The 87310-nt window shown below is 72.9% G+C and carries 71 protein-coding genes and 2 riboswitches (1 of these 73 cut by a window edge); of the genes, 25 read left to right on the forward strand and 46 right to left on the reverse strand.

Annotation, left to right across the window (positions count from 1 at the left end):
- Both QRT05_RS11135 and QRT05_RS11140 read right to left on the reverse strand, forming a co-directional pair.
- Positions 1 to 206 carry the 5' portion of an ATP-dependent helicase gene (locus QRT05_RS11135; protein WP_289447297.1) on the reverse strand. Its footprint begins 2983 nt before the window's first position, so the window shows 206 of its 3189 coding nt (coding positions 1-206); the start codon lies at positions 204 to 206; the stop codon falls past the left edge of the window.
- A 48-nt stretch (positions 207 to 254) separates the two neighbouring features.
- On the reverse strand, positions 255 to 1217 hold the full coding sequence (locus QRT05_RS11140) for a DUF3152 domain-containing protein (protein ID WP_289447298.1): 963 nt from the start codon (positions 1215 to 1217) through the stop codon (positions 255 to 257).
- Between the two features lie 47 nt (positions 1218 to 1264).
- On the opposite strand from QRT05_RS11140, the gene QRT05_RS11145 reads away from it, so the two are divergent.
- Together QRT05_RS11145 and QRT05_RS11150 are read left to right on the forward strand one after the other, a co-directional pair.
- Complete coding sequence (locus QRT05_RS11145) at positions 1265 to 1933, forward strand: TetR/AcrR family transcriptional regulator (RefSeq protein WP_289447299.1); 669 nt, start codon at positions 1265 to 1267, stop codon at positions 1931 to 1933.
- A 122-nt stretch (positions 1934 to 2055) separates the two neighbouring features.
- The gene (locus QRT05_RS11150) at positions 2056 to 2280 is read left to right on the forward strand and encodes a DUF3107 domain-containing protein (RefSeq protein ID WP_289447300.1); all 225 of its coding nucleotides are present in this window, start codon (positions 2056 to 2058) and stop codon (positions 2278 to 2280) included.
- 88 nt (positions 2281 to 2368) lie between these two features.
- Here QRT05_RS11150 and QRT05_RS11155 read toward each other — a convergent pair whose 3' ends face one another.
- Positions 2369 to 3118 carry a ferritin-like fold-containing protein gene (locus tag QRT05_RS11155; protein WP_289447301.1) on the reverse strand — a complete coding sequence of 250 codons (750 nt, stop codon included), beginning with the start codon at positions 3116 to 3118 and terminating at the stop codon, positions 2369 to 2371.
- A gap of 407 nt (positions 3119 to 3525) precedes the next feature.
- Here QRT05_RS11155 and QRT05_RS11160 point away from each other — a divergent pair, with 407 nt between their 5' ends.
- On the forward strand, positions 3526 to 5184 hold the full coding sequence (locus tag QRT05_RS11160; RefSeq protein WP_289447415.1) for a DEAD/DEAH box helicase: 1659 nt from the start codon (positions 3526 to 3528) through the stop codon (positions 5182 to 5184).
- A gap of 71 nt (positions 5185 to 5255) precedes the next feature.
- Here QRT05_RS11160 and QRT05_RS11165 read toward each other — a convergent pair whose 3' ends face one another.
- Together QRT05_RS11165 and QRT05_RS11170 are read right to left on the reverse strand one after the other, a co-directional pair.
- Positions 5256 to 5879, reverse strand: coding sequence for a MarC family protein (locus QRT05_RS11165; RefSeq protein ID WP_289447302.1), 624 nt, complete (start codon positions 5877 to 5879; stop codon positions 5256 to 5258).
- Positions 5876 to 6718, reverse strand: a complete 843-nt coding sequence (locus QRT05_RS11170; protein ID WP_289447303.1) for a PHP domain-containing protein — start codon at positions 6716 to 6718, stop codon at positions 5876 to 5878. The genes QRT05_RS11165 and QRT05_RS11170 overlap by 4 nt, the downstream gene beginning before the upstream one ends.
- 686 nt (positions 6719 to 7404) lie before the next feature.
- Between QRT05_RS11170 and QRT05_RS11175 the strand changes: the two genes are divergently transcribed.
- Positions 7405 to 8946, forward strand: coding sequence for an aminopeptidase P family protein (locus tag QRT05_RS11175; RefSeq protein WP_289447304.1), 1542 nt, complete (start codon positions 7405 to 7407; stop codon positions 8944 to 8946).
- Positions 8947 to 9197: 251 nt separating this feature from the next.
- Here the strand turns inward: QRT05_RS11175 and QRT05_RS11180 are convergent, their stop codons facing one another.
- Positions 9198 to 9875 (reverse strand): general stress protein, encoded by a 678-nt coding sequence (locus tag QRT05_RS11180; protein ID WP_289447305.1) that lies wholly within the window; start codon positions 9873 to 9875, stop codon positions 9198 to 9200.
- 124 nt (positions 9876 to 9999) lie between these two features.
- Between QRT05_RS11180 and QRT05_RS11185 the strand changes: the two genes are divergently transcribed.
- From QRT05_RS11185 to QRT05_RS11195, 3 genes are all read left to right on the forward strand, one after another.
- Entirely contained in the window at positions 10000 to 11301 is a 1302-nt protein-coding gene (locus tag QRT05_RS11185; RefSeq protein ID WP_289447306.1) for a magnesium transporter MgtE N-terminal domain-containing protein, read from the forward strand.
- Positions 11294 to 11800 carry a DUF1003 domain-containing protein gene (locus QRT05_RS11190; protein WP_289447307.1) on the forward strand — a complete coding sequence of 169 codons (507 nt, stop codon included), beginning with the start codon at positions 11294 to 11296 and terminating at the stop codon, positions 11798 to 11800. The genes QRT05_RS11185 and QRT05_RS11190 overlap by 8 nt, the downstream gene beginning before the upstream one ends.
- Positions 11801 to 11869: 69 nt before the next feature.
- On the forward strand, positions 11870 to 13012 hold the full coding sequence (locus QRT05_RS11195; protein ID WP_289447308.1) for an Mrp/NBP35 family ATP-binding protein: 1143 nt from the start codon (positions 11870 to 11872) through the stop codon (positions 13010 to 13012).
- Here the strand turns inward: QRT05_RS11195 and QRT05_RS11200 are convergent.
- Positions 12993 to 13526 (reverse strand): winged helix-turn-helix domain-containing protein, encoded by a 534-nt coding sequence (locus QRT05_RS11200; RefSeq protein ID WP_289447309.1) that lies wholly within the window; start codon positions 13524 to 13526, stop codon positions 12993 to 12995. The two genes, QRT05_RS11195 and QRT05_RS11200, sit on opposite strands and share 20 nt — an antisense overlap.
- 89 nt (positions 13527 to 13615) lie before the next feature.
- Here QRT05_RS11200 and QRT05_RS11205 point away from each other — a divergent pair, with 89 nt between their 5' ends.
- Positions 13616 to 14983, forward strand: coding sequence for an MFS transporter (locus QRT05_RS11205; RefSeq protein WP_289447310.1), 1368 nt, complete (start codon positions 13616 to 13618; stop codon positions 14981 to 14983).
- Positions 14984 to 14997: 14 nt separating this feature from the next.
- Here the strand turns inward: QRT05_RS11205 and QRT05_RS11210 are convergent, their stop codons facing one another.
- From QRT05_RS11210 to glyA, 7 genes are all read right to left on the reverse strand, one after another.
- Complete coding sequence (locus tag QRT05_RS11210; RefSeq protein WP_289447311.1) at positions 14998 to 15828, reverse strand: exodeoxyribonuclease III; 831 nt, start codon at positions 15826 to 15828, stop codon at positions 14998 to 15000.
- Between the two features lie 51 nt (positions 15829 to 15879).
- A complete protein-coding gene (locus QRT05_RS11215) occupies positions 15880 to 16893 on the reverse strand; it encodes a hypothetical protein (protein ID WP_289447312.1) in 1014 nt (337 codons plus the stop codon).
- Positions 16894 to 17100: 207 nt separating this feature from the next.
- A complete protein-coding gene (locus tag QRT05_RS11220; protein ID WP_289447313.1) occupies positions 17101 to 17964 on the reverse strand; it encodes a hypothetical protein in 864 nt (287 codons plus the stop codon).
- 1100 nt (positions 17965 to 19064) lie between these two features.
- On the reverse strand, positions 19065 to 19328 hold the full coding sequence (locus QRT05_RS11225) for a hypothetical protein (RefSeq protein ID WP_289447314.1): 264 nt from the start codon (positions 19326 to 19328) through the stop codon (positions 19065 to 19067).
- Entirely contained in the window at positions 19325 to 19816 is a 492-nt protein-coding gene (locus QRT05_RS11230; RefSeq protein ID WP_289447315.1) for a VOC family protein, read from the reverse strand. The genes QRT05_RS11225 and QRT05_RS11230 overlap by 4 nt, the downstream gene beginning before the upstream one ends.
- A gap of 91 nt (positions 19817 to 19907) precedes the next feature.
- Complete coding sequence (locus QRT05_RS11235) at positions 19908 to 20795, reverse strand: bifunctional methylenetetrahydrofolate dehydrogenase/methenyltetrahydrofolate cyclohydrolase (protein ID WP_289447316.1); 888 nt, start codon at positions 20793 to 20795, stop codon at positions 19908 to 19910.
- A gap of 1 nt (position 20796) precedes the next feature.
- Positions 20797 to 22089, reverse strand: coding sequence for a serine hydroxymethyltransferase (gene glyA, locus QRT05_RS11240; RefSeq protein ID WP_289447317.1), 1293 nt, complete (start codon positions 22087 to 22089; stop codon positions 20797 to 20799).
- A 73-nt stretch (positions 22090 to 22162) separates the two neighbouring features.
- Positions 22163 to 22251, reverse strand: a riboswitch (ZMP/ZTP riboswitch).
- Between the two features lie 151 nt (positions 22252 to 22402).
- On the opposite strand from glyA, the gene QRT05_RS11245 reads away from it, so the two are divergent.
- Positions 22403 to 23296 carry a hypothetical protein gene (locus tag QRT05_RS11245; RefSeq protein WP_289447318.1) on the forward strand — a complete coding sequence of 298 codons (894 nt, stop codon included), beginning with the start codon at positions 22403 to 22405 and terminating at the stop codon, positions 23294 to 23296.
- Between the two features lie 4 nt (positions 23297 to 23300).
- Here QRT05_RS11245 and QRT05_RS11250 read toward each other — a convergent pair whose 3' ends face one another.
- Entirely contained in the window at positions 23301 to 24074 is a 774-nt protein-coding gene (locus QRT05_RS11250) for an aminoglycoside 3'-phosphotransferase (RefSeq protein WP_289447319.1), read from the reverse strand.
- A complete protein-coding gene (locus tag QRT05_RS11255) occupies positions 24055 to 24546 on the reverse strand; it encodes a GNAT family N-acetyltransferase (RefSeq protein ID WP_289447320.1) in 492 nt (163 codons plus the stop codon). Before QRT05_RS11255 ends, QRT05_RS11250 begins: the two co-directional genes overlap by 20 nt.
- Positions 24547 to 24594: 48 nt before the next feature.
- Here QRT05_RS11255 and purU point away from each other — a divergent pair, with 48 nt between their 5' ends.
- The 3 genes from purU to QRT05_RS11270 all read left to right on the forward strand — a co-directional run bounded on the left by purU (position 24595) and on the right by QRT05_RS11270 (position 26396).
- Complete coding sequence (gene purU, locus QRT05_RS11260; protein ID WP_289447321.1) at positions 24595 to 25470, forward strand: formyltetrahydrofolate deformylase; 876 nt, start codon at positions 24595 to 24597, stop codon at positions 25468 to 25470.
- Between the two features lie 78 nt (positions 25471 to 25548).
- Entirely contained in the window at positions 25549 to 25929 is a 381-nt protein-coding gene (locus QRT05_RS11265; protein ID WP_289447322.1) for an ArsR/SmtB family transcription factor, read from the forward strand.
- On the forward strand, positions 25926 to 26396 hold the full coding sequence (locus tag QRT05_RS11270; RefSeq protein ID WP_289447323.1) for an SRPBCC family protein: 471 nt from the start codon (positions 25926 to 25928) through the stop codon (positions 26394 to 26396). The genes QRT05_RS11265 and QRT05_RS11270 overlap by 4 nt, the downstream gene beginning before the upstream one ends.
- A gap of 48 nt (positions 26397 to 26444) precedes the next feature.
- On the opposite strand, the gene QRT05_RS11275 is transcribed toward QRT05_RS11270, so the two are convergent.
- The 9 genes from QRT05_RS11275 to QRT05_RS11315 all read right to left on the reverse strand — a co-directional run bounded on the left by QRT05_RS11275 (position 26445) and on the right by QRT05_RS11315 (position 44853).
- Positions 26445 to 27623, reverse strand: coding sequence for a sugar ABC transporter permease (locus tag QRT05_RS11275; protein WP_289447324.1), 1179 nt, complete (start codon positions 27621 to 27623; stop codon positions 26445 to 26447).
- Positions 27620 to 28381 carry an ATP-binding cassette domain-containing protein gene (locus QRT05_RS11280; RefSeq protein WP_289447325.1) on the reverse strand — a complete coding sequence of 254 codons (762 nt, stop codon included), beginning with the start codon at positions 28379 to 28381 and terminating at the stop codon, positions 27620 to 27622. Before QRT05_RS11280 ends, QRT05_RS11275 begins: the two co-directional genes overlap by 4 nt.
- Positions 28378 to 29475, reverse strand: a complete 1098-nt coding sequence (locus tag QRT05_RS11285) for a substrate-binding domain-containing protein (RefSeq protein WP_289447326.1) — start codon at positions 29473 to 29475, stop codon at positions 28378 to 28380. Before QRT05_RS11285 ends, QRT05_RS11280 begins: the two co-directional genes overlap by 4 nt.
- Positions 29472 to 30653, reverse strand: a complete 1182-nt coding sequence (locus tag QRT05_RS11290) for an ROK family transcriptional regulator (protein ID WP_289447327.1) — start codon at positions 30651 to 30653, stop codon at positions 29472 to 29474. The genes QRT05_RS11285 and QRT05_RS11290 overlap by 4 nt, the downstream gene beginning before the upstream one ends.
- A gap of 116 nt (positions 30654 to 30769) precedes the next feature.
- Positions 30770 to 33901, reverse strand: a complete 3132-nt coding sequence (locus QRT05_RS11295) for a glycoside hydrolase family 3 protein (RefSeq protein ID WP_289447328.1) — start codon at positions 33899 to 33901, stop codon at positions 30770 to 30772.
- A gap of 491 nt (positions 33902 to 34392) precedes the next feature.
- Positions 34393 to 41328 (reverse strand): pullulanase-type alpha-1,6-glucosidase, encoded by a 6936-nt coding sequence (gene pulA, locus QRT05_RS11300; RefSeq protein WP_289447329.1) that lies wholly within the window; start codon positions 41326 to 41328, stop codon positions 34393 to 34395.
- 378 nt (positions 41329 to 41706) lie between these two features.
- Positions 41707 to 42711 (reverse strand): malate dehydrogenase, encoded by a 1005-nt coding sequence (locus QRT05_RS11305; protein ID WP_289447330.1) that lies wholly within the window; start codon positions 42709 to 42711, stop codon positions 41707 to 41709.
- A gap of 129 nt (positions 42712 to 42840) precedes the next feature.
- Positions 42841 to 43461, reverse strand: a complete 621-nt coding sequence (locus QRT05_RS11310) for a LysE family translocator (protein WP_289447331.1) — start codon at positions 43459 to 43461, stop codon at positions 42841 to 42843.
- A 174-nt stretch (positions 43462 to 43635) separates the two neighbouring features.
- Positions 43636 to 44853 carry an NADP-dependent isocitrate dehydrogenase gene (locus QRT05_RS11315; protein ID WP_289447332.1) on the reverse strand — a complete coding sequence of 406 codons (1218 nt, stop codon included), beginning with the start codon at positions 44851 to 44853 and terminating at the stop codon, positions 43636 to 43638.
- Between the two features lie 273 nt (positions 44854 to 45126).
- On the opposite strand from QRT05_RS11315, the gene QRT05_RS11320 reads away from it, so the two are divergent.
- Positions 45127 to 46158 carry an aquaporin gene (locus QRT05_RS11320; RefSeq protein WP_289447333.1) on the forward strand — a complete coding sequence of 344 codons (1032 nt, stop codon included), beginning with the start codon at positions 45127 to 45129 and terminating at the stop codon, positions 46156 to 46158.
- A gap of 71 nt (positions 46159 to 46229) precedes the next feature.
- Here the strand turns inward: QRT05_RS11320 and QRT05_RS11325 are convergent, their stop codons facing one another.
- A complete protein-coding gene (locus QRT05_RS11325; RefSeq protein ID WP_289447334.1) occupies positions 46230 to 46730 on the reverse strand; it encodes a DUF3017 domain-containing protein in 501 nt (166 codons plus the stop codon).
- Between the two features lie 37 nt (positions 46731 to 46767).
- Here QRT05_RS11325 and QRT05_RS11330 point away from each other — a divergent pair, with 37 nt between their 5' ends.
- The gene (locus QRT05_RS11330; RefSeq protein ID WP_289447335.1) at positions 46768 to 48057 is read left to right on the forward strand and encodes an FAD-dependent oxidoreductase; all 1290 of its coding nucleotides are present in this window, start codon (positions 46768 to 46770) and stop codon (positions 48055 to 48057) included.
- 62 nt (positions 48058 to 48119) lie between these two features.
- Here QRT05_RS11330 and purH read toward each other — a convergent pair whose 3' ends face one another.
- Positions 48120 to 49760 carry a bifunctional phosphoribosylaminoimidazolecarboxamide formyltransferase/IMP cyclohydrolase gene (gene purH / locus QRT05_RS11335; protein ID WP_289447336.1) on the reverse strand — a complete coding sequence of 547 codons (1641 nt, stop codon included), beginning with the start codon at positions 49758 to 49760 and terminating at the stop codon, positions 48120 to 48122.
- Between the two features lie 65 nt (positions 49761 to 49825).
- Positions 49826 to 49913, reverse strand: a riboswitch (ZMP/ZTP riboswitch).
- A 33-nt stretch (positions 49914 to 49946) separates the two neighbouring features.
- Positions 49947 to 50603, reverse strand: coding sequence for a phosphoribosylglycinamide formyltransferase (purN, locus tag QRT05_RS11340; protein ID WP_289447337.1), 657 nt, complete (start codon positions 50601 to 50603; stop codon positions 49947 to 49949).
- A gap of 96 nt (positions 50604 to 50699) precedes the next feature.
- On the opposite strand from purN, the gene QRT05_RS11345 reads away from it, so the two are divergent.
- The gene (locus QRT05_RS11345) at positions 50700 to 51395 is read left to right on the forward strand and encodes a hypothetical protein (protein ID WP_289447338.1); all 696 of its coding nucleotides are present in this window, start codon (positions 50700 to 50702) and stop codon (positions 51393 to 51395) included.
- 16 nt (positions 51396 to 51411) lie between these two features.
- Here QRT05_RS11345 and QRT05_RS11350 read toward each other — a convergent pair whose 3' ends face one another.
- The 4 genes from QRT05_RS11350 to QRT05_RS11365 form a co-directional block, all read right to left on the reverse strand.
- Positions 51412 to 52773 (reverse strand): cell division protein PerM, encoded by a 1362-nt coding sequence (locus QRT05_RS11350; protein WP_289447339.1) that lies wholly within the window; start codon positions 52771 to 52773, stop codon positions 51412 to 51414.
- A 177-nt stretch (positions 52774 to 52950) separates the two neighbouring features.
- Positions 52951 to 53832: a succinate--CoA ligase subunit alpha gene (gene sucD, locus QRT05_RS11355; RefSeq protein WP_289447340.1), complete on the reverse strand. Its 882-nt coding sequence runs from the start codon at positions 53830 to 53832 to the stop codon at positions 52951 to 52953.
- A gap of 35 nt (positions 53833 to 53867) precedes the next feature.
- Entirely contained in the window at positions 53868 to 55055 is a 1188-nt protein-coding gene (sucC, locus tag QRT05_RS11360) for an ADP-forming succinate--CoA ligase subunit beta (protein ID WP_289447341.1), read from the reverse strand.
- A 131-nt stretch (positions 55056 to 55186) separates the two neighbouring features.
- The gene (locus QRT05_RS11365; protein ID WP_289447342.1) at positions 55187 to 57151 is read right to left on the reverse strand and encodes an acyltransferase family protein; all 1965 of its coding nucleotides are present in this window, start codon (positions 57149 to 57151) and stop codon (positions 55187 to 55189) included.
- A 152-nt stretch (positions 57152 to 57303) separates the two neighbouring features.
- On the opposite strand from QRT05_RS11365, the gene QRT05_RS11370 reads away from it, so the two are divergent.
- Positions 57304 to 57513: a helix-turn-helix domain-containing protein gene (locus tag QRT05_RS11370; protein ID WP_289447343.1), complete on the forward strand. Its 210-nt coding sequence runs from the start codon at positions 57304 to 57306 to the stop codon at positions 57511 to 57513.
- Positions 57513 to 58040: a Clp protease N-terminal domain-containing protein gene (locus QRT05_RS11375; protein ID WP_289447344.1), complete on the forward strand. Its 528-nt coding sequence runs from the start codon at positions 57513 to 57515 to the stop codon at positions 58038 to 58040. Before QRT05_RS11370 ends, QRT05_RS11375 begins: the two co-directional genes overlap by 1 nt.
- 96 nt (positions 58041 to 58136) lie before the next feature.
- On the opposite strand, the gene pcrA is transcribed toward QRT05_RS11375, so the two are convergent.
- From pcrA to QRT05_RS11400, 5 genes are all read right to left on the reverse strand, one after another.
- Positions 58137 to 60851, reverse strand: coding sequence for a DNA helicase PcrA (gene pcrA, locus QRT05_RS11380; RefSeq protein ID WP_289447345.1), 2715 nt, complete (start codon positions 60849 to 60851; stop codon positions 58137 to 58139).
- 73 nt (positions 60852 to 60924) lie between these two features.
- Positions 60925 to 61407 carry a DUF456 domain-containing protein gene (locus tag QRT05_RS11385; protein ID WP_289447346.1) on the reverse strand — a complete coding sequence of 161 codons (483 nt, stop codon included), beginning with the start codon at positions 61405 to 61407 and terminating at the stop codon, positions 60925 to 60927.
- Positions 61408 to 61441: 34 nt separating this feature from the next.
- The gene (locus QRT05_RS11390; RefSeq protein WP_289447347.1) at positions 61442 to 61789 is read right to left on the reverse strand and encodes a hypothetical protein; all 348 of its coding nucleotides are present in this window, start codon (positions 61787 to 61789) and stop codon (positions 61442 to 61444) included.
- Positions 61790 to 61842: 53 nt separating this feature from the next.
- On the reverse strand, positions 61843 to 62511 hold the full coding sequence (locus tag QRT05_RS11395; RefSeq protein WP_289447348.1) for a LuxR C-terminal-related transcriptional regulator: 669 nt from the start codon (positions 62509 to 62511) through the stop codon (positions 61843 to 61845).
- Entirely contained in the window at positions 62508 to 63857 is a 1350-nt protein-coding gene (locus QRT05_RS11400) for an ATP-binding protein (protein WP_289447349.1), read from the reverse strand. The genes QRT05_RS11395 and QRT05_RS11400 overlap by 4 nt, the downstream gene beginning before the upstream one ends.
- A gap of 146 nt (positions 63858 to 64003) precedes the next feature.
- Between QRT05_RS11400 and QRT05_RS11405 the strand changes: the two genes are divergently transcribed.
- Positions 64004 to 65626, forward strand: a complete 1623-nt coding sequence (locus QRT05_RS11405; protein ID WP_289447350.1) for a PspC domain-containing protein — start codon at positions 64004 to 64006, stop codon at positions 65624 to 65626.
- On the forward strand, positions 65623 to 66435 hold the full coding sequence (locus QRT05_RS11410) for a hypothetical protein (RefSeq protein WP_289447351.1): 813 nt from the start codon (positions 65623 to 65625) through the stop codon (positions 66433 to 66435). The genes QRT05_RS11405 and QRT05_RS11410 overlap by 4 nt, the downstream gene beginning before the upstream one ends.
- 70 nt (positions 66436 to 66505) lie before the next feature.
- Here QRT05_RS11410 and QRT05_RS15530 read toward each other — a convergent pair whose 3' ends face one another.
- The 3 genes from QRT05_RS15530 to guaA all read right to left on the reverse strand — a co-directional run bounded on the left by QRT05_RS15530 (position 66506) and on the right by guaA (position 69458).
- Positions 66506 to 67222 (reverse strand): hypothetical protein, encoded by a 717-nt coding sequence (locus QRT05_RS15530; protein WP_326522645.1) that lies wholly within the window; start codon positions 67220 to 67222, stop codon positions 66506 to 66508.
- A gap of 175 nt (positions 67223 to 67397) precedes the next feature.
- Entirely contained in the window at positions 67398 to 67811 is a 414-nt protein-coding gene (locus QRT05_RS11420) for a DUF3817 domain-containing protein (protein ID WP_289447352.1), read from the reverse strand.
- A gap of 75 nt (positions 67812 to 67886) precedes the next feature.
- Positions 67887 to 69458 (reverse strand): glutamine-hydrolyzing GMP synthase, encoded by a 1572-nt coding sequence (gene guaA, locus QRT05_RS11425; protein ID WP_289447353.1) that lies wholly within the window; start codon positions 69456 to 69458, stop codon positions 67887 to 67889.
- A 160-nt stretch (positions 69459 to 69618) separates the two neighbouring features.
- Here guaA and QRT05_RS11430 point away from each other — a divergent pair, with 160 nt between their 5' ends.
- Genes QRT05_RS11430 through arfB form a run of 3 tightly spaced genes read left to right on the forward strand, consistent with a single transcriptional unit; the run spans position 69619 to position 73645 of the window.
- A complete protein-coding gene (locus tag QRT05_RS11430) occupies positions 69619 to 71481 on the forward strand; it encodes an ABC transporter ATP-binding protein (protein ID WP_289447354.1) in 1863 nt (620 codons plus the stop codon).
- Positions 71478 to 73211 (forward strand): ABC transporter ATP-binding protein, encoded by a 1734-nt coding sequence (locus tag QRT05_RS11435; RefSeq protein WP_289447355.1) that lies wholly within the window; start codon positions 71478 to 71480, stop codon positions 73209 to 73211. The genes QRT05_RS11430 and QRT05_RS11435 overlap by 4 nt, the downstream gene beginning before the upstream one ends.
- A 5-nt stretch (positions 73212 to 73216) precedes the next feature.
- On the forward strand, positions 73217 to 73645 hold the full coding sequence (arfB, locus tag QRT05_RS11440; protein ID WP_289447356.1) for an alternative ribosome rescue aminoacyl-tRNA hydrolase ArfB: 429 nt from the start codon (positions 73217 to 73219) through the stop codon (positions 73643 to 73645).
- Here the strand turns inward: arfB and QRT05_RS11445 are convergent.
- From QRT05_RS11445 to QRT05_RS11455, 3 genes are all read right to left on the reverse strand, one after another.
- Positions 73611 to 74927 (reverse strand): YhgE/Pip domain-containing protein, encoded by a 1317-nt coding sequence (locus tag QRT05_RS11445; RefSeq protein WP_289447357.1) that lies wholly within the window; start codon positions 74925 to 74927, stop codon positions 73611 to 73613. The two genes, arfB and QRT05_RS11445, sit on opposite strands and share 35 nt — an antisense overlap.
- Positions 74928 to 74975: 48 nt before the next feature.
- Positions 74976 to 75602, reverse strand: a complete 627-nt coding sequence (locus QRT05_RS11450) for an acyl-CoA-like ligand-binding transcription factor (protein WP_289447358.1) — start codon at positions 75600 to 75602, stop codon at positions 74976 to 74978.
- Positions 75603 to 75665: 63 nt separating this feature from the next.
- Positions 75666 to 76544: an SURF1 family protein gene (locus tag QRT05_RS11455; RefSeq protein WP_289447359.1), complete on the reverse strand. Its 879-nt coding sequence runs from the start codon at positions 76542 to 76544 to the stop codon at positions 75666 to 75668.
- Positions 76545 to 76788: 244 nt separating this feature from the next.
- Here QRT05_RS11455 and QRT05_RS11460 point away from each other — a divergent pair, with 244 nt between their 5' ends.
- From QRT05_RS11460 to QRT05_RS11470, 3 genes are all read left to right on the forward strand, one after another.
- Complete coding sequence (locus tag QRT05_RS11460; RefSeq protein WP_289447360.1) at positions 76789 to 79275, forward strand: phosphoketolase family protein; 2487 nt, start codon at positions 76789 to 76791, stop codon at positions 79273 to 79275.
- Positions 79276 to 79347: 72 nt separating this feature from the next.
- On the forward strand, positions 79348 to 81450 hold the full coding sequence (pta, locus tag QRT05_RS11465) for a phosphate acetyltransferase (protein ID WP_289447361.1): 2103 nt from the start codon (positions 79348 to 79350) through the stop codon (positions 81448 to 81450).
- Positions 81447 to 82697, forward strand: a complete 1251-nt coding sequence (locus QRT05_RS11470; RefSeq protein WP_289447362.1) for an acetate/propionate family kinase — start codon at positions 81447 to 81449, stop codon at positions 82695 to 82697. Before pta ends, QRT05_RS11470 begins: the two co-directional genes overlap by 4 nt.
- Before the next feature lie 37 nt (positions 82698 to 82734).
- Here the strand turns inward: QRT05_RS11470 and QRT05_RS11475 are convergent, their stop codons facing one another.
- From QRT05_RS11475 to QRT05_RS11485, 3 genes are all read right to left on the reverse strand, one after another.
- Complete coding sequence (locus QRT05_RS11475) at positions 82735 to 84381, reverse strand: succinic semialdehyde dehydrogenase (protein WP_289447363.1); 1647 nt, start codon at positions 84379 to 84381, stop codon at positions 82735 to 82737.
- 45 nt (positions 84382 to 84426) lie between these two features.
- Positions 84427 to 85521 carry a fatty acid desaturase family protein gene (locus QRT05_RS11480; protein ID WP_289447364.1) on the reverse strand — a complete coding sequence of 365 codons (1095 nt, stop codon included), beginning with the start codon at positions 85519 to 85521 and terminating at the stop codon, positions 84427 to 84429.
- 371 nt (positions 85522 to 85892) lie between these two features.
- Entirely contained in the window at positions 85893 to 87017 is a 1125-nt protein-coding gene (locus QRT05_RS11485; protein WP_289447365.1) for a GuaB3 family IMP dehydrogenase-related protein, read from the reverse strand.
- Positions 87018 to 87310: the final 293 nt, after the last annotated feature.

The raw sequence follows: 87310 nt of genomic DNA on the forward strand, positions 1-87310 counted from the left end.
TCGGGATCCGTCCCCGCCTCCACGGCCGACACGACCGACTCCAGGGCCACCGTCGTCTTGCCCGAACCGGGTGCCCCGAGCGCGAGCACGGCCGGCACCCCGTCCACCACCTTGCGCACGACGGCCGCCTGGCTCTCGTCGAGCGCGACGGCTGGGGCCTCCCGTGCCAGCGCAGGACGCAGCAGGCGCAGGGCGGGATCGGTCACGCGGTAGATCCCATCACGGCCCGCCGACATGCGCGTCGCCCGCGATCACTACCCGGCGTGGGGGTGCGGCCAGGCGTTGGGGACGCACGGCGCGACCTGGTACGACTGCTGCTGCATCACGGGCGCGAGCTTCCCCGCGCCGGGGCATCCCTGGTGCGGGTGACCGAGCAGGTGCCCGACCTCGTGGTTCACCACGTAGTGGCGGTACACGGTGTGGTCGTCGAACTCGTCGGTGGCCCGGACCCAGCGGCGGAAGTTGAGCGTCGCGTGGCCTCCGCGGCCGCACGAGACCTCGCCACGGGTGCGCAGCGGTGCGCACATCTGGTCGACCATGTCGGGCGAGGCGAGCACCACCCGGATGTCCGCCGGTCCGTCGGTCCGCGCGAACGAGAGCGAGCCGTCCGCACCCCAGCCGCGCGGGTCGTTCAGCGTGGCCATGACGAACGCCGCGAACCTGGCACGGTCCACCGGCAGGCCCTTCTCGACCTCGACCCGCACGCGCCGGACCGACCCGACACCCGGTCCCGGGTCCGATCCCGGGACCACCACGAGCCTGCCCGACGCGGAGTCGTGCACCGTCTCGCCCCGGAGCCCGGCATCCACGTCGGCCTGCGTCAGGCCCGGCGGGAGCGTCGGCTTCGGCGTCGGCGTCTGCTTCGGAGCGCGGCGGTCCGCGAGCGCGGGGACGGGCGTCGCCCGGACCGACGGAGCCGAGGAGGCCGCGGGCACCGCACCGGCGGGCTGCGAGGCGGCGGGTCCTGAGGCGGGCGGTCCCGAGGCGGCCGGTCCCGGAGCAGCCGCAGCAGCGGACCGGGACGTCTCCGACGACGCCGCGGCGGGTTCCTCGGTCCGCGCCGAGCGCGCGGTGACCCCGCCCGCCACGAGCCCGACCGCGACCGCCGTGACCACGAGCGGCAGCAACGAACGCCGAGCACGCGGCCGGATGTGCCGCCGATCGGGTGGCTGCGGCGTCCCCGAGGCGTCCGAGGCGTGGGATCCCGCGGATGTCACAGCGACATCGTGACATCCCCGTCACATGCCGTGGCTACCATCGCGGCATGACGGCGGCGGCGAGCACACCGGGGCACCGGCCCCGCAGCCCCCGCATGGCGCGCGACGAGCGACGCGCCCAGGTGCTCCGGATCGCCCAGGAGCTGTTCTCCTCCGAGGGCTTCCACCACGTCTCGATGGACGACATCGCCGAACGCGCCGAGGTCTCCAAGCCGGTGCTCTACCGGCACTTCCCGTCCAAGCTGGACCTGTACCTCGCGGTGGTGGACCAGCGCGGGACGGACCTGCTCGCCGCGGTCGAGGAGGCGGTGCGGCCCGTCGAGACCGGACCGGTCGCGCCGGGTGACGGTCGTGCCGTCGTCGCGGCCATCGTCCGGGCGTACATGACCTTCGTCGAGACGGCGGGCGAGTCCTCCGCACTGCTCTTCGAGTCGGACGTCACGCACGACGCCGACGTGCGCGCGCGGGTCGAGTACGCGTCGTCCGAGACCGCCCGCCGCATCGCTGCGGTGCTCGAACCCGTGACGGGTCTGCCCGCCGACGACTGCGAGATCCTGGCCGTCGCGCTCATCTCGCTCGCCCAGGGTGCCGCGACGCACCGCTACCGCACGCCGGACGACGAGGGGCACGAGCACGCCGCCGAGCTGGTGTCCCAGCTCGCGTGGGCCGGCGTCCAGGGCCTGATCCGCCCCGACTTCGAGTACACCGCGGGCTGACGCCACGGCCGCACGCTGCGGTTTCGCCGAGCGCGGACGCAGCGGAACCCGGGCCGACGACGACCTAGGATCGAGCCAGCAGCGGCAGGTGCCGCGCATCGGGCCACAACAAGGAGCTGACGGTGGAGATCACGATCGGGGTGCAGAACCTGGCGCGGGAGATCGTGCTGGAGTCGGAGCAGACGGCCGACGAGGTCGCCGCGGCCGTGGCCGCCGCCCTGGCGGGCAAGCCCGCGCTGGAGCTGGTCGACTCGCGCGGCCGGCACATCATCGTGCCGACGGCGTCGCTCGGCTTCGTCGAGATCGGCGCGGAGACCAAGGGGCGGGTCGGCTTCGGCACCATCTGAGGTCGGACGAGCTCGAAGCGGGACGGTTCCTCACGGGCCGTCCCGCTTCGTCGTTCGTCGGGGCCGGCGTCGCAACGCGCCCCGCAGCTCAGGGCGTGAGGCCGAGACGGGACATGCGCCGCGTGTGCTGCGCGGTGAGCTCGCTGAACACCTTCGCCGGCGCGTTCGTGGTCACGGCAGCGGCGGGCGCGGGCTGCTCGCCGTTCGCCGCTGCGGTGCGCTCGTCGGACCGCGCGAGCAGACGGGCCAGTGCGGGCCGCTGCGTGAGCAGCCCCTGGACCACGCCGAGCGCCTCCCCCACGAGCCGGCGACCCCACAGCGCGAGCCGCGACGTGAGCACGCCGTCGTCGGAGCCGGCGGCGTCGAGCTCGGTGACCGCGAGGTCGGCGTGCGAGGCGTCGTCGAGCACCTCGAGGACGATCTCGCGCGAGCGCTCGTCGAGGCCCTCCGCGACGATGCGACAGAAGTCGTCGGCGACGCCGTAACCGACGTAAGCCTTGAGCAGGCGCTCCCACCAGGTGCTGGGCTGCGTGCGCTCGTCGAAGTCCACGAGGACGTCCACGAACTGGCCCATCGCCACCTCGGGCTCCGCGCCGAGCTCGACGACGCGCGCGAGCACGCGGTCGCGCCGCTCGACGGCGGCGGCGGCGAACCGGCTCAGCTCGAGGCGCTGACCGACCGTGGGGGCGATGGCCGAGTCGTTGGCCAGCCGGACGAACGCCGTGTGCTCCAAGTGGGCCACCAGGCCCAGCAGCTCGACGACGTCGGCGCTGTTGGCGGGGGCGTCGGACCTGTCGACTGCGGGCTGCGATGCTGCGTCGGGCCGTGTGGTCGTCATCCGGCGCATTTTAGTCGCGTCCTGCCGGCGCGAACACCGGAGGCGGCGGGAGTCCTCGTCGCGCGGGCCTCCGGAAGCGCCCGCGGGGCGCAACCACCGCCGCGGGGTCCGTCAGATAGACTGCAGGGGTACATCGGTTGCCCGGTCGTCTCGGTTTCCCGGTCTGACGACCATCCCGCGTAGCCCCGAACCTCCTCGACGGAGTGCTCGGAGGAGCTCGCGGGACGACTTTCACGATCGGCTGCCGGCCAACCCGAGTGGCGACGACCGCTGTCGCCCGGGATGCCCGACGCCCGTCGTCGGCCCCGGACCGCGCGCGGCGCACCACCCTTCGCAGTGAAGAGTCGACCGTGACCACCATCGATCCTGAGATCGAGACCACCGAGGCCTCCGCCCTCGCCGCCCCCATGACGCGTCCGCTGAAGAGCACGTACTCCTCGGTCCAGGCCGTCGACGCGTCCTTCTCGGACTTCGACGTCCGCCCCGAGATCGTCGAGGCGCTCGCCGCCGCCGGCATCACGCACCCCTTCCCCATCCAGGCCATGACGCTGCCGGTCGCCCTCGCGGGCCACGACATCATCGGCCAGGCCAAGACGGGCACCGGCAAGACGCTGGGCTTCGGCGTCCCGCTGCTCAACCGCGTGCTCGCCCCCGGCGAGGACGGATTCGACGCGCTGCCGGCCCCCGGCAAGCCGCAGGCGCTCGTCGTGGTGCCGACGCGCGAGCTCGCTGTCCAGGTGGCGGGCGACCTCGCCACCGCGTCGGCCAAGCGCTCGGTGCGCGTGGTGCAGGTGTACGGCGGCCGCGCGTACGAGCCGCAGATCGCTGCGCTCAACAGCGGCGTCGACGTGGTGGTCGGCACGCCCGGCCGCATGATCGACCTGCTCAAGCAGCGGCACCTGGACCTGTCGTTCGCCAAGACCGTGGTGCTCGACGAGGCCGACGAGATGCTCGACCTGGGCTTCCTGCCCGACGTCGAGACCCTGCTCGCCGCCACGCCGGCGTCGCGCCACACGATGCTGTTCTCGGCCACCATGCCCGGCGCCGTCGTCGCGATGGCCCGTCGGTACATGACGCAGCCGACGCACATCCGCGCGCAGGACCCGGACGACGACGGCAGCCAGACGGTCAAGAACATCAAGCAGGTCGTCTACCGCGCGCACGCGCTCGACAAGGTCGAGATGGTGGCCCGCATCCTGCAGGCCAACGGCCGCGGCCTCACCATCGTCTTCGCGCGCACCAAGCGCACGGCGGCCAAGGTGGCCGACGACCTCGTCGAGCGCGGCTTCGCCGCCGGCGCGCTGCACGGCGACCTGGGCCAGGGCGCGCGCGAGCAGGCGCTGCGCGCGTTTCGCCACGGCAAGGTGGACGTGCTCGTCGCCACCGACGTCGCCGCCCGCGGCATCGACGTCGAGGACGTCACGCACGTCATCAACTACCAGTGCCCCGAGGACGAGAAGACCTACCTGCACCGCACCGGTCGCACCGGCCGCGCGGGCAACAAGGGCACGGCCGTGACGTTCGTCGACTGGGACGACATCCCGCGCTGGGGCCTGATCGACCGGGCGCTCGGGCTCGGCATCCCGGAGCCGGTCGAGACCTACTCGAGCTCGCCCAACCTGTACGAGGACCTCGACATCCCGGCCGGCACCAAGGGACGCCTGCCCAAGTCGCAGCAGACCCGCGAGGGCCTGTCGGCCGAGGCGCTCGAGGACCTGGGCGAGACCGGCAAGCGGGGCGGTGGCGCACGCCCCGTCGGCGGCGACCGGGGCCCGCGTCAGGGCGGCCGGGACGGTGGCAGGCGTGACGGTGGCGGCCGGGCCGGCGGCGCGCGTCGTGACGGTGGCCGCGGCCGGTCGGGCGGCGGCGACAGCCGTCCACGCACCGACCAGGGCCCGCCGACGACCTCGACGAACCCCGCACCGTGCTCCGACTCGGGCCAGGCACCGACGGGCGAGGGCGAGGCCCGCACGGGCGCACGCCGCGGCCGCAACCGCCGCCGCACGCGCAGCGGTCGCCCCACCGAGGGCGGCGCGCCCACGCAGTCGGCCCCGACCGCCGACTGACCGCACCCGCATCACACGACGAAGGGGCGCCCGCGACCGCGGGCGCCCCTTCGTGCTGTCCGGCGCTCTGCTCAGGCGGCCTGCACGAAGGCGGTGACCGCGTCGGCGATCAGCTGGCAGGCGATCGCGGCGAGCAGCAGACCGGCGATGCGGGTGACCAGGATGGTGCCGGAGTCCTTGAGCACGCTGTGGATGACGTTGGCGAAGCGCATCGAGAGGTAGAGGCAGACGTGCACGGCGAGCACGCCGGCCGCGATCGCGAACCAGTCGGCGGGCGTGCCGTCGGACTGCTGCACGAACACCATGGTCGCGACGATCGCGCCCGGGCCCGCCAGCAGAGGGGTGCCGAGCGGCACGAGGGCGACGTTGACCTTGGAGTTGCCCGACGGCTGCGGCTCCTCCATCTTTCCGGTCAGCAGCTCCATGGCGACGAGCAGCAGCAGCAGGCCGCCCGACGCCTGCAGCGCCGCCAGCGAGATGTGCAGGTAGTTGAGCAGCTGCTGACCGAAGATCGCGAACGACACGATCACGCCGAACGCGACGAGGATCGCCTGCCGCGCGGCCCGGTTGCGCTGCTTGCGCGTCATGGCGGCCGTCAGGCCCAGGAAGATGGGGACCGTGCCGGGCGGGTCCATGATCACGAACAACGTGATGAACACGGACCCGAACAGCCGCGGGTCCAGCACGTCGTTCACGCGCGGATCACCTCGAACTCTCCTTGCTCCTCGATCGCCGCCAGGACGTGCGGCTCGGTGAGATTCTCCCCCAGCCGGTTGGCCTTGCCGGACCCGTGGTAGTCCGACGAGCCCGTGACGAGCAGGCCCAGGCGTGCGGCGATCCCGGAGAGGCGTTCGCGCTGCGCGGGCGAGTGGTCGCGATGGAACACCTCGATGCCGGCAAGGCCCGCCTCCACGAGCTCGTCGAAGACCGCGTCGGGCACCACCCGGCCGCGGGCGTCCGCGCCCGGGTGGGCGAACACGGGCACGCCGCCCGCCGCACGGATCGCCGCCACGGCGTCGGGCGCGTCGGGCGCGTAGTGCGGCACGTGGTAGCGGCCGTCGGCGCGCAGCAGGTCGTGGAAGGCCACGTCCCGGCTGGGGACCACGCCGCGGGCGACGAGCGCGTCCGCTATGTGCGGCCGCCCGACGACGACCGCGCCGCGGGAGTGCTCGAGGACGTCCTGCCAGGTGATCGGCACGTCCCGGCTCAGCTTCTCGACCATCCGCTGCGCCCGGTGCACGCGCGCCTCCCGCGTGAGGTCGAGCTCCGCCACCAGAGCCGGGTGCTCCGGGTCCTGCAGGTAGCTGAGCAGGTGCACCGAGATGCCGCGCGAGCGACCGGACACCTCCGTGCCCCTCACGAGCGCGACGCCGTGCGCACGCGCCGCCTCGGCCGCCTCGGCCCAGCCGGCGGTCGTGTCGTGGTCGGTCAGCGCGACGACGTCCAGCCCGGCGGCGGCCGCCTCGGCGATCACCTGGGCGGGCGAGCCCGTGCCGTCCGAGGCGGTCGAGTGGGTATGCAGGTCGATGCGCACGATCCCCCACGCTAGCGGCCGTGACGTCACGCGCGGCCGCTCCCGCGTCGTCGCGACACCCCGCAGCCACCAGCCGACCGGCGCGCAGCCAGCCCGGCGCGCAGCGAGCGGACTGGCGCGCAGCCAGCGGACCGGCGCGCAGCCAGCCCTACGCCGACCGCGGGTCATACGGCACGAGCGCTAGCCGCGCGCCACACGCGGTCGGGCCGCACGACGCGCGGTCGGCGCTGCCGCGCAGCCAGCCCCGGCGCGCAGCCAGCCGACCGGCGCGCAGCCAGCCGACCGGCGCGCAGCCAGCCCCTGGCGCGCGGCCAGCCCTGCGCCGACCGAGGGCCATACGGCGCGAGCGCTAGCCGCGCGCCACGCGCGGTCGGACCGCAGGACGCGCGGTCGGCATTGGCGCGCAGCCAGCCCCGGCGCGCAGCCAGCCGACCGGCGCGCAGCCAGCCCCGGCGCGCGGCCAGCCGACCGGCGCGCAGCCAGCCCCTGGCGCGCGGCCAGCCCTGCGCCGACCGCGGGTCATGCGGCGCGAGCGCTAGCCGCGCGCCACGCGCGGTCGGGCCGCAGGACGCGCGGTCGGCGCGACCGACGGGGGTGGGCAGAGAGGAGCGAGGCCCGGGCGACGGTGCATGCGCTCCAGCAGACGTCCCGGCCGGACGCCCCGGGCGCGGTGGGACAATGGCCGCATGAGCCAGGACGTGACGCCCGAGACCCCCGCACAGGCCGCCCCGACCGAGCCCCAGCCGCTGGCTGACCGCGGCTCGAACCGTGCCCAGCGCCCCGGCTCCCCCGAGTTCCTCCGCTGGATCACCTCGGGCTGGGACGCGCGCCCCGCGTCCAGCGCCACCCGCAGCCCGGCGGCCGACCACACCGCCGCCCGCCGCAGCGCGCTCTCGGCGCAGTTCCCGGGCGACCGCCTCGTCGTGCCGGCGGGCACCTTCAAGGTCCGCTCCAACGACACCGACTACCGGTTCCGCCCGCACTCCGCGTTCGCCCACCTCACGGGCCTGGGTGTCGAGCAGGAGCCCGACGCGGTCCTCGTGCTGCACCCCGTCGCGGACGGCACGGGCGACGACGGCAGCGGCCACCGGGCCGTGCTGTACGTCCGGCCGATGGCGGGGCGCGACACCGACGAGTTCTTCTCCGACTCCCGCTACGGCGAGTTCTGGGTGGGCGCGCGCCCCACGCTGGAGGACCTCGAGACGTCGACCGGCATCCCCACCGCCCACGTCGACGAGCTGCGCGACGCGCTGTCCAAGGACGTCGGCCCCGACGGGGTGCAGGTGCTGGTGGTGCCCGGCGCCGACGAAACCATCGAGGCCGTCGTCGAGGAGATCCGGGCCTCCGAGGCAGCGGGCGAGCGCGACGAGAAGCTCGCCGAGGCGCTGTCCGAGCTGCGGCTCGTCAAGGACGCCTACGAGATCGAGCAGATGCAGCTGGCGGTCGACGTGACGATCGAGGGGTTCGTGAAGATGGTCGCGCGGCTCCCCGTCGCGCAGGAGCACGCTCGCGGGGAGCGGGTCATCGAGGGCACCTTCGTCGGGCACGCCCGGCAGGAGGGCAACGCGGTCGGCTACGAGACCATCGCCGCGGCCGGTGAGCACGCCACCACGCTGCACTGGACCGAGAACGACGGCCCGGTCCGCGCGGGCGAGCTGGTGCTCATCGACGCGGGCGTCGAGGTGGACTCGCTCTACACCGCCGACGTGACGCGGACGCTGCCCGTGTCGGGCACGTTCACCGAGGTGCAGCGACGCGTCTACCAGGCGGTCCTCGACGCCGCCGACGCCGCGTTCGCCGCGGCCGTCCCGGGCGCGCGGTTCCGTGACATCCACGCGGCCGCCATGGATGTCATCGCCCACCGTCTCGAGGACTGGGGCCTGCTGCCCGTGCCCGCGGAGGTCGCGCTCGACCCGGAGAACCAGCACCACCGCCGCTGGATGGTGCACGGCACCAGCCACCACCTCGGCATCGACGTGCACGACTGCGCGCAGGCCCGCGCCGAGCTGTACCTGGACGGCGTGCTCGAGCCCGGCATGGTGTTCACCATCGAGCCGGGCCTGTACTTCAAGTCCGACGACCTCATGGTGCCTGCCGAGTACCGCGGCATCGGCGTGCGCATCGAGGACGACGTGCTCATCACGGCGGACGGCAACGTGAACCTGAGCGCGGCGCTCCCCCGCGAGCCCGACGCGATCGAGGCCTGGATGGCCGACCTGCTGCCCTGAGTCGAGATCGGCCGCCACCGGCCGTCATCCCTGCGAGCGGGCCACCCGGGCCCGCACGAGCAGGAGGTCGGTCATGGATCCCGCACCGTTCGGCATGCTGATGGCGGTCAAGGCGACCACGGTCGTCTCGACCAGCGCCTTCCCAGGCGCACCGGTCGTCGAGGTGACGCCCGGAAGGTTCCGGTCGTGGGTGGACTACTTCGTCACGCCGAGGGGGACGCGCGCGGGGGTGCGAGGCCGACGCGTCCGGATCAGGACTGCGGCGGCGCAGGAGGCTGCGTCGGGGTCTCCGGAGCGCCCGGCGCCTCGGGACCCGGTGCGGGCGCCGACCCCCCGTCCTCCGGCAGCCGCGGCTTCGTGAGCCCGAGCGGCTGGGTGGGCACGGCCGGCGGCTGGGTCGGCGTCGGGACGCCGCCCGCGGTGGCGGCGGGCGGCCATCCGGCGTTGACCCCGCCGATGCCCTGCAGCAGATGGCGCGCCTGGTGCGCCTTCTCCGGGTGGCACAGCACGGCGTAGGAGGACGCGACGATCTGGCTCGACGACGTGAAGTCGCGCCGCCCGCGGGCGAACGCGTACGTCAGCACGGAGAACAGCAGACCGAAGGCACCGCCGATGATGATCGACGGCAGGAACGGGCTGGTGCCCTCCTCCGTCGAGAACAGCGTCAGCACCAGCCCGACGAACAAGCCGAACCACGCGCCGGTGAGGAAGCCGCCGGAGGCGACGCGCGGGTAGGAGAGCTTGCCCGTGACCCGCTCGACCATCCGCAGGTCGGCCCCGACGATGGTCAGCATGGGCACCGGGAACGACTTCTCGGCGAGCAGCTCGACGGCGCGCTGGGCCTCCAGGTACGTCCCGTACGTCGCCACCGTCTCTCCCTGCGGCAGCGTTGGCGTGCGCGGGACCTTGGTGGGGCGGTTGAAGGACATGCGCTCGATCCTCCCCTGCCGCACCGGCCGCCCGCCACCCCGGCTCACCCCCGTGTGAGGACCAGGTCGGGCGCCACGCCCGCGACGAACCGCGCGCGGGCGCACAGCGTCTACTCTGACCCCTGTGAGCAGCGTCGGGACCAGGGTGTTCGTCGCGCGCCTCGCCGGGACGACCGTCTTCGACCCCTTGGGTGACCAGGTCGGGCGGGTGCGCGACGTCGTCGTGCTGATCCGGCCCAAGGGCGCGCCCCGAGCCGTCGGCCTCGTGGTCGAGGTCCCGGGCAAGCGCCGCGTGTTCCTGCCCCTGACCAGGGTCACGTCCGTGGACGCCGGCCAGGTCATCTCGACGGGCCTGGTGAACATGCGCCGGTTCGAGCAGCGCGCGTTCGAGACGATGGCGGTCGGCGAGCTGCTGGACCGCGCAGTCGAGTTCGTCGACGGCTCCGGCACCGCCACGGTCGAGGACGTCGCGATCGAGCTCCAGCGCACCGGCGACTGGCTCGTCACCAAGCTGTTCGTCCGCCGGCACACCCCGGGGCACCGCAGCCTCCTGCGCCGCCGTGGGGAGACCACGCTCGTCGACGTCGGCGAGGTCACCGGCCTGTCGCGCGCCTCGGCGGCACAGGGCGCGGAGCTGCTCCTCGCGCAGTACGAGGACCTCAAGCCCGCCGACCTCGCCGACGTGCTGCACGACCTGGGCAGCACCCGGCGGCTCGAGGTCGCCAGCGCGCTGGACAACGACCGCCTCGCCGACGTGCTCGAGGAGCTGCCGGAGGACGACCAGGTCGCGATCCTGCAGGGTCTTGCCCTGGGGCGGGCCGCCGACGTGCTCGAGGCCATGGAGCCCGACGACGCGGCCGACCTCCTGGGTGAGCTGCCCGACGAGCAGGCCGCCGAGCTGCTCGAGCTCATGGAGCCCGACGAGGCCAAGGACGTGCGCCGGCTGCTCGCGTACGAGGACAACACCGCGGGCGGCCTGATGACCACCGAGCCGGTCATCCTGGGCCCGGAGACGTCGATCGCCGCGGCGCTCGCGCACGTGCGGCGGCAGGACCTGACGCCCGCGCTCGCCTCGATGGTCTTCGTCGCGCGGCCGCCGCTCGAGACGCCGACCGGCCGCTTCATCGGCGTGGTCCACCTGCAGCGGATGCTGCGCGAGCCCCCGCACGACTCGATCGGCTCCTACGTCGACACCGACATCGAGCCGATCCTCGTGGACGCGCCGCTCATGAACGTCACACGGCGGCTCGCCACCTACAACCTGCTCGCCCTGCCCGTCGTGGACCCCGAGCGGCGTCTCCTGGGCGCGGTCTCGGTCGACGACGTGCTCGACCACCTGCTGCCCGAGGACTGGCGCGAGGCGGACGACGACGGGGACGAGGCGGACGGCGCCCTGCCGGCGCTGCCGGAGGTGGACCGTGGCTGACCGCCTGGACCAGCCGCGCACCACCCGCCGCACCCTGATCCCGCGTCCGCGCGAGGCGGACGCCGCGGGCCGCCTGTCCGAGTCCATCGCTCGGTTCCTGGGCACGCCGACGTTCATCATCTGGCTGACGGTGTTCTGCGCGGCGTGGATCGCGTGGAACTCCCTCATGCCGGACCACCTGGTGTTCGACAAGCCGTCCAACGGCTTCACGGCGCTGACCCTGATGCTCTCGCTGCAGGCCTCGTACGCCGCTCCCCTGATCCTGCTCTCGCAGAACCGGCAGACCGACCGTGACCGCGTCCAGATCGAGCAGGACCGGCAGCGCTCGGAGCGGAACCTCGCCGACACCGAGTTCCTCGCCCGCGAGATGGCTGCGCTGCGCATCGCCCTGTCGGAGGTCGCCACCCGAGACTTCGTGCGCTCGGAGTTGCGCAACCTGCTCGAGGACATCCTCTCGGAGCGCGACGAGGCCGACGACGAGGCGGAGCGCTCGTCCTGAGCCGGTCGTGAGCCCGTCCTGAGCCGGACGGCCCAGGGAAGGCCCGCCGAGCGACCTACGATGGGCGCCATGCCCCAGCCCGTTGCCGACGCACTCGTCGCCGCAGTCCGCGCCGCCCTGGACACGGTCCTCGACCCGGAGATCCGACGACCCATCACCGAGCTCGGCATGGTGCGCTCCGTCGACGTCGAGGGCGGCGTCGCGACCGTGGGCATCGACCTGACCACCCCGGGCTGCCCCTTGAAGGAGACGCTGACCCGCGACGTCACGGCGGCGGCGGTCGGCGTGGAGGGCATCGAGGACGCGCGCGTGGTGATGGGCGTGATGAGCGCCGACCAGCGGGCGGCGCTGCGCACCATGCTGCGCGGCACGGACGCCGAGCCCGTGATCCCCTTCGCGCAACCGGGCTCGCTGACCAAGGTCTTCGCGATCGCCTCGGGAAAGGGGGGCGTGGGCAAGTCGTCGGTGACCGCCAACCTCGCGGTCGCCATGGCCGCCGACGGGCTGCGCGTCGGCGTGGTCGACGCCGACATCTACGGCTTCTCGATCCCCCGCATGCTCGGGGTGACGCGGCAGCCCACGCGGGTCGACGACATGCTCCTGCCGCCGGTCGAGCACGGCGTGAAGGTCGTCTCGATCGGCATGTTCGTGCCGCAGGGCCAGCCCGTCGTCTGGCGGGGGCCGATGCTGCACCGCGCGCTGCAGCAGTTCCTCGCGGACGTGTTCTGGGGCGACCTGGACGTGCTGCTCCTCGACCTGCCGCCCGGCACGGGCGACATCGCGATCTCCGTGGCGCAGCTGCTGCCGGGGTCGCAGATCGTCGTCGTCACCACTCCCCAGCTCGCGGCCGCCGAGGTCGCCGAGCGCGCCGGCTCCGTGGCCGTCCAGACCCGGCAGCACGTGGTGGGCGTCGTGGAGAACATGTCCTGGCTCGAGCAGCCGGACGGCTCGCGCCTGCACCTGTTCGGCGAGGGCGGCGGCGAGCGCGTCGCCGCGAGCCTCACGACGCTGACGGGGACCGACGTCCCCGTGCTGGGTCAGGTCCCGCTGGACGTGCGCCTGCGGGAGGCGGGCGACGGCGGCACCCCCGTGGTGCTCTCCGCCCCCGAGTCCCCCGCGGCGCAGGCCCTGCTGGGCGTGGCCCGCTCCCTCACCGCCCGCAAGCGTGGCCTGGCCGGCATGGCGCTGGGGCTCACGCCGGCCGGTCGCTGACCGGGGCGCTGCGGCGCGAGCGCGACACGTCCTCGTGCAGCGCCAGGAAGATCGAGTAGGGCTCGCCGTCCGGGTCGGGCTCGCGGGCGGCGTACTCCTCGAGCAGGTCGCTGAGCCGGCGCTCGAGCTCCGCGTGCGCCTCGGCGTCCAGCCGCAGGCCCAGCCGGATGGTACGCATCGCGTCCGGGTCGGGCAGCAGGGCGACCTCCTGCAGGAACGCGTCGATCAGCACCCGCGACTGCCCCGCTCCGCCCGGCGCGTGCCACGAGCGCCGGGTGGCCAGGTAGGGCACCTCACGCGACCCGCGTGCGCCGCGTCGCGCCGGCTGGGCCGCCAGGAACCCGCGGTCCACGAGCGTGCGCACGTGGTGCAGCACCGTGGCCGGGTTGCGGCCCAGGCGTGCCGCGATCTCGCGGTTGGTCAGGGCCTCGTCCAGGCACAGCCGCAGGATGCGGATGCGCACGGTCGACGCGAGGGCTCGCGCGTCGGCGTCGGCGTCCTCCGTGGTGCTCACGGGCCCATCGTCGCCGACCGATTGAGATTTCTCAATGAGAGACGTCGAAGTGATTGACTTTTCCCAATCGCTCGCCGCACCCTGTCCTGGTGACGACCGCCCGCCGCTCCCTGATCCACCACCCCGACTTCCGTCGGCTCTGGACGGGCGACGCCCTGGGCCAGCTCGGAGCGCAGCTGACGTTCCTGGCACTGCCGGTGTTCGCGGTCGAGCACCTCGACGCGACCGAGTGGCAGATGGGCGCCCTCACCGCCGCGGAGACGGCCGCGTTCCTGGTCATCGGGCTTCCCGCCGGCGCGTGGGTGGACCGCATGCTCAAGCGGCGCGTGCTGATCGTGTCCGACCTGGTCCGGGCCACGGTGCTCGCCGTGGTGGTGCTCGCGGCGCTCACCGATCACGCGAGCATGCCGCTGCTGATCGTCGCCGGCCTGGTGATCAGCGGCGCGTCGGTCTTCTTCGACGTGGCCCACCAGAGCTACGTCCCGGGCCTGGTGGGGCTGGAGCACATCGTCGAGGGGAACTCGAAGCTCCAGGCCACGCAGTCGGTCGCGCAGGTCGCGGCGCCCGCCGTCGGCGGCGCGCTGCTGCGCGTGGTGAGCGCGCCCGCCCTGATCGGCGTGAACGTGGTCACCTACGTGGTCTCGGCCGTCGCCGTGTGGCGCATCAAGCATCTGGAGCAGCCCCCATCCCCCGAGTCGCGCCGGCCGCTGCGCACCGAGATCGCCGAGGGCATGAGCTTCGTCGTCCACCAGCCGCTGCTGCGCCGCATCGTGGCATGCACGGGCGGGTCGAACTTCGCGAGCGCGATCACCAACGCGGTGTTCGTCATCTACGCGCTGCGCACGCTCGGCCTGAGCACGCCGACGTTCGGCGCCGTGATGTCCGCCTCGGCGATCGGCGGGCTGCTGGGCGCGGTCACCGCCGACCGCCTGGCGAGGCTGATCGGGGAGGCGCGCGTGATCCCCGTGGCGGCGGTCGCGTGCGTGCCCGCGCTCGCGATGACGCCGCTGGCGGGCCTGACCGGCCTGCCGCCCGCGGCGCTCATGGTCACCGGCGGCGTGACCGTCTCGTTCTGCGTGGTCGTCTACAACGTGGCGCAGGTGAGCTTCCGGCAGCGGCTGTGCCCGCCGGCGCTGCTCGGCAGGATGAACGCCTCGGTGCGGTTCATCGTCTGGGGCTGCATGCCGATCGGCGGCCTGCTGGGCGGCTGGCTCGGCACGCACCTGGGCGTGCAGCCCACGCTGTGGATCGCCGTCGGCGTCGGCGCCCTGGCCACGCTGCCGGTGCTGCTCGGCCCGTTCCTGGGCATGCGCGACCTGCCGGGCACGCCCGACGAGCACGAGCCGGCCGACACCGAGGGCGAGCCGACCGAGGTGGGGCCGGCCGCACCCGACGAGGCGACCGTGGCCGCCACGTCCGCGCCCGACCCGGGCACGTCCCCCGTCGACCATGCCTGAGACCCGGCCTGCCGTCAGAGGTCGTACTCGACCACCAGCGGCGCGTGGTCCGAGAATCGCTCGGCATACGTCGCCGCACGGTCCACGGTGGCGCTCACCGCGGCGTCGGCGAGCTCCGGCGTCGCGAGCTGGTAGTCGATGCGCCAGCCCGAGTCGTTGTCGTAGGCGGCGCCGCGCCACGACCACCACGTGAACGGGCCGGGGCCGTCACCGCCCAGCTCACGACCCATGTCCCGCCAGCCCAGGTCGTCGAACCACCGGTCCAGGTAGGCCCGCTCCCGCGGCAGGAACCCCGCGGACTTGAGGTTGCCCTTCCAGTTCTTGATGTCGACCTCGCGGTGCGCGATGTTCAGGTCGCCCGCGACGACGGCGCAGCCGCCACCCTCGGCGATGTCCGCCAGCCGCGCGGTCACGTGATCGAGGAAGGCGTACTTCTCGTCCATGGACGGCTGCCCCACGGTGCCGGAGTGGATGTAGGTCGAGACCACCGTGACCCGGCGCGCCGGGGCGCCCTCGTGCGGCGCGACCTCCAGGTCCGCCTCGACCCACCGGCCGGTGTCGCCCGTGACCCCGGTCCGCATCCCGATCCGCACGGCGCTCATGGGCAGGCGCGACGCGATCGCGACGCCCGCGCGGCCCTTGGTCTCGCTGGCCTCGTGTGCCAGGTGCCACCCGTCGGCAGCGAGGTGGTCGGCGAGGATCTCGTCGGACGCTCGCACCTCCTGCAGCAGCAGCACGTCGGGCTTGCGCTGCTCGAGCCAGGTGTCCATCCCCCGGCGGAAGGCGGCACGGATGCCGTTGACGTTGACGGTGGCGATCGTGAGCACCTGCACATCCAACCCCACGCCGGTGACACTGGTGCGCGCTCGGCCGCCCGGGCCGGAGGCGGTCAGCGGCTAATTGTCGGGCTCGATGCGAACCCGGCTCTCGACACCCTCATCGGCGGTCTGCGGGAGCGCCTCGGGGTCGAGCCCGTTCATGTCGATAGTGACCCGGGCTTGAGGGTGTGGTGTCTTCCCGACGTCGATGGAACCGAGGTAGCCCAGGGGCGAGGTGAGCGTGGCATTGGCGTCCATGAGCCAGAACTCGAGGCTGCCGACGTCGCCGACGTACCCCCCGAGGGTGACCCCGTCGCGGAGCATGCTGCTGGGGGCGCAGTCGTTCCAGCCCTCGGCGATGTGGGTGCAGATTGACGTGGTGTCGTCCAGCGCGTCGCCGTCCGTCGAGCTCAGGTGGAGTGTGGCCACGCGCAGGCTCTCCAAGAGCTCCTGGGGCGCGGTCTCGGGATTCAGGATCACCGGTTGATCCGTCGGGCTTCCCTCGGGCACATCCGGGTCGAGCAGCGCCTGCGCTCGCTGCGGGGTGCCGTGCACCACCTCGAGCATCTTGGCGCGCGCGCCCGTGCCGAACAGGGAGTGCACAGGGCGGTAGAACATCTGGTCGCCGCAGTCGCCTGGGAAGAAGAGGTCGTCCGCCGTGACGACAACGGCGGTCCCGACGTTCTCGAACTCGTACGCAACGAGCGGCTCGATGCCGAGCCAGACGTCCGCCTTGTTGCCCAACCCCCAACGGACTCCCTCGAGTGCGGACTCGCCGAGCAGCGCCGTGCGGTCTTTGCCGTCGGCGTCGGTGTAGGCGACCTCGAGGAGGGCCGACCCGGGGTGGTCGTCGGACCGCTCGGTGCCCCTGATCGCGACCACCTGACGCCACGGCGTAAGTCCCGCGAGATAGCTTCCCGCAGGTTCGATGTCGCCAAGTGACGTCGCACATCCCCCGTACTGCTTGCTCAGCACCGCGCCCTGGCCGGCGCCAGCCGCCTCGCTGGGGGCGAGCGTTGCGCACCCTGCGGCGACCTGCACGATGGCGGCGAGCGCCCCTGCCCCCACCGCAAGCCTCGAGATCCGATTCACAGCAGCTCTCCTCGCGCGTCATCGAAGTAAACCGGATTGTCACCCTCAGTGTTGCCAAGCCGCGGACCTGCAGCTCCTGACCTTCCTGGCGGCTCCCGACCGGGATGGTCACTGCTGGCGTAACAAGGGCCGTCCAGGCCGTTCCCACGGTCGTCATACTCGTCTCAGCAGCAAGAAGCCAACCCGTCGCCGAGACATTATCGACGTTTAAATGCTGCAGGCCGAGGGATATTCGGGCTGGCATTCTTCACCTGATCCCGTGAACAGCGCTCTGCGATAGAGACCGGCCTGCGCGTGTGTGACCAGACCGCCGCTTGGACCGCGCGCGTTCATCCTCGCCCGATACTGTCCATCGCCGGCAGTTCCAGTCCAGATCCTGATGGTTTGGTAGATGTACGAGTTATCTGCCGTTGACGTAGGGTCAAAACGCGCGCCACCCTCGCCGTGAGCGACGTACGCGTTCTGATACGAGATGGTGCCGAACGTGGAACCCCAGTAGCGGACCCCCTGCTCGAAGCCGTAATTGGCGTGCAACTGCCGAAAACCCGGGGACGAGTGCAGGTACTGCAGGTACGCATTTGCATCCTGATCGAGCAAGCTGTCGGTGCGGAAGTCAGCGCGTGAAACACAACTTGACATCGTGGCCGGATTATCTCCGTTCTTCGAGTCATTGCGACCGCCGTGGTACGCCCCGGTCAAGTGCATCATCTCGTGACGGCCGGTTTGCCAGATCACCTTGGCAGACCGGTCCCCAATGTCGATATGGAGATAGGGCGAGAGCGAGCAACTCGCGCGGCCGATGGTGCTTCCTCCCAACTCGACGAGCCTGACCTTCACGTCGCTGACGCCCGGGTCCGCCACCTCAGTTAGCGCCAGGGGCTGCGTGCCGTCGAAGTCGCGCGCTCCTTCCAACGATGCCATCGCTGCTGGGAACGCCGTCTTCTCGCTAGCTGTCCAGTCCTCGTAGTCATTCGAGAAACCCCACGTGATGGTGTTGTCATCACACCCATCGCTCGAGCCCGCATTCGTGAACGCGAACGCCGGGGAAGCGGAACTGACCAAGAAAAACACGGTGGCAGCGAACGCGGCTACCAACTTCCTACGCGCATTCCAATCGAGAGGAACGAGGCCAGGTGGGTTGTGCATCAACACTCCATCCGGGACGGCGTTCGCGAACTGTGCCAGTTACCGTGGGACGCCGTCTATGGGAAAGGCATCGTGTCGCCCGAAGGGGGGTCTCGAATCGCGTCTATGCACTGGCTCGGGCCGTTAGTCGTCGAGGAGCCGATCCGGCCCGGCCCGTCGTGACAGGCAGCCCGGCGCCACGCACCACGAAGCGCGCCCCACCTGCTAAGCGGGTGAGCACTCTGTGGTGTTGCCGCCTCAGGCCAGGGAGTGAGAGTTCGATGACATGGTGGGGCCCTTCCCCACTTCCGCGGCGACGCGGTCGCGCGCCGTTCGAGCATCCAGTCTCGCTCCTCGTACTCCACCCCAAGCGCCTGAGCGGCTAGCCGACTTTGGATCTGGTCGACTTCGACACGTCACGCCGGAGGAGGTGGCCGAGATCTACCCGGGCGTCACGACTGAGGGCGCCGACAGTGCGCGTGCGTTTACCGAGCGGATCGCGGCGATCGGCGCAGCGTAACCCTGAAAGTGCTTCGCCGACGGGAACCTGCCACCCTTCCTCGTCAACCCGCTCCGGCGCCTGCACCGCCAGCACCGGTTTCGGCCAGCAGCCGAGTGCGGCACTCGGGGCCTCGGAAACATCGAACTGATCGAATATGTTGCACGGTTCGACTTTGACTCGGTCGTCACCCTCGACTGGCAGCGGCTGGAGAACGCGGACGAATTCGCAGCTCTGAAGGGCGAGCGGCTGAATTGGCTCGGAATGCCGGCTATCAAGGCCAATGGGAGACACCACCTAGAGCTGCAGACTGCTGTCGCGGTGTCCGCCGTCGGCCACGTCATCGACCAGTGGGGCCGGCGACGTTCCGTCTCACCCAGCTCGAGCTCGACGATGGGAAACGTGAGCAGTCGCACGGCGCCGTAGTCCGTGCTCTGGCGCGAGTGCGACTTGGGCACCTTGACGGGGGTGATCGTGAGCACCTGCAGATCCAACCCCACGCCGGTGACACGGCGCCCCAGCCGCCCGGGGGCGGTGCACCGGTCGGTCAGTGGGTCCTGTCGAAGTCATCGACGCGCCGGCGAAGATCGCGAGTGAGCACGATCCACAGGCCGGCGACCACGAGAGCCATCCCGATCAGGACCCAGCCGACGACCGGATCGTCGCCCTCGCTCGGCCGCCGCACGAGCACCGCACCCAGGACGACGAGCACCGCGACCCACGCGGCGACCGCCCAGCGGATGCCCACCGCGTGCTTCGCCACCCACCGCTGCGGGCGCGTGGGTGGCACGTCGGGCGAGTACCTGATCATGTCGACTCCCCCCGGTACGCCGCCTCCAGCGCCGCGATGTCCAGCTTCACCTGCGTGAGCATCTCGGCGGTGGCGCGCGCGGCACCCTCCGGGTCGGCGTCGGGCGACAGGGTCCACTCGAGCAGCTGGCGCGGCACCACCTGCCACGAGAGGCCGAAGCGGTCGGTGAGCCAGCCGCACTGGACCTCCTGGCCGCCGCCCTCCAGCAGGGCCGACCAGTAGCGGTCCACCTCCTCCTGCGTGTCGCAGTCGACCACCATCGAGAACGCGGCGTTGAGCTTCAGCGACGGCCCGGCCGAGAGGGCCTCGACCGGCTGGCCGTCGAGCACGAAGTGCACGACGAACGGGTCGCCCTTGGTCACGCCGGGCATGTCGGCGGGCGCGTGCAGCACGTCGGTGATCGAGGAGTTCGGGAAGATCGAGACGTAGAACTGCGCGGCCTCGAGTGCGTTGTCGTCGAACCACAGGTGCGGGCGGACGATGCCCATGACGGTTCCTCCTGACGCGGACGGCGAGGACGCAGGACGCCCCCGGGACCGTGGTCGGTCCCGAGGGCGATCCTCGTCTCTCCGGTGCCGGTCAGGCCATGCCTGCGGCCCGCTCCGCCGAGTCCACCACATTGCTGAGCAGCATCGCGCGGGTCATCGGACCGACGCCGCCCGGGTTCGGTGACACCCACGCCGCGACGTCGAGCACGCTCGGGTGCACGTCGCCCGTCACGCGGCTCTTGCCGGTCTCCGGGTCGGTCACGCGCGAGACGCCCACGTCCACGACGACGGCGCCCGGCTTGACGATGTCGGCCGTGATGACGCCCTGGACGCCCGCCGCCGCGATGATGACGTCCGCGTTGCGGGTGTGCTCCGCGAGGTCCGCCGTGCCGGTGTGCGTGAGGGTGACGGTGGCGTTGACCTCGCGCCGCGTGAGCAGCAGCCCGATCGACCGGCCCACCGTCACGCCGCGTCCGACGACCACGACGTCCGCACCGGCCAGGTCGATCCCGTGCCGTTCGACGAGCTCGATGATGCCGCGCGGCGTGCACGGCAGCGGGCTGGTGACGGGCTCGCTGACCCGCAGCACCAGCCGCCCGAGGTTCGTCGGGTGCAGGCCGTCGGCGTCCTTGTCGGGGTCGACGAGCTCGAGCACGCGGTTGGTGTCGATGCCCGCCGGCAGCGGCAGCTGCACGATGAAGCCCGTGCACGCCGGGTCCTCGTTGAGGCGACGCACCGCGGCCTCGATCTCCTCCTGGGTGGCGTCGGCGGGAAGGTCCTCGCGCAGGGAGGCGATGCCCACCTCCGCGCAGTCCTTGTGCTTGCCGGCCACGTACCACTGCGAGCCGGGGTCGTCGCCGACGAGCAGCGTGCCCAGCCCGGGCCGGATGCCGCGGGCCGCCAGCGCCGCCACCCGCTCGGTCAGCTCGGCCTTGATGCCCGCCGCGGTCGCCTTGCCGTCCAGGAGCTGTGCCGTCATCTCAGTACTGCTCCAGGCCGGAGTACAGGGGGAAGGCCTCCGCGAGCTTGGCGACCCGCGCGCGCAGAGCCGGGATGTCGAGCGCCTCGCCGCCCACCAGCGCGGTGGCGATGACGTCCGCGACCTCGGTGAACTCGGCATCGCCGAACCCGCGAGTCGCGAGCGCGGGCGTGCCGATGCGCAGGCCCGAGGTGACCATCGGCGGGCGGGGGTCGTTGGGCACCGCGTTGCGGTTCACCGTGATGCCGACCTCGTGCAGCAGGTCCTCGGCCTGCTTGCCGTCGAGGGCGGCGTCGCGCAGGTCGACGAGCACCAGGTGCACGTCGGTGCCGCCCGAGCGCACGGTGATGCCGGCGCCCGCGACGTCCGCCGCCGTGAGCCGCTCGGCCACGATCCGCGCACCACGCACGGTGCGCTCCTGGCGGTCGCGGAACTCGGGCGTGCCGGCGATCTTGAAGGCGACGGCCTTGGCTGCGATCACGTGCATGAGCGGGCCACCCTGCTGGCCCGGGAACACCGCGGTGTTGAGCTTCTTGGCCAGGTCCGCGTCGTTGGTGAGGATGAAGCCGGAGCGCGGTCCGCCGATGGTCTTGTGCACGGTCGAGGACACGACGTGCGCGTGCGGCACGGGCGAGGGGTGGATGCCCGCCGCCACGAGGCCGGCGAAGTGGGCCATGTCGACCCACAGGTAGGCACCCACCTCGTCGGCGATGGCCCGGAACTCGGCGAAGTCGATCTCGCGCGGGTACGCCGACCAGCCGGCGATGAGCACCTTCGGCTTGTGCTCGATCGCGAGGCGGCGCACCTCCGCCATGTCGATGATCGAGGTGGTCGGGTCCACGCCGTACGCCACGACGTTGTAGAGCCGGCCGGAGAAGTTGATCTTCATGCCGTGCGTGAGGTGGCCGCCCTGGTCCAGCGCGAGGCCGAGGATCGTGTCGCCCGGGCGGGCCAGCGCGTGCAGCACCGCGGCGTTGGCGGTCGCGCCCGAGTGCGGCTGGACGTTGGCGAACTCGGCGCCGAACAGCGCCTTGGCGCGCTCGATCGCGATGTTCTCGGCGACGTCCACGTGCTCGCAGCCGCCGTAGTAGCGGCGGCCCGGGTAGCCCTCGGCGTACTTGTTGGTGAGCACGGAGCCCTGCGCCTGCAGGACGGCGCGCGGCACGAAGTTCTCGGACGCGATCATCTCGAGGGTGGACTGCTGGCGTGCCAGCTCCGCGTCGAGGACGGCGGCGATCTCCGGGTCGAGCACGGAGATGTTCTGGTCGAGGATCGGGGTGTTGTCGGCGCTCACGAAAGCTCCTTCGGCAGCGTGCGGGGTACGGGGGTCCGTCACCGCGCACTCGGTGGGGACCGGTGTGGTGGTGACCGGGGGCCCAGGCGTCCGACCCGTTGGTCCTGCTGCTCGTCGCTCCCCGGTGGTGCCCCACCCGTTGCGCCAGTCACGACAGCGGACACAGTAGCAAGACCGCGACGCCGGAACACCTCACATCACGACGAGCGCGGACGAAGGGCAGGCGGACCGGCCACCTGACCTGCGTGGGTGTCCGGATGCCGCAATGGTCGCTACTGTCGGCGCCATCAGCCGACGATCGAGGAGGACCTCGGTGACCCACCGCGCCCGCACGGCGGTCTCCACGCTCGTCGTCGCCGCGCTCGCCTGCGTCGGCCTGGTGCTCGCACCGGCCGCCTCCGCCGCGACCGCGCCGTTCGTCAGCGTGATCACGCCGCAGTACGCGCTGTCCACCGCCACCGTCCGGTTCAGCGGGAAGGTGTATCCCGCGCGGGGGCAGAAGGTCACCGTGCAGCGCAAGGACGGCTCGCGGTGGGTGACGATCGACACCGCCAGGGTCTCGACGTCCACCGCGAAGTTCTCGGTCGCGTACAGGGTCAAGCCCGGCAAGAAGGCGTTCCGGCTCCTCGTCGCCAAGACCTCGCAGTCCACGTGGGCGAAGCAGAGCTGGACCACCTGGACCACGGACGGCGTGAAGTACAAGTCGTACATCGCGCGCGCCCGGTCGTACATGAAGTCGTACTGCCCCCGGACGCCGATCTTCGTGAGCACCCCGTTGGTGAACTCGCGGACCGTCGGCATGGCCACGGAGAAGTACACGTGGACCTCCTCCAGCAGCTCGGGCCCGCGGACGTACACGTGGCAGCACCAGATCCACATCGAGGGCGGGCTGTCCAGGCCCTTGCTGCGGCACGTCGCGCTGCACGAGTGCGCCCACGTGGTGCAGTTCCGCCGCCTGGTGAAGGGACCCACCGCACGTGCGGCGGCCGAGAAGACGACGGCCAAGGTATTCAAGCGCAGGAGCGGTGAGTACGGCGACGGCAACGAGCGCCAGGCGGACTGCATGGCGATCGTCATCACGCACAAGAAGCAGTACGGCGGCTACACGCAGTCCTGCACGGGCGCGCGCGCCACGTCGGCCAAGGCGCTGTGGCGGGCGTACGGCAAGAAGTACCAGTCGTCGGTCTACACGTTCACGCGTCGCTGACGCGTCAGGTCGCGTCCCACAGCCGGCGGTAGAACGCGATACGGCCCTGGTCGGGCTCGACGCCGTAGCCGGCGTAGACGTCCGCGTCGTAGCCGGGCCCGTAGTTCCACTCGGTGCTCCACGCGGCGATGGCGAGGTCGCCCCACAGGTCCCCGACGCCCAGGCGACCGAGGTCGACGTGGCCGGTCCAGCTGCCGTCGTCCGACAGCAGGGTGTTCGGCGCGCACGCGTCGCCGTGGCACACCACGAGGCGACCCACGGGCGGGGCGAGGCCCACCCGGGCCGGGTCGATGCCCGCGCGGGCCGTACGCTCCGCCACGCTCCAGTCGAACGGGCACCCCTCGACCGGCAGGGCGTCGTGCAGGTCGCGCAGAGCGGCGCCGATCAGGCGAGCCGCCTGGGCCGGCCGTGCCGCCCAGTACGGGTCCACCGCGTTGCGGCCCGCGAGCGCGCGCGTCACGAGCCACGAGCCGTCGTCGTCGCGGCCGTGACCCAGCAGCTCGGGCACCGTCGTCCAGCGCGCCGCCCACTCCAGGCGAGCACGCTCCGCCTCGAGGTCGAGCCCCGACCCGGCGGGAGCCCACTTCACGAACCGGTCGCCGGACGAGAACGTCAGTCCGCCCAGCTCGTTGCGCCACACCGCCTCGGTGGTCCCGGGGTCCACGATCGCCGCCACGGCCGCGGGGAGGTCGACCGCCCCGGTCGGCCGGCCCGAGAGCGGGAGCGGGCGCGGGACGGCGAGGGCCTCGCCGACCGGCCTACTCCGAGCGGTCGTCACCGAGCGTCTTGCGCAGGAACGCGTACGTCAGGTCGCCGGCGGTCTGGTCGTGCTGGTGCTCGTAGCCGTGCTTGGCGTACAGCGCGAGGTTCTGCACCGAGTCGCGTCCGGTGAACACCCAGACCTCCTCGATGCCGTCGGGCAGGTAGGGCAGGATCGCGAGCAGCATCTGGGTACCGAACCCCTGGCCCTGCAGGTCCGGCGCGACGGCGAACCGGCCGAGCGTGGCCTTGCCGCCCTCGACCAGGACGCGGATGGAACCCACCATGCGGTGGCCGTGCCAGCCGCCGAGCGTGATGACGCCGTCCGCCTGGAGGTCGTCGACGAGCTCGTCGAGCGTCTGGGTCAGCGGCGGGATGTGCGGGTCGCCGTACTGCTGGGCCTCGGTCACGAAGGCGGCGCGGCGCAGCGTCAGCAGCTCGCCGGCCTCCTCGAGAACGACCGGGCGGATGTCGAGATCGGCCTGCGTCATGACCCCATCGTGACAGCCGGTCGCGCGAGCGCACTACTCTCGGTGCTCGTGTCCCCTGCTGCGTCCCAACCTGCGGATGGTGCGACCCCCTGGGTCCTGACCCTGTCGTGCCCCGACCGCCCCGGAATCGTCCACGCCGTCGCCGGGCTGCTCGCCGAGCACGGCGGCAACATCACGGAGTCGCAGCAGTTCGGGGACCCGCTCTCCGGCCTGTTCTTCATGCGGGTGCAGGTCACCTCCCCCGCGCAGCGGTCCGAGCTCGAGTCGGCGCTCGCCGCCCTGTCCGACGAGTTCGACCTCACGTGGTCCCTCGACGTGGCGGGCCGGCCGGTCCGCACGCTCGTCATGGGCTCGACGGCGGCGCACTGCCTCAACGACCTCGCCTTCCGGCAGCGCTCGGAGAACCTCCCCGTCGAGCTGGTGGCGGTGGTGTCGAACCACACCACGCTCGAGCCGCTCGCGGAGTTCTACGGGATCCCGTTCCACCACGTCCCGGTCACGGCGGCGACCAAGGCGGACGCGGAGGCCCGGCTGCTCGAGCTCGTCGAGGAGCTCGACGTGGAGCTCGTGGTGCTCGCGCGCTACATGCAGATCCTGTCCGACGACCTGTGCCGCGCGCTGTCCGGCCGGGTGATCAACATCCACCACTCGTTCCTACCGTCGTTCAAGGGCGCACGGCCGTACGCGCAGGCCCACGACCGCGGGGTGAAGCTCATCGGCGCGACCGCCCACTACGTGACCGGGGACCTCGACGAGGGCCCGATCATCGAGCAGGACGTCGAGCGCGTCGACCACTCGCGCGCGGTCGAGGACCTGGTCGCGCTGGGCCAGGACGTCGAGCGCCGCGCGCTGGCACGCGCGGTGCGCTGGCACGCGGAGCACCGCGTGCTGCTGGACGGTCACCGCACCATCGTCTTCCGCTGACAACCTCTTGACGGGTCGGCGCACCCGCGCGTACGTTTGTATTCAACGGATTAGTTGATCAACTGATTGGTAGATGACGTGCTTCCCGACCCGACGTCCGACGACAGGCTCGACCGCGCGTTCGTCGCGCTGGGCGACCCGGTCCGGCGCCGGATCGTGGCCCGGCTGAGCCGGGGCCCGGCCACCGTCGGCGACCTCGCGGCGCCCTTCGCGATCTCGCTGCAGGCGGTCTCCAAGCACATCCAGGTGCTCGAGCAGGCGGGGCTGGTCACGCGCACGCGCGACGCCCAGCGCCGGCCCGTGCACCTCAACCCGGGCGCGCTCGAGGAGCTCACCGCGTGGATCGACCGCTACCGGCTGGTCCACGAGCAGAGCTACCGGACCCTCGACGCCCTGCTCACCGACCCACCGACCGCTCCCCCGGGGGCGGCGGAACCGAGCCAGGAGGACAGATCATGAGCAACGACCTGCACGTCAACGCGCCCGAGGGCGTGCCGTTCATCGACATCACCCGCGAGTTCGACGCCCCGGTGGCCAAGGTGTTCGAGGCCCACGCGAAGCCGGAGCTCGTCGCGCAGTGGATGGGTCCACGGGACCTGACCATGGACATCAAGGAGTGGGACTTCGTCTCCGGCGGCCGCTGGAGCTACGTCAGCACGGGCCGCGACGGCGAGGCGTTCGGCTTCCGCGGGATGTTCCACACCGTGCGCCCCGACGAGTTCGCGATCCAGACGTTCGAGTTCGAGGGGTACCCCGACGTCGTCGCGATCGAGAGCATCACGTTCGAGGACCTCGGGGCCGACCGGACCCGGATCCGCATCCACTCCGTCTACCCCACGCTCGAGGCGCGTGACGGCATGGTGGCCAGCGGCATGGAGGGCGGCGTCAAGGTGGGGTACGAGCGCCTCGACGAGCTCGTCGCGTGAGCGGTCCGGCCCCCGCCGCCCGGCATCGGTCGGGCGACGGGGGCCGCGCTACGCCTCCCGGGCGCGCCGCTGGAGCGCGTCGACGACGACCGCGACCGCGAGCACCAGGCCCGTGACCACGTACCGCACAGACTGGTCCTGGTTGAGGAGCGTGAGGCCGGTCGAGATCGACTGGATCACCAGGATCCCCAGCAGGGCCGACCAGGCCGACCCGCGGCCGCCGTACATGCTGGTGCCGCCGATGACGGCCGCCGCGACCGCGGTCAGCGTGACGTCGACCGCGCCGGACGCCTGGTTGGCGGCGGCGAGGCGACCGGCGGCCAGGACGCCGCCCAGCGCCGCGAGCGTGGAGCACGCCGCGAAGACGGCGAGGAGCACCGGTCGCACCGGGACGCCGGCCCGGCGCGCGGCCTCGGCGTCGCCGCCCACGGCCCGCACGAACCGGCCCCAGCGCGTGCGGCGCAGGGCGAGGTCGGTGAGCGCGACGAGAGCCACGAATAGTGCGAACACCGCGCCCACGCCGCGGTCGGTGCCCAGGTAGGCGACCGCGCCCGCGAGCACGGCCGCGAGCGCGGCGACGCGCCCGAGCACCGAGGCCAGCGACGGCGCGGCGAGCTCCGCACCGAGCCGACGGGCGCGGTCACGCAGCCGGGCCAGGGCGAACACCAGCACGACGGCCGTGACGATGAGCCAGGACGCGAGCGGCGGGATGAAGGCCGTCTGGCAGAACCGCACCAGCCACGACTCGAAGGGGAGGTTGACGGAGCCCGCGTCGCCGAGCACGCGCAGCTGCAGCCCGCCCACCACGAGCAGCCCGGCGAGCGTGAACACGAAGGTCGGCACGCCGAGCCGGGTGTGCACCACGCCGTAGAGGAGCCCCACGAGCAGCCCCGCGGCAACCGCCGCGAGCAGCGTGAGCGCGAGCGGCCACCCCCACGTCACGGATCCGACCGCGACGATCGCCGCGGCGAGCCCGGACACCGCGCCCACGGAGAGGTCGATCTGCCCGAGGTGGAGCGTGAGCACCACGCCGAGCGCGACCACGCCCGCGGCGGCCGACTGCTGGGTGAGGTTGACCAGGTTGTCGCTCGAGAGGAACGCGCCGTTCAGGGCCTGGAAGACGATCCAGATGACCACGAGCAGTGCCGTGATGGGCAGTGCGCTCGTCTCGCCGCTGCGCAGCCGCCGCGCGAGGTCGCTGCGCACGGGCGCCGCCTGCCCGCTCACCGGGCCACCCCCGTCACCGCGGCGAGCAGGTCCTCGTACGTGACGTGGTCGGCGCGGAACTCGCCGTTGGTACGACCGAGGCGCAGCACGACGATGCGATCCGCCACGGCCTGCAGGTCCGAGAGCGAGTGGCTGGTGATGAGCACGGCGTGGCCGCGAGCACGCAGCCTCTCGACCAGGGTGAGGAACTCGGCGACCTGCGTGAGCCCCAGCGAGGCCGTCGGCTCGTCGAGCAGGATCACCCGCGGCTCGCCGAGCAGCGAGCGGGCGATGGCCACGGCGCGGCGCTGCGCGCTCGACAGGCCCGCCACCGGGATCCGCACCGACGGGACCCGCGCGGCGAGCTGTCCGAGCAGGTTCCACGCCTGCTTCTCCATCGCGACCTCGTCGAGGAGCGAGCCGCGGACCACCTCCTGCCCGAGGAAGAGGTTCTCCACCACGTCGAGGTTGGCGCACAGCGCCAGGTCCTGGAACACCGCCGCGATGCCCAGCGACCGCGCGGAGGCCGGGTCGGCGAGCGCGACAGGAGAGCCGTCCACGAGCACCTGCCCCTCGTCCGGCTGCTGCGCCCCGGACAGGACGCCGACCAGGGTGGACTTGCCCGCGCCGGTGTCGCCGACGACGGCGACCACCTCGTGCGCGTAGACGTCCAGGTCGATGTCGAGCAGGGCGCGGGCGGCGCCGAAGCTGCGCGACACCCCTCGCAGCGAGAGCACCGGCGTGGGGGCCGACGTGCCGGCCTGCTCGGTGGCGGTCATCGGGAGGCCCCGTCCAGCAGCCCGGCCCTGGCGCAGGCCTCGGCGTACGGCGTCACGCAGATCTCCTTGGTGGTGTACACGCCGCCGTCGATGATGACGCGGCGGACGTTGGTGAGGTCGACGGCGACCGGCGTGAGGAACAGGGCCGGGATGCCGTCCAGCTGCGACGTGGCGGTGGGCTGCTCGCCGCGGACCACGCGGACCGCGAGCTGCGCGGCCGTCCGGCTCTGCTCGGCGATCGCGCGGTACACCGTCATGAGCTGGGTGCCCGACACGATCCGCTGGATCGCCGCGAGCTCGGCGTCCTGGCCCGTGACCGGCGGCACCGGGTCGAAGCCCGCCGCGATCATGGCGGAGATCGCCCCGCCGGCCTCGGCGTCGTTCGCGGCGTAGACGCCGTCCACCCGGTGGCCGAACTGCGTGAGCTGGTCGCTCACCCAGGCCTGCGTCTTGTCGGGGCTCCAGTCGGGCGTGTCGTAGGAGGCCAGCACGTCGACCGGCGTGCCGACGAGCGCCGCCTCGAAGCCGGCCTTGAACCGCGCGGCGTTCGGGTCGGTCGTCGAGCCGTGCACCGCGAGGATCCCGGCGCGCGCGGAACGGGTGCTGGTGCGGCGGTCCGCGAGCGCGGCGGCGAGCGCCTCTCCTTGCAGGCGGCCGACGCGTACCCCGTCGACGCCGACGAAGTAGTCGATGGGTGCGCCGGCGATGAACCGGTCGTAGGCGATCACCGGGACGCCGCGGGCGGCGGCCCGCTGCACGATCGTCACCGCGCCCGTCGCGTCCACGGCGTCGAGCACCAGCACCCCGGCCCCGCGCGTCAGCATGGACTCGGCCTGCTGCTGCTGGCGGGCGGCGTCCTGATCGGCGTTGGCGTACAGCACCTGGCAGTCGGGGCAGGTCTCCGCGACCGTCTGCTCGAACGACGGACGGTCCGTGCTCTCGTACCGTGCCGCCTTGGACTCGGGCAGCAGCAGGCCGATGGTCGTCGACGACGGCTCCTGCGGGCTCGGTGCCTGGACGCAGCCGCCGAGGAGGAGCATCAGGGCCAGCCCCAGGGACACGACGGCGGTCGCACGGGTACGGATCCCTCTCACGGCGCCAGCACCCCCGCCGTGATCGAGACGCGGTCGAGTGCGACGACGAGCGCCCCGCGCACCTCGGCTGACGCGCCCAGCGCGCCCTGCACCACCTCGACGGGTCCGCTCGTGCTGGGGATCGCACGCTCCATGACCGTCGCGCGCAGCGACCCGAGGAGCATCTCGCCCGCCTCGGCGAGCTGACCACCCACCACGACGATCTCCGGGTCGATGAGGTTGCACACGCTGGCCGCGGCCACCCCGAGGTGGCGGCCCGCGTCGCTCAGCACGCGCCGACAGCCCGGGTCGCCCTGCTCCGCACGCGTGATCACGTCGCGCAGCGTGAGGTGCCCGTGGGTGGGGCGCAGGGTCTCGAGGATCGCGGCGGCGCCCACGAACGTCTCCAGGCAGCCGCGGTTGCCGCACCGGCAGACCGTGCCGTTGTCGTCGATGGTGACGTGGCCGACCTCCCCCGCCGCGCCCACCCGGCCGTGGTACAGCTCGCCGTTGAGCACGAGGCCGCCGCCGACGCCGTGCGACGCGCGGAGGTAGACGACGTTGCGACGCCCGCGCGCGGCACCGAGGCGCTCCTCGGCCAGGGCGCCGAGGTTGGCGTCGTTGTCGACGTGCACCGGCACGCCGAGCCGCGCACCGAGGATCTCAGGCACGGCCGCGCCGTCCCAGCCGCGCAGCAGCCCGCGCGTGGACACCTGCCCCGTGCGGACGTCGACCGGCGCGGGGACGCCCACGCCGACCGCGAGGACCTCGGACATCGTGGCGCCGACGGAGGCGACCATCTCGGCCGTGAGCATGGCGCCGCGCTCCAGCCCGGAGTCGGCGCGATGGTCGGGCGGGAGGGGCAGGCGCTGCTCGGCGACGATCCGGTGGGCGACGTCCGAGAGCGCGACGCGCAGGCTGCGGGTGCCGAAGTGCAGGCCCGCGACGAGCCCGAGATTCCGCGCGAGCGTGACCTGCTGCGCACGGCGGCCGCTGCGCGTGGTAGGCGCGGTGTGCAGCACGCCCGAGCCCGTGAGCTCGTTGACGATGTTCGAGACCGTCGCCGGGGACAGCCCAGTGACGCCGGCCAGCTCGACCTGTGTCAGGGAGCCTCGTTGCTGGACGGCGTTGACGATCCGTGCCCTGTTCGCTTCACGCAGTGAAGTCTGAGAGCCCGGAGTGACCCGGTCTTCGCCCACGCGCGCAGGATACATGGCGGCGACGGCCGTCCCGCGCTCCGCGGAGGCCTGACCAGTGGCTTCGCTGCGCGGAAGGGAGGGCGCCGGACCGGCGGTCCGGCGCCCCCGCCCCCACGTCAGTCCGTCAGCCGGAGCGTGGAGATGCGCTGGGCGGAGTCGAACACCACGTACACGTCCTGCACCCCCCGCACCCGGTCGAGCGCGGCCCGGACGGTCCGGTACGCGTACACGTCGCCGGTGCTCGGCACCACGGCCGTGCCGACCACGCGGCCCTTCGGCGAGCCCAGCCGGATCGAGATCCGTCCGTTGCCCGCCTCGGCCTTGGCGACCTTGGCCGTGAACGTGCGCGGACCGGTGCGCAGGTCGACGTGCTTGAACGCGATCCAGCTGTTCGCGCCGCTCGCACCCACCGAGGTGCCCTCCACCTTCGAGGTGTCGACCAGCGTCGCGCCGCGGTAGGCGTCGAAGTTCTGCGCCTGCGTGGTCCTGCTCAGGTCACGCGGCGGGATCCTCTCCCCGACCACCTTGACGGTCGAGGCCGCCCGGATGTCGCTCGAGGACGCACCGACCCGCACGTCGTACGTGCTCGTCTCGACCACCCACCGGTTGCGCGTGACGTCCCAGTGCGCGAGGTCCTTGACCGGGACCTCGAGGGTGACCCGCTTCGTCTGACCGGCATCCAGGCTCACGCGGTCGAAGTCGCGCAGCTGTGTGAGCGGCTGGACGTCCCGGGACCTGCGCTGGTGCGTGTAGAGCTGTACCACCTCGTCGCCCGCGCGCTTGCCGGTGTTCGTCACGTCGACGCTCACCGTCAGGGTGCCCCTGCTGCCGAGCGACCGGTCCGCGATCCGCAGGTGCGAGTAGCGGAACGACGTGTACGACAGCCCGTAGCCGAACGGGTAGAGCGGCTTGGTGGTGTCGTACAGGTAGGTCTGCCCCGACGAGATGATGTCGTAGTTCAGCAGGTCGGCCGGGAGGTCGTCGACCGACGACGGCCACGTCTGGGTGAGGCGCCCGGCCGGGTTGGTGTCGCCGAACAGCACGTCGGCGATCGCGTTCCCCGTCTCCTGCCCGGCGTGCGTGGTCCAGACGATGGCCGGGACCTTCTTGGCCAGCTCCGTGATGGTGTCCGGGTAGCTGGTCTGGAGCACGACGACGGTCTTCGGGTTGGCCTTGACCACGGCGCGCACCAGCGCCTCCTGGCTCGGGGCCAGGTCGAGGTCGGCGCGGTCGTGGTCCTCGCGGCCGTTGATGAAGGGCATGCTGCCCACGACGAGCACGGCGGCGTCCGCCTTCTTCGCGGCGGCGACCGCCTGTGCCGTTCCGCTGGTCAGCACCTCGCGGGAGAACTTGGCGGCCTTGTCGGCGGTCGGCGCCCCCAGCACGAGCGCGCCGTCGCCGTTCACGGTGATGTACGGGTTGGCGTAGGACGGAGCCCAGTCCGAGGTCGACTCGTAGCCCGCGTAGCGCAGCGCCACGGTGCCGTCACCCTGGTCCTCAAGCTTGAACTGCTGCTGCACGAACCAGCCGTTGGGCTGCGTCTGGTCGTTGGCGAAGCCGCTCCAGTTGTAGCCGACGTACTTGCCGTTGGCGGCGCTGCGCAGCGTGACGATCCCGCTGCCCCAGTCGAAGACGTCGAACTGCGACGTGGCGTCGGCGCTCGTCGCGGACGCCGTCAGCGCACCGCCCGCGTCACCGGTGCCGCCGGCGACGTACTTGCCGGACGCGACGTCCTTGAGCGCGATCCTGTCGACACCCTCGGAGCCCGACACGTTGCCCGCGCCGACCTTGGCCGCGACGCCGTCGCGCGCGGTGACGGCGTAGGGCAGCCCGCCGCCGTACCAGTCGGTGTACAGCGTGTCGGCGAGCGGTCCGATGACGGCGACCTTGTGGGTGCTCCGGGTGTCGAGCGGCAGCGCCCGGCCGGCGTTCTTCAGCAGGACCATGGCGTCGGCGGCCGTCTTGCGCGACAGCTTCCGGTTGGCGGGCGTGTCGACGGCGGCCTTGGTGATGTGCGCGTAGGGCCCCCCGTCGGGGTCGAACTCACCGAGCCGGAAGCGGATGGACAGCTGGTGGGACGCCGCGTCGTCGATGTCCGCCTGGGTGAGGAGGCCCTGGTTCAGGGCGTCCTTGATGGCCGCGATGGTGGGCTGCGGGTTGTTGTCGTTCACGGTCATGCTGTCGAGGCCGGCCTTGATCGCGGCGGCGTTCGCCTCGGGTGCGGTCGCGAAGTACTTCTGCGAGCTGACCAGGTTGTTCGGCGCCGCGGCGTCGCTGACGTTGAACAGAGTCTTGTCCGTCCAGGTGCGCAGCAGCGAGTCCATGGTGGGGTCGACGGTCGCGGGGCGGCCGTTGACCAGGTTGTAGGACGCCATGACGCCCGTCGCGGCGTCGGCCGTGATGGCCGGCTTGAACGCCTGCTCGTCGTACTCGTGCAGCACCCGCGGCGGGACGCTCGAGGAGGTCGTGTCGCGGTGGACCTCGTTGTTGTAGGCCAGGTAGTGCTTCAGCGTCGGCGCGGTCTTGAGGTAGAACGGGTCGTCGCCCGACATGCCCTTGCCGTACGCCGTGGAGATCGCGCCCGTGAGCGTGGTGTCCTCGGAGTAGCCCTCCTCGTTGCGGCCCCAGCGCGGGTCGCGGAGCAGGTTGACCACGGGCGCCCAGAGGTTGAGGCCCCAGAGCGCGGGGTCCTCGGAGTTGTAGCCGCGGGCCTCGTCTCCCACCACCGCGCCGACCTGCGTGACCAGGTCGGGGTCCCAGGTGCTCGCCAGGCCCACGGCCTGCGGGAACGTGGTCGCCTTCGCGGTGTGCACGGCGCCGTCCACGTAGCTCGTGGTCCAGGCGAGCCCGTGCAGCGCCTCGGTGCCGGTACGGAACTGGCCGATGCCCAGGCGCGGCACGGGGAGCGGGAACTGGTGCAGCAGCGAGATCTCCTCGTCCGGCGTGAGCCGGCCCAGCAGGTCGTCGATCCGCGCCTGCAGGGGCAGGTCCGGGTTGCGGAAGGGAAACTGGTCCTCGCCGTGCGCGGCCTGCGCGGGGACCAGGCCCGCGAGCGCGAGCGCGAGCGTGGTCGGGACCGCCCAGCGGGCCGCCCTGCGGCGGCGGGACGCGCGCGACGCGGCGGTGGCTGTCGTCGTGCGCGGCGCGGCGGATGCGGCCGGCGCTGATCTGGCTGTCGCTGCGGATCTGTCCGGCGCTGCGGCGCGGGCGCGCGCAGTGCGGTCGTCGGGACGTGGTGTCTCGTGCACGGATCGGCTCCTCGGGTTCGGCGAGGGCGGCAGTGCCCCCGCGTCGCGTCCGGCCGACCGTCGAGTCCGACCACCCTGCGCACGGCGACGTGCGCAAGGCGCGCTGGACCCGCGTGCCGGACTCGGCCCCCGGCGGGACCGGTCGCCCGACGACGCTGACGGTGGACGGCTGGTGGATTCACCATCATCGAAGCGCTTCGATGATCGATCGCCTCGACCGTAGAAGCGTCCGGAATGCCTGTCAAGCGGTCATTGTCGGGAATCTGCCCACCTGGAGGGCTCCGCGCGGGTCGACGTCGCGGCTCTCTGCGGCCTTGTCAGGCGAAGCGCTTCGAAGCCCAGAGGTCCCCCGCTCCTCCGGTTCAGCCTGGATCCCGCGGCGCGAGCCCGCGCCGCCACGAAGACAGCGGCACCCCGGCCGCGCTGCACGCGCGACGAGGGTGCCGCTGTTCACGCCCGGACCACCACGTCGGTGGCCGGACCGCTGACCGTCAGCTCTCGGTGCCCGGTCGCACCCGGCGGCGTCCGACGACCACGGCCACCGTCCCGGCCAGGAGCACCAGGAGAGCGACCAGCGCCGGGAGGGCGGGGTCGAACCCGGTCGCACCGAGCGCGCCGGGGTCGTCGGCCGCCAGCACCTGGAGCGCCGCCTGCGCGCTCACCTCGGACTCCACTCCCACCACGGCCACGTGGTGCGCGCCGACGGCCGTGCTCACCGGGATCGTCGCCGTGACGTCGATGGCGCCGGATGCGTCCGCGTCCGTCGCGACGAGCAGGACGGGCTCGGAGTGGAGCCACACCTGCACGCGCTCACCCGGGCTGAAGCCGCCGCCCTTGACGTGCACGGTCCCACCGGCCGGCACCGACCCGGCCGAGAGCTGCAGGTGCGGCTTGCCCGGGTGCGTCGGCTTCGGCGTGGGGTGACCGTGCGTCGGCTTCGGCGTGGGGTGACCGTGCGTCGGCTTCGGCGTCGGGTGCGTCGGCTTCGGCGTCGGGGTGGGGGTCGGCGTCGGGGTGGGGGTCGGCGTCGGGGTCGGGGTCGACCCCCCGTCGTCCTGGGCCTCGACGAGGACCGCCACGGTCCGGGCGGGCACGGTCACGGTGCCCGAGGCGGCGTCCCACGACGTCGCCTTGACCACGCCGTCGGAGCCAGCGGCCTGGACCGGCGAGAGCTCGTAGTCCCTCCCCGCGAGCGCCGCGATGCTCTGCGTCACCGCGTGCGTTCCGGCGTTGAACACGACGAGCGCGCCGTCGAGCTCGGGGTCGGCGTCGGCGCCCACCGTGTCGTCGATGCGCATCGTGACGACGCCGGGAACCGCGGCCGCCCCGCTGCCCGGGAACGTGACCTTCTGCTCGATGGCTGCGGCGCTCCCGAGCCGGAACAGCCGGGACGACGAGCGCAGCCGCAGCAGGTCCTGCGCCTGGTCGGAGGCCGCGGCCACCTGCGCCGCGGTGGGCTTGAGCGCCGGGTCCTCCAGCAGCGGCTTCTGGTACGGCCACTTCGCCTGATTGTCCGCGGCCGGCGGCAGGCCGTGCCCGAAGCCGTTGTCCGCGCCGGTCCAGTCGATCGCGTTGAACCAGTCGCCCGAGTTGAAGCTGTTGCGGTCGAGCGACTTGCTGCGCAGCATGTCGGCCCCCGCGTGCCAGAACGACGGGGTCTGCGCGAGCGCGGTGGTGGCGAGCGACAGCGTGTTCATGCGGATGCGGTCGCTCATCGTCGTGGCCTGCGGCAGCTTCATCGTCAACGAGTCCCACAGGGTCTCGTTGTCGTGCGCGTCGACGTAGGTGATGACCTCGTCGGGCTCGTCGGCGTAGCCGGCAGGCTGGCCGTTGTAGTCGATCTGGCCGCCCGTGCGCACCTGCCCGTCGCTCGTCGTGAAGGCGTAGTCCTTGAGGTTGCCGGCGAGGCCGAGGCGGACCAGGTCCGCGTCGTGCTGCGCCCGCGCCAGCTGTTCGGCCTCGGTGCCGTTCACGGCGTCACCGTTGGGGTCGGTGTACCCGCCGGAGCCGAAGCCCTGGATGCGCGGGTTCTCGTCGAACGGTCCGCCGCCGCGCACGGCGTCGCGCAGCCGGTCGCTGAACGTCCCGATGCCCGTGCCCCCCAGCTGGCCCTGGGTGGCCTGCGTGAAGAGCGCGTTGTTCGCGACCTCCCCGAAGTTCCACCCCTCGCCGTACAGGTAGATCTTCTTGCCGTCGACTCCGTCCTTCGCGAGCGTGAGCTCGTCCAGCGCGGCCCGGACGTCGAGCATGTTCTGACGCGAGTGGTGGCCCATGAGGTCGAACCGGAAGCCGTCGACCTTGTACTCCTTGGCCCAGCTGACCACCGCGTCGACCATGAGCTTGCCAGCCAGCGCGTGCTCGGTCGCCACGTTCTGGCAGCACGTGCTCGTCTGGACCGCGCCCACGGCGTTGAGCCGGTGGTAGTAGCCGGGGACCACCTTGTCCAGCACCGACGTGTCGGCCTGGCCGGACGCCGAGGTGTGGTTGAACACCTCGTCGAGCACCACCTGAAGACCTGTCGCGTGCAGCGCCCCCACCATGGTGCGGAACTCGCTGACGCGCGCCGCGCCCTGCGGGTCGACCGCGTAGGAGCCCTCGGGCGCCAGGTAGTGGAACGGGTCGTACCCCCAGTTGAAGCCGTCCGCGCCGGATGCGGCCGTCACGCACGCCTGCTGCTCCGTGGCGGCCGGGCCGTACGACGCGAGGTCGCACGCGGGGGTCGACTGCCGGTCCTTCGTCTCCTCGATCGTCGCGATGTCGAACGTCGGCAGCAGGTGCACCGTGTTGAGGCCGGCGGCGGCCAGCTCCCGCAGGTGCCGCGTGCCGGCGCTGTCCCGCGCGAACGCCAGGTAGGTGCCGCGCTCGTCGGCGGGGACCGTGGCGTCCTTGATCGAGAAGTCCCGCACGTGCAGCTCGTAGATGGTGCGGTCCACGGCCTTCTCGACGACGGGCGCCTTCGTGTCCGACCACAGCGCCGGCTTCGTGCTCGCCGCGTCCAGGTCCACCACGACGGAGTGCGTCGAGTTGGTGGTGAGCGCCACCGAGTAGGGGTCGGTCACCTCGTTGTGCTCCACCGCGTCGGTCGAGGGCACGTACACGCTGACGTCGTACCGGTAGGCCGCGCCGTCCCACGCGTCACCACCGCGCACGCGCCACACGCCGTCGTCCGAGCGCTCGGCCTGGACGCGCTGCGGCGTGCCCGTCGTGCCGGCCGGCCACACGAGCAGGTCGACGTCCTTCGCGGTGGGAGCCCACAGCGCGAACGTCGGGTAGCCGCCGTGCCACGACAGGCCCAGCTCCGCGTCGCCGGCCGCCTGCGCGTACAGGTCGTCGATCACGCCCGGGACCTGCACGCCGGTCCAGGCGGACGGACCGTCGTCGCCGGCCTGGAGCACGGCCAGCTGGCCGGTGAGCAGGTCCGCCGCGTCGGCGCCGTCCACCGTGAGGGCCACGTAGCCCGTGAGCGCGGGGTAGCGCGCCGTCACGGCGGCGGGGAGGCCGTCCGGGTCGTAGGTGAGGGGCAGCCCCGAGCCTCCTGCGACCACGCCGTCGGTCAGCGTGAGCCCGCCCTCCGGTGCGTGGAACAGCGACCAGGTCAGGTCCGCCGGGTCCACCCCCGACGGGAGCAGGTCGCGCGGCCAGGCCAGGGTGTCGCGCGTGACCCAGTGCGCGCGCTGCTGACCCGTTCCCGGCAGGGGCGGGTCCGCGACCGTCACGGTCAGCACGTGGGTGCTCGAGTCGAACGAGAACAGCACCTGCTTGTCCTTCGTCGCCGAGAAGGAGATGTTGTCACCGCCGGGCACACCACCCGCGCCCCAGTTCACGTCCCAGCTGCCCTGGGTGGTCTTGACCTCGTAGGAGCCGGTGGGCAGCTTCGTGGTCGCGAACGTGAACGTGCCGTCGCCGTCGGGATCCTGCAGCCAGGCCGCGAGGCAGTCGGGCTGCCAGTCGCCGGGGCAGCCGAGCTCCGACTGGAAGCTGCCCGCCAGGGTGTAGAGCGGCCCGGCCGCGGTGCTGGTGAACGCGTGCGTCACCGGGTCGTAGACGAACGTCACGTCCGTCGTCTCGGTGAGCGAGTACGCGACGTTGCCGCCGTCCCGCACACCACCGGCGCCGTAGTTCTCGCTCCACGAGCCGCCGACCGCGACCTTGTACTCGTAGTCCCCCGCGGGCAGCCGGAACGTCCCGGCGTAGACGCCGCCCGGCTTCTTGGCGAGCACGGCCTGCGGGCAGTCGGGCGCCCAGTCACCCGCGCAGCCCATCTCGGAGTTATGGCTGCCCGGGACGGTCACCAGCAGGTCGCCGCCGCCGCCCGGGTCCGTGGGCGGCTGCGCGGCGTCGATGCTCAGGACGCCCGACGCCGTGTCGAGGCTGAACGTGACGGTCGGCGTCTCGGCGGTCACGGAGAACGCGACGTTCCCCCCCGACGCCCCGCCGTAGCTGGTGTCCCAGCTGAAGCCCTTGACGGCCTTGGCCTCGTAGCTGCCAGCCGGGATCGCCGACGTCGTGTACGTCCAGGTCCCGTCGCCGTCCGTGTCGGCGAGCACGCCCGTGAGGCAGTTCTGGTTCCAGTCGGACGTGCAGCCCAGCGCCTGCTGGAAGCTGCCCGCCACCGTGTACACCGCACCGGCGGCGTCGTTGGTGACGCGGTGGGTGTGCGGGTCGTACCAGAACGTCACGGCCCGGTCGGGGTCGGTCACGGTGTACGCGATGTTGCCGGAGGCCGAGTTCTTCACGCCGTCGACGCCGTAGTTCTCGAACCAGCCGCCGTTCTCGTCGCCCGCGGCCTCGTGGAAGGCCGCGCCGATCGCCGCCTTGTACTGGTACGAGCCGGCCGGGAGGCTGAACGTGCCCGAGTAGAGGCCGTTGGGCTGCAGCGTGAGCTCCGCGTCCGCGCACGTGGGCTGCCAGTCGGCCGCGCAGCCCATCTCGCTGTTGTGGTCGCCGGGCACGGTAACTTTGCTCGCGGCGTCCTGCTCCACGGGCGTGCCGCCCCCGTAGCCCTCGCCCACGGTGGCGTACGTGCTGGCCACGGACCTGTTGCCGCTCGCGTCGACGACGACGGCCCGGTACTCGACGAGCGACCCCGCCGCGAGTCCGGCAGTGGTGTGGAAGACGCGAGGCGAGCCCGAGTCGCTGGTGCCCAGCGTGGTCCACGTGTCGTCGCCCGCCACGCGGTAGTCGAAGGTGGTCTCGGCGTAGGCCCCGTCGGCCAGCGTCACGGCCACCGGGTTCAGCGCCTTCACCGGCAGGCCCGGCGTTCCGGCGAACTCGGCGGTCGGAGCCGCCGCACGCTCCGGCAGGCCGGTCGTCGCGCGGTAGACGACCGCGGACAGCGGCGGCACGGTCAGCGTCACGTCACCGTCGGCGGTCACGTCGTCGTCGGCGCCGTAGATCCCCTTGAACGTGGCGGTCGGGCTCAGGGGCGAGAAGGTCGCCGACTTCTGGGTGGTCGCGTTGTTCACCGCGACCAGGTACTCGACCTTCTCGTCCCGGTCCACGCGGGAGAAGGCGTACACGCCTGTCCCGTCGGCCACGTACTGCTCCACCTGCGCGCCGTCGGAGAGCGCCGGGTGGGCCTTGCGCAGGGCACCGAGGTCCGCGATGTCGCGGTAGAGGGTGCTGCCGGTGTCGAAGTGGTCGCCCGTGCCCATCGTCGTGCCGTCCACGAGCTCCTGGTCGGCGTACTCCTGGACCTGCGTGCCGAACAAAGACTGGCGCGCGTCCTTGTCGCCGCCCGCACCCACGAAGCCCTGCTCGTCGCCGTAGTAGACGACGGGCTGGCCACGCGTGAGGAACATGAGCTGGTGGGCCAGCACGTCACGCTGCTCGGCGTCGCTCTTGCCGTCCAGGAAGTAGCCGATGCGGCCCATGTCGTGGTTGCCGAGGAACGTGGGCAGCGCGGCCGCGCTCGAGTCGGGCATCGTGTAGTAGTCGTCGCTCGCGTACAGGCCCGCCAGGCTCTTGGCCGAGCCGCCGCTCGCGTAGCCGGACGCCGCGGACTGGAACGAGAAGTCGAGGACCGAGCTCATGTCGGTCTTGCGCACGTAGGGGCTCGTCTTGGTGGCGTCCGCGTCGAAGACCTCGCCGAACATGAAGAAGTCGTCGTTGCCCACGGCGTGCGCGTGGTCCATGACCTGCTTCGTCCAGGACTGCCAGAACTCCATGTTGACGTGCTTGACGGTGTCGATGCGGAAGCCGTCGATCCCGACGTCGACCCAGTCGGAGAAGATGTCCGCCATGCCGTCGACGACCGTCTTGTTCTCGGTCATCAGGTCGTCCAGCGCACCGAAGTCGCCCAGCGTCGAGGACTCACCGGCGTAGGTCGACGCGCCGCGGTTGTGGTACAGCGTGGGGTCGTTGAGCCAGGCGGGGACCTTGACGTCCTTCTCGGCGTCCGGGACCACGGGCGTGTACGGGAAGGAGTCGGCGTTCATGGCCGGGAAGGTGGTGCCCACCACGTCGGCCAGGGAGAAGGCCTTGCCGTCCGCGTCCTTGTACGGGCTGCTCGCCTCCGAGACGTACGGGTGGTCGCCCGGCTGGGTGTACTGGATCACGTCTGCCGTGTGGTTGGCGATGATGTCGAAGTAGACCTTCAGGCCCTTGGCGTGAGCGGCGTCGATGAGCCCGTCCAGCTCGGCCATGGTGCCGTAGTGCGGGTCGATGGTGGTGAAGTCCGTGACCCAGTAGCCGTGGTAGCCCGCGGACTCGTCGTCCGTGCCGGCACCCTGGACGTACTTGTTCTTGAACGACGGGGTCAGCCAGATGGCGCTCGTCCCCAGGCCCTTGATGTAGTCGAGCTTGCCCCGGAGGCCCGCCAGGTCCCCGCCCTGGTAGAAGCCCTTGTCGGTGGGGTCGAACCCGGTGGTCAGGCGGTCCCCGGTGACGCCACCGTGGTCGTTGCCCGTGTCGCCGTTGGCGAAGCGGTCGGTCATGACGAAGTAGAACTGCTGGCCGGAACCGGGCTCGCGCACGGGCGCGGCGGGGTGGGGGTCCTGCGCGGCCTCGGCGGCCAGGTCCAGGGGGGTGAGCGAGGTGCGACCGGTCGCGAGGTCGAACTGCACGCTCAGCCGCGTCTGCCCCGCCAGCACCAGGGGGACGTTCGCGGCGCCGGCGTCGCTCGCGCCGCCGAAGCCGTATGCCTCGTCCCAGGAGTGGTCGCCCACCACCTTGAACTCGTAGCTGCCCGCGGGCAGCGTCACCTCGGTCGCGTACGTGCCGTCGCCCCGTGCCGTCAGGTCGCCGTCCGTGCAGGCGGGGTCCCAGTCGGCGGCGCAGCCGAGCTCGGTCTGCAGGCTGCCCACCAGGCTGTAGGACTCGGCGACCGCCGTCGCCGGCTGCTGCGTCACGACGACGCCCACCAGGGCCAGGGCTGCGGCGACCGCGGCGGAGAGAGCTCGCGCGGTTCGCGTCGGGGCAAGGGGCATGCGGGTGACTCCTTCGTCTCCGCGCGGCGCGCGCGGGCATGTGGTCCACGGAGCACGCGGGCCCCGTCCGCCGGCACTGGCGGTCCGACCGAGCCACACGTCGCCGTCTGAGATGTCCGACTGGCGATCCACCGGCGACGACCTCGTCGACGGGTTGGCGGCAACGTACCGGCTTGCTGCAACTTGCAGCAAGACTTTGCGGAAAACTGGGCATGCCCGATTCGTCCGACGCCCGTCCGACGGCCGCGCGTCAGCGGGCCAGGACGCGGGCGCGTCAGCGGGCCCGGACGCGGGCGTGAGCCATCGCCGGGCGGTCTCCGCCGTCCGCGGCACCGCCCGGGCTCGTCGCGCGAGCCGCCACCGCGGCTCCGCCAGCCGTCAGACCAGGCCGAGCGCCCTCACGGCGTCGCGCTCCTCGACGAGCTCGGCGACCGACGCGTCGATGCGTGCGCGCGAGAAGTCGTCGATCTCGAGGTCCGGCACGATCGACAGCTCGCCGTCGCGCGCGATCACGGGGAACGACGAGATCAGCCCCTCGGGCACACCGTAGGAGCCGTCCGAGACCACGCCCGCCGACGTCCAGTCGTCGGCAGGAGTTCCGGTCACCCAGGTGCGGACGTGGTCGAGCGCCGCGTTCGCGGCGGACGCGGCGGACGAGGCGCCGCGCGCCTCGATGATCGCCGCGCCCCGCTTGGCGACGGTCGGGATGAAGGTGTCGCGCACCCACGCCTCGTCGTCGACGACCTCGAGCGCCGGCGTGCCGCGCACGGTGGCGTGCGAGAGGTCCGGGTACTGCGTCGCCGAGTGGTTGCCCCAGATGGTGAGGCGGGCAATGTCCTCGACACCGGCGCCGGTCCTGGCCGCGAGCTGCGCCACGGCGCGGTTGTGGTCGAGGCGGGTCATCGCGGTGAACCGGTCCTTGGGGACGTCGGGCGCGTGCTGCGCCGCGATCCACGCGTTGGTGTTGGCCGGGTTGCCGACGACGAGCACGCGCACGTCCTGCGCGGCCCCCGCGTTGATCGCGGCGCCCTGCGGCCCGAAGATGCCACCGTTGGCGCTGAGCAGGTCCCCGCGCTCCATCCCGGCGCCGCGCGGACGGGCGCCCACCAGGAGCGCGACATTCACGCCGTCGAAGGCGGCCGTGGCGTCGTCGTGGATGTCGATGCCGGTCAGGAGCGGGAAGGCGCAGTCGTCGAGCTCCATCGCCGTGCCCTCGGCCGCCTTGACCGCCTGCGGCACCTCGAGCAGACGCAGCCGCACCGGCACGTCGGGGCCCAGCAGGTGGCCGGACGCGATCCGGAAGAGCAGCGCGTAACCGATCTGACCGGCGGCACCGGTGACGGTCACGGTGACGGGGGCTCCAGCAGGCAGTCCAGCGGGCACGGCGGCTCCTTCGACTCGTGCGGGCAGCCTGGGCGCGCCCACACCAGCACGCTACCCGCCGACGAGCCGCGGGCAACGCGGATGCTCACCGGCGGTCTCGGCGCCTGGGCCGGGCGATGGCGCCCGCGGCTACGCCTCGGCGGCGAGCACCGCCGCGAAACCCACGAACGTGACGCCCGCCGCGGCATCGATCCGGCGCCGGGCTCGGCGAGATCCGATGGTGCGCTTCGCCGCGTCGGCGCCGAGCACCACGAGGAGGAGGACGAGCCCTCCCAGCCCGGCCAGCGTGAGCGCGTAGGCCAGCAGGGTGGACGCGCCCGCGCCGGCGCTCAGGAACTGCGGGAGCACGGCGAGGTTGAACGCGAGCACCTTCGGGTTCGTGATGTTGCACAGGAAGCCACGCCCGAACGCGCGCGCCGGTGCCACTCGGACCGGCGCGGCCACCACCGCCTCCTCGGCCGCCGCCGCACGCCGGGCGGACCACAGCGCCTGCACGCCGAGGTAGGCGAGGTACACGACGCCGGCCCACCGGATCACCTCGAACACCGGTTCCGCCCGGGCGATGATCGCTCCGAGCCCCGACGCGGCCAGCACGCCCTGCAGCGTGCCCGCGAGCGTGATGCCCGCCATGGTCCACAGGCCCCCACGACGCCCGCCGGTGACGGTGCTCCGCAGGGTGAGCAGCGTGTCCGGACCGGGCGCGACGGCGATCACCAGCGCGAAGACGACGAACGACCAGTAGTGCGTCACAAGCGCTGGCCCCCCGCCGGCTCGCTGGGGCGCCCCTCGACGACGGCGGGGACGAGCGACGGGCGAGGCACGGGACGGCTCACGGTCGCGAACGCTAGCACCGCGCACACGACGACGGACGGCGCATCTCCACCAGGGAGATGCGCCGTCCGTGCGGCACTGCGGGGGCCCGGCTCAGGCCAGGCGCGCGGCCAGGTTCTCGTCAAGCGCGGCCAGGAAGTCCTCGGTGGTCAGCCACGCCTGCTCGGGACCGACCAGGCTCGCGAGGTCCTTGGTCATCTTGCCGCTCTCGACGGTCGTGATGACCACGTCCTCGAGCGTCTCGGCGAACTGCGTCACCTCGGGGGTGCCGTCCAGCTTGCCGCGGTGCTTGAGCCCGCCGGTCCAGGCGAAGATCGACGCGATCGGGTTGGTCGACGTGGGCTTGCCGGCCTGGTGCTGGCGGTAGTGACGCGTGACGGTGCCGTGCGCGGCCTCCGCCTCGACGGTCTTGCCGTCCGGCGTCATCAGCACCGACGTCATGAGACCGAGCGAGCCGAAGCCCTGCGCGACGGTGTCGGACTGGACGTCGCCGTCGTAGTTCTTGCAGGCCCAGACGTAGCCGCCCTCCCACTTCATGGCGGCGGCCACCATGTCGTCGATGAGGCGGTGCTCGTAGGTGAGGCCCTTCTCGGCGAACGCCGCGGCGAACTCCTCGTCGAACACCTCCTGGAAGATGTCCTTGAACGCACCGTCGTACGCCTTGAGGATCGTGTTCTTCGTCGACAGGTACACGGGGTAGCCGCGCTGCAGGCCGTACGCGAACGACGCCCGCGCGAAGTCACGGATCGAGTCGTTGAAGTTGTACATGCCCATGGCGACGCCGCCGCCGTCGGGGTACGTGACCACCTGCTGCTGGATCGGCTCCGAGCCGTCGGCGGGCGTGTACGTCAGCGTGAGCGTCCCAGCGCCGGCCACCTTGAAGTTGGTCGCCTTGTACTGGTCGCCGTGGGCGTGGCGGCCGATGATGATCGGCTTGTTCCAGCCCGGCACCAGTCGGGGGATGTTCGAGATGATGATCGGCTCGCGGAAGACGACGCCGCCCAGGATGTTGCGGATCGTGCCGTTCGGCGACACCCACATCTTCTTCAGGCCGAACTCCTCGACGCGCGCCTCGTCGGGCGTGATCGTCGCGCACTTGACGCCGACGCCGTGCTCCTTGATGGCGTGCGCGGCGTCGATCGTCACCTGGTCGTCGGTGGCGTCGCGGTTCTGGATCGACAGGTCGTAGTACCGCAGGTCGACGTCGAGGTACGGGTGGATGAGGCGGTCCTTGATGAACTGCCAGATGATGCGCGTCATCTCGTCGCCGTCGAGCTCGACGACCGGGCCGACAACCTTGATCTTCGCCATGCGGGGATCTCCTGAACTGGGGACTCGTACGTGGGGCCGTGCCCGGCGGCGGCAGTCGCGTCGCGCGCGGGCGGCATCGTCCGACGCCAAGATTACTCGACATCGAGACAATGGCGGGATCCGGGCGAGGCGGGCCGGTGCCCACCACGCGACACCCAGCGGGTGCGGGCCGTGCGCACATGGTCGAGGCTGGCATGCTGACCCCGCAAGGGACGGTCCGGGCACGCGTCGGGGCTGGTCCCACACCTCATCCACTCGAACGACAGGACCGACATGTCCCAGACACCCGACCCGGTGGCCGGCTCGCCCGAGCCCGCAGACGTCACCGCCGCCGCGGCAGCCGACGACACGACGCAGCCGCCCGTGCCCGCCGGCGAGCCGGTCGACACGACGAAGCCCGCCGCCGCGAGCGGCCCGGCCGCCACGGCGGCTCCTGCCCCGGAGGCCGACGCCTCCGTCGAGAGCTACGACGCCTACGTGGTGCCCGCGGGCACCGCCGTGATCACGGGACCCAGCCTCGCCGCGCGCCTCGGCGCGGAGGCGTTCGGCACCTTCTTCCTGGTCCTCGCGGGTGTCGGCGTCGCGGTCTGGGCGGGCATCCAGGGCCTGGGCGCCGGACCGCTCGGCGTCGCGCTGGCCTTCGGCATCGCCGTCCTGGCGGGCGCCTCGGCCGTGGGCCACGTCTCCGGTGGCCACTTCAACCCCGCCGTCACAATCGGCGCGGCGATCGCCGGCCGCACGCCGTGGCGTGACGTGCTCCCCTACTGGCTCGCGCAGCTGGTGGGTGGCGCCCTCGCCACCTCGGTGATCTTCCTCAGCGCGTCGAGCCTGAAGCCCATCGAGAACAACGAGCGCGAGTTCTTCTCCTCGACCTCGAACGGCTACGACAGCCACTCGCCCATCTTCGCCGCCGCGCAGGGCGGGTTCAGCTGGGTGTTCGCGGGCCTCACCGAGCTCATCGTCACGGCCGTCTTCGTCGGGATCATCCTCGGCGTCACCGACCGCCGCGTGACCAAGGTGGCCGCTCCCGTGGCCATCGGTCTCGCGCTGACGGTGCTGATCCTGGTGGCCATGCCCGTCACCAACGCGTCGCTCAACCCGGCCCGCTCGACTGCGACCGCGATCTTCTCCGAGAGCTGGGCGCTCAAGCAGCTCTGGCTGTTCTGGCTCTTCCCGATCCTGGGCGCCGCCCTCGCGGGCCTCGTCTACCGCGCCTTCGCGGCCGAGCCGCCGGCGGACAACCTGCTGCAGGAGGACGACGTCTACATCACCGAGGAGGACGTCCTCGTCGTCGAGGAGCGCTGAGCCCCGGGCTCGACATCGTCGCACCGTACGCCCGGCCCCCGAGGGGGCCGGGCGTTCGTGCGTCGAGGGGGCTAGACCGTCCGGCCCGGCAGGAGCTGGGCCAGCACGCCGATGCCCACCGCGAGCGTGGCGAGCACGGCGATGTCGATCGCCTTGGCCCGGACGGAGATCGCGATGGGGCCGGGGTGCGGCAGCACGGCACGGACCACGGCGCACGCGGCCAGCACGCCCGCGAGCGTGTAGGCGCCGGCACGGGTGCCGACCACGACGGCGACGACGGCGGCGACCAGCACGCCCGCGCTCGTCCACCACAGCGACGCGTTGCGGCTCGCCTCGAGCGACGCCCGCGCGATCGCCCTCGGGTCGAGCACCTGCTCCTCGGGCGAGGGCGGCACCGGAACCGGGTCGACCTGGGCGGTCTCGTCGATCTGGCCCTTCTCGTCGACCTGGCCGGTCTCGCCGGCCCGGCCGGTCTCGTCGACCTGACCCGACTCGTCGACCTGGCCGGCCTCGTCGGGCGCACCGTCCGGTGCCCCGCTCGCCGCCGGACCGTCCACCCGCTTCACAGCCATCGATGATCCTCCCGTCGGGGAGACTACCGTTGCCCGGGTGACGTCCCAGCCCCCACGGCCACCCGACGCGCTCCGCCGGATCGTCGTGGTCGGCGCCGGGCTCGCCGCGACCCAGACGGTCGGCGCGCTCCGCGAGCGCGGCTTCGACGGCCACCTCACCGTCGTCGGCGCCGAGCATCTGCCCCCGTACGACCGGCCGCCGCTGTCCAAGCACCTGCTCGACCGACCCGCACCGACGTTCCTGGCCGACGAGCTGGGGATCGACGTGCGGTCGCTGGCCGACGACCTGCGACTGGGCCAGCCCGCGCGCGCGCTCCGGCTCGAGGAGGACGGCGTCGAGATCCTCACGACCGACGGCGCGCCCGTCCGGGCCGACGCGGTGGTCGTCGCCACCGGCGCCCGGGCACGGCGCGTACCCGGCTGGGAGCACGCGCTCGTGCTGCACACCGCGGACGACGCGGCGGTCCTGCGCGACCGCCTCGTCCCGGGGACGCGGCTCGTGATCATCGGCGCGGGCTGGATCGGCGCCGAGGTGGCCGGGGTCGCAGCCGTCGCCGGGGTGCACGTGACCGTGCTCGAGGCCGCGGACGCGCCGCTCACGGGGGCGCTCGGCGCGGACGTCGGGCGCCTCACGGGCCCGTGGTTCGAGACCGCCGGTGTGCGCCTCGTGACCGACGCGCGCGTCGTGCGGGTGGACCCGGACGCCGTGCACCTCGCCGACGGCGAGCGCGTGGCGGCGGACGTGGTCCTCGCCGCGGTGGGTGCGGTGCCTGCGACCGGGTGGCTGGCGGGCACGCTGCCGCTCGATCCGGACGGCTCTGTGCGCGTCGACGAGGGCTATGCGGTGCTCGGTGCGGACGGCTCCACCGCGGACACCGCGCCGCAGTGGCGCGTCCGGGCGGTCGGCGACGTCGCGCGGCGGCGCTCGCGCCGGCACGGCTGGGTGTCCGGAGGCCACTGGGACGGGGCCCTGCGAGGGCCGCTCGACCTCGCCGCGGCCCTCGTCGGTGACGGCGACGGACCGCCGGCCGCCGAGGACCCGGTCCCCTACGTGTTCTCCACACAGCTCGGCCACGAGCTCACGCTCTTCGGCACTCCGGCGGCCGACGACGACGTGCTGCTCCGCGGGGATCCCGCGAGCGGCGACGGCTGGTCGGCGCTGTGGTTCCGCCCGGGCTCCGACACGCTCACCGCCGTGTTCACCACCGACCGGCCTCGCGACGTCGGGGGCGCGCGCCGGCTGTTCGCGGGAGCGGAGCTGCCGCGACTCGATCGCAGCCTCGCTGCCGACGCCGACGTCGCCCTGCGTGCTGCGCACCGGACCTGACCGGCCCGCGCACCGCCCGGCCGCCGGAGGATGGCGCTGCTCCGCCACCCCCCGGCGGTCGCTCAGTGGGCGAAGTGCCGCGTGCCGGTGAGGTAGAGCGTCACCCCGGCGGCCTCCGCGGCGGCGACGACCTCGTCGTCGCGCACCGAGCCGCCGGGCTGGACGACGGCGCGCACGCCGGCATCGAGCAGCACCTGCAGCCCGTCCGCGAAGGGGAAGAACGCGTCCGACGCTGCCACGGCACCGCGCGCACGCTCGACGTCGCCGGTGTTGGCGCGCTCGACCGCGAGCCGGCAGGAGTCGACCCGGTTGACCTGGCCCATGCCGACCCCCACCGAGGCCCCGTCCGCCGCGAGCAGGATCGCGTTCGACTTCACCGCGCGCACCGCGCGCCACGCGAACGCCAGGTCGGCGAGCGTGGCCTCGTCAGCCGCCTCACCCGTGGCCAGCGTCCAGGCCGCCGGGTCGTCGCCCGCGGCGTCGATCCGGTCCACCTGCTGCACCAGCAGACCGCCGGAGATCGCGCGCTGCTCGGTGCGGGCGCCCTCCAGACCGCGCACCCGCAGCAGCCGGATGTTCTTCTTGCGCGACAGGATCTCGACGGCCTCGTCCTCGAAGTCGGGCGCGAGCACGACCTCGGTGAAGATCGGTGCGATCTGCTCGGCAGCGGCGGCCGTGAGGGTGCGGTTGGTGGCGATCACCCCGCCGAACGCGGACACCGGGTCGCAGGCGTGCGCGCGCGCGTGGGCGTGGGCGACGTCATCGCCGATCGCGATGCCGCACGGGTTGGCGTGCTTGATGATCGCGACGGCCGGCTCGGTGTGGTCGTGCGCGGCACGCCATGCGGCGTCGGCGTCGACGTAGTTGTTGTAGCTCATGGCCTTGCCGTGCAGCTGCTCGGCACCGGCCAGGCCGAGGCCCGCCGCGCCGTCCGGCGAGACGTACAGCGCCGCGCCCTGGTGCGGGTTCTCGCCGTAGCGCAGCACGTCGGACCGGTCCCACGTGCTGCCGACCACGGCGCCGAAGCCGGAGTCGGCGGCGACCTCGTCGGGCGCGTACTGCCCGGCGAACCAGCCCGAGACGGCCACGTCGTAGGCCGCGGTGTGGGCGAAGGCCTGGGCGGCGAGGAGGCGACGCTCGGCCAGCGTGAACCCGCCGGCCGCGACCGCGGCGGCCACGTCGTCGTAGCGCGCGGGGTCCACGACGACCGCGACGCTCGGGTGGTTCTTGGCCGCGGCCCGCACCATCGACGGCCCGCCGATGTCGATCTGCTCGACGCACTCGTCCGGGCCCGCACCGGAGGCGACCGTGGCCGTGAACGGGTAGAGGTTGACGACGACGAGCTCGAAGGGCTCGATGTCGAGCTCCTCGAGCTGGGCGAGGTGCTCCGGCCGGCGGGTGTCCGCGAGCACGCCGGCGTGCACGCGGGGGTGCAGCGTCTTGACCCGTCCGTCGAGGCACTCCGGGAACCCGGTGAGGTCCTCGACCCGAGAGACGGGGACGCCGGACGCGGCGATCGTCGAGGCCGTGGATCCCGTCGAGACCAGCTCGACGCCCGCGGCGTGCAGGGAGGCGGCCAGCTCGGTCAGACCGGTCTTGTCGTAGACGCTGACCAGGGCGCGGCGCACCGGCTTGCGGCTGGTGGCCTCGGCGCCGGACGAACCGGCGGCAGACGAGGCGGGGACGGGGGCAACGTGGCTCATGGCGCTACTTCCTGGGTGGGCGGCAGATGCTCGTCACCGACGCCGCGTCATGCGCGGCGGCGGCACCCAGGCACCCAGGCGGGCGGTGCGCTGCAGGGAACTGCGGTCGCTCCCCGGTGGTTCTCCCCACCTTCGCCAGTCACGACCGTGGCCGAGTCTACCGGGCCCGGTCGAGGGCGGCGAGGCTCAGCCGATGCGGGCGTGCCGCCCCTCCACGGTGAGGCCCTCGCGCACGATGCGCCCGACGACGTCGACCAGCAGCCGGCGCTCGACCACCTTGATGCGCTCGTGCAGGCTCGGCTCGTCGTCGTCGGGGAGCACGGGCACGGCGTCCTGCGCCAGGATCGGGCCGGCGTCGACGCCACCGTCCACGACGATCACCGAGCAGCCGCTCACCTTCACGCCGTAGGACAGCGCGTCGCGCACGCCGTGCGCGCCCGGGAAGGCGGGCAGCAGGGCGGGGTGGGTGTTGACGACCCGGTCCGGGAACCGGTCCAGGAACGGGCGGCCCACCAGCTTCATGAAGCCTGCGAGCACGACGAGGTCGGGCGAGAACACCGCGACCGCCTCCGTCAGCGCGAGGTCCCAGGCGGCCCGGTCGGCGAAGTCGCCGAGCGCGACGACGGCCGTCGGGACGCCGGCAGCCTGCGCGATGTCGAGCGCCCGGATGCCGGGCCGGTCCGCCACGACCCCGACGACGCGGCCGCCGAAGCCCGGGTCGCCGTGGACGGCGAGCAGCGCCTCGAGGTTGGAGCCCGTGCCCGAGACCAGCACGACGAGCCGTCCTGCCGCCCGGGTGGCGTGCGTCGGCGGCGTCGGCTGCGGGGGTCCGGAGGGAGTCACGCGCGGAACCCTACCTGCGGCGCCCGGCCGCCCGCACCGACCGCTGAGCGCGGGCCCGGGACGCACCCGGGCGGGCTCGTGGGTGAGAATGCCCGGGTGAGCAACCCGTACGCCCCGCCGGAGGATCGTCGTCAGCCCGCCGACGACGAGGAACCGGCCGCTCCGGGACAGCTCGCCGGGCCCCCGCAGGCGCCCGGCACCGAGCAGCAACCCCCGACCGGCACCCCGGCGGGGCAGTACCCACCGGGGCAGCACCCGCCGGGGCAGCAGTACCCGCCGCACCCGTACCCCCCGGCGCAGTACCCGCCGGGGCAGCACCCACCGGGCCAGTACCCGCCGCCTGGCTACCCGGCCGGCCAGTACCCGCCGCCCGCACAGCTCGCGGGGCCGCCGCCGCTGCCTCCGACCGATCCCGTGGGCGCGGAGAAGGCGCGCCGGTCGTCGCGCATGTTCGGCGTGCTGCTCCTGGGCGCGGTGGTGCTCAGCACGCTGCCCGTGCCGTGGCAGGCCGTGGCGCTCCCGTTCGTGGTCGCCGCCGCGGTGTACGGCGTGCGCGGCCTGGTCCAGGCCTCCCGCGCGCACGTCCGCGGGGCCCTCGTGCCGATGCTCGCGGGAGGCGTGGCGATCACCCTGCTCTGGACCGTCGCGATCGGCGCCATGCTGGTGCTGTGGCCCGCCCTCGCGGACCGCGAGCGCTGCCTGGACGACGCGCTGACCATCAGTGCGGCCGACGAGTGCCGGCAGGCCTTCCAGGCGGAGCTCGAGGACCTGCAGGACCGCGCACGCGGCTGATCCTGCTCGTGGGCGCTCAGTCCGACGGAGCGGATCCCCGACGCGTCGCGCGCCGCAGCACGGCGCGGAAGGCGGGATCCGTGGGAAGCGCCACCGCGGCCGACCCGAACAGCAGCGGCCATGCGACCGCGATCCCGACCAGCAGGGCCGAGGCTCCCACGTGCGCCATCCGGCCGGGCCCGATGCCGCCAGACGCGAGGACCACGAGCACCGAGACCAGCGCGGCGGCGACGCCCGCGACGCACGCGCACGCCGCCACGGGGTGCCACCAGCGCGGGCCGGCGATCCGGCGGTGCACGTACCACCCGGCGGCCGCCCCGAGGCCCGCGAGCAGCAGCGGCGTCGCAAAGCTCCACAGGCCGGGCAGGGTGTTGCTCGGCAGCGCCCCGAGGATCGGCACGGCGGGCATCGGCCCCGCGACGACCTCGTGCGGGGCGAAGTGCGTGCCGGCACCCACGGCGAACCCCGGGCCCGCGATCCACGCGATCGCCCACACGACGAGGTTCGGGGCGAAGGAGAGCTCGCCGAACGCCAGCACCGTCCCGCCGACGGCCCCCAGGCCGAGGCCGTCGACCACGTCGCGGATCGTCGCGAGGCCGGCCACCACCCACAACGCCGTGACCACGGAGGCGACGGCCACCAGTGCGGCGACCACCATGGCCGCGGCTCCTGCGCCGACGCGCAGCACGCGAGGCACGCGCACCCAGACGGGCGCCGTCAGTGTCCGCACGGACGGCGCACCCGAGCGCGAGGCCATCCCCGTGCCCAGGCCGATCGCGGCCACGAGCGCGGCGCCAGCCACGGTCCGCACGAGACCGACGGGGCCGGTGCCGACAAGAAGCGCGACGAGGAGCGCGCCCGCCACGTAGGTCCCCACACCTGCGAGGTACGCGGACCGGGTGGGGACGGCCGACCGGCGCGCGGAGGCGTAGCACGTGAACACCGCGAGCGCGGTGATGCCGAGCGGGACGAGCGAGATCGCGACACCCCCGACGGTGAGGGGCACGCCGTGCCCGGCGAGCCACAGTGCGCCGCCCACCTGGACGGCGCGGAACCACGACACACCCGCGTTGGACGGGTCGGCCGCGGTGGCGACGAAGGCGGCGACCGCGGGGAGCACGAGGGCGAGCAGCGACAGGATCGCCGCCTGCGCCGCGGCCAGCGCCCCGGACACCCATCGCGGGGCACCGTCGAGCGCGCTGGCGAAGAACGCCTCCGAGGCCGAGGCCGATCCCGCCACGGGCACCGCGCCGGTGTCCGCGCGGCGCCGCCGCCCCGCGCGGCCAGGACCAACCGCCGGCCCGCCGCCGCGGCTACCCGCGCCGCGACCGCGGTCGGCGACCGTGGTCGCGGGGGCGGACGGACGGGACTGGCTCACCGTGCCATGGTCGCGTCGGTGCCCGGGATGCGGTGGCAGGCGGCCCGGCGCGTCGGCACACCGACCCAGATCACATCGTCGGTCCGCGCAGTGGTCGACGACCCTCGGCACGACGAACGCCCGCCCGGCCGCCGACGCGGGGTCGGCGGGCCGGACGGGCGTCCGCGGTGCGGTGTCTCAGGCCTGCGTGAGCAGCTCGCGCGCGAGCGCGGCCGTCTCGGACGGCGTCTTGCCGACCTTGACGCCGGCGGCCTCGAGGGCCTCCTTCTTGGCCTGCGCCGTCCCCGACGAGCCGGAGACGATGGCGCCCGCGTGGCCCATCGTCTTGCCCTCGGGCGCGGTGAAGCCCGCGACGTAGCCGACGACCGGCTTGGTCACGTGCTCGGCGATGTACGCCGCGGCACGCTCCTCGGCGTCGCCGCCGATCTCGCCGATCATCACGATGACCTCGGTCTCGGGGTCGGCCTCGAACGCCGCGAGGGCGTCGATGTGCGTGGTGCCGATGATCGGGTCGCCGCCGATGCCGATGGCCGTCGAGAAGCCGAAGTCCCGCAGCTCGTACATCATCTGGTAGGTCAGCGTGCCCGACTTGGACACCAGGCCCACGCGGCCGGGGCCCGTGATGTCGGCCGGGATGATGCCGACGTTCGACTTGCCGGGGCTGATGAGGCCGGGGCAGTTCGGCCCGATGAGCCGCACGCCCTTCTCCTGCGCGAGCGCGAAGAACTCGGCCGTGTCGGCCACCGGGACGCCCTCGGTGATGATGACGACGAGCGGGATGCCCGCCTCGATCGCCTCGACGACCGCGCCCTTGGTGTGGGCCGGCGGCACGAAGATCACGGAGACGTCGGCGCCGGTCTTCTCGATGGCCTCGGAGACGGAGCCGAAGACGGGGACCTCGACGTCACCGAAGGCGACCGACGTCCCGGCCTTGCGCGGGTTGACGCCGCCGACGACGGACGTGCCCGACGCCAGCATGCGGGTGGTGTGCTTGGTGCCCTCGGAGCCGGTCATGCCCTGGACGATGACCTTGGATGCCTCGGTCAGAAAGATGGCCATGGTGGTGTCTGCTTCTCTCTCGGTCGTCTGGGGACTCAGGCGTTGGCCAGCTCGGCCGCCTTGTCGGCGCCGCCGTCCATGGTGTCGGCCAGGGTGACCAGCGGGTGCCCTGCGTCGGCGAGGATCTGGCGCCCCTCGAGCACGTTGTTGCCGTCCAGTCGCACGACGAGCGGCTTCGAGGCCTCGTCGCCGAGGATCTCGAGAGCCGCGACGATGCCGTTCGCCACCGCGTCGCACGCCGTGATGCCGCCGAAGACGTTGACGAACACGGACTTGACCTGCGGGTCCGTCAGGATGATGTCCAGGCCGGCGGCCATGACCTCGGCCGAGGCGCCGCCACCGATGTCGAGGAAGTTGGCGGGCTTGACGCCCCCGTGCTTCTCACCGGCGTACGCCACCACGTCGAGCGTGCTCATGACGAGCCCGGCGCCGTTGCCGATGATGCCGACCTCGCCGTCGAGCTTGACGTAGTTGAGGTCCTTCTCCTTGGCGCGCGCCTCGAGCGGGTCCGCCGCGGCGGCGTCCTCCAGCTCGGCGTGCTCCGCGTGGCGGAAGCCTGCGTTCTCGTCGAGCGTGACCTTGCCGTCGAGGGCGACGATCTCACCGTCCTCCGTCAGGACGAGCGGGTTCACCTCGACCAGGGTCGCGTCCTCGTCGCGGTACACGAGCCACAGCTTCTGCAGCACGTCGGCGACCTTGGCGGCGATCTCCGGGCTGGTCTTCTCGGGGAAGCCGGCCGCGGCGACGATCTCGTCGGCCTTCGCCTGGTCGATGCCCACGCGGGGGTCGACGGCGACCCGGGCCAGCGCCTCGGGGCGCTCGACCGCGAGCACCTCGATCTCCATGCCACCCTCGACCGAGCACATGGCCAGGTAGCGCCGCTCCGCGCGGTCCAGCAGCAGGGAGAAGTAGAACTCCTGCGCGATCTTGGCGCCTGCGGCGATCATCACGCGGTGGACCGTGTGGCCCTTGATGTCCATGCCGAGGATCTCGGTGGCCTTCTCCGCGGCGTCGTCGGCCGACCGCGCGAGCTTGACGCCGCCCGCCTTACCGCGCCCACCGACCTTGACCTGCGCCTTGACCACGACGACGCCACCGGTGTCGCCGAGCAGCTGCTCGGCGCCCGCACGGGCCTCGTCTGGGGTGGTGGCGACCACGCCGCCGAGCACGGGGACGCCGTGCTTCTCGAAGATGTCTCGTGCCTGGTACTCGAACAGGTCCACCTGGTCCGGTTCCTCTCATCGACCGCGGTCTGCAGCATCGGGTAGGCCACAGCGCCCGGTCGATCGTATCGGTCGCCCGGAGATCTCTTCACATCGAGAGATATGGCGTTGGCGACACCACGGCCGGACGGTCAGCTCTGCGGCGAGGCGTCGAGCGCACGGCCGAGCACGTCGGCGAACGCGACCACACCCTTCATGTTGGGGTGCGTGTGGTCGCTGTGCAGCAGGCCGGCGTGCCGGCGCACGTAGGAGCGCCAGTCGGCCACGGTGACGTTCGGATGCGCGGCGGCCATCGCCTTGAGCTTCGCGTTGGCCCCGGGCACCCAGTGGCTGATGCCGTTGATGGTCAGCACCACGACCCGCCGGTCCGGTCCGATCGTCGCGAGGATGTCGTCGAACGCCTGCTCCGAGCCCTCGAACTGGAATCCGCCGTTGGTGCCGAAGTTCAGCACGACGACCGGGCGCAGCAGGCCCTGGTCGGCGGCCTTGCGGACCACCGGCGCCGCGTCGATCCACTTGCGGATGGGCTTGGCGTCGATGCGGATGCCGGGGAAGGCGTCGTAGAGCGTGGGGGCCGCCGCCGAGAGCACCGAGTCGCCGAACGCGACGACCTCGTCCCCGGTGACCTCGGTACCGGACGCGGGCGGAGAGCTCGTGGGGTCGGGTTCCGTGCGCGCGCGCTCGTTCTGCTCCTCGATCTCGCGCTGCGCCGCCTGGACCGACTCCTGCGCCTGGGACTGGCGGGGCGCGGTCACGACGCACGTCGCCGCCGCGAGCACGACGACGGCGCACCCGGCCGCCATCGCGCGCGGGAGCCGTGACGGCGCACCGAGCGCCGCGCGCACCCGGCGGAGGGACTCGCGCACACCGAGCCGGCGCACCGGCGTCTCGACCCAGCGGTAGCTCGCCCACGACAGCAGGACCGTGAGCGCGAGAGCGAGCGCGGCGGTGCGCCACCACGACGCCGAGCCGGGCGCGTCACCCGCCGCTGCCGCGACCACCAGGATCACGGGCCAGTGCCACAGGTAGAGCCCGTACGACCGCTCCCCCACCCAGCGCAGCGGGGACAGCTCGAGCGCACGGACGTAGCCGTCGAGGGCAGTGCCGGTGGGGCCGGAGCCGGCGGAGGCTCCTTCGCTGGCGGAGGTGCCGGCGCCGGTGGTCGCGCCCGTGCCGGTGCACGCGACCACGGCCACGACCGCGAGGACGGATGCGGCGAAGATCCCGCCGCGATAGGCGAACGCGCCCTCGGCACTCATGACCAGCGCGAACGCACCGAGCAGCGCGAGCGACGCGGGCCCGAGCCACGCCGTCCACCGGCCCCGCCAGACCCACCGCGCTCCGCCCGCGAGCGCGAACGCGGCCGACGCGCCGAGCAGCAGGCCGAAGGCGTGCGTGTCCGTGCCGTAGTACACCCGCGTCGGGTCGTCACCGGGCTGGTAGCGCAGCGCCATGAGCAGCGCGGAGACCACGGCCGCGCCCAGGGCCGCTCGAGCCCGCGCGCGCCACGTCCGGAGCACCGCCAGGACCACCGCCAGCAGCAGCGGCCACACCAGGTAGAACTGCTCCTCGATCGCCAGCGACCAGAACGTCTGGAACAGCTCGGGCTGGGTGGCGTCGAAGTAGCTGGAGCCCGCGGCGATGGCGAGCCAGTTGGTGGAGAACGTCAGCGCTCCCACCACCTGCCGGCCGATGCCGACCAGAAGGTCTCGGTCGGCGAGCGCCGCCGCCGGGATCGAGACGGTCACGACCACCAGCAGGGCCGGGATCAGTCGCCGGGCGCGCCGCACCCAGAACCGGGCCAGCTCGAGCCGTCCCCCGTCGTGCACCTCGCGCAGGAGCAGTGTGGTGATGAGGAACCCGCTGACCACGAAGAACACGTCGACACCGAGGAAGCCGCCGGGCAGCAGGTCCGGGAACAGGTGATAGGCGATGACGGCCGCCACGGCCAGGGCGCGCAGCCCGTCGAGCCCGGGGATCCGGCCGGCGCGCACGGTGTCCGCAGCCGAGGCGCCCCACTGCCGGTCGGCACGGTCGCTGCGGGCGGGGGCTCGGCCGACGTCGGCGGGGCGCACCGTCCTGCTGTCGACCGTCATGACCACCTCACGGATCCACTGTCATGGATGTCCGTTTCCCACCGTAGGTGCCAGTTCGCGCGAGCCTCGGAGCCGTCGCGGCGTGTCGCACCGATGCTCGACCGTGTCAACTGGGGTTGACATGGCGCAAGCGTCAACCTATGTTGACATCCATGTCCTCCGAACTGCTCACCACGGCCGCCTCGGCCGCCCCCGGCGACGGCCTGCGGGCCGTGCGCGCCTTGCACGAGCTGGCGGATCGCCTCGAAGCACTGCACGTCGAGCGCGCCCGCGGCCTGGGGTGGTCCTGGCAGCAGGTCGCAGATGCCCTCGGCGTGTCCCGGCAGGCCGTCCACAAGAAGTACGGAAAGAGGTTCGACTGATGTTCGAGAGATTCGCCAAGGACGCCCGCGACGCCGTGACCGGCGCCCAGGCGGTGGCCCGCACCCGCGGCGACGTCCGCATCACCTCCGAGCACCTGCTCCTGGCGCTCGCCGACGCACCGTCGTCGGTGGCGGCGCATGCGCTCGGGACCCTGGGCGTGGACGGCACCGCGCTCCGCGCGCAGGCCGGCCGGCCCGACGGGGCCCTGGACGCCGACGCGCTGGCCGCCGTCGGCATCGACCTGCAGGCGGTGCGCACCCAGGTCGAGGGCACGTTCGGTCGCGGCGCGCTCGACCGCGCTGCCCCGGCGACGGGCAAGCACATCCCCTTCTCGACCGACGCCAAGAAGGTGCTCGAGCAGACCCTCCGCGTGGCCGTCGCCGAGAAGTCCCGGCGGATCGACTCGGGTCACCTGCTCGTGGCGATCAGCCAGCTCGACCGCTCGCCCGGGGGCTCCTTGCTCACCCGTGCCGGCGTGGCTGCGGATGCCGCGCGGTCCGCGGTCGAACGCTGCCGCGCCGCCTGACCGCCCGCCTCAGAGCGTCGTGACCCGGGAGTTACTGCAGCACGAGCGTCCCCTCAGAGCTTGGTGACCAGGGTGTACCGCCGCCCGACCGCCCCCTCAGAGCTTGGTGACCGGGGAGTACCGGAGCAGCAGCCGCTTGCTGCCCTCGCTGCCGAAGTCGACCTTCACCACGGCGTTGGGCCCTGCACCCTCGAGTGCCACCACGGTGCCGAGCCCGTAGGCGTCGTGCGTGACCCGGTCGCCGATCGCCAGCTGCGGGAGGTCGCCGACCGGCCGCGGCGTCGCCGACCCGAACGTCGCGCCGGTCGACGGCAGTGCCGGCCGCTGCTCGGCGCGCGCGCGCGAGCCGGGGCTCGAGGTGTACCCGCCGGAACCCGCGCCGCCCGAGCCGTAGGCGCCCGACCGCGACCCGCCGGACCCGAAACCGGAGCCCCACCCGCCGCGCAGCTGCGACGTGGACGACTCCCGGCGACGCCAGTCGATGAGCTCGTCGGGCAGCTCGTCCAGGAACCGGCTCGGCGGGAACTCGTTCGGCACGCCCCACGCGGTGCGGATGGCCGCCCGGGAGACGTAGAGCCGCTCGCGGGCGCGGGTGACGCCCACGTACGCGAGGCGACGCTCCTCCGCGAGCTGGTCGATGTCCTGCAGCGACCGCATGTGCGGGAACGTGCCGTCCTCCATCCCCGTGAGGAATACCACCGGGAACTCCAGCCCCTTGGCCGTGTGCAGGGTCATGAGCGTCACGACGCCGGGCTCCGGCCGGGCCGCGGCGTCCGCGGGCTCCTCCGCGCCGTCCGGCGTCGGGATCTGGTCGGAGTCGGCGACGAGCGAGACGCGCTCGAGGAAGTCCGCCAGGTCGCCGTCGGGGTCGGACTGCTCGAACTCGGCCGCCACGGCGTGCAGCTCGGCCAGGTTCTCCACCCGGGACGCGTCCTGCGGGTCCTCGCTCGCACGCAGCTCGGCGAGGTAGCCGGACCGGTCGAGCACCGCGCCGAGCACCTCGGCCGGACCCGCTCCGGCGTCGGCGAGCACCCGCAGGTCCGTCATCATGTCCGCGAACGCGGTCAGACCCGTGATCGCCCGGGTGCCCAGGCCCGGCACCTCGTCGAGGCGGTCGAGCGCGGCCCCGAACGAGATCCGCTCGCGCTCCGCGAAGCTCGCGACCATGGCCTCCGAACGGTCGCCCAGCCCCCGCTTGGGCACGTTGAGGATGCGGCGCAGGTTCACGTCGTCGTCCGGGTTGGCCACCGCGCGCAGGTAGGCGACCGCGTCCTTGATCTCGCGACGCTCGTAGAACCGCGTGCCGCCGACGATCTTGTACGGCAGCCCCACCCGCACGAGGGCGTCCTCGATCGCACGGGACTGCGCGTTGGCCCGGTAGAACACCGCGACGTCGCCGGGTCGCACCCCGTCGGAGTCGGCGAGGCGGTCGATCTCCCCGACGATGAACCGGGCCTCCTCGCGCTCGTCGTCCGCGACGTACGCGACGATCTGCGCGCCCTGGCCGGAGTCGGTCCACAGCCGCTTGGGCTTGCGACCCGGGTTGCGGCTGATGACCGCGTTCGCCGCCGAGAGGATGGTCTGCGTCGAGCGGTAGTTCTGCTCGAGCAGGATGGTGCGCGCGTCGGGGTAGTCCGCCTCGAATTCCATGATGTTGCGGATCGAGGCGCCGCGGAACGCGTAGATCGACTGGTCCGCGTCGCCCACCACGGTGAGCTCGCCTCGCGGCACGCCCTGCCCCGCGTCGGACGCACCGTGCGCCAAGTCCTGCTCACCCGCGCCGGGGAACAGACCGTCGTCGTACCGCTGGTCCCCCTCGTCGGGCGCGCCGCGCAGGCGAGCCGAGCGGTCGCTGCCCACCAGCTCGCGCACCAGCACGTACTGCGCGTGGTTGGTGTCCTGGTACTCGTCCACGAGCACGTGCCGGAACCGGCGACGGTAGTGCTCGGCGACGGCAGGGAACGCCTGCAGCAGGTGCACCGTGGTCATGATGAGGTCGTCGAAGTCGAGCGCGTGGGCCTGCCGCAGCCGTGCCTGGTAGCGCGTGTAGACCTGCGCGAGCGCGGCGTCGAAGTCGTTGGCCGCACCTCCCCCCGAGGTCCGCGCGAACTCCTCGGGATCCACCAGCTCGTCCTTGAGCGAGGAGATCTTGTGCGCGAGCGCCTTGGCCGGGTACCGCTTCGGGTCGAGCTCGAGCTCGCGCGCGACGAGCGTGAGCAGCCGCTGCGAGTCGGCCGCGTCGTAGATGGAGAAGCTCGAGCGCAGGCCCAGCGTGCTCGCCTCCCGCCGCAGGATCCGCACGCACGCCGAGTGGAACGTCGACACCCACATCCGACCCGCGGCCGGGCCCACCAGCTGCTCGACCCGCTCGCGCATCTCCGCGGCGGCCTTGTTGGTGAACGTGATGGCCAGGACCTGTCCGGCGCGCGCCCGGCGCGTGGCCAGCAGGTACGCGATGCGGTGCGCGAGCACGCGCGTCTTGCCGGAGCCCGCGCCCGCGACGATGAGCAGCGGCCCGCCGTGGTGGGTCACCGCCTCGCGCTGCTGCGGGTTCAGACCCACGAGCAGCGCGTCGGCCTCGGCCTGCCGCCGCGCGTCGTCGGCGGCCCGGCGGGCGTCCTCCTCGCGGCGCTCGTCCGTGCGGTGGTCGACCTCGTCCAGGGCGTCGTCGTCCGGGCCGTCCCCGCGCGGCGGCACCACGCGCGGCAGGCCTGACGGGTCGCGGCGGGCGGTGTGCTGGGCCCCGCCCGCGCCCGGGCGGCGGGCCCCGTCGGGCAGGGGCAGGGCGAGGTTCTCGAAGAGCGACGTCATGGCACCACCAGGGTAGGCGCCGGGACCGACAGTCCGCGTCATCCCTGTGGACGCCGGGTCGTGCGCGGGGCGCTCAGGTGAGCGCCAGGCCCACCAGCCACGCGGCCGTCGCGACGAGCGCGCCGGCGAGCTCCACGACGATGGTGATCCCGGTCGCCTGCAGCGCCACGACCGTCGCGCGCCACGCCCCGCGAGGCTCGCGCAGGCGCACCCACTCGGCCAGGTACGTGCCGGCCAGGAAGCCGACGAAGAGCCCGACGACGGGGATCAGGAAGAACCCGACGACGCCGGCGACACCGCCCCACAGCAGCGCCGTCGACGGCACCCCGCCGCGCTTGAGGTGGCGGCCCGCCAGCAGGTACTTCACGACCATCGCGACCAGCGTGGCGAGGGCCGCGACCGCGGCGACGGTCCACCCGGTGCCACCGCCCGTGAGCACGCCCCAGCCCACCACGGCCGCCAGGACCAGCAGCGAGCCGGGCAGCACCTGCACCACGATGCCGACGAGCCCGGCGAGGACCGCCAGGCCCACCAGGAGGTCGAGCGGGCCGTTCACCGGCGGCCTCCGTGGCCGGACGGGCGGGCGCCGGTCAGCGCCAGAGGACGGCGATCGCGACGTTGACCGCGGTGAGCCCCGCGATCGCGCCGAGGTACCCGGTGGTCACCCGGCGCGGCTTGCGGACACCGAGCACCACGAGCACGGTCACCACGAGCGCGATGAGCAGCTTCACGGTGATCTTGGTGGTGTCGGGGTCGCGGATCGCGTCGCTCGACTCGGCGAGGCCCACCATGAGCACGCCCGTGATGAGCGCCGTGAGGATCCCGTGCAGCACGCCCTTCGGGATCTTGGCCGAGCGGAGGTTGACCAGCACGCCGCCGAGCACGATGGCCCAGCCGAGCAGGTGGAGAACCAGGAGCACGCGGTACAGATCTTCCATGCCGGCAGCCTAGACGAATGTGACGCGCCGTCAGATCAGGCACGGCCGGGTGGTCACAGCAGGCGACGGGCGGCCGCCCACCGGGTGAGCTCGTGCCTGCTCGACAGCTGCAGCTTGCGCAGCACCGCGGAGACGTGGGTCTCGACGGTCTTGATGGAGATGAACAGCTCCGAGGCGACCTCGCGGTAGGAGAAACCGCGGGCGATGAGGCGCATGACCTCGCGCTCGCGCGCCGAGAGCCGGTCGAGCTCGTCGTCGCCTGTGGCCACGTCACCGGCGGCCGCGCCGAACGCGTCCAGCACGAACCCCGCGAGCCGCGGGGAGAACACCGCGTCGCCGCCGGCCACCCTGCGCACTGCGTCGGACAGCCCCGGCCCGTCGATCGCCTTCGTCACGTAGCCGCGCGCACCGGCGCGGATCACCGCGACGACGTCCTCGGACGCGTCCGACACCGACAGCGCGAGGAACCTCGTCGTGCCCAGCAGGTCGCTGCACGCGCGGATCACCTCCGCGCCGCCACCCCCGTCGCCGCCCGGCAGGTGCACGTCCAGCAGCACCACGGGGGGCAGCACCTCGCGCACCAGCGCGATCGCGGTGTCGACGGTGTCGGCCTCGCCCACGACGTGCACGCCGCCGTCGAGCGAGGCCTTCACGCCGGTGCGGAACATGTGGTGGTCGTCGACGAGGACGACGTCCACCGCCACGAGGTCGTCCTCGCTCATGCCTTGTCCTCACGTGGGTGCTCGACCGGGGTCTCCGGTCCATCCTGGCCCAGCTCGTCGTCCTGGGGGTGCGCACCCACCGGCACCGTCAGGTGCACCTCGGTCCCGCGGCCGGGTCGGCAGTCGACGGTCGCCTCGCCGCCGCGGCGCCGGACCCGCCCGATGATGGACTCCCGGACCCCGAACCGGTCGGGGCCGATCGCGTCGAGGTCGAAGCCGTCGCCGTGGTCGCGCACGAACACCTCGACCGCACTCGGACCCACCTCGAGGTACAGCGACACCGGGGGTCGGCCGTGCACGACGGCGTTGACCAACGCCTCGCGCGTGGCCTGCAGCAGCGCCTCGGTCCCGGCGTCGGGAACGTGGTCGCCCACGACGACGGCCTCGATCGCGACCGGGTCGCCCGACGGCCCCGACCGCGAGTCCTCGACCTCGGCGATGATGCCGCGCAGCGCGGCCGCGACCGATGTACCAGGGACCGGCCTGTCGTCGTACAACCACTCGCGCAGCTCGCGCTCCTGCGCGCGGGCCATGCGCGCCACCTCCGCGGGGTCGTCCGCTCGGGACCTGATGAGCGCCAGGGTCTGGAGCACTGAGTCGTGCAGGTGCGCGGCGATGTCCGCGCGCTCCGACTCGCGCGCACGGGCGGCACGCTCGTCGCCGAGCTCGCGCACGAGCCGGATCCACCAGGGCGTGAGCACCAGCGCGACCCCGCCGAGCACCGCGATCGACGCCACGAACGACTGCACGAGGGCCTGCGGCTCGACGCCCTCCCCCGTCCCTTGCCCGACCAGCAGGAGCACGCCCACACCGGCGAGCAGCACGCCGCCCAGCAGGCGCAGCACCGAGACCGGCGTCTTGCCACCGGCACGGCGGCGCAGGCGTCCGCGTTGCGCGGCATCGAGCTGGCTCCACGCCAGCCCCAGTCCCGCCAGCACCAGCAGCGAGGGAAGCACCCAGTCCAGCTTGACGCGGTCGGCCCGCACCGCGATGAGGACGACCGCGAGCACCACCAGCAGGACACCGACGGCCACGTCCGTGACCGGCCAGCGCCGCTCGCTCTCGCCCGAGCCCTGGGGTCGCGCGAGCCGCGACAGTGCAGCGGGGCGCACCGCGGCGGCGGCATCCGCGGGATCCCCCACCGGGACCGCCAGCCACCAGAACACGTAGAGGAAGATGCCGAGCGCCCCGAAGGGCGCCAGGACGACGAACGCCGCGCGCACCCAGCCGACCGGGACGTCCAGGTGCGCGGCCAGCCCGATCGCGACGCCGCCCAGCCAGCGCCCGCGCTCGGGTCGGCGCAGCGGCAGCCGCGCGGCAGGCGGCACGAGGGCAGTGGGACTCACGGGTCGATCGTCACACGCGAGCGGTGCCCCCGAGTGCCGATCCCGCCGAGATCAGGGGTGGACGTCAGGACTTCCGGGGCTCGGTCAGGGTCCGTTCAGGGTGCCTCCCGATACCGGCGGCGCGGGGGCGAGGTCAAGATCGAGCCATGGACACGAACTCCCCCGGCGGCCAGACCGCCGGCACCCCGTCACCCGAGGGCGGTGCAGCACCCGCCCCGGCGGCCACGCCGGGACCGTCAGGCGGTCCGGGCTCGTCGGGCGAGAGCGCCGCGAGCCCGCCGCGCCCGCAGGTGCCGTCGAGCACGAGCGGGTTCTTCGGAGCCGTCCGGCGCCTCGGCATCTCCCGCGCCGACGACCGCTGGATCGGCGGCGTGTGCGCCGGCCTGGCCAACCGCACGGGGTACGACCCGCTGCTGTGGCGCGGCATCTTCGCAGCCTCCTTCCTCATCGGCGGCATCGGCTTCCTGTTCTACGGCGTGGCGTGGGCCCTGCTCCCCGAGCGGCGCGACGGGCGCATCCACGCGGAGGAGCTGCTCGCGGGCCGCTTCGACATCGCCATCGTGGGCGCCCTCGCCTTCACCGTGATCGGCCTGGGCCGCGGCGGCAACGTCGTCTGGTTCTGGGGCGGTGAGCCACCCTGGGTCGGCGGGATCTTCCACGTGCTCGCCGGGCTGCTGTGGTTCGGGTTCATCGCGGCCGTCGTCGTGGCGATCGTGGTCGCGCTCAACAAGCGCAGCAACGGACGACCGCCGGTGCCCCCCGGGCCGTACGGGCCGTACCCCTCGCCGCAGCCGGGTGCTCCCGGTGCCCCGGGCCAAGGCTCGTCGGCAGCGCCCTACGCGTCGCAGCCGCACGCCGGTCAGCCGCACGCGACCCAGGCGTACGCCGGTCAGGCGTACGCGCCCCAGCCGTACGCCGGTCAGGCGTACGCGCCCCAGCCGTCCAGCACCCAGCCGTACTCCCCGTACCCGGGCCAGCCGTACTCCGGCGCCCACGGCCTCGGCACCGCCGGATCCGGTGGCCCGGCCACCGCGCACACCGTCCAGCCTCCGTACGGACCGGTGCCGCCGGTGGTCGCCGTGAAGCCGCCCAAGCACCACAAGCCCCGCACGTACGGGCCGGGAGTGGCCACGGTCGGCATCGTCGTCGCGCTCGGCCTGCTCACCCTTGCGGTGCTGCTCGCCGCGGACCGCACGGGCAGCTTCGACGGCCCCGTGGTGCTCACCGCCCTCGGCATCGGCGTCGTCCTGTGCGGCCTCGGCATCATCGTGTCGGGCTTCCGGGGCCGCTCGAGCGGCGTGCTCGGCTTCCTGGCGATCGTCGGCATCGTCGTCGCCCTGCCGATCGGCGCGGCCAGCCCCAGCGAGTGGAGCTGGAACGAGAACGGGATGCACCGCTTCGCCGGTGACGTCACGGTGCACGTCACCGACCGCACCGAGGCCGCCGAGGGCTACGCGCTCGGCTTCGGACAGGCGCACGTGGACGTGTCCGACGTGCCCATGAGCGGCGAGCTGCTCGAGGTGCCGCTCTCAGTGGGCGCCGGCGACCTCACCGTCGTCGTGCCGAGCGACGCAGCGGTGTCGGCCGACGTCCGGCTGCGCGCCGGGCAGGTCACCTGGGACGTCGGCGGCCCGACCGAGCGGGCCGACGGCCTGTCGACCGAAACCCGCACCTTCACCGACGACGCGGCCGCCAACGGGTCGGCTCAGCTGAACCTGCGCATCAGCGTCGGCGCCGGGAACGTCACCATCATCCGGGAGGACTCATGACCGCCAAGAAGCGCCTGCCGCAGGACGAGCCCAGTGCCGTGACGGCCGAGGTCGTCGACGCGCCCGCCGCGGATCAGACCGCGGCCGCGGACCTCGACGGCGAGGACACGGCGGTCCTGCCCGCGGTGGCCCCCGGGGCCGAGGCCAGCGGAGACGTGAGCGACAGCGGCGGGGTCACCGACGACGGCGAGGCCGACGCGGGCACCCACGATGCGGCCGAGGTGGACCCCGACACCTCGACGGGCGCCATCGTGGAGCGGCCGGCCGGCAACCGCGACGACGAGACGGCCGTGCTCCCGACCAGCGCTTCGGAGGAGACGGCCGTGCTCCCCACCAGCGCCGCCGACGAGACGGCCGTGCTTCCGCGCGACGTCACCGACGAGACGGCCGTCCTTGCCGCGAACGACACGGCCCGTCAGCCGGTCACGCCGGCCCCCGCGGTGTCCGGAGTGTCCGGAGGGGCGGGTGTGCCGTTGGAGAAGCCCGCACGGACGGTCCCGGCGCCGGCACAGCCCAGCGAGCCCGCCCCCACGTCCGCGCCGACGGCCGCACCCACGTCGGCGCCCGCCACGACTCGCACCGCGACGGTCGAGCCCCCCGAGCCCACCGAGCCCCCCGAGCGCCGGCGCCTACGGGTCAGCACCGTGGTGTGGGGACTCATGCTCGTCGCCGCCGGCATCTGGATCCTTGCGTGGGCCGCGGGAGCGCGGATCGACGCGCAGCTGACGCTCATCGTGCTGCTCGCGGCTGGAGGGGTCGCGTTGCTGGTGGGGTCGATCGTGTCGGGCGCGAGGAACGCCCGACGCTGACCCCGCATGACGACGGCGGTCGCCCCCTCGGGAGCGGCCGCCGTCGTGGTCGTGCGCGCTGGTGCCTGGATCAGATCGAGCGCGACGGCGGCTCGCCGGTCGTCGTCTCGCCTGTGGTGCTCGCCGGCGGCGCGGCCGGAGCCGAGGTCGCAGGCGGGGCCGAGGCCGCGGGCGGTGCCGCGGCAGCAGAGCGCGCCGGGGCGGGTGCTCCCGCGGCAGTCGGAGCGGCGGGTGCCGCAGCGTGCGCCGGTGCCGCGGCGGGCGCTGCCGGAGCGGCGGCTGCTGCAGGCGCGGCCGCAGCCGCCGGAGCGGTCTGCTGGTAGGGGTGGGCGGACTCGGCCGTCACGGCGTCACCCGACGCCAGGTGCGCGCCGACCTTGCGCAGCGCGAACCCGATGAGCAGCAGCGAGACGCCGATGCCCACGACGAGCAGCGCCACGCCGAAGGCCACGACGGACGTGAAGAGCGAGGCACGCAGGAACGAGGCCGTCATGACGGTGTCCCGCTTGGGGTCGTCCTGCGGAAGCTCCGCGTACGTCTTGCCGCCCGAGGCCTCCAGCGCGTGCTTGTTGATGACGTCCGCCTGGACCCACGCCTCCCACGGGGTGTCGACCAGCTGCCCCTGGAAGTTGCTGGCGTCGTCGGAGACCGTGATCTTCTCCGCGGCGAGGTTGGTGGTCACGGCACCCCACGTGACGGCACCGGCCACCACGAAGATGATGCCCAGGATGATCGTCACCAGGCCGATGCCCTTGACGCCTCCGGACTTGCCCGAGTTCGTAGCCATTCCCCGGTCCCTCCCCTACCCCCGAAGTTCGAGCCCCGAGAAACGGGCCCGGCGGGGCCCCGGCGGCCCCAGACGATGCGTTCCTGCAGGTCGACCATATCGAGCCTGGTAGGCGACGCACCACAATGTGGGGCAAAAGGGATCGGGCGAGTCGCCCGAGGTCAGCGCTTCGAGGTCAGCGCTCCGAGGCCTCGATCCGGGCGAGCCCCTGGGCGTGGGCCTTGCGCTCGAGGACGAAGGACATGACCGGGACGACGCCGGCCGCGGCGAGCGTCGCCAGGCGGCCGAGCCGCCAGCGCATCGTCGACCACAGGTTGACGACCGTGACGAGGTAGACGACGTAGATCCACCCGTGCGCGAACGCGACCCAGTTGCCGATCACCGGGTTGGCGTTGCCCGCCGCGTCGTACCCGTTGGCGTGGAACCCGTACTTGAGCACGAGCTCGAGGCACAGGAGCAGCAGCATGGTGCCCGTGATCCACGCCATCACGCGGTAGCGCAGCAGGGCGCCGCGCGCCTTGCGTGCCCACTCGGCGTCGGCGGGGCGCGCCGAGGGCTGCTCGGGCACGGTGGTCGGGGTCTCGCTCACAGGGGTGCTTCCTCTCGTCGACTGCACGATGGGGCGCCCGCGCGCGGGCGCGGGCTGCACGTCATCGACGTGACGTCACTCCCACTCGATGGTGCCCGGCGGCTTGCTCGTCACGTCGAGCACGACGCGGTTCACCTCGGGCACCTCGTTGGTGATGCGCGTGGAGATCACGGAGAGCACGTCGTACGGCAGACGCGTCCAGTCCGCCGTCATCGCGTCCTCGGAGGAGACCGGGCGCAGCACGATCGGGTGGCCGTAGGTGCGGCCGTCGCCCTGCACGCCCACCGAGCGCACGTCGGCCAGCAGCACCACGGGGCACTGCCAGATGTCGCGGTCCAGGCCCGCCTTGCTGAGCTCCTCGCGTGCGATGACGTCCGCGGCACGCAGCACGTCGAGGCGCTCGGCCGTGACCTCGCCGATGATGCGGATGCCCAGCCCGGGCCCGGGGAAGGGCTGACGCCAGACGATGCCCTCGGGCACCCCCAGCTCCAGACCGACCGCGCGCACCTCGTCCTTGAACAGCGTCCGCAGCGGCTCGACGAGCTCGAACTGCAGGTCGTCGGGCAGGCCACCCACGTTGTGGTGCGACTTGATGTTGGCCGCACCCTCTCCGCCACCCGACTCCACGACGTCCGGGTACAGCGTGCCCTGCACGAGGAACTTCACGTCCTCGTCGCTCCCCGCCACGATCTCCCGGGCCGCGTCCTCGAACACGCGGATGAACTCGCGCCCGATGATCTTGCGCTTGGTCTCGGGGTCGGTGTGTCCCGCGAGCGCCCGCAGGAACCTGTCGCGCGCGTCGACGACGACGAGGTTGACGCCCGTCGAGGCCACGAAGTCCTTCTCCACCTGCTCGGCCTCGCCGGAGCGCAGCAGGCCGTGGTCGACGAAGACGCAGGTCAGCTGGTCGCCGACGGCCTTCTGCACGAGCGCGGCGGCGACGGAGGAGTCCACGCCGCCCGACAGCCCGCAGATGACGCGCGCGGAGCCCACCTGGGCCCGGATGCGCTCGACCTGCTCGGCGACGACGTTGCCCGCGTTCCAGTCGGGCGCCAGGCCCGCGCCCTCGTACAGGAAGTTCTCGAGCGCCTTCTGCCCCAGCGGCGAGTGCTTGACCTCGGGGTGCCACTGCACGCCGAACAGTCGACGCGCGCGGTCCTCGAACGCGGCGACCGGCGAGCCCGACGACGTGGCGAGCACCTCGAAGCCCTCGGGTGCGGCATGCACGGCGTCGCCGTGGCTCATCCACACCGTCTGCTGCTCGGGGCTCCCTGACAGGACGGTGCCGGCACTCGTGACCTCGACGGCCGTGCCGCCGTACTCACGCTGGCCGGTCTGCGCGACCGTGCCGCCCAGCGCGGCGGCCATCGCCTGGAACCCGTAGCAGATGCCGAGGACCGGCACGCCGGCCTCGAAGAGCGCCGGGTCGACGAACGGGGCGCCGGTGGCGTAGACCGACGACGGTCCGCCGGACAGGATGATCGCCGCGGGGTCCTTGGCCAGCAGGTCGGCCACCGATGCGGTGTGCGGCACGATCTCGGAGTACACGTTGGCCTCGCGCACGCGGCGCGCGATGAGCTGGGCGTACTGGGCGCCGAAGTCGACGACGAGCACCGGGCGGTGCGCGGGAGGGGGCGTCTGCGTCACCCCCACAGGGTAGTCGGCCCCGGGCGCGCCCTCACCGGTTGTCCAGCAGCGCCCGTCGCTCGGGGGACGCCGCACCTCCACGCGGCAGAGCACCGGTCGCGCGCGGACCAGCGGAAAAGGATGAGCGACGTGTCGGTGGCGGCACGTAGCGTTGACGCCCGTGCGATCCCTTCCCCTCGACGACCCGGGCACCCCGCCGCTGTCCGGCCCCATCGCGTACCTGTGGTGGCTGGCCCGCAAGCAGTGGGGCATCCTCGTCGTCGCCGTGCTGCTGGGGACCGTGCTCTTCGCGTGCCAGGCGGCGCTGCCCTACCTGACCGGTCACGCCATCGACTCGGGCCTCGCGCACGGCTTCGGGCCCGACCTGTGGCGCGCTGCCGGTCTCCTGGGCCTGTTCGGCTGCATCAGCGCGACCGCGAGCGCGTTCGGGCACCGCTACGACGTCGCGAACTGGCTGCGCGCGTCGTTCACGTCCTCGCAGCTGGTCGGCGGGACCGTGTCGCGCTCCGGCGCGGCGATCACCGCCGAGCTGCCGACCGGCGAGGTCGTCTCCGCCGTCGCCAACGACGCGCTGCGGGTCGGCGAGCTCTACGCCGTGCTCGCGCGCTTCGTCGGCAGCGTCGTCGCCTACGCGATCGTCGCCGTGCTGATGCTGCGGGTCTCGGTGCCCCTCGGGCTGGTGGTCGTGCTCGGGCTCCCGGCGGTCGCGATCAGCCTCGGCGCGATCGTGCGACCGCTGCAGCGCCGCCAGGTGGCGCAGCGCGAGGCGTCGGGGCGGCTGACCACGCTCGGCTCCGACACGGTCTCCGGCCTGCGCATCCTGCGCGGGATCGGCGGCGAGGCCGTCTTCAACGCGCGCTACCGCGCGCAGTCGCAGCTGGTGCGGACGCGCGGCGTCGAGGTGGCCGGCACGCAGTCCTGGCTCGACGCGCTCCAGGTGCTGCTGCCCGGCTCGTTCGTCGTCGTGCTCGTGTGGCTCGGCGCGCACATGGCGGTCGACGGGACCATCACGCCCGGTCAGCTCGTGGCGACGTACGGGTACGCCGCGTTCCTCGGCTGGCCCGTGCAGAACGCCACGATGATGGTGCAGTCCGCCACGCGCGCCCACGTCGGCGCCGGCAAGGTGGTGGGCGTCCTGCGCGTCGTCCCGTCCACGGGTGCCACGCCGGGCACGGTCGAGATGCCGGCGCCCGGTGTCGTCCTGGTCGACGAGACGAGCGGCGTGCGGTTGGAGCCGGGCCGGCTGGTCGCGCTGGTCTCGGGCGACCCCGACGAGTCCGCCGCGATCGCCACCCGCCTCGGGCGGTTCGACGACGAGGCGGAGGCCGCCACGCCCGTGACGCTGGGCGGCGTCCGCCTGGCCGACCTCGACAAGCACGCCGTGCGCGAGCGCGTGGTGGTCGCCGAGGCCACGCCGCACCTGTTCTCCGGGACCCTGGCCGCCGAGCTCGACGTGCACGGCGTGGGTGACGAGGAGCGGCTGCTGCGGGCGATCGCCCTCGCGGACGCGCACGACGTCGTGGACTCCACGCCGGACGGCCTGCTCGGCGAGCTGCCCGAGAAGGGACGCTCGCTGTCCGGCGGTCAGCGCCAGCGCGTCGCCCTGGCCCGCGCGCTCCTGCTCGACCCGGAGATCCTCGTGCTCGTCGAGCCGACGTCCGCCGTGGACGCGCACACCGAGGCGCGCATCGCGGCCCGGCTCGTCGAGGCGCGCGGCCGCCGCACCACGCTCGTGGTGACCGCGTCCCCGCTCGTGCTCGACCACGTCGACGAGGTGCAGTTCGTCCGCGACGGTCGCGTCGTGGCGCGCGGCACCCACGCCGAGCTGCTGGCGTCCACCGAACCGTGGGCACCGGGCTACCACCGGGTGGTCGGGCGGAGCATGGAGGAGGACACGCCCGCGAGCGGTGTCGCGATGGTCGTCGAGGCCGACGACGACCCGCTGAGCGACGAGGCGTTCGACGCCCTGCTGGCAGACCGGCTGGACGACCGCACCGCAGACACGACAGGAGGCCGGGCATGAAGCTCCCCATCGCCGACCCGACCCAGGTGCGTGCCTACGCCGCGCACCTGTTCCGCCTGCACCGTGCGCCGCTGACGAAGATCGCGGCCCTGCACACCCTCGCGGCGATCGCGGGCCTCACGGGTCCGTGGCTCATGGGCCGCCTCGTGGACGCCGTCGCCGACGGGACCACCTCCGGCTACGTCGACGCGCTCATCGCCATCGGCGCGGCCGCGGTGCTCGCCCAGACCGTGCTCATCCGCTTCGCGCAGCGCTCGTCGATGGTGTTCGGCGAGATGGTCTTCGCCCAGCTGCGCGAGGAGTTCATCGAGACCGTCACCTCGTTGCCGTTGTCGACGGTCGAGCGCGCGGGAACCGGCGACCTTGTAGCTCGCACCACCAACGACGTCAACCGCCTCCAGCACGCCGTCCGGTTCGGTGTGCCGCGGGTCATCGTCGCGGTCGTGACCATCACGCTCACGATCGTCGCGAGCCTCGTGCTGTCCCCACTCGTCGCCGTCGCGATGTTCGTCGGGGTGCCCTCGATGATGGTCGTCGTCCGGTGGTACCTGCGGCGGGCGACGCCGGCGTACCAGCGCGAGTCCGCCGCGTACGCTGCCCTCAACGGCACCATCACGGAGTCGGTCGAGGGTGCCCGCACGGTCGACGCGCTGCGCCTGGGCCGCCGCCGCATGGACCGCGTCGACGCGGACCTGCGCGAGGCCTTCGAGGCGGAGAAGTACACCCTCAACCTGCGCACGGTGCTCTTCCCAGGCATCGACCTGACATTCGTGCTCGCCCCGGTCGCCGTCCTGCTGTGGGGCGGGTGGCTGGCGTCGAACCAGCACGTCAGCCTCGGCGTCGTGACGACGATCGTGCTCTACACCTACCAGGTGACCGGCCCGGTGTGGGAGCTCATCTTCTGGGTCGACGAGATCCAGGTGGCCGCCACGTCGCTCGCCCGCATCGTGGGTGTGCAGCTCGTCGACACCGACCGCGTCGAGCGTCCCGGGACCCCGACCGACGAGGACATCGCCGCGCGCTCCCTGCGCTACGCGTACCGCGAGGGGCATGACGTGCTGCATGGCATCGACCTCGACCTCGCGGCCGGGGAGCGGCTCGCGGTCGTCGGCCCCTCGGGCGCCGGCAAGTCCACGCTCGGGCGCATGCTCGCCGGTATCCACCCGCCCTCGGGCGGCACGGTGAGCGTGGGCGGTGTGCCCTTGATCGACCTTCCGCTCGAGGAGCTGCGGGGGCACGTCGCGCTGGTGACGCAGGAGCATCACGTCTTCGTGGGCACCGTCGCCGAGAACCTGCGCCTGGCCGACGCCGAGGCCGACGACGAGGCCCTGCGGCGCGCGCTCGAGGCCGTGGACGCCTGGGCCTGGGTGGCCGCGCTGCCCGACGGCCTCGGCACCGAGGTCGGCTCGGGCGGCGCGCCACTGACGCCCGCCCAGGCTCAGCAGATCGCCCTGGCGCGTCTCGTGCTGCTCGACCCGCACACGCTCGTCCTGGACGAGGCGACCTCGCTGCTCGACCCCCGTGCGGCGAGGCACCTCGAGCGCTCGCTCAACGGCGTGCTCGCGGGACGCACCGTGGTCGCGATCGCGCACCGGCTGCACACTGCGCACGACGCCGACCGCGTCGCCGTCGTCGACGGTGGTCGCATCACGGAGATCGGCTCGCACGACGAGCTGGTGGCCGCGGGCGGGGACTACGCCGCGCTGTGGCACTCCTGGCAGCACGAGTAGCCGACGTGGTCGGTCCTGTCGTCCTGCGCGGGGGCGTCGTCATCCCGGACGACGCCCTCACGTGGCGATTCTCCCGGTCGAGCGGTCCCGGCGGTCAGTCGGTCAACACCACCGACTCCCGCGCCGAGCTGTCGGTCGACCTCGACGGGATCGCGTGGGCGAGCGCCTCCCAGCGCGAGCGCGTGCTCGAGCGGCTCGCCTCGCGCCTGCGCGGCGAGATCCTCACCGTCGCCGCCTCGGAGCACCGCTCGCAGCTCCGCAACCGGGATGCGGCCCTCGCCCGCGTCACGGCACTGCTCGACGAGGCTCTCGCTCCCCCGGGGCCGCCGCGGCGCGCCGCCCGCCCCAGCCGCGGGTCTCGCGAGAGGCGCAAGGCCGAGGAGCAGCGGCGCCGGAGCATCAAGCAGCTGCGGCAGCGCCCGTCGGAACGCTGACCAGGGTCGGGGCGCCCAGCCGGCGCAGGCCGCGGCGGTCGTAGAACCGGGCGGCGACGAGGCCGCCGACCACGGCCAGCACCGTCCCGAGCGCGATCATCGACCACGCGCGGGGCAGCGCACCGGTGGCCTGCGCGTTGAAGTAGAGGATGGACCGCACGCCGTCCGAGAGCTGCCGCATGGGCTCGAAGGTGGACAGGAACCGGTAGAAGGACGGCAGCGCCTCGAGCGGGACGGTGGCGCCCGACGACGGCAGCGCCAGCACGATGAACACGAACATCGACACCAGCTGCCCGAGCCCGCCGAACACGGTGTTGATGGCGTGCACGCCCAGCGCGACGGCCGCGGACGCGCACACCGAGAACGCGTACAGCAGCGGCAGGTGGCCGGCGTCCATGCCCAGCAGCGTGATCGTCGCGAACATCACGATCGCCGACGTCGCGAGCGCGAGCACCACGGAGATCGCGGACTTCACCAGGAAGGTCTGCGCCCGGCTGATGGGGGCCGCTGGCCGGCGGGAGTGGAACGGCCCGTACTCGGTGTCGGCGTAGCCGAGCGCACCGTCCACGGCGGTGCTGACGACCGTCGCGCCGATGAAGCCCGCGAGCACCAGCAGCAGCGTGAAGTAGAAGGCGCTGAGGCCGGCGCCGGAGTGCGTGCCGAGCGCGTGGCCGGGCTCGACGACGACCGCGACCGGGTCGGCGAGCAGCAACGTCGCCGCCGCGGGACGGGAGTCGGCCCCGGCCGACGCCTGCTCCGTGAGCTGCGCGCCGATCTTCGCGGACGCCTGGTGCGCCGCCGTCTGGGCGGCGTTCGAGGCGAACGACGAACCCAGGCTTCCGGCGGCCTGGTTGGTCAGCACCGTGATGGTGGGCCGTGCGGGATCGGCACCTGGCGCGGCGAGCGCTGCGAGCGACGACGTGAAGCCCGCCGGGATCTCGAGGGCGCCGAACACCTCGTCGTGGGCGAGCGCCGCGCGCGCCTCCTGGGCGGACATGACCTGCCAGTCCACGGCCGGGTCCTCGTTCGCGGTGATGGCCTGCACCACCTGGTCACCGGCGTTGCGGTGGGTCCCACCGACGGTCGCTCCCTCGTCCGAGCTGACCAGCGCGACGGGCAACCGCGACAGGTCCGCCTGCGGGTTGAGGATCCCGCCCATGTACAGCAGCGAGAGCAGCAGGGCGACGACGGCCACGACCGAGGTGGGTAGCGCCCAGGTGCGCGGCTGGCGCAGCACGTGGACGGCTCGGAGCGCGACGGCGTGGCGTGGCGCGTGGGACATGGATGACTCCGGTGTGAGGTTCGGTGGGGGTGGTGCTGAGGCGGACGGTCAGGCCGGCCGCGGTCGCACCGCGGCGATGTCCGTGTGCAAGATCGCGAACACCTGGTCGATGGCATCGGGCAGGTCGAGGTCGTCGCCCGCGAGCCAGGCGCGGCCGGCCGTCGTGAGGCCCGACGTCGCCACGGCGGCGAGCGTCGCGGGCCGCAGGTCCGTCGCCCGCACCCCGAGCCGGTCGGCGGCGACGCGTGCGGTCTCGTCCTGCGCCTCGGCCAGGATCGCGCGGTAGGCGGCACGGAGCCCCGCGTCGCCCTCGACCAGCCGCAGCACCGACTTGCTGCGCGTGCTGCGGTGCCACGCGGGGTGCTCGTCCTCGCGCATCCAGGTGCGCAGCGCGGCGACGTAGGCCTCGACCGGACTCTCGTCCGCGGGCCGGTCCGCCACCAGGGCGTTGACCCGACCGAGGTCCTGGCGCAGGAAGTCCAGCGCAGCCTCCTCCTTGGTCGCGAAGTAGCGACTGAAGGTGCGGCGCGAGACGTCGACACGGTCGGTCACGTCCTCGACGCCGTAGCCCTCGGGCCCGCGCTCGAGCACCAGGTCGAGTGCGGCGTCCGCGAGCGCGTCACGCGTGCGCCGCGCCTTGCGCTCGCGGCGCGGCTCGCTCGAGTGCTCGGTCATGAGCACCACACTACGCTCAAATGTCCCGCCGAGACATATGGCGCGATGGGACATCGGCCACACTCAGGCCGGGCGCGCGCCATCCGCGTCCGGGACCGCCTCGTCGCGGCCGTCATCCCGCGCGTCGCCGAGCCCGTCGCCCCTCGCCTCGTCCCGCACGAGCCGCAGCCACAGCAGCACGGCGAAGGTGCCGAAGATCCACCACTGCGCGGCGTAGGCGAGGTTCTGCAGGTTGAGGCCCTCGCCCGGCTTGGTGGGCAGCCCCAGCAGCGCGACCTCGTCGGACTGCGCGGGGTCGGACGACGAGAGCACGAGGTACCCGGTCCAGATGGGGCCGCCCCACTGCCCCACCAGCTGCGCGGAGCTGATCGCCTCCGTCCGGCCGTCGGCGATCTCGGCGCCCGATCCCTCCGAGGCCTGGAGGAAGCCCTCCACGGACACCGGTCCGGCGGGCGGCACGTCGGCGTCGTCCGGCTGCGCCACCCAGCCGCGCACCACGGGCAGGACACCCTCGCGCGCCCGCAGCGGCGTGAGGACCAGGTAGCCGGTCCGGCCGTCGTGCGCGCGGTCCGGGACCACCAGCTGGCCCGACGCGTCGTAGGTGCCCTCGACGCTCACCTTGCGCGCCACGTCCGCACCTTCGAACGGCGTCTGCGGCCGCAGCACGTCGAGGATGGGCACAGGATCCGCGGCGAGCTGCTCGGCCACGTGCCGCTCCTGGGCACCCGCGCCGCGGATCTGGGCGCGGTCCAGCTGCCACACGCCGAGCCGGCCGCATACGAAGGCCGCGCCCAGCAGGAGCAGCAGCAGGGCCACCATGCGGGGGCGCACCGCCGCGCGCCACATCGTCGTCGGGGGTCGTCGAGAGGCCACCTCCCAGCCGTCCGCCGCAGGCCCCGGGGCGGGCGCGGGGGCCGGCGCGGGGGTGGTCGGGTCGGGCACGATCCACGGTAACCCGTGCCCGTGCTCCGACCGGCATCGCGAACGACCACTAGCGCAGGTCACGCACCCGAGCGTTCACTCGTCACCCGCTGCGTTTCCGGCCCGTTTGCGGTTGTATGGCTGGTGGTGCGTCGATGCTGGTCGCGGCCTTCTGGGACCCAAGTCCCGCCGGGCGCGGATGGCGCACGGTTGGCTGGAATCGGGCCGGCGGGGAGGACTCGTCGGGAGACGACGGGGAGCACGCATGAGCACGACGACGTCTGCGGGAACCACCTGGCGCGCACGGAGCAGTGTCGCGTCGGGAGAGATCGACACCGCCACGCTGGCCCGCATCGACAAGTGGTGGCGCGCGGCCAACTACCTCTCGGTGGGCCAGATCTACCTGCTCAACAACCCGCTGCTCCGGGAGCCGCTCACGCGTGAGCACGTCAAGCCACGCCTGCTGGGCCACTGGGGCACCACGACGGGTCTCAACTTCCTCTACGCGCACCTCAACCGCGCCATCGCCGAGCGCCAGCAGTCCACCATCTACGTGACGGGCCCCGGGCACGGCGGACCCGGCCTCGTCGCGAGCGCGTACCTCGACGGCACCTACTCCGAGTACTACTCGGACATCACCGAGGACACCGAGGGCCTGCGCCGCCTGTTCCGGCAGTTCTCCTTCCCAGGCGGCATCCCGAGCCACGTCGCTCCCGAGACGCCCGGCTCCATCCACGAGGGCGGCGAGCTCGGGTACGCGCTGAGCCACGCGTACGGTGCCGCGTTCGACAACCCGGACCTGCTCGTCGCCGCCGTGGTGGGCGATGGCGAGGCGGAGACCGGGCCGCTCGCGACGAGCTGGCACTCCAACAAGTTCGTCAACCCCGTGCACGACGGCGTCGTCCTGCCGATCCTGCACCTCAACGGGTACAAGATCGCCAACCCGACGGTCCTGGCGCGCATCGACGACGACGAGCTGGTCGACCTCATGAAGGGGTACGGGCACAAGCCGCACGTCTTCGTCGCGGGCTTCGACGACGAGTCGCACGAGAGCATCCACGGAAGGTTCGCGGCCCTGCTCGACGAGGTGCTCGACGAGATCGCGGACATCAAGGCGCGCGCGCACGACGGTGACGAGAGCCGCCCCCGCTGGCCCATGATCGTGTTCCGCACCCCCAAGGGCTGGACCGGCCCGGCGACCATCGACGGCAAGAAGACGACGGGCTCGTGGCGTGCCCACCAGGTGCCGCTGGCCAACGCGCGGGACACCCCGGAGCACCTCGACGTGCTCCGGCAGTGGCTCGAGTCCTACAACATCAACGAGCTGTTCGACGAGAACGGTCACGTGATCGACGACATCCGCGCGCTGGCGCCGGAGGGCGACCTGCGGATGAGCGCCAACCCGCAGGCGAACGGCGGGTTGCTGCTCAAGGACCTGCGGCTGCCCAACTTCCGTGACTACGCGGTCGACGTGCCCGTGCCGGGCGGCTCCATCAGCGAGGCGCCGCGCGTCCTGGGCGAGTGGCTCACGGACGTCATCCGGCAGAACCCGACCAACTTCCGGATCTTCGGGCCCGACGAGACGGCGTCCAACCGACTCCAGGCGGTGTTTGACGTCACCGACAAGCAGTGGAACGCCCAGTTCGAGGGTCCCGAGGTCGACGAGCACCTCTCCCGCGCGGGCCGCGTGCTGGAGATGCTCAGCGAGCACCAGTGCCAGGGGTGGCTCGAGGGCTACCTCCTGACCGGTCGGCACGGCCTGTTCAACTGCTACGAGGCGTTCATCCACATCATCGACTCGATGTTCAACCAGCACGCCAAGTGGCTCAAGGTCACCAACGACATCCCGTGGCGGCGGCCCATCGCGAGCCTGAACTACCTGCTGTCGAGCCACGTCTGGCGCCAGGACCACAACGGCTTCAGCCACCAGGACCCCGGGTTCGTCGACCACGTGGTGAACAAGAAGTCCGAGGTTGTCCGGGTGTACTTCCCGCCGGACGCCAACACGCTGCTGTCCACGTACGACCACTGCCTGCGCAGCCGGCAGTACGTCAACGTCGTGGTCAGCGGCAAGCAGCCCGCGCCCAACTTCCTGACCATGGACCAGGCGGTGGCGCACTGCACGCGCGGCCTGGGCATCTGGGACTGGGCCGGCACCGAGGTGGCCGGGGAGAAGCCCGACGTCGTCCTCGGCTGCGCGGGCGACGTCCCGACGCTCGAGGTGCTGGCCGCCGCCGACATCCTCAAGCGCGAGCTGCCCGACCTCAAGGTGCGCGTCATCAACGTGGTCGACCTCATGCGGCTGCAGGACGAGCGCGAGCACCCGCACGGCCTGTCCGACCGGCAGTTCGACGGATTGTTCACCGCCGACCGGCCGGTGATCTTCGCCTACCACGGCTACCCGTGGCTCATCCACCGCCTCACCTACCGCCGCAACGGCCACGCCAACATCCACGTGCGCGGCTACAAGGAGGAGGGCACCACCACCACGCCGTTCGACATGGTGATGCTCAACGACCTCGACCGGTTCCACCTGGTGATCGACGTGATCGACCAGGTGCCGCACCTGGGCGCGGCGCAGGCGCCGCTGCGGCAGAAGATGGTGGACGCCCGCCTGGCGGCCCGGGAGTACACGCGGCGGCACGGCGACGACCTCCCGGAGGTGCGTGACTGGGTGTGGCCGGACGCGCAGGACCTCGCCGACTCCTCGCAGGTGGCGGCGACGATCTCGACCGGCGGGGACAACGAGTAGCTGAGCGTGGTGGGGCCGGACCGCGGCCCCCCCACCCCGCCACCTTCAGCACGACTACAGGAGCCGCCACCCGTGGCACGCACCATCTACGTCGCCTCGCCCGAGGGCGACACCGGCAAGTCAGCCGTCGCACTCGGGCTCGTGGACCTCCTGAGCCGGACGGTCCAGCGCGTCGGCGTCTTCCGTCCGGTCGCCCGATCCACCGAGACCAAGGACTTCGTGCTCGAGCTCCTGCTCGAGCACGACGGCGTGGACCTCGAATACGACGACTGCATCGGCGTCACGTACGAGGAGCTGCTGCCCGACCCGGAGGCCGCGCTGGCTCGGATCATCACGCGCTACCACGAGGTGGCGCGGCAGTGCGACGCCGTCGTGGTGGTCGGCACCGACTACACCGACGTCGCAGGCGCCACCGAGCTCGCCTACAACGCCCGGATCGCCGCGAACCTCGGGGCACCCGTCGTGCTGGTCCTCAACGGCCGGGGACGCCACGCGGACGCGATCCACCAGGGCGCGACGGTGGCGGTCGCGGAGCTGCACGCCAACCACGCGCAGGTCGCCGCGATCGTCGCCAACCGCACGGCGTCGGGGAGCCTCGACGAGGTGCGCGACGCGCTCAGCACGCCGGAGATCCCGGCCTGGGCCATCCCCGAGAGCCCTCTGCTGACCGCACCCACCGTGCGCCAGCTCATGGACGCCGTCGGCGGCGAGCAGATCGGCGGCGACGCCGACCTGCTGGCCCGCGAGGTGCTCGACGTCCTGGTGGGCGCGATGTCCATCGAGCACCTGCTCGACAGGCTCGCCGACGGTGCGGTGGTCATCGCTCCCGGTGACCGCGCCGACGTGCTGCTCGGCCTGCTGCTGGCGCACCAGGCCGACGGGTTCCCCAGCCTGGCCGGCATCATCCTCAACGGCGGCTTCCGCCCCACCCCCACCATCACCCGGCTGCTGGAGGGCATCGGCTCCCGGCTGCCGATCATCGCCACCAACCTCGGGACGTTCCGCTCGGCCAGCGCCGCGGCGCTCACGCGCGGGCGTCTCACGGCCGACTCGCAGCGCAAGGTCGACACCGCGCTCGCACTGTTCGAGCAGCACGTGGACGGCTCGTCGCTGCTCGCGGCGCTCGACGTGGTCCGGCCCGAGGTCGTGACGCCGCTCATGTTCGAGTACGAGCTGCTCGACCGCGCCCGCGCGGACCGCAAGCACATCGTGCTGCCGGAGGGGAACGACGACCGCATCCTGCGCGCCGCGTCCACGCTGCTGCAGCGCGGCGTCGCCCGGCTGACGCTGCTCGGCGACGAGGCGGCCATCCGCACCCGGGCCACCGAGCTGGGGCTGGCGCTGGACGACGCCGCGGTCATCGACCCGCACGACGAGGCGTGGGTCTCGCGCTTCGCCGACGAGTACACGACGATGCGCGCCCACAAGGGCATGACCGTCGACCGCGCGCGCGAGATCGTCCCGTCCGTGTCCTACTTCGGCACCATGATGGTGCAGCTCGGTCTCGCGGACGGCATGGTGTCGGGCGCCGCGCACACCACGGCGCACACCATCAAGCCGTCGTTCGAGATCATCAAGACGGCGCCGGGCGTCTCCAACGTGTCGAGCGCGTTCCTCATGTGCCTCGAGGACCGCGTGCTCGTCTACGCCGACTGCGCGGTGATCCCGGACCCCACGGCGGAGCAGCTCGCGGACATCGCCATCTCCTCGGCCAGCACGGCCGAGCAGTTCGGCATCGAGCCGCGCATCGCGATGCTGTCCTACTCCACGGGCGAGTCGGGCACGGGCGCCGACGTCGACAAGGTGCGGCAGGCCACCGCGCTGGTCCGCGAGCGCCGGCCGGACCTGTCCATCGAGGGGCCCATCCAGTACGACGCGGCGGTGGACGCCTCGGTGGCGCAGACCAAGCTGCCCGACTCCACCGTGGCCGGCCGCGCGACCGTGTTCGTCTTCCCCGACCTCAACACGGGCAACAACACCTACAAGGCCGTGCAGCGCTCGGCCGGCGCCATCGCGATCGGCCCCGTGCTCCAGGGTCTGCGCAAACCCGTCAACGACCTGTCGCGCGGCGCGCTCGTGCAGGACATCGTCAACACCGTGGCCATCACGGCCATCCAGGCTCAGTCGCTCTCCGCCTCGGAGGCTCAGCCGCGCTCGGAAGGGGACCAGGCATGAGCCAGGGCACCGTGCTCGTCGTCAACTCGGGCTCGTCGTCGATCAAGTACCAGCTGGTCGACCCGGTGGGGGGCCGCGCGGTCGCCTCGGGGGTCGTCGAGAGGATCGGCGAGGAGACCGGATCGCTGACACACACGTCCGGCGACACGAAGGTCACGCGCGACGAGCCGATCGCCGACCACGCCGCGGGCATGCGCGCCATCCTGGCCACGTTCGAGGAGGCCGGCCCCGACCTGTCGTCGGCCGGGGTGCTCGCGGTGGGGCACCGCGTGGTGCACGGCGGGTCCGTGTTCTCGACCCCCGCGCTCGTCGACGACGACGTGGTCGCGCAGATCGAGGCGATCTCCCCCCTGGCCCCGCTGCACAACCCCGCCAACGTCACGGGCATCCGCGTCGCGCGCGAGCTGCTGCCGCACGTGCCCCACGTGGTCGTCTTCGACACCGCCTTCTTCCACGGGCTGCCCGAGGCGGCGTCCACGTACGCGATCGACCGCGACGTCGCCCGCGAGCACGGCGTGCGCCGCTACGGGTTCCACGGCACGTCTCACCACTACGTCTCCCAGCAGGTCGCCGGCTTCCTGGGCCGGCGCGTCGAGGACCTCAACACGATCGTGCTGCACCTGGGCAACGGCGCGTCGGCCTCGGCCGTGCGCGGCGGCAAGGCGGTCGAGACGTCGATGGGCATGACGCCGCTCGAGGGCCTCGTCATGGGCACGCGCTCCGGCGACATCGACCCGGCGGTCATCTTCCACCTGCAGCGGAACGCCGGGCTGTCGGTCGACGGGATCGACGACCTGCTCAACCGCCGCTCGGGGCTCAAGGGCCTGGCCGGGGAGAACGACCTGCGCGGCCTGCACGACCTGGTCGCGCAGGGCGACGCCGACGCGCAGCTCGCGCTCGACGTGTACGTGCACCGCCTGCGCAAGTACGTCGGCGCCTACACGGCCGTGCTTGGGCGCGTGGACGCGCTCGTGTTCACCGCGGGCGTCGGCGAGAACGACGACATCGTGCGCGAGCTCACCTGCGCCGGCCTCGAGCCCCTGGGGTACGAGCTGGACCCGGCGCTCAACGAGGGGCGCAAGAAGCAGCCGACGGTGGTGTCGCGCGACGTCAGCCGCGCGACGATCGTCGTCTACCCCACCAACGAGGAGCTCGCGATCGCCCGCCAGGCGCTCGAGGTCACGGAGGCCGCCGGACTGACCGGCGAGGGCTCGGACGAGGCCCCCGCCGCCACGGGGCACGCCTGACGGCGCGCGCGTCGCGCCCGACGGCGCGCCGGGCCCGTCAGGGCAGGCGTGCCGCCTTCATGGCACGGAGCAGCTCGGTGAACACCGCCGGCCAGGTCTCCGCGCCCAGGCCGTACAGGCGCCCGAGCCCGATGCGCGGGCCGCGGCCCCCGACGAGGCCGTGCACGCCGTGCTGCACCGCGACCGACTGCAGGCGCGTGGTCTCCCACAGCCCCTCGCGGCCGTGCCGGACTCCGATGCCCGAGGCGCCCACGCCCCCTTGCGGCGCCGCGACCGAGCCCCACGTGGCCACGTAGCCCTCGTTGACGTTCACGCTCCCGGCGTGCACGCGGCGCGCGAGGGCCGCGCCCCGGGCGGTGTCGGCCGTCCAGATGCTCGCGTTGAGGCCGAACTCGCTGTCGTTCATGGCGGCCACCGCCTCGTCGTCGGAGGACACCCGGTACAGGGCCACGACCGGCCCGAACGTCTCCTCGCGAGCGAGGCGGGCCTCGGCCGGCACGTCCGCCAGGATCGTCGGCTCGTAGAACCAGGGGCCCAGGTCCGTGCGGTGCACAGCGCCGGCCAGGACGGTGGCACCGTGGCCGATCGCGTCCTCGACGTGCTCCACCACGGTCGCGAGCTGGGCGGCCGACGTCAGCGAGCCGACGTCGGCCCGGTAGTCGAGACCCGCGCCGAGGCGCAGCGCGCGCGTGCGACGGGCGAAGGCCGCGGCGAACTCGTCGTACACCTCCGTGCGCACGTAGATCCGCTCGATCGAGACGCACACCTGGCCCGTGCCGACGAAGCAGGCCCGCACGGCTCCCTCGGCCACCGCCTCGATGTCGACGTCGTCCGCGACGTACATCGGGTTCTTGCCGCCCAGCTCGAGCGTGGCGGGGACCAGGCGGCCGCCCGCCTGGGCGGCGACCACCCGGCCGGTGCGGGTGGAACCCGTGAACGAGACATGGTCGACGTTCTCGACGACGGCCGCGCCCACGGTGGGCCCGTCGCCCACGACGATCTGCAGCAGACCCTCCGGGAGCCCCGCCTCCTCGAGCTGCTCCGCCGCCCACAGGCAGGTGAGCGCGGTCTGGGGGTCGGGTCGCAGGATGACCGCGTTGCCGGCGACCAGCGCGGGCAGCACGTCGCCGATGGTCAGCGTGAGGGGAAAGTTCCACGGCGCGATGATCCCGACGACACCGACGGGGTGGCGCAGCACCTGGACGGAGGTCAGGGCGGGCACGAGCCCGCCGACGCGTCGCGGCGCGAGGTAGCGGCGTGCACGCGCCGCGTAGTGCCGCGCGACGAGCGCGATGTCGCAGATCTCCTCGAACGCCGAGACCCGGGCCTTGCCGTTCTCCAGCTGGATGAGGTCGAGCACGTCGCTCTGCCGCTCGAGCATCAGGTCGTGCAACCGGGACAGCACCGCGGTGCGCTCCCGCAGCGGTCGGGCGGCCCAGAGCCTCTGGGCCGCGCGGGCGGCGCGCGCGGCCCGCGCCACGTCGTCGGGGGTCGAGAGCGGGATCGCGGCGATGGGTGCACCGGTGAACGGTGCGAGCGACGTGTGCGTCGCCGCGCCGGGCGACGCGACGACGCGCGCCAGCAGCGGCCTGACGTCGTCCGGCTCCAGCACGTAGGTGGCGAGCGGGTCGGTCTCCGGGTCGTGCAGCTCGGCTGATCCGGGTCCGTGCGGGTCGTGCGCCATGCCGGTCAGGGTACGCGCGCCGCCTGGGCGCGAAGCACCGACGCGCTAGCGCAGCTGCTGCACCATCGGGCAGTCCCAGGGGTCGCGGGACTTCAGCCCGACCCGGTTGAGGTAGGCGACGACGATCGCGTACGAGCGCATGAGCGAGGTCTCGGCGTACGGCACGCCGCGCTCACGGCAGAAGTCGCGCACCATCGGCTGCGCCTTGCGCAGGTTCATGGACGGCATGCTCGGGAACAGGTGGTGCTCGATCTGGAGGCTGAGCCCACCGGTGAGCAGCGACATCACGCGACCGCCGCGGATGTTGCGGCTGGTCAGCACCTGGCGGCGCAGGAAGTCCATCCTGGCGCCGCGCGGGATGATGGGCATGCCCTTGTGGTTCGGTGCGAAGACCGCACCCATGTACACACCGAAGATGCCGAGCTGTACACCCAGGAACGCGAGCGCCATGGGGGGCGACAGGAACCAGAAGACGAGGGCGAGGTAGCCGCCCAGGCGCAGCGAGACGAGCACGAGCTCGATGGGCCGACGCTTGACCTCGCCGCGACCCAGCAGCGTCCGCACACCGGAGACGTGCAGGTTCAGGCCCTCGAGCAACAGCAGCGGGAAGAACAGCCAGCCCTGGTGCCCGACGAACCACCGGCGCAGCCCCGTGCGCACGATCGGGCCGTCCTCGGTGTGGAAGACCACGACGTCGTTCTTGATGTCGGGATCGGCGTCGACCTGGTTGGGCTTCGCGTGGTGCCGGCTGTGCTTGTGCTGCCACCAGCCGTAGCTCATCCCCGCGTACAGGTTGGCGATGACCAGGCTCGCCCAGTCGTTCCACTGCCCGGACTTGAAGATCTGCCGGTGCGCGGCGTCGTGGCCCAGGAACATCACCTGCCCCAGCACAACGGCGAGGACGGCCGCGACCGCCAGCTGCCACCACGACTCGCCGATGAGCACTACGGCGGCGACCACGGCGCCGAGCAGCGCCGTGAGGACGAAGAAGCGAGTCCAGTAGTAGCCGTACCGACGTCGCATGAGGCCGGAGGCGGTGACGGCCTGGCTCAGCGCGGTGTACTCGCTGACGTTCCGCTCGCGCGCCGTGAGGCCGTCACTGGCGGTCGCGGGGCGGACGGGTGCGGTGGTGGGGGTCATGATGACTCCGCTCTGGGGCTGCCCGGGGGCAGGTGCGTGCAGATGGGCGTGACCTCACCCGAAGGGCACGCGCACCCCCTGGGGTGCAGGCCGTCCGGCGGACTGCCGGGCTGGGTGCCCGGCACTACGTCGATCATGACCTACAGATCGGTTCCGTGCCGAAGTTCGGCCACACGTGCACGCGACGTCCACCGGACGCATACGTCGCATCCGGTGCCCCGGCTACCCCGGCGTTGGCTCCTGGGTGCCCTGGCGTTGGCGCCTGGGTGCCCCGGCGTTGGCGCCTGGGTGCCCTGGCGTTGGCGCCTGGGTGCCCTGGCGTTGGCTCCTAGGTGCCCCTGGCGTTGGCGCCGGTGCGTCTGGGGTCCGCCTCAGTGCGGCTGGTACGGCGAGACGACGACCTCGACCCGCTGGAACTCCTTGAGGTCGGAGTACCCGGTCGTGGCCATCGCGCGGCGCAGCGCGCCGATGAGGTTGAGCGTCCCGTCCGCGGTGTGACCGGGGCCGAACAGAATCTGCTCCAGCGTGCCGGACGTCCCGACCTCGACGCGCTCGCCGCGGGGCAGCTTGGCGTGGTGGGCCTCGGGTCCCCAGTGGTAGCCGCGGCCCGGCGCGTCGGTGGCCCGGGCCAGCGCGGCGCCCAGCATCACGGCGTCGGCGCCGCACGCCACGGCCTTGACCAGGTCGCCCGACCGGCCGACGCCGCCGTCGGCGATCACGTGGACGTACCGGCCGCCCGACTCGTCGAGGTAGTCCCGTCGCGCGGCCGCGACGTCCGCGACGGCCGTGGCCATGGGCGCGTGGATGCCGAGCGAGGTGCGCGTGGTGTGCGCGGCGCCGCCGCCGAAGCCCACGAGCACGCCCGCGGCACCGGTGCGCATGAGGTGCAGCGCGGCGGTGTAGGTCGAGGCGCCGCCCACGATCACCGGGACGTCGAGCTCGTAGATGAACCGCTTGAGGTTCAGCGGCTCGGCGTTGCCGGAGACGTGCTCGGCGGAGACGGTGGTGCCGCGGATGACGAACAGGTCGACGCCGGCGTCGACCACGGCGCGCCAGAACTCCTGCGTCCGCTGCGGGGACAGGGCACCGGCCACGGTCACACCCGCGTCGCGCACCTGGCGCAGCCGCTCGGTGATGAGCTCCGGGCGGATGGGCGCCTCGTAGATCTCCTGCATGCGGGCCGTGGCGCGCGCAGGCTCGAGCGATGCGATCTCGGTGAGCAGCGGCGTGGGGTCGTCGTACCGCGTCCACAGGCCCTCGAGGTCCAGGACGCCGAGACCGCCCAGCCGGCCGAGCGCCACCGCGGTGTCCGGGCTCATGACCGAGTCCATGGGCGCCGCGACCACCGGCAGGTCGAAGTGGTACGCGTCGATCTGCCAGCCGACCGAGACCTCCTCGGGATCGCGCGTGCGGCGCGAGGGCACCACGGCGATGTCGTCGAAGGAGTACGCCCGGCGGCCGCGCTTGCCGCGCCCGATCTCGATCTCGTTGCTCACCGGCCCAGGCTACCGGGACCCACCCCCACCCCCGAACCCGCCCGGCAACCGCCCGCCCTCCCACCACCGACCGCGGGTCGGACGACGCGATTGCGCGCCGCGCGCGACCCGCGCTCGGGGCGCACGACCCGCGGTCGGCGACTAGGCCGGCTCCTGGGGCGGCCTTCGTGGCGCGCTGGACAGCGGCGCGATCCCGGGGGCGCTCGACCCGTCATCGGCCCCCCCATTCGCCGACCGCGGGTCGGACGGCGCGAGCGCGCGTCGCGCACCACCCACGCTCGGGGCGCACGACC

The organism is Cellulomonas edaphi (genome assembly GCF_030362815.1).
GTDB lineage: Bacteria > Actinomycetota > Actinomycetes > Actinomycetales > Cellulomonadaceae > Cellulomonas > Cellulomonas edaphi.

Bases quoted from the DNA above. Each gene is read 5' to 3' on its own strand.
- QRT05_RS11145 (WP_289447299.1), top strand. From the start codon at position 1,265: ATGACGGCGGCGGCGAGCACACCGGGGCACCGGCCCCGCAGCCCCCGC.
- QRT05_RS11155 (WP_289447301.1), bottom strand. From the start codon at position 3,118: ATGACGACCACACGGCCCGACGCAGCATCGCAGCCCGCAGTCGACAGG.
- QRT05_RS11160 (WP_289447415.1), top strand. From the start codon at position 3,526: ATGACGCGTCCGCTGAAGAGCACGTACTCCTCGGTCCAGGCCGTCGAC.
- QRT05_RS11175 (WP_289447304.1), top strand. From the start codon at position 7,405: ATGAGCCAGGACGTGACGCCCGAGACCCCCGCACAGGCCGCCCCGACC.
- QRT05_RS11180 (WP_289447305.1), bottom strand. From the start codon at position 9,875: ATGTCCTTCAACCGCCCCACCAAGGTCCCGCGCACGCCAACGCTGCCG.
- QRT05_RS11195 (WP_289447308.1), top strand. From the start codon at position 11,870: ATGCCCCAGCCCGTTGCCGACGCACTCGTCGCCGCAGTCCGCGCCGCC.
- QRT05_RS11225 (WP_289447314.1), bottom strand. From the start codon at position 19,328: ATGATCAGGTACTCGCCCGACGTGCCACCCACGCGCCCGCAGCGGTGG.
- QRT05_RS11230 (WP_289447315.1), bottom strand. From the start codon at position 19,816: ATGGGCATCGTCCGCCCGCACCTGTGGTTCGACGACAACGCACTCGAG.
- QRT05_RS11235 (WP_289447316.1), bottom strand. From the start codon at position 20,795: ATGACGGCACAGCTCCTGGACGGCAAGGCGACCGCGGCGGGCATCAAG.
- QRT05_RS11255 (WP_289447320.1), bottom strand. From the start codon at position 24,546: ATGACGCAGGCCGATCTCGACATCCGCCCGGTCGTTCTCGAGGAGGCC.
- QRT05_RS11270 (WP_289447323.1), top strand. From the start codon at position 25,926: ATGAGCAACGACCTGCACGTCAACGCGCCCGAGGGCGTGCCGTTCATC.
- QRT05_RS11280 (WP_289447325.1), bottom strand. From the start codon at position 28,381: ATGACCGCCACCGAGCAGGCCGGCACGTCGGCCCCCACGCCGGTGCTC.
- pulA (WP_289447329.1), bottom strand. From the start codon at position 41,328: ATGCCCCTTGCCCCGACGCGAACCGCGCGAGCTCTCTCCGCCGCGGTC.
- QRT05_RS11315 (WP_289447332.1), bottom strand. From the start codon at position 44,853: ATGGCGAAGATCAAGGTTGTCGGCCCGGTCGTCGAGCTCGACGGCGAC.
- QRT05_RS11320 (WP_289447333.1), top strand. From the start codon at position 45,127: ATGTCCCAGACACCCGACCCGGTGGCCGGCTCGCCCGAGCCCGCAGAC.
- QRT05_RS11325 (WP_289447334.1), bottom strand. From the start codon at position 46,730: ATGGCTGTGAAGCGGGTGGACGGTCCGGCGGCGAGCGGGGCACCGGAC.
- purH (WP_289447336.1), bottom strand. From the start codon at position 49,760: ATGAGCCACGTTGCCCCCGTCCCCGCCTCGTCTGCCGCCGGTTCGTCC.
- sucD (WP_289447340.1), bottom strand. From the start codon at position 53,832: ATGGCCATCTTTCTGACCGAGGCATCCAAGGTCATCGTCCAGGGCATG.
- QRT05_RS11365 (WP_289447342.1), bottom strand. From the start codon at position 57,151: ATGACGGTCGACAGCAGGACGGTGCGCCCCGCCGACGTCGGCCGAGCC.
- QRT05_RS11370 (WP_289447343.1), top strand. From the start codon at position 57,304: ATGTCCTCCGAACTGCTCACCACGGCCGCCTCGGCCGCCCCCGGCGAC.
- QRT05_RS11375 (WP_289447344.1), top strand. From the start codon at position 57,513: ATGTTCGAGAGATTCGCCAAGGACGCCCGCGACGCCGTGACCGGCGCC.
- pcrA (WP_289447345.1), bottom strand. From the start codon at position 60,851: ATGACGTCGCTCTTCGAGAACCTCGCCCTGCCCCTGCCCGACGGGGCC.
- QRT05_RS11390 (WP_289447347.1), bottom strand. From the start codon at position 61,789: ATGGAAGATCTGTACCGCGTGCTCCTGGTTCTCCACCTGCTCGGCTGG.
- QRT05_RS11395 (WP_289447348.1), bottom strand. From the start codon at position 62,511: ATGAGCGAGGACGACCTCGTGGCGGTGGACGTCGTCCTCGTCGACGAC.
- QRT05_RS11405 (WP_289447350.1), top strand. From the start codon at position 64,004: ATGGACACGAACTCCCCCGGCGGCCAGACCGCCGGCACCCCGTCACCC.
- QRT05_RS11410 (WP_289447351.1), top strand. From the start codon at position 65,623: ATGACCGCCAAGAAGCGCCTGCCGCAGGACGAGCCCAGTGCCGTGACG.
- QRT05_RS15530 (WP_326522645.1), bottom strand. From the start codon at position 67,222: ATGGCTACGAACTCGGGCAAGTCCGGAGGCGTCAAGGGCATCGGCCTG.
- QRT05_RS11435 (WP_289447355.1), top strand. From the start codon at position 71,478: ATGAAGCTCCCCATCGCCGACCCGACCCAGGTGCGTGCCTACGCCGCG.
- QRT05_RS11445 (WP_289447357.1), bottom strand. From the start codon at position 74,927: ATGTCCCACGCGCCACGCCACGCCGTCGCGCTCCGAGCCGTCCACGTG.
- QRT05_RS11450 (WP_289447358.1), bottom strand. From the start codon at position 75,602: ATGACCGAGCACTCGAGCGAGCCGCGCCGCGAGCGCAAGGCGCGGCGC.
- QRT05_RS11460 (WP_289447360.1), top strand. From the start codon at position 76,789: ATGAGCACGACGACGTCTGCGGGAACCACCTGGCGCGCACGGAGCAGT.
- QRT05_RS11470 (WP_289447362.1), top strand. From the start codon at position 81,447: ATGAGCCAGGGCACCGTGCTCGTCGTCAACTCGGGCTCGTCGTCGATC.
- QRT05_RS11475 (WP_289447363.1), bottom strand. From the start codon at position 84,381: ATGGCGCACGACCCGCACGGACCCGGATCAGCCGAGCTGCACGACCCG.
- QRT05_RS11480 (WP_289447364.1), bottom strand. From the start codon at position 85,521: ATGACCCCCACCACCGCACCCGTCCGCCCCGCGACCGCCAGTGACGGC.